Raw genomic sequence first — 115,343 nt, 5'->3', positions numbered from 1 at the left:
GCTAAGGGTGCATTGGTGACGGTAGCAGCAGATCCTTTAAGTCTAACTTTGCTGACCCCTCCTGGGGAATTTGGCGCTGATATTGCTGTTGGCAGCACCCAGCGCTTTGGTATTCCGTTGGGGTTTGGAGGACCTCACGCGGCATACTTTGCTACGAAGGAAGAGTATAAACGGCTGGTTCCAGGGCGAATTGTGGGAGTATCAAAAGATGCCCAAGGTAAGCCTGCATTACGTCTGGCCTTGCAAACCCGCGAACAGCACATCCGTCGCGAAAAAGCTACTAGTAATATTTGTACAGCACAGGTGCTACTGGCGGTAATGGCGAGTATGTACGCGGTCTATCATGGCCCTACTGGATTAAAGCAAATTGCCGAAAATATCCATTCATTGACGGTATTGCTGGCACAAGGACTGAAGCGTTTGGGTTACAAGGTCGTTTCAGAATCTTTCTTTGATACGCTGCGAGTAGAGCTGGGAACACACAATTTAAAAGATATTCTGGCAGCTGCCGAACAACTTCAAATTAACCTGCGGATTTTTGATGCAACTGCTGTCGGTATCTCCTTGGACGAGACAACTACACCAGAAGACTTAATCGACCTCTGGCAGATTTTTGCTGGTACAAATGATTTACCTTTTACCCTAGAAGAATTAACTTCTCCTCTTCCCCATTTATCCTTCTCCCGTACAAGTACATATCTCACCCACCCAGTTTTTAACCGCTATCACTCAGAAACTGAGTTGTTGCGCTATCTGCACAGGTTAGAAAGCAAGGACTTGTCGCTAACAACATCGATGATTCCTTTAGGGTCATGCACAATGAAGTTGAATGCGACAGCTGAGATGATTCCGGTAACTTGGGAGGAATTTGGCAAGATTCATCCATTTGCCCCTCCGTCGCAAACTCAGGGTTATCAAATTCTGTTTAAGCAACTTGAGACATGGTTAGCTGAAATTACCGGGTTTGCCGGAATTTCTCTGCAACCAAATGCTGGTTCTCAAGGTGAATACGCCGGACTTTTAGTAATTCGTCAATATCACGAAAATCGTGGAGAAGGACACCGCAATGTCTGTTTGATTCCCACCTCGGCACATGGGACAAACCCTGCAAGTGCTGTAATGTGCGGGATGAAGGTGGTGGCAGTTACCTGTGACTCACAAGGTAATATTGACGTTGATGACCTGAAGGCTAAGGCAAAAAAACACAGCAATGAATTAGCCGCTTTAATGGTGACATATCCTTCAACTCACGGTGTCTTTGAAGAGCCAATTCAAGAAATCTGCGCTGTTATCCATAGTCACGGTGGACAAGTTTACATGGATGGGGCAAATATGAACGCCCAAGTGGGAATTTGCCGTCCTGGAGATATTGGTGCGGATGTTTGTCACTTGAATCTGCACAAAACCTTCTGTATTCCTCATGGTGGCGGTGGCCCTGGTATGGGGCCCATTGGCGTCGCTTCTCATCTTGTGCCTTTTCTCCCCGGACATCCTGTAGTAGGGACTGGGGACTGGGGACTAGGGAATAGGAAAGAAGAAATTTCCAATCCCCAATCCCTAATCCCCAGTACCCAACAAATTGGTGCGGTTGCTGCTGCCCCTTGGGGTAGTGCTAGTATCCTGGTGATTTCTTGGATGTACATCGCCATGATGGGTGCAGATGGTTTAACCCAAGCAACTAAGGTGGCGATTCTCAATGCTAACTACATTGCGAAAAAACTGGAATTATACTATCCGGTTTTGTATCAAGGGAAAAATGGTCTAGTTGCCCATGAGTGTATTTTAGATTTGCGATCGCTCAAAAAATCAGCTGCGATCGAAATTGATGATGTTGCCAAGCGTCTGATGGATTATGGTTTCCATGCGCCGACTGTCTCTTGGCCCGTAGCAGGTACAATCATGGTAGAACCTACAGAAAGTGAATCTAAACAAGAGTTAGACCGTTTCTGCGATGCGTTGATTTCTATTCGCCAAGAAATTGCTGAGATTGAATTAGGCAAGGTGGATGCCCAAGATAATGTTTTGAAGAACGCACCCCACACTGCCGAAAGTCTCATCACCGGAGAATGGCATCATCTTTATTCTCGCGAACAAGCTGCCTATCCTGCACCTTGGACTCGTGAGTATAAATTATGGCCGGCTGTTGGTCGCATTGATGCAACCTTTGGCGACAGGAATTTTGTTTGCTCTTGTCTGCCAATGGATGCTTATTAAACTGAAGTGAAGAGTTAGGAGTTAGGAATTAAAACTCCTAATTCCAATTCTTTTCGTAAAGATAAAGGCTGATACCCTAATACAAAAGCTTTGGAACTATCTAAAGAGACATCTGCTGGTCTGGGTGCTGCCATTTTCACATCTTGTTGTCGGCAGGCTTTTAGTCCAGTGGCGGGAAGTTGAAATACTTCAACTAATAGCTGCCCAAAATCATAACGCGAAATCCGCTCTTTGCCACCTAAGTGAATGATGCCGTTAACTTTTTCCAATGCTAATAAAAGTCCTTTGGCAGCAGTTGTTCCACTTACTGGTGTGCGAAATTCATCGATAAATAAACTTAGTTCTTTTTCTGCTTGTAAAGTTTGAATAAATGGCTGAATAAAGCTTTTAGCTGTGGGTGTTACTGCACCAAACATCAACGGCATTCGACACACCGCTGTCATGGGATATCTTTCTAGCATACCTGCTTCAGCTATGGCTTTTTGCTCACCATAAAGATTGACAGGACACACAGAATCTGTTTCTCGATAGGGGGCATTTAAGCCATCAAAAACTAAGTCGGTTGAGGTAAAAGCACAAGGAATAGAATTATCTGCACAAAGTCCGGCAATATTGCCGGATGCTGTGACATTAATTGCGTGCGATTCTTCCGGGTGGGTTTGACAAAAATTTGGTTGCGAATGTGCAGCAGTATGAATAACTGCTGTTGGTTTGACATCACTAAATATGCCCTGCAATTCCTGAAAATCTGTTAAGTTCACTTTTAACATTTTGATGCCAGGAATCTCTAAAGGATGGGAAAAATAAGTGCCATAAACTTCCCATTCTTGTTTTGCAAGCTGACAAAGATGCCAACCCAAAAAACCACTTCCTCCGGTGATTAACAATTTTTTCATGTCTAATCGTAAACCGCGATTTTTACGACTCATTTAGGATTGCTACACAGCAAGTTTATATTTTACACTGAGTGGTGGTGACAAAATCCTATTGAAGTAATTCCTGAAACTGCTTTTCATTACGCACTTTGCTAAAGTCTGGGTCAGTTTTTGCTAATTTCTTGTATTTATCAGGAACAAGCTCGATTGCTTTGTCTAAGTTCTCAATTGCTAATTCTATATTGCTCTGTAAAGCATAACAGCAAGCTTTATTGTAATATGCTTGGTGCAAATCTGGCTTGATGGTGATCGCTCTATCATAAGATGTAATAGCATCTTGGTAATGGTGCAGCTTTGTCAGAGCAATGCCTCGGTTAATTAAGGCTTCATATTTATCGGGTTTGATGGCGATCGCTTTGTCGTAAGATGCAATAGCCTCTTTGTAGCGTTGCAAAGATGTTAAGGCTATGCCACGATTATACCAAGCTTCATATTTGTCGGGCTTAATAGCGATCGCTCTATCGTAAGATGCAAGAGCATCTTTGTAGCGTTGCAACGATGTTAAGCCTATGCCACGGTTAATCCAAGCTTCAGGATTCTCAACTTTGATGGCGATCGCTTTATTGTATGCTTTTATTGCATCTTCGTAACGTTGTCCATCTAATAAATGATTGCCTTGATCAAAGAAATCTTTTGCTTTTTGCGTAGCCTTCGCTTCTATCAAAAGTTGGGTTATATTACTTTCTTGCACAACTTGTGTAGTATTTTCTGTTGATGAGTTTGTCCCACCCCTACAGCCAAATGCATAGAAAGCTATCAAGCCAGATGCAACTAAGCAGCGCCGAAAAACCATGCTGTACCTACAAAACTTATCAGATGATGTTAGAATTTGTGCGTTTTTTGAGTATTATCAAAATACACTAGTTTTTACACATTAATTTACTTATATTTTGAGAAAGAACTTTGTTGACGATGCATAAAAGCTTCTTCAAATCAAGCGGATGTTACATTATTATATTAAATAGACATAAAGCAATTGCTTAGAGTCTATTTCAGTCAAAAAACGATTATTTGTCTTGGTATATAGGTTACGTAGGCGTAGTCGGCACTTCTCTACGAGACGCTCTTGCTAACTTGCTTCCACGTTTGCGCTAGCGTCTTTGTTGGCGCAGCCTCTCCGTCAGGAGAAGGTAGAAGTGGTACGACAAGCTACTTCTGTGCGAGAGGCTGCGCCTTAAGCGTAGCTATGCCCTTTTAATTAACGAGGGTGCGATCGTTAACTATCTGAAGCTTACACGCTGATGGCAACTTCCTGCCTTATTCACATTACTCTGCTATCAATGGGTAATGAAAAGTCGCGAGACCATTCATTCCAAGACCCAAAATAATTTCTGGCGTCAATTCCTGCCATTTGCAGAGCAATCAGAGTATTCGCCGCTCTAGAACCTTTAAAACAGTAAACGTATACAATAGAGTCGGAAGTAATACATACAGATTGACAAATTTCTAAGATTTCCGCTTTTGAGCGGAACATGGAGATTTCCGGTTCAGATGTCATCATCCGATGCCATTCTAACCATACAGCGTTAGGGATTCTACCTTTGCGAGGACAAAAATCAGCAGCATAGGGAGAAGAACTCAGCCCAAGCCATTCGTTGCGATCGCGCACATCTAATTTTATAATTGCTGGATTATCTATTGCTTGCAACATCTCGGCGGTAGTCACCATCATATCAGCGTTGGGATGCAATCTAAATGTGCTGCTTTCACGTAATGGTACTTCATCGGTAGTAGATAATCCCGCTGTCTGCCATGCTCTATATCCTTCGTGTAAGATAGATACCTGAGCGCAACCCAAATACTTGAGTAAGAAAGCTGCTCGACAAGATTGACCATAACCTTTATTTAAAGTATCTTCATAAACAATCAACCATTCTGCACCAGATATTCCTACCCTGCTGATAATTTGTGCAAAATACTCTTGCAATTTCTTTAATCCTGCTGGGTAAGAATTCTTTAAAAGATAGGTGAAAAAATCTCTAATATTTATGGATTGAGGAATATGAGGAATACCATAATCTTCTTGACTTCGCGTATCGATAATAACAATCTGGGAAGAATTTTCTGCTAACAGAGACGTGAGTTCTTGAGGAGAAATGAGGAGTTTTGTATTTACGCTTTCATGCTTCTGTTATCGTCGCATTAAGCATTATCGTACTTGGTAGATTTGCCTTTTGGAATACAAGTCACAAAATAATGAATATTGAATGTTACGAAAGAGCTTTTGTATGTTGTTTTAAGACTGATCAAATAAATTCAATAAAATTAAAAATGTCCAATTTAAATAATCAATGCCTGCCTCTCAAACCCTATTTGAGCAAGGATTTGAGTTAATGACACTAGCTCTTTAAATTGGACAATAAATCTTTAATGTACAGTCTTACAAGGTGGAGCTTTGATATTGTGGCAGAGGGTAGGAAGGTTTCTTTCACTCTGAGTGACCACTACAACGCCAGCAAAGACCGTCAAAAGCAAAGGTATTAGAACAAGTTATACCTTGTTTTATTTTTGACTTAACGTTAATAAATCAAGATAGTGTTTTGTCATGAATCATTTAGGATTGTTATAGCGCTCTTCTATCACTCTCACCTCACATCTTGCACCTAGAAATATGGATGTCAAAACCACAACTACATCTAAGAGGAATGAATAGCATTATGTTAGAAAATAAAGGCTTCAACCCTCTGAATATATGAGGTTTAAAAGTTAGCTTCGTTCTGGCTCTCGTTCTGAAAGTATATCCTTATAAAGGATATACTGCCTCAGTGCCTTTTCTAAATCATCGATATCAGAACGACCAACGAAACTTTTAATTTCGACTGCTATCTTTCGTTCTGCGTTTTCAGCAGCGATGAGTTGCTCCGCTCCCAGGTCAACATATAAATCTTTTTTGCCCATCTCAAGTTTCAGAGGGTCGTGGGTAATTGTCCATCTGTCCTTGAGGAGGGCATTTTTAACATGATTGTGGTAAATATCGCGTGAAGGCATACATACATCTGTTTTTGACTTTTGCAAGAAGTCTATTGTATGCCTTGCTGATAATATACTCTGTCTATGCAATGCCTAACTAATCCCAAACACTGACTCAACAGTTGACTTAATTGAATCGCGTGCATCCTTTAAAGTTTGGCTAAGGGGATGTTTTGCCTGTAAAAATGCGCGGGCACAATTACGTCCCGGCATTCCTGAAATCGAACCGCCTGGATGAGTCCCTGCACCAGTCAAAAATAGATTATCAATTGGTGTTTTGTAGTTCGCTATTTCTGGCAAGGGACGGAAAAATATCATCTGATCTAAAGTCATGTCAACATGGTAATAATTCCCTTTGTACGCACCTAATCTTTCTCCTAATTCTGCTGGACTTTCTACACGACGGGCGATAGTTGCATTTTTGACATTCGGTGCATAGTCTGCCAATTTATCAATCACCCTATCTGCAACTTTGTTTTTCAATTCATCTGTCCAACCAGTACCTTTCAAACCAGTGCCTTCTGCACCGGCAATTTGATAAGGGGCAAAAAATTCAATCCATACGGTGTGCTTACCTGGTGGTGCTAATGTGGGGTCTAAATAGCTAGGCACCACTAGATACATTGATGGGTCAGCATCAGGAATCTCTCCCAAGGTACATTTGCTATGAGCCTGTTCTACATGAGCCACAGAATCGGCAATCAAGATGGAACCCACGAGATATTCGTCTTTGTGAGCGTGGTGTGGAAAGTGCAGTGGTTCGTCTAAAGCCAAATCTATCTTCAGGATGGTTTCATTGTTGTTAACGATGCGGCGTTCTAATCTTTCCCATAAATTTGGGTCGGCTGCATTAACATCGCTTTTATCAGTCATTTGTAAGAACAACCGCTTGGCATCAATATTAGAAATAACCCCATGTTTCGCGCGATATTCTTTACCACCAGTAACCCGCACACCCACAGCTTTTCCATCATCAATTAAAACTTTTTCAACATGTTGGTCTGTGAGAATAACGCCACCTTTACTTTTGACTAAATTCACCAAAGCTTGCACAAGTGCGCCTGTTCCGCCGCGAGGTCTTGCCATTCCAGGGTTGTGACGCATTGCCATCATAATTGCACCAACAGCAAGGGTTTTTTGTGATGGTGGCGCACCAAGTTCTGCTGCTAGTCTGGCTAGTGGCGCTTTCAGAAATTCCTCATCAAACCACTCGTTAAGTAAATCCTCAGCGCTGGTCAACATTGTGCGAATAAAGTCCAGCGTTTTGTTAGGGGAACCAATCACAGAAAATAAATCTTTCAGTTTGGTGATGTCGTAGTTACCAAGGATGTCTATAACTGATTTTGGCGGTGCATTAAACATGGGAATCATTGCACCGAGCGATCGCTGCCAAAAGTCTACAAATTCGGCGTATTTTTTGGCATCACGTTCACTGTAACGAGCAATTTCTGCACAAGTTTTTTCCACTGACTTATGTGCTAAGAAATACTTGCCATCAGGATGAGGACAGAAAACAACCGGATCGCAATCCAAATAATGCAAGCCGTATTTTTCTAGTTCTAATTCCTCAACAACTGGCCCTAAGTGAATAAATTCATGGTCAATAGCACACAAATTAAATTTAAACCCCGGAGCTTCTTGGGGTAAACATTCTTCAGTTGTTGCTGCACCACCGATAACAGAACGCTTTTCTAGTAACAGGACGCTGTAACCAGCTTTCAGCAAATAAGCTGCACAAACTAGACCATTGTGCCCAGCACCGATTAGCACAACATCATACTCTTGCATAGTTGTCACTTTTAAATTAAGTAGCTTTTAAAAGCTTACAAAACTTTTCAAAAATTTACATCATTCGCTAGTTACAAAAATTATCCTTAACTAGTGTCAATACGACTAAAGAGATAGTTCAGTTATTGATGATGGTATTTGCTTCACTTGAGTTTCTATCAAAAGTGTCAAACTACCCTTTTCTACTTTTATATCTTTAATCTTGAACGCCATATCTTCCCATTTCAAAGATGGTAGATTCATCAGTTCTTTGGCTTTCTGCATTAATGCTGTAACTACTTCTACTGAAATCCCGCCTCCCTCAGTGCAGTTAAAACTTTCTAGCATCGCGGGTTGTGAATGAGTCCGTGGGCGAAGCACCGCAGTGTAAGCTAAAGGGCGAGTATTTCCCTTTTCCTTTAACAGCAATCTTCCTCTACATTCAATTTTGCCTTCACCAGGTAAAAATACTTGAATTTTTTGCGGTTCAAAACTCACAATCTCGCCATCTACATCAAAATCAAAGTTTTGCATCTGGCTGCTAACATAGTCTGATGCCAAAGTGCGGTTCATATCCGCTTCTGTGAGTACAATCCGAGCTATGGCATTTACAGCCTCATTGAATTCTATTTTACCAAAAAGAGCGCTGAAGGGATTGATGTCAATACTATCTGTTTGCAGTTTTATTTCCTGTATGCGAACGTCTTCTTTAATTACTAATCCTTTACCTGCAACCGAAACTCCATCCGCCTGTCCCTGAACTATTTTGAATAAATCAGTTTCTACATTTATGTCTATTTTTTCTACTTCATCTAACGCTTGGGATACCATCATTTCAGCGCTTTGAGATAGAACTTTTTCTTCCAACCGATTATCGTCAGGCATGAACTATTAATCTCATAAATGTCCTCTTCCTATTTACTGTAAAGGCTACTTCTGAAGAGGGAATCTATATTGGGGCATATGTTAATTTGGAGGATTACAGTAATTCGTAATTGGTAATTGGTAAACAGGACTACCATCGTTAAGCACTGATTAGAAACGCTTTTAATTAATTAGGTATTAATTTAAAAATATATCTAAATATATATAGCGTTTCTCGTTTGTATGCAATAAACTTTGACCTCACTTCCATTTCTCTCTCCTAAAAAAGAGAGGCTTTGAATCTTACTCCCCTTCCCTATCAGGGAAGGGGTTGGGTGTTAGGTATTTATTGGACTCAACTGAAAAACGCTATAGATGGGAGTTGAAAATTTGCTGAACGCAACCATCAAACCCCGCAGTATCAAACAGTGGTTGTCTGTAAAATAGGAGACTTCACCTGACGTCGATTTGTGACAATCATCTGAATGGGACGATTTGGGCCTGTCACCAAACCACGGCGTTTAGGTCGCACTTCACCATCGTCAACTAGTTCTAATTCTAGGCTAGAAAGGATTTTAGCGAGTGCTAGCTTCATTTCCAACTGGGCAAATGCTAGACCAATACAGCGCCTTGCACCACCTCCAAAGGGCAAATATTCATAGGGAGAAAATTGCCGTTCTAAAAAGCGTTCTGGTTTAAACTTCTTAGGTTCCGGGTATAAATCTTCTCGTCGGTGGGTCAAGTAAATTGAACCAATAACGCCTGTATCTGGTTCAAGTTCGTAACTACCTAGAGATAGAGGTGTTCTGACTACTCTGGGAAAGGTCAGCATCGCTACTGGGTAAATTCGCAAGGTTTCAGAACAAACAGCGTTGAGGTAGGGTAATTTAAAAATGGTGCTGGGGTCAGGGTTATCACTCAGGCTATCTAGTTCTTGCAGTAACTTTTGGCGTACTGATGGTATTTTGTGAATCCAGTAAAATGCCCATGCTAACGCTGTTGCTGTGGTTTCGTGGCCTGCGATCAACAGAGTCATTAATTCATCACGTAACTCTTCATCGGTCATGGGTTGGCCTGCTTCATCCCTAGCTGCCATGAGTAAGCTGAGGATATCTGTGCGTGATGGGTCTGGTTGTTCTCGACGTTCCCGAATTTCTTCATATATAAGTTTGTCAGCTTCCTGCTGTCGGCGCATCTGCCTTCCCCAGAAATTAATCGGGCCAAAATCCCTTTGCAAAGCTGGAAAATAAAGCAAAGCGACACTCAACACAGAACTTCCCTTTTCCAGCATTTCAGCCAAAAAATGTTGTAATTTTTTGGCGCGTGGCCCTTCATCTAGCCCAAACACAGCTTGCATAATCACGCGCAGGGTTATAGCTTGGGCAGCAGATCGGATATTGAAGGGTTGTCCTATCTGGTATTGGCTAATGACTTTCTCGGTAATATCACTAATTATTTGACTATAGCTTCGCATTCTTTCTCCGTGAAAAGGTGGCAATAACAATTGCCGTTGGCGCTGGTGTGCTGCACCACTGATGGTAATCACAGAACGTTTACCAAGCAAAGATTCAAACACCAGATTTGTATCACCAGGTGCTTCTAACCCCTTGGTATCGTTTGTCAAAATTTGCTCTAGCACTTCCGGGTTACTGACAAATATCAGTGGCGGAGATTTGCTTTCTAACCTGACGGTGAACATGTCCCCATATCTTTCGGCACAAGTTTCCATAAATGACATGGGGCTGATAATCCAGCGTAGCATCTGTAAAACTGCTGGACCTTGTGGACCATTTGGTAACTTCATAAAATTCTTTTGTTACTTTACGTCTTGTTCCTACTTTAACTAACTGAAACTGATAAATTTTTGTTGATTGAAGTTACTTATACTGAGGTTGCGAAAAAGCAATAATCTGTTAGAAGCTGAAGGATGTAAAATTTTTGTTAAATTCAACCAGCATCTTTTATAGTTTCTCCTTCTTTATCAGGTACTCAGCATGACCGCAATCACCCCAAAGGCATCTTCAGCGCTTCCCGATTTTTTTGAAGGTATTCAATATTTTGGTGAAGCGTTACCAGATTTTGAAACTTATGGTGCAACACCTGCTATAGAGTCAGGCAAAGTAGCGATCGCAGATCCCACAGAACCGAATGCTGTATATCAAACTTTACTGGCTGCTGATGCTCTACGCTACCTGACTTTGCAAGTTACCGCTACTAAAGCCTCTGGGCATCCCGGTGGATTCGCCAGCCAAGCAGAAGCTTACGCATCTCTTGTCATGCTGGGATACAAAAACATTATCACTGAAGTCGGACACCACGCCCCTGGATTTTATAGTGCTATGTTCTTGGATCGTTCGCTAGAAGACATGGGAATTTTTACAGTTCAACAATTGCGCGATCGCTTCCGAGAAAAGCACGGACTCTTAGGACACCTTTCTGGTTTCATTCCCGGTATTCTCGCGCCTGCGGGGCCTTTGGGGCAAGGGCAACACTTTGCAATGGCGGCTGCACTGTTGCACAAAGATAAGTTATTCCCCTTCACAGTTGGGGATGGTGGATTGGGTGAGCCTTATATTGTAAGTGCGATCGCTCACTTCCATACTGCTTATCCTGCTGTCACTAACTTCTTGCCAGTGTTGGTGTGGAACGGTTACAGCCAAGAACATCACAGTATGGTTTCCCTGAAAACCAATGAACAGATGCAGGCATACTGGCAAGGTAACGGTTTTGATGAAGTCATATTAGTTGATGCCAAGGATTTTGACGATCAAAACCAGCCAGGGAATTACGTTGATAGTACTGCTTTTTCTTTTGAAAAGCGCTTAGAATTCACTCAAGCAGTACTTTCGGGTATGGATAAAGCAGCGCGATCAGCACTGGGCGGTAAACTTACCGTATTTATAATTAAACAACTCAAAGGTGCAGGAGTCCACGCGCGGGGGTCAAAATCTCACAACCTGTATCCCAAAGATACACTAAATGCTCCCCATATTATTAGTGCATTGCAAAGCCGTGCTTTATCTGCCGAAGCTTGGCAATTAGTGCGGACAAATGCAGAACGCGCAGGCGGTGGCCCAGCAGCGAAAACTGTGGTGACAGAATTTGAATTTCCATTACCAGAATTAGGTGAATTACCTTTAGAAGAATATGCAGTTGGAGGTGAACCCAAAGTTTCCACAACAGCGATGGGACGATTGGTAGGAATAGTTGGAAATCAAGATCAAAATTTCCTCGTTACCAACGCCGACGGTAACGAAGCATCTGGAATTGCCAACATCAACCAAGCATTAAAGATTATCCACCCTACAACCGACGATTTATATTACCAAGCACCAAATGGACAAGTTTATGAACCATTGAGTGAAGATGCTTGTGCCGGTTTAGCTGCGGGTTTGGCGTTAATGGGTGCGAGAACTTTGTGGTGTTCTTACGAATCTTTTGCCATCAACGGATTACCAATTTGGCAAACTGTAACCCAAGCAATGGCAGAATTGCGTCGTCAAACTCCCTCGACTATTACATTATTCACAGCTGGCGCATTAGAACAAGGGCGCAACGGTTGGACTCACCAACGTCCAGAAATTGAAGCTTACTTTGCTTCCTTGATGCGAAATGGCAATGTTTTCCCTTTATTTCCGCCTGATGCTAATAGTATTCAAGTCTGTTATGAGTGGGCATTGAAAAGTAAAAATAAGGGAATTGTAATTACTGCAAGTAAATCGCCATTGCAAATTCGCACCACTTTTGAACAAACTCGTCAAGGGTTGCGCGATGGTGCGGTGCTGTTACATGAAGTCGCTGGTGATAAGCAAGTTGTATTTGCTGTGATTGGCGATATGACATTAATGCCAGTATTTGAAGCTGCGGCTTTCTTGGAAACTGAAGGTATTGGTGCCAAGATTGTTTCTGTGATCAATCCTCGGCAATTATACCGTAGCCATGATACCGCTTGGGATACATGTTCTGAACCTGAAGGCGGTTTCTTAGATGATGCCAAATTTGCCGAATTATTTGATGGTGATGCGCTAATTGCTGTCACTGGTGGCGCTGCGGCGATGCTAGAACCAATTCTGTTGCGGAGTACGGCCAAGCGCGACACCTTCGCTTGGAAACGTGGGGAAACTACAGCCAGTGCTGGAGAGTTGATGGCGTTTAATGGATTGACTGCTGAAGCGTTGACGAAACGTGCGATCGCGTTAGTGCATTAAAGCTGGAATTGTTTCTCCTCTTATCGCAAATATACGTATATAAACGCTGAGAAATTGCGTTGCAATGCGTATATTTGCGTTTTTTTATTTCAGACAACTTTTGGAGTGTTGGCATTAGGGAACAAGAGAAATACAGTGATATTGCCTGTAATTTATTGATAATAAGAGTTTTATGAGTTTAAAGCTAAATTTTTGACTTGAAAACCTGATTTATGAGTTATGAAGTTAGTTTATAATTTCAAAACTCGATTTAGAAGTTCAAAACTCGATTTAGAAGTTCAAAACTCGATTTAGAAGTTCAAAACTTGATTTAGAAGTCCAAAACTTGATTTAGAAGTTCAAAACTCGATTTAGAAGTTTAAAACTTGATTTATAAGCAAGTGTGATAGATTCGCTTGCAAGCGTGGGGAAACTACAGCCAGTGCTAGTGAGTTGATGGCGTTTAATGGATTGACTATGGAGGGTTGACGAAAGGTGCGATCGGGTTAGTAAGATTTTCAAACCGCAGATGTACGTAGTGAAACGCGGACAATTTGGCGTTTGGTTGCGTAAATTTGCGGTTTTTATTAGATAGGTTTTGATGTTTCTATAAAGTAGAATTCAAAATATATATCTTTTATCTATAGGTATCTAATTTTGCTAGAAAACATCAAAATATCTGAATTACCATCAGTTTCTTTATTTGACAAAGACCGTCTTCCTAATTGTGCAGCTATCTACTTTGTATTTGACAGTAAAGGTCAGATTATTTATATAGGTAGAACTATTAATTTAGTTGAAAGATGGAAAGGACATCATAGATTTAATCAGCTAAAAAGATTTAATCGAAAAAATACTCTTAGTATTAGTTGGTTGACTTGTACTAGTGATATAAAATATCTATCAAATCTCGAAAATGAGTTTATCAAGTTATATAAGCCACCTCTTAATTGGTCTAAAGTAGTAGTACCAATTAGAAAAATAACTCCAGCCGAAACTGCTTTACAGCAAAGTCTCCAGCAGCTAGCCAAGCTCAATGTTATGATAGTTGGCTTTGATCCAATATCAGATGGAGAACCACCAACAATATATTTAGTATATCCTGTTTATGGAATAAAAGGATTATCTGGAAGTATTAGAACTGCATTAAAAAACATTAACAAAAAGGCTAGTTCCCTAAAGTGGAAAGAATACAAAATTTATCCTAAATCTTCAGGTAAATTCGGTTTCTGGGAGACTGAATACAACGGTTTAAGAATAGATTTATCTCCATTTGATAGTTTAGTTTACTTCATGGAACATTCAAACCGTCAGACTCTAGCTGGAATAGAACTTATGGCATTTAGTAGGGAACAGCTAGAATTAATTTTAGATAAAAAAGAAGAAAATGATGAGAATACATCAGCTTTAGAAGCATTAGAAGATGATCCTATTCCAGTAGAAAGTATTTATAAAAATCAACCTTCAAATAGTAATTATAAAAATACAGTTGAAGTTGAACCTTGGGAGGAATTAGAACCAATGGCTGAAGGGGAAGTTAGAGTAATGACTCGTCAGTTTGTTTATGTGGATGATATAGAAATAGAAGTATGTACTAACGACAATGGAAAGCATTTTGTTAGACACAATGTTTACTGGTGGATAATGCACAATCAGAAAAATCCTAGTCGTCAGTATGATTATATAATAGAAAATACCAAAAATTCAGTTGATAGACTACCTACTATCAGATGGTCTGGTTATAAATTTAGATTTGAGATGATTAGGTTTAATGAAGATGATGTAGAAGTTGAGAGTATACTATTTCCACTAGCTATGTTTGAAGACCTCATGAAAAACAAGTCAAGGTTTAATAGTCAAGTTCTAGAACAAATTTTAAAGGGTGAGTATAAATCAACTGGCTATGATAGAGGAAGTATAAAACTATTTGTATGGCTACAATCTAATTCTATATCTTCGCTGCTTCAAACCAATAACAATAAGTAGCTTGAGTTGAGAAAACCCAACAATATAATGATTCATATCCCCACAGAATAGGGTTTTCAAGGATTTTGAACTCGATTTTCCATAAAGGTAGAAAGGTAGCGGTAGAAACAGAATTACCACCCGAACTAAATCAAACGTCTTACCCTACCATCACCACGTAGTTTATAATAGGATAATACTGAAAATACTCAATTTAGAAGTTAATTATGCTTATAAAATTTGAAGAAATATCTAGAGATATTGATACTTTACCAGAAGAAGCTCAAATCTTACTACTTGATTTTATTCAGTTACTCAAAAAGCGTTATCCACAACCATAATCAGAAAATCATAGTCAGGAAAAAAGCCTCTATGAAAAGTTTGATGAAATTGGACTAATTGGTTGTTGTTCTGTAGAAGAAAATTTTTACACAAGGATGGAACCATGACTAACACTCAAAAGATGGTTCGCTTAAACTTAGATTTGTCACCTGAACTAAATCAGATACTAGACGAACTAGCTAATAAAATAGGTGCAAGTAAAAGTGATGTTCTGCGTCAAGCTATAACCTTGATGCAAATTATGGTTATAGCTAAAGAAGAAACCAAAAAATTAGGAGTTCCAGAAGCAAATCAATTGATAGTGAATGAAATCATTCTCTCATCTGAGCAGCAGGCAAAACCGCATCCACTAGACACCTTTATGGAAAGGCTTGGCCCTTGGGAAGATGAACGTACTGCTGAGGAAATAGTCAAAGATATTTATGATAGCCGTACTATTTCTAACAATGACATTAGTCTATGACTTATTTACTTGATACCGATACTTGCATTTATTGGATTAAAGATATTAATTTAGTCAGAACTAAAGTTAGAGAAATAGGATGGGAGCAAATTTGTATTTGCAGTATCACAGTTGCTGAGTTGTATTTTGGTGCTTATAACTCTCAACGAGTAGTGGAAAATTTAAATCGTGCAGAAGAATTTATTCAAAACTTACCCGTTGTACCTTTAACTGATCCTGCTCTCAGAAAGTATGGTGAATTAAAAGCAGAACTCCGTAGACTTGGACAAACAATTGCTGAATTTGATTTACTAATTGCTAGTGTTGCAGTTGCAGAAAATTACACGTTAGTAACAAACAATACTCGTCACTACAGCCGTATTTCTAATTTACAGTTGGAAAACTGGATTTCACCTTAAAAATATTAAATAAAATAGAAATGACTGCACAAGGAAAAAATCAACGAATTAAAATAAATTTAGATTTATCGCCAGAAGTTTATGAGACACTAAACAATCTGGCACAACAGATTAATGGAGATAATGCTGAGGTACTTCTAAAAGCGATCGCTCTCCTAGAAATAGCCGTTGAAGCCAAGCAAAAAGGTAAGCATATTTGGATTGCAGATGATGACCAAAATCTGGAAACTGAAATTACTGGTATTTAAACAGCATGACAGACAGAACAGATTTATCAAAATTAATTGCCAGCAAAGGCGATAATCCACTAATTATCTCAACTGTAAACTTGCAATCACAAGAAGACGTAGAACTTGAGCGAAAACTACGAGAACTCAAGTTTAAACAGGAACTGAGAAAAGATTGGATTTTATTTATTGTCAGGGATGTAGTAATTATTCCCGCCGCCATCCTTTTTATTTTTGCTGTCAGTGGTTACTCCCTATTTACTCAGATTCATAGGTAACTTATCTGGCTACAGTTTTTAATCAACCGCAGAGGCGCAGAGTACACAGCTGTCGATCGCACTCATGATTATTGCGATTTATATTGTCACTTTATTTCTGTTTCGTATGGCTTTCCGTATTTGGTGGCATCCAGGGTTATTTCTCTACGTGGCTGGGTTTACAATAATTGCGTAGGCGTAGCCAGCCTTAAGCATCGCTTTTGCGCTGGCGTTAGATACTGAAAATCTTCAGATCCAAACTAGCTCTTGTTGATGCCTGCGCCCACACGGTACTATTGGATAACAAAGTTACACATTCAGAAGCAAATTTACTAAGAGGTTGTTGGAAAAGCGTTTACCTGTAGACTTTAGGCACTTTTAGATCCCCTCTAACCCCGCTTTTTAAGGGGGAACCGGAATCAAAGTCTCCCTTTTCAAGAGGAGCCACTGCGCCCTTGCGCCCTGCCGACTTGTTCGCTTTTAGCGTTCCGCTCTTTAGCACGTGGCCGGGATTTAGAGGGATCTAAAACTTTTGATACCGAAAAGAGAACTTTTCAAACATCCTCTAAGAGCGATCGCTATGCCGCTAGACTGTCCCATACCCCCATTTTTAAATTCTTAACGTGGCGTTTCAAAACAGAAACAATCTTTTCCAAAGCAAACTTAATATAAAGAGTGAGACGCGATTATTTATAACTAAACAAAAAACTCCGCAAAAACGAACTTTTCCATTATTGTTTCTTGTAGTTGCAAATGGCTGTTTACCAGGATAATAACCTGTTGCATTTTCATTGCATTTCCAGGCAATTGATTTATTTTTGTTCTCGTTCCACTTATAGTATAAATAGTTATCTTGGCAAAGTATCATATTGTACAAAAATTCTTGACATTGCTTATAAGTGTTAACTTGCCTAAAAAAGTTTAAACAAAATGCCAGCATTCTAGAAATTTGATTGCTATATTAGATTAAATAACTATTCTGGCAAGGGTTGAAAAGCTGTGCGGGATGATTTACAGGGCTTGGAAGTTAGTCAGGATGAACTGCAAAAGCTGACTAATTTGCCTGTCAACCAGGAACTTTTAATCATTACAAATCCTTTGAAAATATTAGCAAAAATATATATCCAAAAACTTCAAAGTTCTGAAGGGGCAACTGTAGTTTTTATGGGATTTTCTACATTTGTTTTTGTCTATATTTTCTTTGATATAATTATTAAGTTTTTTGTCACATGGATAACAATTCCATCTTGGATGTTGTTAATTATCTTAGGTATTTGGATTGTTGGTTTGACGCAAACTATCTTATATTTAATATGGAAAACTAGAACTAAACGTGTAAAAATTAATATGACAAAATCTTTGCAAGTTTTGTTAAATGAGGTTAATAGATATAATACTGTTATTCGAGTAATAGATATCAATGACCAAATAGAAGAAGCTGGTAATCCCGAAGTAGTTATAAAGGAAAGAGAGGGTGTTATCGAAGCGCTTAAACTCACCAAAGCTGATTTAGTTCGCGCTTTGAAGACAGAAAGGATTTTAAGGGAGAATAAAAGCTTTATCCTTAGTAATACAGAACTATTCGTCAACAATCTAGCAACTTTAACAGCCATGCAAGTAACTGAACAGGCTACTGAGCATGGAAGGTTGCTTAATGAAGCACTACAAATTGCATTAGATGTGCAACACGAAATGAAAAGATTACAGACTCAGCGTTAAAATAATTCCTAATTTGTAATTAAGTTTTGTAATGAGGATTTAGAAAGCACTCCTGAATTTATTCAGTACGGGCTAAACCATAGCTATCCGCTAACAGCACTCAGTTAGTGAGTTGGAAAAAGCGTAGATGCTCCCGATAAGTCCATAGACGCTTCTAGGTGGGTTGGCTTCCAATCTACTCGCCAGACATCCTCAATGGCTTTTTCCATAATCCTTCCCACGGTTGCGATCCCCGGTCTAACATAAAGAATATTCGTAAAGCGATCGCTCATCCACATGGACTGGAAAGAAATTAGAGGTAACTGGGTAATCATTCCCCGAAATCCCATAGGTATCGTTCATTTTTTAGGAGGTGCATTTGTCGCCACTGCACCGCACATCACTTATCGCTGGTTACTCGAACAACTGGCAAGTAAAGGTTATGTTGTAATTGCTACGCCTTTTGTCAGTACATTGGATCATATTGCGATCGCAAAATCTGTGCTGCTAAACTTTGACCGCACCCTCGAACGCTTGCATGACTCTGGGGCATTAAGCAAGCTTTACTTTCCCATCTACGGCGTTGGACACAGTATGGGCTGTAAACTTCACTTGCTGATTGGTAGCCTTTTTGAAGTAGAACGTGCAGGCAATATTTTAATATCCTTCAACAACTACGCTGCTAAAGAAGCTATCCCCTTAGTAGAACAGTTTAATTCTACTTTGAAAATCGAGTTTACTCCCTCACCGTTGGAAACTAATAAGCTTGTTCAAGAGCGTTACAATATTCGGCGCAATTTACTAATAAAATTTAGTAATGACACCATTGATCAATCGGCAGCTTTAACCAAAATCTTACAAGAACGTTTTGATGAGATGGTGACAGCACAAACGTTACCAGGAACTCATACAACACCTCTAGGTCAAGACATAAAATGGCAAACTGGAACATCTTTCACCCCCTTTGATGCCTTAGGGCAATGGTTCAAGCAAGAAGCATACCGCGATTTGAACCAGCTAAAAAAGACCATCCTCTTGTGGGTGAATCCTCTTACACCCCCATAATATTTTATGACGTTAAAAATTCATGAATTTGACGGATAAATATAAATTAGTTAGTAGTATATCTATATAATACTACTAACTATTTAGTCCCTATTATATTTTTATTTTCTATTTTGACAGCAAGTTATTAATGAATGTTTTCTCCAAATTTCTATGTTTCAAATACTAATAATTGATGACGATTATTCAATACAAATACTCCTAAAAAGGATGTTGGAAAAACAGGGTTATGAAGTAGTTACTGCCAGTAGCGGCGAGGAAGGAATAGAAAAGGCGCTGGCTTGCCGTCCAGCACTAATTATTTGTGATTGGATTATGCCGGGGTTGACTGGACTGGAAGTTTGCCACCGCATTAAGACAGATCCCAAATTTTACACCACATTCTTTATTTTATTAACATCCTTAGATTCCGTTGACGATTGCGTCAAAGGTTTAGATGCTGGTGCTGATGATTTTATCTCCAAACCTATTGAGCACAATGAATTACAAGCACGGGTAAGAGCAGGATTACGCCTGCATCAGTTGAGTAGAGATTTGCAGGCTCAAAAGTTGCTTTTAGAATCAGAAATGTCAGAAGCAGCAGAATATGTGCGATCGCTGCTGCCTCTTTCCATGACTGAACCCTTCAATATAAATTTCCGATTCATTCCCTCGCGGCAACTAGGCGGTGACTGTTTCGATTATTACTGGCTTGATGCTGATTATCTGGCAGTTTACTTACTAGATACTGCCGGACATGGCCTCAAAGCAACTCTTCCCTCTGTTTCCGTCTTGAATTTGCTGCGTTCCCGTGCGCTCAAAGGTCTGGATTATTATCAACCTAGTGATGTATTGAAGGCTTTGAATGATACCTTTCAGATGAATTATCAAAATGATAAATATTTTACAATTTGGTACGGAGTTTACAATCGCATCAATCGGCAGTTAATTTATGCTAGTGGAGGTCATCCACCAGCAGTTTTAGTAACCGGCACATCTCCAAGAAAGTCTGAAGTTAAACTCTTGAAAAGCCCCGGTATGCCAGTTGGGATGTTTCCAGAGGCAAAATATGTTGATGGGTTTTGTAATATTGAAGAGTTCAGTACCCTTTACATTTTTAGTGACGGCGCTTATGAAATCACTAAATCAGATGGCACACTTTGGAGTTTGGATGCTTTTATTCAGCTACTAATTAGCTTACAAGATCCTGTTGATTGCCAACTTGATCACGTCCTGAGTTATTTAATCGCTCTGAACTCCAAAGATGCTTTTGATGATGATTTATCTATTTTGCAAATTAACTTTGATTAATTAAGTCTTTGAAATGAAAACCTGATTAAATGCGTCTTGGCTAGGGAATATTTCAAAGACTTTATCCATATTAGTCAGTTCAAATAATATCCTGACTTGCTCATTAATTGAGCAGAGAGCAAGCTGAGTATCCGATGCTCGCAAGGTTTTAAAAGCTAATACTAAAGCTCCCAAACCTGAACTATCCATAAATGCTACATCTTGAAAATCTATTAACACAATTTTTGCACCACTTACTAAAATATCAGTAATATTTTGCCGAAATTCTTGTGAAGTTGCAGCGTTTAAATTACCATTGAGCTTAATAACTTTTACTTGTTCTCTCATAAGACCTGACTCGATTGGTGTAAATAATGCTCTGTTTTCGTTAGTATATCCCAATCATAGATCATTGAAAAATGCTTACCAGATAAAAAATAAGCGATTATTAACCTTCAATGCTTTCTAAGTCATTTTGAATAAGGTAGTGGAAATTATCAATCATTTGTCAAGAAAATAATTATTAATTTATAATTATAGTCTGACTGCTAAAAAATCACTGAGTGCAAATAAATATCATGATGATTATCATCAGTGAAAGATGAAAAACAGTTGTATTAAGTAGATTAAGAGTAGCACTCACTCCTTAAACCTATAAAAAACACAATTACCAAAATTCCTTAACCATAAGGGTTTTACTTACATACTTGAAATAAGTTATAGGCGAATTAAGAAACTTTAGCTAAAAGGTTTAGTTTTAGCACTGCTAGCCTCAAACCTGAGGTTATCTGAGACTATTGCCTGTAATATTTTAGTATTCCCAATATTTGTTGTTGCTCAACAGGATCACCGATTTCAGCAGAGAAATGATTGTGCCAGGTAAACGACTCACGCGATCGCTTAACTGGCACAAAAAAATCAGGTGAAGCGCCCATTTCTTTCTATTAAGAGACTCTGGGCTGATTTGAATTTTCACAGAAGTTAGATATAAACAGGCGATGTCTGCCTTGAAAAGTGACGCTCCTGTCTTGAAAAGTTCTGATGCCTACGGCGGGCTACGCCAACCGATAGCGCAGCCTCTTCTCTACCTTGGGCTACGCCAACGAGTCCGCGAGCGTCAAAAGCCTCTCTACGAGACGCTCCGCGTAGCTTGCTTAAGAGCAGGGGTACGCTCAGACTTTGCGCTGCGTCGCTCTAAGCGAACGCAAGAGCGTCTCGTAGAGAACCTATGCCGTAGGCTTTACGCTGCGCTAACAGTTCGCCTTTAGCGTCTGCCTGCGGCAACGCCAAAGGACTCGCTCTAAGCGAACGCAAGGGCGTCTTTTGGAGTTGCCATGCCGTTGGCGAACGCGAACAGCGTGTCGCAGACAAGCCCAACAGACGCGAACAGCGTCTCCCTGGGAGAAGAAAAGGCTTTACACTGCGCTATCGGCGGGAAACGACGTAAAAACGCCAGTCACCACAAGTCGGGAAACCCGCCCAAGGCGCTGGCTCGACTTTTCGCGACGACGGGCTACGCCTACGCCTGAATTCATACTTCAATTATGCAATGCCATAAAAAAGAAAGGTAGAAAACTTTAGGAGCGTTATAAGAAGGGGAAAATTTGCGTCCTAACTCTCTCTAACAGGACTTACTTTAGCTCGATAAAGCAGTTTGTCGCCTTGAAGATAACCAATGTAGCGCACCTTGACTATTTCACCTGATTGTGCGTCTCCCTGCATCAATTGGTGCAACTGGGGGTCATAAGGTATTTCGGCTCCCACGGGTGCGATCGCTTCCACTCCCCACGCCTGTAAAAGCTTTTCTAGGGGTTTCTGCACCAACGGTACTATTTTGACTGCTGCTAGCTGTGGATTCTCCTGCGCTTTCTGTGCTGCTGTTGGCCATTGCAATAATAAAGACTCCAGCAGTTGCAAACTCGACTGCTGGAGTTCTTGTAGTAATAACTCTCGCTGCTGTTCTAGTTGCAGCTGCGATCGCTGGTATTCTTTTCTTAAATCTGCAATTTCTTCTAATAATTCCAGAGTAGGTGCTACTTTCTCTTGTAACAACTCTACGGTTGAAAAAATTGCGATTAATTCATTCAATGGCATCTGTAGCACTGACGACAGCTTGAGCAGCACATCTATCCGCATCTGCTCTAGCTTTCCTTGTCGTAAACGCAAAAGTTGACGTTCTGAGACGCCAGCAGCGCGACTCAGCGCTTTAAAACTAGAAATACCCACCTGTTGCATTAAATCTTGCAACTTTTGGGCATTGGGCATAGGGCATTGAGCATTGGGCATAGGGCATTAGGCATTGGGCATAGGGCATTAGGCATTGGGTATTGGGCATTGGCGATTAAGTTTTTTCTCTATCCTCTATGCCCTATGCCCCATTCCCCATTTCTATTCTTCCAGTAAACTTCTCAGCATCCAAGCTGTCTTTTCGTGTACTTGCATCCGCTGAGTCAATAAATCGGCGGTAGGTTCATCGTTAACTTCCTCTACCACAGGGAAAATAGACCGTGCAGTTCTAACTACGGCTTCTTGTCCTTCCACTAGTAAACGGATCATCTCCACAGCCTTAGGAACTCCGGGAGTTTCTGGAATCGAACTTTGTTTGGCATATTCGCTGTAGGTTCCTGGTGCGGGATAGCCAAGCGCTCTAATTCTCTCCGCAATTAAATCAACTGCTAAGGCTAATTCTGTATACTGAGTCTCAAACATCAAATGCAATGTTTGGAACATCGACCCTGTTACATTCCAATGGAAGTTATGAGTTTTCAGATACAGTGTATAAGTGTCAGCTAACAGACGAGATAAACCCTCGGCAATTTTAGCCCTACTCGTCTCGTCAATGCCGATATTTACATTTTTAACTGTTACTTTTGATGACATAATTTTCTCCTAATTAGGTTATATGTAATTGGGGATTGGGCATTGAGCATTGGGGAGCCAGTGCGTTGCGGAGGTTCCCTCCGTTGTACCCCTACGGGGAAGCAAGCTAGCAAGAGCGTCTCTGACAGGAGAAGCAACTGGCGTCATTGGGCATTGGGAATACTCTAATTCCCCACTCACTATTCTCTATTCCCCATGCCCCATGCCCTATGCTAAGTGCATCTTCAAAACGCTGCGGGGTGCTTTACGGACTCTGGCCAAAACGGTTTCTTTGCCTAAACGCTGGCAAGCTTCATACCGATGGCAACCAGAAAAGCCATAATATTGTCCATCTACTTCTAGGACATCTATAGGTTCTTGCTGCCCAATCTCCGCAATCGATTCCATTAAGGTTTGGACTTTATTTGGATCGTTTACACGGGGTAGTGGCCGTTTTATCTGATTTAATGGAATTTCTTGGACTCTAACCATAAGGAGTTTATCCAACTAGTTCTGTTTTGTGTCTCTAAATAAATCATAGTCGTTATGACTTTGTTTTGCAACTATTTTGGGCAAAACTGGTAATGGTATCATTGGAGCACTCATGCGACAAAAAAACCGCGCTACAAAGCAATTGGAAAATCAGCTCCAACGCTGCATTCAGGGGCAGAAGACGCTCGATTATTCGCTACCGCTTCTCTACCAGACGCTGCGCGAAAGCTATCAGGTAGCCATAAAATTTTCGTTTTGGCGTTTTTCCCACACTGTGCTGACAACATTTTGTCTATTGGGACTAACTGCTGCATCAGGGCCTGAGAGCAATATCCAGGGTATGGAACTGAAAATTGGGATTGTGCAGCGATTTGGCGAACAACCCACAGCCAAGCTGCAACTGGAACCCATAAAAGGCGATCGCTTAAAGCTAAAATTTCAAGTGGGCAACAAGCAGCAAATCCTATTTACCAAGAACCCTGTAAAGCTGGAAACAGTCATGCAAGCTTTACCCCAGTCAACAGTCGAAGAAGTGGTAGTTTTAGGCACATATCGCACCTTTGAAACTGCGGAAGACAGTGCTAATAAATGGCGTTCTCAGGGAATGGAAGTAGAAATAGCCCAGCCAGAACACTGGCAGGTTTGGGCTAAACGAGATGTTTACAGCACTCCTTTACTGCGACGATTGCTATTGCAGAACATCCAAGCTTCTACCAAAGAAAAAGTATATCTTGATACTAAGATTTTGAAACAAGTGCCGCGAGTGAGTTGGGTGGTGGATGGTAACCGCTATAGCCCGAATGATTTAGAAATTAGCACTGATAAAAACTTGATTCGGGTGAATAAAAGCGAAAAACAAGAGTTTGCTCGTCTTTATGCTGGGCAACTAAATTTGCAGCCAAATGCCTACGGCACATACACTCTAGTTAACCAAGTACCTTTAGAAACTTATTTGCGTGGGGTTCTGCCTTACGAAATAGGCACAGATGCACCAGCAGCAGCACTGGAAGCCCAGGCAATTCTCGCCCGGACTTATGCTTTGAGAAATTTACGCAGGTTTGCCGCAGATAACTATCAGTTGTGTGCTGATACTCACTGCCAAGTTTATTATGGGCTGAATGGAGCGGCTGCCAAAACAGACCGAGCGATCGCCTCAACCAGGGGTAAGGTACTAACTTATAAAAATGAACTAGTAGACGCCCTGTATTCTTCTACCACTGGTGGCGTCACAGCCTACTTCAGCGATGTCTGGAATGGCGATGATCGTCCCTATCTACGCCCTGTACTGGATGCTGCAACTAATTTTTGGAACTTGTCTAAGCAGAGTTTAACAGATGAAAAAAACTTCCAAAAATTTATTAATACGCAACAAGGATTTAATGAAAGCAAGTGGGATATGTTTCGTTGGCACAAGGAAACCCCTTTAAAGGATATTATCAAGGACTTGCAGAAATTTTTGCAGGTGAAAAACAGTCCCCATGCCAAATTTAAGACAATTCAGGCTATGGCAATAGTGAAGCGAAGCCAGAGTGGACGCATCCTTGAACTCGCAGTTAAAACTGATCACAGCACCTTTGTTCTCCACAAAGACGAAGTTCGTAGTGCCTTTGCTGCTCCTAAAAGTACACTTTTTTACATAGAACCCCTGAACAAAGGCAAACCCGAACTCTGGGGATACGCTTTTATTGGGGGTGGATTAGGGCATGGAGTCGGCTTGAGTCAAACTGGCGCTCAAAATTTAGCTAAATTAGGTTGGTCAAGTCCAAAAATTCTTCAATTCTACTATCCTAGTACTCAGATTCAAATTCTCAGTAAACAGACCAAACTTTAAGCTAATCGGGAAACTCCATACTTAAAAAATCAAGCAGGAACACAAAGTAGACTTTGTGTTCTTGCTCAACACGAAATTCGGCTTTTTGTCAAAGTCGCTTTCAAAGGTACACATGGCATTGGAAGGGTGTTGACCTTAGATGCCCTGCTTCTATTTTTTCAACATCATTAACTCTTGCAAGAGGTTTATTGTTGAGGTGCCTAACTCTTAGTAGAGTTCTTCTTCTTTGTGAGTTTCGATTGTCACGTCAGAGGTTGGGTAAGCGACACAGGTCAGTACGTATCCAGCTTGTATTTGATCGTCATCTAAGAATGACTGGTCACCCTGATCAACGGTACCCTTTACGAGTTTACCTGCACAGGTCGAGCAAGCACCAGCGCGGCAAGAGTAAGGCAGGTCAAGACCAGCTTCTTCGGCAGCGTCTAGAATATAGGTATCGTCATCAACATCAAGTGTTTCGTTCAGCCCTTCGGCCTCGTTGACTAGTGTGACTTTAAAACTTGCCATTAAGTAATCCTCTCTTTTGCAAACGGCAGTATAAGTTATCTTTAGGCAAAGGTTACGGCTATTCTGTGGGATTAGCCGCTGGTTAAAATTTGCTTCAATTCTGATACTACGAGAAAAATTAAACGATGTAACTGGAAATTGAACCCGATTAGTAATGAAATTTTGTTGCTTAATCCTGATAAGTTTTATTTATATTATTTCCGGTGATAGTCAGGCTGTGATTAGAAAAAACTATCTTAGGGATGAAAAAACATGAATAGGATTAATACACCTATATTTTGTAAGACTTACGCAGAAGAGATCCCTAACTTCTCTTAAAAAGCAGGGCTGTTTGATTCGTTCAGGTAGAAATATTGTCAATATCAACAGCGAAAAATCAGCTTGGAGTCGGTAATCCCAAAATTACCGCGACAACTCCGTAAATTTAAGTGCGTCCGCTACGCGAATGCAGCAGCGGTTCTCTACCAGACGCACTCACGTTCGCGATCGCCATGATCATTGTTGAATCAGATTTTTTAATCACCTGATTTTTTGGGGTTAGAGGCTGTAAATTAGCGCCTTTTAGGGAAAGAAACAGTCTTACCCTTAAAAAGGGAGCTTTTAAGGCTTGCTCAAAGGGATCTAGGTTTCAGGTTTTCATTGCGTAAGTCCTGATTTCAATCCCCTTCCAATTGGTTTTTTTTGCCTATTCTACTTCTGCTGTGGTTGATGTTGCGCGTCCTCGGCTTTAAGAGTAGAGGTACGAAAACGACTACATCAAACTGCATACGTATTTTTGCCTAGCTTCAAATAAAGTCTCATACGTCCTTAAGGGGGTAGGACAAATGTTGTAGAGTCTAAACTGGTGAAATCATTGGATTCTCCATCAACAGAGAATCTGACCACTAGAAGCGTGGCAGGATCAAAAACAGAACTAGTGAGGATCATGTATAATCCAGAAGCAGCTTTGGAAAAAGCAAGAGTGCGTGTAGGTTTGGTGGGTACTGGGTATGCGGCAAAGTTTCGGGCTGAGGCATTTCTTGATGATCAGCGAATGCGATCGCATTTAGTCGCAGTTGTTGGTCATACCCCAGAAAAAACAGAAACTTTTGCCAGAGAGTACCAGATTAAAGCGTTGAGTTCTTGGCACGAGCTAGTAGAGCGTGAAGATATAGACCTAGTGGTGATTTCCACTATTAATCGAGATCATGGTGCGATCGCTCGTGGAGCACTTACCAACGGCAAACACGTAATTATAGAGTATCCCCTTTCGTTGGATGTAGTCGAAGCAGAGGAACTGATTGCTTTAGCCAAAGCACAAAAAAAACTCTTGCACGTGGAACACTTGGAACTTTTGGGTGGTTTGCATCAAGCCTTGAAGCAAAACTTAGCCAAAGTTGGTGAAGTATTTTATGTTCGCTATAGCACCATCAATCCCCAAAATCCCGCACCTCGTAAATGGACTTATAGCCACGAGTTGTTCGGCTTTCCTTTAATTGGTGCCCTGTCTCGCCTACATCGCCTCATCGATTTATTTGGTACAGTATTTACTATTAACTGTCACCAGCGATATTGGGAAATAGAACCAGAATACTACCAAACCTGTTTATGCACTAGTCAACTCTGCTTTCACAGTGGACTTTTAGCCCAAGTTGTCTATGGCAAAGGCGAAAGTGTTTGGCAATCAGAACGCAAGTTTGAAGTTCACGGTGAAAAAGGTGGTTTAATTTTTGATGGTGACACAGGAATTTTCATCCAGCCAGGGGAAACAACACCTATAGAGGTTGGCCCTCGCCGGGGTTTGTTCGCCAAAGACACGAGTATGGTGTTAGACCATCTTTTTGATGGCACTCCTTTGTATGTTACCCCAGAGGAGAGCTTGTATACCCTAAAGGTTGCTGATGCTGCCCAAAGAGCTGCACAGACAGGGTTAACTATGTTTATGAAAGATATCTAGATAAAAGTTAATGAAAACCGAACTAATTGTTATTTTATCCCAACGAGAATTAGACAAAATGCGTCAAGCTGGGCGTTTAGCAGCTAAACTCCTTCAGCATCTTGAACCGTTCGTGAAGCCAGGGGTTAGCACTCTTGAACTAAATGATGAAGCCGAACGTTGGACACAAGCGCATGGAGCAAAAAGCGCACCCCTTGGTTATAAAGGCTATCCTAAATCAATTTGCACCAGTGTAAATGAGGTAATTTGTCACGGTATTCCCAATGCCAAGCAAATTCTCAAGGATGGTGACATTATTAATATTGATGTGACGCCGATTGTTGAGGGTTATCATGGCGATACATCCAAGACATTCTTTGTCGGTACTCCTTCTCCAAAAACGAGAAAGCTGGTAGAGGTGACAGAGGAGTGTTTGCGCCTGGGTATTGCTGAAGTTAAACCTGGGGCACGCATTGGCGACATTGGTGCAGCCATTCAAGAGTATGCTGAAGCACAAGGCTTTTCTGTAGTGCGAGATTTTGTTGGACATGGCATCAGTAACATTTTCCACACTGCACCGGATGTTCCCCACTATGGCACACGCGGCAAAGGTAAGCGCCTCAGACCAGGGATGGTTTTTACTATTGAGCCAATGATTAACGAAGGTACTTACGAAGTCGAGGTTCTGGGTGATAAATGGACTGCGGTAACGCGCGATCGCAAGCTTTCTGCTCAATGTGAGCATACCTTAGCTGTAACGGAAGATGGCGTTGAAATCCTCACCCTACCAGAAGGCAAGAATTACTGGGGTGTATGACAACATACTATGAAAAAATTCCTTTCGTTTGGGAGGAACCAAAACCAGCAATCCCAGTTCCTCAAAGATTGATATTTCGTTCGCTCAACGATGTCCGTATGGAAGATTTCACTGCTGCGGTCAGCTGTGCTATGAGTTCCTCATTAAACCGAAGCGATCAAAAGGTAGTTAAAGAATTGGGAGCAGATAAGGCAGCCTCACAATTCATCGTACAAGCAGGCAAAGATTTCGATTATGAACCACAATGGTGGCAACTTGGCTATAACAGTATGGGTGAACTAGTGGGATTTATCCAACCAGTACTATATCGTGGGTGTCGCAAAGATAATCTAGAAGAAGGCACAATTTACTATATTGGTGTTGTACCCAAACAGCGAGGGAAGCGTTACATTTACGACCTCCTGTGCCAAGCTACCTACCTTCTTCAAAAAATTGGTGTTTGGCGTGTATTTTGTGACACAGACATTTGGAACACACCCATGATTAGAGCATTCCAGGATGTTGGTTATCACCAGTTTAGTTCACCTTGGCAACGCCCTTTATAGGGGCTATCTAATAGGCATTTAACTTAGACTTTTGTCGAATAGATTATGCTTAAAAAACCTGGTCTTGCTAAATAGGAAGTAAGACTAATAGCTTGATGAAAATCTGTCCTAAATATGAAGTAGATTTTTTACTACTTGATTAACCTATGACTCAAACTCTTGCTGCGGAAAACGTCACACTTGAGCAACTAATATTGCTCTATGGATTAGAGTTAGTTGATTCGGAAGAATTCTTTCAAGAGTGGCAAGATGACCTACCAGAATTGACAAGTTTAGAAAAGCAGCTATTGGATCAAATAAAGGCAGGTTACATAAATTTACGAAATTATCCGCCTTTATTAGAAAATACAGTTAATACAATTGTTTTATCGCCACTGCTATTCATTGGCAAGTTTTATTTACCTCCTTTTCACCTCAAATTAGAGAAATCTATCGAGATTGAAACACAAGACAACCAAACTATCATCAAAGGACGAATTGACTTCTTACTTCTAAATCAAAAATTTTGGGTAACAGTCATTGAATCAAAACAGGTTGCTTATTCTGTAGAAGCAGGACTTGACCAAATTTTGGCATATATGCTGGCTGCTCCCCAGTCACAAGATGTAGTATTTGGGATGATTACTTCTGGTGGCAGTTTTATGTTCATTAAACTGCTCAAAGATCATCCTCCACGCTATGCCACTTCGGATATTTTTGATGTCCGTAATCGTGGTAATGAGTTATATAATGTACTGCGGATTTTGAAGCGTATTAGTCAATTAAGTTTTGCCTGATCAAAGCTAGTTAAAATAATTAAGAGCAGTATTGCTGCTCTAGTTCTGAACCTAGCTGACTTTTCACGGCATCTGGAAAACCTCTCTCTTGAAAAGCTTTGATCGCCGGAAGCCGACGCTCAAACTTTTCGCTCTCTAAATCTCTCTCCTAAAAGGAGAGAGACTTTGAATTTTCCCCCTTCCCGCGTCGGGAAGGGGGTTAGGGGGTTAGGTTTTTGGTGGACTTTTCCACATAACGTGAAAAGTCAGCTGAACCTAGAAGGACAAATCTCTATGGTCTCAGTCACTATTAATACAGCTAATCTTAGCTCTGAGGCATTCGTTGCTGGCTATCTGGATGATGTACGCTACGAGTTAATCGACGGAGAACTAATCGACTTGGAACCCACTGGACTTCATGAACAGGTAGCTGGGTTAATTAATCGTAAGCTCAATGTAGCAATTGATCTGCTAAACTTGCCTTGGTTTATTCCCATGAAATGCCTGATTAAACCATTAGGTCAAAATTCAGCTTTTAGACCTGATGTTGTGATTCTTGATCAGACAGCTTTGGCGAATGAGCCATTATGGAAAACTGAGCCAGTGATTACATTAGGCAAGTCTATTAAATTGGTCGTGGAGGTTGTCAGTACTAATTGGCAGAATGACTATGCTAGGAAAGTGGAAGACTACGAAGCTTTAGGCATTGAGGAGTATTGGATTGCAGATTATTTAGGGTTAGGAGGTAAACGCTACATTGGCTTATCCAAACAACCTGTAATCACAATTTATCAGTTAGTCGATGGAACTTATCAAGGACAACAGTTTAGGGCAACAGAACGCCTCATCTCCCAAACATTTCCAGACCTGAATTTGACCGCAGAACAGATATTTGTTGCAGCTCGCTAGAGTTAGAGATAGGGGAACACGTGGCGCTTTTTGGGGAGAAGTATTTAAACTGCTTAATAATTATTTAGTGGGGGCTATGTTGGAAAAGTGCAAAAACGATATAACATGACTCCTGGCACTGTTTTGATGTCAACAATTATCGATATAGCGTTTCTCACTTAAGTGCAATACAGACCTAACCCCCAACCCCTTCCCTACAAGGGAAGGGGAGTAAGATTCAAAGCCTCTCTCCTAAAGGAGAGAGGTTTGGAGAGAGGTCAAACTGTGTTGCATCCAAGCAAGAACCGCTATAAATCCAGTGCTTTTCAAATCTTCAGAGTTAATAGCAAAGACCTGTTCAAATCAGGTGTGGTTCTGTTATCTCTTCGCACTCTTTATTTTTCCATCTTATTTTCTCGGCGTTGCTGGATGAAAGTGTGAAACTCCATGTTTGAAACTGTTTCCTTTGCGCCTTTGGAGGAAACCAAATTTATAGGTTTAATTAGCAACGTCGTTTTCTGATGGGGAAGTGATGAGGTAATTTTTTACCCTCTAAGTTAAGGAGAAACTTATCAATGGCATTTTATACTATTAACGGTACGAATGGCCCTGACACTTTAATTGACTACAATCGCTATCCTGGCGATGGTTACTTTAGTCTAGTTACCATCAACGGATTTGGCGGTGACGACATTATCAGTGGGCAAGATATTTTTACTTCCTATGAAGTGTTTGGGGGTGCTGGCAACGATTTCATCGTTGGCGGTGCTTATAAAGATGTTCTCATAGGCGATGATTTCTCTGGCGGCGTTGGTGGTAACGATTATCTCGCTGGGGGGAACGGCGACGATGCCCTCTATGGCTTTGGTGGCAACGATACTCTCGATGGGGGTGCTGGCCCTGATAAACTCGTTGGGGATGTTGGCACTGATCAGCTCATTGGGGGTGCTGGCAACGATGTTTTCCTGTTTTTTTCAGTTTCAGATAGTCAACCTGGTTTGTCACGAGATATTATCAAAGACTTTGTTGGAAACGGTAACTTACCCGGTGACATAATCGATATATCTAACATAGACGCTAATACCAATATAGCGGGCGACCAAGCCTTCACTTACATAGGAAGTGGCGCATTCACCGCACCCGGGCAGATCCGTTATTCTGGAGGTATTCTCCAAGGTAACACTGATAGTAATCTAGCGGCTAATTTCGAGATTAAGCTTGAAGGATCACCACTACTAGTGGCAAGCGATATTATCGTTTAACGAACTTTGGGGGTTTAAGTCCCCTGTCTCTACAGGCAGCGTTAAAAATACTAACTGTAGGTTGGGTTAAGCGGAGCGAAACCCAACGTTTCCGCGCTTGTTGGGTTTCGTTCCTCAACCCAACCTACAAAAAATTAAATTTCGATCCTTTTTTAGGGTCTGACTTTTCCCGTTAAGTCATGAAACAACGAAGTAGCAAGAGTTTCAGACTAGACTTTATTCTCAATAACTTAATATTAGTGACAGTAATTAACGAGAGAATAGGGCTTTGAGCTAGGGGTATAGTAAGCGTAGGCGTAGCCCGTCGTAGACATCGCTCAATCAAGGAGATAACGGGAAAAGTCAGTTTTTAGGGTGACGTGTACTAAGTTACTATATTGAATTCGGGCGGTCGTTTATTGAATTCGGGCAGTCGTTGATTGAATTCGGGCAGTCGTTGATTGAATTCGGGCAGTCATTTATTGAATTCGGGCAGTCGTTGATTGAATTCGGGCAGTCGTTTATTGAATTTGGGCAGTCGTTGATTGAATTCGGGCAGCCGTTTATTGAATTTGGGCAGTCGTTGATTGAATTTGGGTAGTCGTTGATTGAATTTAGGCAACCCCCAAGAATTTACATAAAGCCATTTAATATATTTGTAATCCTAATCAACATTTATTGCATGATAAAGTAAAACATATATGGAGGTAAGATTATGACCCAAGCGTTGCCCAAATTACTAACCTTCAATGAATTTATCGAATGGTATCCCAACGATGGAAAACGCTATGAATTGCACAAAGGAGTAATTATTGAAATGCCGCCTCCGACCGGTTCGCATGAAAAAGTTATAGGATTTATAGCCCGTAAGCTAACTGTCGAGTTTGATCGCCTGAATCTTCCCTACACTATACCCAAAACTGCATTGATCCAAACTCCTTCTGCCGAATCCGCTTATTCGCCCGATGTGTTGCTGCTAAATCTTGATAATCTCGACAATGAACCACTTTTTCAAAAACAGTCAACAGTGAGCCAAGCAGCATCGGTTCCAATAGTTATTGAAGTTGTTTCAACCAACTGGCGAGATGATTACTACAATAAACTTAGGGATTATGAAGAAATGGGCATTCTCGAATATTGGATTGCTGATTATGCTGCATTGGGTGCAAGAAAGTTCATCGGTAATCCCAAACAACCCACTATTTTTGTATGCGAATTAGTTGATGGTGAATATCAAATGACAGCGTTTCAAGGTAACACCGCGATTTCATCACCTACCTTTCCCCAATTAAATTTAACTGCACAGCAGATTTTTAATGTGGCTAACTAATTTTTTATCTAGTCTTATAATTATCTTCCCAACTTATTAAGAATACCTTCACAACCACCGGGAATAGTACCTCTAGTTTTTTCACCACCCCAAGCGCAACAGTAGTTACGTGCAGACTCAGACATCCTCTGCACATTCGTGAAATCGGCATTTTCCACCACAGCGCCAGTTTGTTCGCCGGTTTGATAATTTGGTGGTTCAGTGCGACTGCGGGGTGATGCTTTATCCACTGTACCGTAGAATAGGCGAATCCCGTTGATGTCGGCACCAGTGAGATTAGCACTATATAAAATTGTGCGGGAGAGGTTGGCTTTTACTAAGTCACAACCAGCCAGATTAACGCGGACAAGATTAGCTTCGCTCAGATCAGTCCAACGTAAATCAGTACCAGAAAGGTCTGCTCCTGCTAGGGTTACGCCTAAATCGATGACACGCACACCTTCTAGGCGGTCTTCTGCATATCCGCCACTCCCGTCGAGAATGGCTCGACCTAATAGCCGATCGCGTTGTAAGGGTGAGAGTAACTTGGAACGTGAAAGAAAGCGGAGAATTTTTGCTTTACCACTGCCATCTACACTACTTAAAATTGCCGCAGTGCGTCCTTCGGCGATCGCTCTCTCTTGAGGCCAATCTTCTAATAATCCTTCTTGATCTAATACTAAGTCTGAAACGCCTTGAAAATAGGAATCAATTGTCTGTTGCTGGGTAATAATGTTTTGCTGAACTGTCAGCAAGTTTTGCTGAATTGTCAAGTCTTTGGAAATGACATATTGTCGCCACGCCACGTAAACGGCGATGACGGCGATCAAAATTTGCCCCAAAGCACCAAACCAATCTGCTAGAGTTCCAGCAATGTCCCAGTCAATCTGGTGTCCTAAAACAAGCAAGCGATCGCCCACACCTGTAAACCGAATCAAGCCGACAATAGCTACTAGTAATCCCAAAAATGCCACAAACAGCGTGCGTTCTTGGGGTGAAAACCAGTCGTTTAAAACTTTTTGGAACCAAGGCAATAATATCGCTAGGGATAAGAGCAAAGTTATCAGCGTTCCGATAATGCCGATAATCCAGTTATTAAGGATAACTCCAATGAAGGTGATGGCGATCGCGATTAAAATAATTAGCAATGCTCTCGGCTTAACTAGGAATTGCTTGGTAGTAGGTTGGTTGAGATGATTGGAATGGGCTTGTTGTAGAGCAGTTGTATATTGCGGAGATTTCAAAGATGCGATCGCCGCTAGAGCTTGTTGTGTTGCTAGTACGTCTGAGCTTAAGTTTTTCTCAGTTGCACTCCCGTCAAAGTCATCCGGTTGCAAATCGTTTTCAGGTGCTGGTTCTGGGGTTGGTAGATTAGAGGAATTGGATTCAATCGTCATGTTTTCTATTTTGCCCCCTCAATCCAGGTTATGCAGCGTTCCTACCGCAGTAAATTCTTAAAAAGCAGGCTGAAGATTATTCTGCTTGTCCTTTTGGCAACTACGACTATTGCCCTGACGGTCATCGCCAGACCTATTACTCACCTGACTTTAACAGCCTGGAGCGATCGCGATGACCGTCAACCTCTGCCTCCTGGCACAGTTGATGATGCCAGTCACTTGAACCAGACACAGGTGACAATTAAGCAGGTTAAGAGTCAGCCTGGAGTTACTGAGGTAATACTACAGTCTGTACTTAGAGATGCCTTGCGTCAAGGTAAAAAGGTAGCGATCGCGGGTTCACGCCACACTATGGGTGGTCACACTCTGTATGCTAACGGCATCTCCCTAGATATGCTCCACTTCAACCGGATGCAATTCAACTTGGCAACTAAAATCCTGACGGTGCAATCAGGAACTAAATGGTCTGAGATTATTCCTTACCTAAATGAACGTGGCTATTCTGTCGCCGTGATGCAGTCCAACAACGATTTTTCTGTGGGTGGCACGATGAGTGCCAATGCTCATGGCTGGCAACATAATAGTCCCCCCTTTGCTAGCACAGTCGAACGTTTCTGGTTAATGCTGGCAAGTGGTAAAGTTGTAGAGTGTTCCAGAAAGGAAAATTCAGAGTTATTTTCTCTAGTTTTAGGCGGTTACGGATTATTCGGGATCATTCTTGACGTGGACTTGAGAGTAGTACCCAATGAGACGTATAGAGCTGAACGGTTCGTAATTAAGAGCGATAACTATATTGATACCTATCGGCAACAGGTAGATGATGCAGCCACTATTGGTATGGCATACGGTAGACTTTCTGTCGCACCGGAAAGCTTTTTACAAGAAGCTATTCTTACCACCTACCACCGAGTTCCAGAAACAACTCATCCTATTGTCTCTTTAGAAAAACAAGCAGAGTCTGGATTACCTCGGACGGTTTTTCGTGGTAGCATCGGCAGTGACTATGGCAAAAGTTTGCGCTGGCAACTAGAAAAAATTGTTGGAGGAGAAGCCGGAAACTGGGTTTTGAGAAACCAGATTCTCAACCGTTCCTCCGTCTTATTTGAGAATCGTCACCAGGCAGAGACTGACATTTTGCATGAGTACTTTATTCCCCCTAAATCTCTGAAAGCATTTTTAGCGAAGTGTCGCACCATTATTCTCCAGAACGAAGGGGATTTGCTCAATGTCACGGTGCGAAATGTTCACCAGGATAACGACAGTTTTCTCAGATATGCCAATCGGGAAGTTTTTGGATTGGTGATGCTGTTTCATCAGCAACGCACTCCAGAGGGGGAGGCAAAAATGCAGGTAATGACCCAAAAACTGATTGAGGCAACCCTAGCAGTCGGTGGTAAATACTATCTCCCCTATCGTCTTCATGCCACACCGGAACAATTTCATAGAGCTTATCCACAAGCTACTAAATTTTTCGCCCTCAAGCGCAAGTATGACCCAGACGGGATTTTCCAGAATTATTTTTACCTGAAATACGGTAGTTAAAGCCCAGATTTTGCAGGTAAGTTAAAAGCTCTTGGTATTTTCCATAACCCAGATATAGCAATGCTTTCAGGTATTAAACCGATATTCTGGATTGTGCGATGCCTGCGGCGAGCTTCTCTACGAGACGCTTCTCTTCGAGCTGACTTTTCCCGTTATCTCCTTGATTGAGCGATGTCTACGACGGGCTACGCCTACGCTTACTATACCCCTAGCCCAAAGCCCCATCCTCTCGTGATTTCTTGTCATTAATCTTAAGTTCTTGAGAAGAAAGCCTAGTCTGAAACTCTTGCTACTTCGTTGTTTCATGACTTAACGGGAAAAGTCAGGTTCTGGGTTGGGATGAGCCGCTTATAAAGTTTAATCAGAGCGATCGCTTTGGGGAATTTGGGAAAGGCGATCGCAGTTTTGGCTAAACATAGAGATTGGGTGTACAGTCAGGCGTTTCTTGGAAAAAGTTGGCAAAAACAATGAGTCCTTAAAAGTCCTTTAAGGTTTCCTGTAAGGTTTTTTTAACCTATTGTCAAGCATTCTTTTGTTGACCCCGCCAAATCCCGCAATTGTCTCCAACTTCAGCTATTCGCGATAACAGCAACACGGAGAGCAATCCGCTTATATTTGTTTGCATTGTAGGGCATACCTGTATGCATAACTTGGGAGTTATCCCAAAACACAATATCTCCAGCTTGCCAAATATGGGCATAAACTGGCGTACAGGAAAGAATCTCCCGAAACAATTCCTGCCAATACTGTTTAGCAGCTTCTGGTTTGTTTTCTAGCCCTTTGAGAATCGAAGTGTCTGAACCCAAATATAAACAATAGCGCCCAGTTAGTTTGTGAGTTGAGACAATTGGATGTAATTTCCGAGGAATCTCTACCCCTGGCTGTGGGGAGATAGGTGACAGGTGATACATCGACAATAATCCTAATTGCTGTTGATGTTGGGGAGCGAGATTGTGGTAGGCTTCCACCATGTCGATAAATTCAGTGGTGTGGGGCTGTCCATCCGTTCCTTCGTCCGGGATGGACACCCCATAAAGCATCACGACATAGAGGGCATTCATATCCAGTCCCTGTGTTTTAGGGAGATGGTCTTTATCGTGATGCCATTGCCAAGCAACTTTGCCGACCACCTCACCAGAAAGCCCCTTGGGATTACCTAAAATCGAGACTCCAGGACTTTGTAAGTCTGGAGCAATTTCGGGATCTAGAGGCTTGGGGCGACGACCGAGGGTTGAGTCACCAAACGTCTGGATGGCAAAGTCTTTCAACTGGGATGCCGTCAGTTTTTGCTTTCTGACAACAATAACCCCGTGTTCCCAGAGAGATTGCTTTAATTCCTCAACTTGTTGGTCTGTTATGGATGCAAGATTACAATCTCGTAGAACTTCCTTGCCCAGTCTTGAATGCTGCTGTACGGTCAACAATTTATTCATCTTAAGTAAATACCGTTATACAATCCTTTGTGAGCAAGCTTTTCGAGACTTAACGGGAAAAGTCAGTCTCTTCGAGAGGCTTCGCCAACGCGTAGCTTGCTTCCCCGGAGGGGTACGCTAACGCAACTCGGCTGAGTCTCAAAAATCATCTTATTGACACTATTGTCAATAAATTTAGTCTGTTTGACCTTAAATATTAAGTTTGGTCTACCGTTTGAATTGTCAGCATTTGAGGGGGGGCAGCATCAGGTGGGTAGAGAAAATCCACTTCTACCATTCGCCGCTGGCCAGGAGATATTTTTAATTGAGCAAGCGGTTCTCCCATCTGTCCCTCTTGTTGAACTAAATGCCAGTATTGGGTTCTGGGTAAGCCATTATCGTCATTGTAGCGAATACGAACTGTGCCTCGGAATAAGACGGATGATAGGGGTGGTGAAGAAAAGCGAAGCCCTGGTTTACTTAACTCATCTTCTTTAATAGGTGTTTGGAAAAGCACATTTATAGTTTGCGGCTTATCCGTATTGTTAATTAATGGTAGAGAGATGTTGTATTCAATGCCATAGTTGCCGTGAGCTTCGTAAGCAGTACCAGGATAACGCGCTACTAGTTTAGCAGTTTGGTTTTGTCCAGTACCCATTTTGCCTGCCAAAAGGGTACTTAAACCGTAGGAAAAAGCTTGTCCTGATTCAGGAATTGTCAGGTATGAACTATTAGAGTCAGTAACTAGTGCTTGCCAACGAGAGCCAACAGCTACCCCTGCTACCCGTCCGTAAATTTCTGTTGCCCCTGCAAGGTGATTTGGAGGACTGGGGGCAGGTTCACGGGGTCCTGCAAAATCACCATTTTCTAACAAGTTCTCCCATTCTTCTAAAGTGGGCGCTCGTTCACTACCATCGGGATTAGGTTTAGCAAACATGGCCAGGTTCGCCAGATAAACTGGACTATCACTATACAAACGTAACAAAGTAGAACGTCCATTCAATGGTGGCGTTAAAGTCCGCACTGGAATTGGATGATTCATTAACATCCGGCTTTGTTTTGGTGGAATTACCAACTGGGCTGGCCATCCTGACTGCCGTCTGACTCGTAGGACATCATTCATCACGCGATCGCCTGGCCCAGCATAAATGTTTCCCGAATTATTTGATTGCATGGCGGGAAGTTTGATAAAAGGTGCATCAGGTTGACTAACATAACTAGCTGCTTGCAATATATTGACAGTTGCAGGGCGATCGCTTGGATTGTAAACAATTACCCCCAAATAAAGAGTCCGCAAATCATTTGGAGTCTCAATCGCTCTAGCAATGTGGTGAGAAAATAAATCAAATCGTCCCTGAAATGGAAAGTTCAGGTGGGCGCTGGGCACTCTTTTGCCTTGAGGAGGAAATGTAGACAGCAGAATTCCTTCACTCTTAACTACTTCTGGGTTATTACTGTTAAATACTGGTACTTCGTCAAGATGTCCTGTTAAAGGTCTTGTTTGTTGGGGAACGAAGATTTCCTGCGGTGCAGGAGAAGGCGATGCTTGAGCCAAAAACAAATAGGAAATAAGATTAAGCATTTATTCAACAAGCAATTTATCACTGAAGTTAAGAATACAGCATACCTAAATCTATGCCTCTCCCGAAGCGTGACAAGTTAGAGGAGGCTGTTTGTAAAATAAAGTTGCAAGTAACACCCACCAAAGTGACCAACAGATGTAAGATTAGCGTCCGTGCTAATTTTTACAAGAAAAATGAAAAGGTTTAGGCAACTGGTATTCGCTTGTGGTGCGATCGCTGCTTTGATCAGTACGAGTCTCAAGGTTCAAGCAACGTCCAAGCGGCTGATTAACCTAGACGATCTGTCTGCTCTCCATCAAGTCAGCGAACCGCAAATTTCTCAAGATGGAGCCTGGATAGTCTATACGGTCAAGAGTACCGATATCAAGAATGATTCTGTCAACAACAATATTTATATGACTTCGTGGGATGGCTCCCGCACCCTAAAATTAACTAACAGCAAAGATAGCAAAAGTTCCCCTCGTTTCAGTCCTGATGGAAAGTACCTGATCTTTCTCTCCAGTCGTCAGTCCGAGAGTGAAGGTAATCAAATTTGGCTGCTGAACCTTGCCGGTGGAGAAGCAGAAAAAATTTCACATTTTCCAGGAGGCGTTTCTGATTTCGTTTGGTCACCCGATGGCAAACGACTAGCTGTAATCGCCGAAGATCCACCTCAAGAAACTCAGAACGAACAAAAGACCGCACAGCCAATTGTCATTGATCGGTTTCAATTTCAGGAAGACGGCGTTGGATATCTCGGAAAAAGTCGTGAACACCTCTACGTGTTTGACTTAGCAACCCACAAAGCAGATATTCTGACGCCAAGTGAGTTTAATGAGTATTTGCCCAGCTGGTCTCCAGATGGGAAGGAGATTGCTTTTGTCAGCAAGCGTGGTGCTGATTTTGATCGGCATAACAATTGGGATGTCTACACAATCAAAGCCCAACCAGGGGCAAAAGTACGTCAAATAACCACTAATGAAGGCCCCGATTGCGATCCTTCCTGGGGTAGCCGACCTGTTTGGAGTCCAGATGGGAAGTTAATAGCCTACCTGCAAGGAGGCCCTCAAAAGCTAATTGAGTACGCCGTTTACCATCTTGCCGTTATTCCAATGCAAGGAGGCACTCCACGTCTGTTAACAGCAAATCTTAATCGCAATGTTGTTAAGCCCCACTTTACATCTGATGGCAAATCAATTGTGTTTTTACTGGAAGACGATGGCAATGTTCACCTAGCAAAAGTACCAGTAGCAGGCGGTAAGATAGAGCGATTGCTAGCTGGACGAAGAAATATCAGCGCCTTTGACTTAGGGGGTGACGACAAAATTGCCTTGTTATCCTCTATACCGCAAGAGCCAAGTGAGGTTTTCACCCTCAAAGGCACTGAACTGCATTCAATATCGCACCAAAACCAGGAATTGCTTGTCCAACTTCTATTAGGGACGACGGAAGAAATTAGTTTCAAGAGTAAAGATGGCACCCAAATCCACGGTTTCTTAGTCAAACCACCGAATTTTCAACCAGGAAAGAAATACCCAACACTCCTTCAGCTTCATGGTGGCCCAGTCGGGCAGTACACAAACGAGTTTATGTTTAACTGGCAACTGTTTGCTGCAAAAGGTTATGTTGTCGTTGCAGTTAATCCACGGGGTAGTTCGGGACGGGGTGAAGCATTCTCGAAAGCTATTTACGCTGACTGGGGAAATAAAGATGTTCAAGATGTCCTTGCTGCTGTTGATTACGTTGAAGCACAAGGAATAGCCGATCCATCTCGGTTGGGAATAGGTGGATGGAGCTACGGTGGTATGTTAACAAATTATACTATCGCTCAAGATACCCGTTTCAAAGCTGCGGTAAGTGGAGCTAGCATTTCCAATATTTTGGCAGGATACGGTACTGACGAGTATGTTTATGACTACGAACAGGAACTGGGTGTGCCGTGGAAAAACCTGAATACTTGGCTACGAGTTTCTTTTCCGTTCCTGCACGCCGACCGAATTGTGACACCAACACTATTTCTAGGTGGCGATCGCGATGCTGAGGTTCCGTTGCACAACTCTGAGCAGATGTATGAGGCACTCAAAAGTTTAGGGGTTGATACTCAATTGATTATTTATCCTGAGCAATCCCACGATATTAGCAAGCCGAGTTACCAGCGCGATCGCTTACAACGCTATCTTAATTGGTATAGCAAGCATGGATTGTGAGTAGAAATAAATACTTTTTACGAACTTCACAAATTACCAAGTGGTATGTCTCATTAAATATGATGAGTTTGTAGTAAGCACTTCAGTGCTTAAAAATCTAGGACTAAAGTCCTTACTACAAACTTGTTTACCCATCAATTTCACCTTGACATTCTTTCCAACCGGCAAAATCGGGTAATTTATTTGTTGGAAGTCCCACTCAATTAAGGTGCAAGGGCATTACCCCGAATTAAGCTAGCAATGGTTTTGGCAGTAATTTTCAGTTGGGTGATCGGATTAGCTGGGACAACCGTCTTATACAGATAGCTATCGAATGTTAACCGCTGAACATCGAGGTCATCGCACATTTCCACAAACGCCTCGCGGGTGGCGTCGGAACGATAGAATACGCTTTGCAGAATGTCCAGCACCTTGTAAGTGAGTCCGTACTTTTTATCCCAACGCTTCAGGTAAACCTTCAAGTCATCTTCTGTAGGAATACGGCTACCACTGTTAGATGCTTCTACAATGGTTTCAGCACACATCCGCCCAGATTTAGCGGCAAAATAAATACCTTCACCAGACGACTTGGTAACGTAACCAGCCGCATCACCCACCAAAGCGATGCGACCAACAACACGACGGGGACGGGGATGTTCAGGAATGGGGTGGGCTTCGACTTTGATGATTTTACCGCCTGCCAGCTTCTTGGAAGCCCGGGCGCGGATACCAGCTTGTAACTGTTTGATGCTAGCTTTATTGATCTGCATCGTACCAGTACCGACAGCTACGTGGTCATATTTGGGAAAAACCCAAGCGTAGAAATCGGTAGAAACGTCATCACCGACATACATTTCGGCAAGGTCGTTATAATAGGCCATTTTGTCTTCGGGTAAGCGAATTCGCTCTTGGAAAGCGATCGCATAATTGTAATCCCCAGCGTCCATTTCTTTAGCAACGCGGGAATTAGCCCCATCCGCCCCAATAATTAAATCCACTTTCAGAGTTTTGGCAATACCCTGTGATATACCATCTGTGTGATCAACGTAATGGATGGTATAGGGGTCAGTATTGTTTCCTGGTATATCAAGTTTATGAACAGTGGCATTAATTAAATTTGCGCCGACTTTTGCCGCGCGATCGCGCAAAAAGCCATCTAACACTTCCCGGCGGCACATTCCTATATATTCTTCTTCATTTACCAGATTGATATCAACCTCACGATTGGAAGGCGAAATCATTTTCATCTTCCGTACCCGGCGATCGATAATCTCTGGTGGTAGGTCAAATTCACTCACCATACATAGGGGAATTGCGCCCCCACAAGGCTTTGCATTGTCTAGCTTCCGCTCAAACAGGTAGGTTTCAATCCCAGAGGCTGCCAGTGTTTCTGCGGCAGATGAACCAGCAGGGCCTGACCCAATAACAGCAACCCGTAGTGTCAAAGGTCTTTCTCCCAATCTTCACATTTACCGAGAGCATAGTATCACGGTCTTTTGGCTGATTTGGCGCTTTACCTTCAGGTTTCGACTGAAATGCAATATTCCTTAATGTTTCGATACGAAAAGCGAGATAGGAATGGAGAATTGGGTTAATGAAAAATTGTCTTAATCATTACCAGGGATTCAATTGAAACTAATTATACTTTTGAATTGACCTGGCTCAAAAAGTTCTTGAGGTAGGAAATCTGCGTTAGATCATGTCCGCCTGAACACTTACGATAAAATTGACGCTGAGATATTCAAATATAATAACTCTGAAAATTTTTTATCGTAATTAATTACTCGGACATAATATTACTTATCGATTCAGCGGCGGCAAGTTGATAATGTCCGGATTCATTAGTCTACTTGCGGAGGATGCCTCTATTAGTGCGTCCTGAAAAGTAGAGCCAACCAGCGTAATTATGCATCCCTTCCCATTACTAAATCTATATGACCAATTAGTCTGTCTGCAACCCTAGCACTGGCTTTACGAATGAAGACTATTTCTCTAGAGTGACAATAAAATTATAGACTCCTGACACAGTGCGTTCTTCCCCTTTTTCTCTAACCTCTCACCATTTTCCTTCCTTGAGAACAAGCCGCGATCTTTGGATGATTCTTGGCGATTTGGGAAACAGGTTAAGGAATTTCTTCAACCCCAAGACTCCTTACACTTTGCTCCTGATTGTAGCTTCCTCGACTGCGGTAGCTGCGGTAGCTAAATCTTGTTCATCTATAAATAATTATGTATGGTATATGTAAGACACAGTAATCCTACCAAGGATCTGTAGATTTAATTGCAGAGGTATAGCAGCAGTGGGCATAGTAGTTGAAAATGTCTCTAAACAATTCGGGAGTTTCAAGGCAGTTGATCAGGTCAGCCTGGAAATTAAGAGTGGTTCGCTAGTTGCGTTGCTTGGGCCATCGGGATCAGGTAAATCTACGCTACTACGGTTAATTTCAGGTTTAGAAATGCCAGATAGCGGCAAAATCCTGCTTACTGGTAAGGACGCTACATACCAAAGCGTGCAACAGCGGAATATTGGGTTTGTATTTCAGCACTATGCTTTATTTAAACATCTGACTGTCAGGCAGAATATTGCCTTTGGCTTAGAAATTCGCAAGGCACAGCCAAAGAGGATTAAGGGGCGAGTAGAACAGTTACTGGAATTGGTGCAATTGAGCGGACTAGGCGATCGCTATCCATCACAACTTTCTGGTGGTCAAAGACAACGGGTAGCATTAGCAAGGGCATTGGCAGTAGAACCTGAAGTATTACTGCTAGATGAACCCTTCGGCGCACTCGATGCTAAAGTCCGCAAAGACTTACGGGCATGGTTACGCCACCTCCATGATGAGGTTCATGTTACCACGGTTTTCGTTACCCACGACCAAGAGGAAGCAATGGAAGTCTCCGATGAAGTTGTGGTCATGAATAAAGGGCGTGTGGAACAGGTAGGGACACCAGCAGAAATTTACGATAATCCTGCCACGGCATTTGTCATGAGCTTCATTGGCCCGGTGAATGTGTTACCCAGCACCTCGAAGATTTTTCAAAGTAGCGGGTTTGATACGCCATACCCACAAGTATTTTTGCGCCCCCAAGATGTGATTTTGGAGAAGGTTGCCAACGGTGCCACTACACCTGCGACAGTCAGCCGATTAGTACATTTGGGTTGGGAAATCCAGGTAGAATTAACTTTTGATGACGGGCAAGTAGTGACGGCGCATTTAACACGCGATCGCTTTAATGACTTAGAGTTAGAAGCCAAACAGCGAGTGTATGTGAAGCCAAAGGATGCGAAGTCCTTCCCACTATCTTATTCAATTTAGTTGGCAGTATGGAAGTATTTATGCTTACTGCTTTAGCTCGCAGCAGAAAAGCCTTGCCAGAATGTTTGTCTAATCCACCAGTAGGCTGTGTAATCCTAGATGCTGATGAGATAGTTGCACAACGATATACGCGACCTTCAGGACAGTATCATGCTGAGGCTGATGTGCTGGCTTTTCAATCATTTCAATACTTCGCCAAAATGCCCTCACTCTAGGAGAGTGGGGCTATACAAATAATCGTCTGCCTCCGCAGCTTATAAGGATTTCAGCCCACGTTCGCCCTTGGCGTTCTTGCAGGGTAGGTGGGCTTGGTTTGTGTAGCACTAGACTTCTAGTCTGTGGGGCTTTCCAGAAATTGGCGAAGAGATTGTCATTTGTTGTGAGGATTTATTTAATCTTCTAACATTCGACTTTTTACATCACACCGCTATATCTGTCATCAGACGAGCAATTAATATCCTAGCATCTTTAACTTGACATACCACAAATAGTATGATATTAATACTTACGCAAAGGTAATGTATTTCCGTCATTGCGAGCAAAGCGTCCCTTGGGCCCTAGCGCGAACACTACACTGCGTTTCCTACCCTACAGGAAGGCTGACGCCAACGCAATGACCAATCATCGCTGCGTAAGTCCTGAATAAGTGCAAAATATTTTGCTCTAGCAGGGTAGCACAGCTATGCTACCCTGCGAATTGCTGTACTTCACGCAATTGAAAACTACTATAAATTAATCCTCTAAAATTTGGATTTCATCAAGTTGATTAATCACCACATCCGCACCTCGGACATTATCTGACTTACTTACCCAAGTGATACCAATACAACCTGCGGCTTTAGCATCATGCGCCATTTGCATATCACCAACTGAATCACCCACCATCAATGTAGCGCCTGGTTCGACTCCCAAAGCTTGGCAAGCTTGCAAAAATAGCACTGGATCTGGTTTATTCGGCCCCTCATCTACTCCCATTTCCAACTGGATATAATCACTTAATTGGTGATTAGCTACAAACTTACGTACTTCTTCAGTTGTCGCAGCTGAGAGGATACCGAGTTTTAGTCCATCTTCGCACAGAGATTTCAAAACTTCTAAGCTACCCACAAACAGTGGTGAAGGAGTTTGTCCAATGTATTTCTCCGCTTCATCCAAAGCTTGGCGGGCTATTTTTAACGACTCAAACCATCCTCTTCCTGTCTCGGCAATATATGCCGCAGCCGCAACTTCTGTTTCGCGGCGGCTTGCTACTGATATTAAACCTGCGGGATCTAGAAGATTGCCATTGACACCAAATGCCATTAATAGGGGTTCCCCAGTTCCAGGGATTTGAGCATCTATTAATCTTGCTGCCTTTTGTGCCAGCGATCGCAGATACATTTCTGAATCTTCTAGAGTACCGTTTTTGTCAAATAAAATTGCCTGGATATTATCAAAACTTATGTTTCTACACTTAATGGTTGCCACAATATTTCACCCCACTTATTTAGTTAGGAGTTAAGAGTTATTATTCCTAACTCCTAACTTTTAACTCTTCACTACTCCCAACTCTGCACTTTTAGCAATTCCCAGCATAAAAAAAGAGGGTTTTTACCTCTTTTTAGAATGATTTGATACTCTTACTTAAAGACAAGTAAAACTATAAATGTATTACTCTTCAATAGCTGCTGGAATTTCTTCTTCAATTTCCGTTGCTGCTGGAATTTCTTCTTCAAGTTCTGCTGCTGGTGGAATTTCTTCCTCTGCTACAACTTCCACAGATGCCGCAGGCGTAGCACTAGCACCTTGTTGCTTGGCTAACAGCTGTTCACGATACTTAGCAGCCATTTCTTCGGCCTTATCGTAAACCAAATCCCGGTTTTTAATCATGTCGCCAGGTTCGGGTTCTAGCTGCTTGGTAGATAGGGAAATCCGACCCCTTTCTGCATCCAAGTCAATGATCATAACTTTTACTTCATCATTGACATTGAACACGCTATGAGGTGTATCAATATGTTCATGGGAAATCTCAGAAATGTGTAGTAGACCACTGACACCACCGATGTCGATGAAAGCACCGTATGGCTTGATCCCACGAACTGTACCAATTACTACTTCGCCCACTTCTAGGCGGTTCATCTTGCGCTCAACTAGCGCCCGACGGTGAGATAGAACTAAGCGATTACGTTCTTCGTCCACCTCTAGGAATTTCAATGGCAGTTCTTCGCCTACCAATTCTTCTTTAGGTTTGCGGGTACTGATGTGGGAACCTGGGATAAAGCCACGTAATCCCTCAATCCGTACTAATGCTCCGCCGCGATTGGTTGCAAACACGCCAGAACGGACAGTAGCATCTTCTGCTTGCAACTGTCGCACGCGCTCCCAAGCCCGCATATATTCAATACGGCGAATGGAAAGGGTTAATTGACCATCTTCGTTTTCATCGGTAAGGATGAAAAATTCCCGCGTTTCGTTTGACTGTAAGACTTCTTCCGGGCTATCTACCCGGTTAATAGACATTTCTTGTATAGGTATATATGCTGCGGTTTTAGCACCAATGTCAATCAGAGCGCCGCGCGGCTCTATACTGAAAACTGTTCCTGGTACAACATCACCAGGGCTAAAATGATAGTCGTATTTGTCAAGTAGAGCAGCGAAATCTTCGTGAGTGAATCCAATTTCTGTAGCGGTTAAATTCTGATTGACCATGCTGATTTGTTCCCGGTTCTAGTCTCCGTAAAAATTGTTCGACAAGCACGATGTTTTATGCAAGCGCTTTTATGGCAGCCTACACTTAACATCCTTTCTCATCCTAGCGCAGAAAAGCTAGTATTAACACATATCTACTCCCAAGATTGGAAATTATATCACAATTTAAAAAATGATTGGTAATTTACTTAGTAGTTAGAACCAACAAAGGACAAATACAATAATATCCGTTGCTACTAAGCATGGTAGCAACGGATATTAACATTAAATCCACTTAAAGGTCTGGTAATAGGCTCTACTTATCTTTTGGTTTCTCAAAGCGCGGAGGTTCGCGAAATGCGATCGCAAAGAAGAGAGTACCTATACACAGAGTAAAAATCAAGATGTACGCAACGCTTTCCATATTATGATTTCCTGCCTATCCAGCTAGTAATGAGGGATTAGGGATTGGGTATTAGGGATTGGAGATGGTGGGGCCCCCTCTGGGGATAAGGGTAATGGGGATTAGGGATTGGGTATTGGGAAGAATGAAGAATATTGCCTACCTAGTCCCCAGTCACCAGTCCCTAGTCCCCCATCCCTTAAAGGGCTTCCTTCCGGCGGGTTGACTTGTCACCCACTTTTTGGAACAGACCCCACTCAACTTGCTCTTCTAGATCCGCATCAACACCAGCAAATACGTCTCGGTAGATTGTCCGAGCGCCATGCCAGAGGTGACCAAAGAAGAACAGCAGAGCAAATACGGCATGTCCAAAGGTAAACCAACCTCTAGGACTGGTGCGGAATACACCATCAGAGTTCAAGGTTTCCCGGTCAAATTCAAAGATTTCACCGCCTTGAGCTTTACGGGCATACTTCTTCACATCAGCTGGCTCTGTAAAGGTCTGACCATTGAGATTGCCACCGTAGAAACTAACGGTGACACCAGATTGCTCGAAGCTATACTTAGATTCTGCCCGACGGAAGGGAATGTCAGCACGGACAATTCCATCTGCGTCGGTCAAGACCACTGGGAAGGTTTCAAAGAAGTTGGGGAGACGACGCACGGTCAATTCCCGTCCTTCAGAATCTTTGAATACGGCGTGACCTTGCCAAGACTGGGCAATGCCATCACCCTTAACCATCGGCCCTGTACGGAATAGACCGCCTTTAGCGGGACTATTGCCAACGTAATCATAGAAAGCCAGTTTTTCGGGAATCTGCGACCAAGCCTGCTCAAGGGTTGCACCTTGGGCAACGTTTGTTTGGACGCGGCGCTGAATTTCTTGACGGAAGTAGTTCTGATCCCATTGATAGCGGGTAGGGCCAAACAATTCGATGGGAGTGGCGGCGTTACCATACCACATAGTACCAGCAACAACAAAAGCAGCAAAGAAGACTGCTGCAATACTGCTAGAAAGTACTGTTTCAATGTTACCCATCCGTAGGGCTTTGTAGAGCCGTTCGGGGGGTCTTACTGTGAGGTGGAATAAGCCTGCAATAATACCAACAACACCAGCGGCAATGTGGTGAGCCGCAATGCCACCAGGGTTATATGGGTTAAAACCATCTGGGCCCCATTCCGGTGCTACTCCCTGGGCAGCCCCTGTTATTCCGTAGGGGTCAGAAACCCAAATCCCTGGGCCAAATAGCCCGGTGACGTGAAAAGCACCAAACCCAAAACAAAGTAGACCAGATAAGAACAGGTGAATACCAAACATCTTTGGCAAGTCTAGGGCAGGTTCACCAGTGCGGGGATCTCTAAAGAGTTCCAAATCCCAGTAAACCCAGTGCCAAACGGCGGCTAGGAACAAAAGACCGGAAAGAACAATGTGAGCGGCAGCAACGCCTTCAAATGACCAGAAGCCAGGATCAGTTGCTGGGCCACCAGTAACATTCCAACCACCCCAAGATTGGGTGACACCTAAACGTGACATGAAGGGTAGGACGAACATCCCTTGACGCCACATTGGGTTAAGAACTGGATCGCTAGGGTCAAAAATAGCCAGTTCGTAGAGTGCCATCGAACCAGCCCAGCCTGCTACTAAGGCTGTGTGCATCAGGTGTACAGAAATTAGTCGCCCTGGATCATTCAGAACGACTGTATGTACTCGGTACCAGGGTAGTCCCATCGACTACGCTCCTCCTCGATGAGTTAGTTTACAAAGCAATTTTCTTACTGAGATTCTGAGAGACGAAAATTGCCACTCAGAAAACTCTCTGTTGTTTTTTGTTATTGCCAGAGCCAGGTCTTACCACAACTTAGTCTTATAAGTCAGACAGCGTGGGAGATGAGGCAATGCTTACTCGCTTCGGGAGGTTTACCTTGTAGGGTAGCCATCGCCAAGCAAAAATGAGAATGTTTTAAAAAGTGTAACTATTGATGGAATTGTTTGCAAGCGTGTAAATTGATGCGATCGCGTAGCATATCCAAGTTTTTTCGCTACCAATCACCGTCACAGATTAAATTTGCTTATCTTTTCTTTACGAGAAGAGTGGGGAGATAAGAAGGAGAAGGGGACAAGGGGACAAGGGAGACTATTAAACCCAATGCCCTGTTTGCCCCACTTCCTACTGAACTACCAACTGAATATTTTGCAGTTGACACTTCGTCTGGGCTGTACCCAGGCGTTCAATTACCTGTTCAGCACTCATCAAACGCTTGAGTACTACTTGACCTATGGTCTTACTGGCAATTACTGGTGTTGTTGGCTTCACTTCCACGGTTAAAACGGCTTCTTCAACTCGATAAAGCCATAGCAATTCGTTTTGTTCCACTAAACAAATATTCATTCGCTGAATATCTGGTTGGCGTCGCCATGCGGTTATTTGCCAGAGTCCATCAGACGCCCAGACTCTAGCAACTGTCCATCCCTCAGATAGAAAGAAATACTTCACGGTGTTAGTCTCACTTTTGGTCTTTCTATTTGCTATCTACCATATCGTACATATCTCATTTGTTAATAATGTATAACTAATGAAATTTTAAATTAAGGCTATTTAATTTCTTGCCCACGTTTTAATAGCAAAAATCATTATTTACATCACTTGACTCAGTACAAAAAATTCATTTTATAAAGATGATCATTATCCGGCTATGCCGAATATTAAACAGACATAAGCAGAGAATAAAATTTATTATAACTTACGATAATAGCAACGCAATTAGATAACTATATGACTGGGCATTAGAAATACACGACAAGGAATTGGAGCAAAAGCCTGTATCAAAAGTGGGAAAATTAATCATTAATTGTAAAAAATGCTATTAAGACTAGCAAAGATATAGTATAATTACTGACCACTCATTACATAAAATTTAACTGTATGACCTGGTTTTTCTTGTTTGTGAGACGGTGGGGTCAGATTACACAATTTCTATCTATATTCTGTCTATGTTTATTATTAGTTGTTAGTTGTGCTTTTCGTCCACAGCCTTCTACCCCACCATTCGGTTCTGTAAATAGCCCTACAGGTGATAGTCGTATTACTATAGGTACAACAGCAAAGCCAAGAACCCTCGATCCGGCTGATGCTTATGAGTTAGCATCCTTGGGTTTGGTGTTTAATATGAGCGATCGCCTTTACACCTATGAACCAGGAAGTACACAAATTAAGCCCCAGCTAGCTACAGTATTACCCAAAGTCAGTCAAGATGGCTTGACTTATACCATCCCCCTACGTCAGGGAGTAGTTTATCACGATGGGACTCCCTTTAATGCCCAAGCAATGGCGTTTAGCATCCAACGCTTTATTCAAAATAAAGGAAAACCCTCTTTTTTACTAGCTGATATAGTGCAATCGGTAAAAGCTACAGGTGAAAATGAGTTAACAATCAATTTGAAAAAGCCCTTTGCAGCATTCCCTTCACTGTTAGCATTTTCTGGGGTGTGTGCAGTTTCACCTAAAGCATACGAAATTGGTGAAGGGAAATTTAAGCCGAATATTTTTGTAGGAACTGGGCCTTATAAATTAGCAAATTTAGGCCCGGCTTCGGTGCAATTTGATGTTTTTGATAATTATTGGGGAGAAAAGCCAACAAATGGCGGTATTAACGTACAAATTCTCAGCAGTGGAGTGAATTTGTATAATGCCTTTCGTAAAAAAGCTGTGGATGTAGCTTATTTATCTATGGATCCCGATCAAATTCGCAGCTTGGAAGAAAAAGCAAGAAAAGGTAATTGGCAGGCAATTCCGAATCAGGGTAGTGTGATGAGTTATATGGCTATCAACAGGAATCAACAGCCTTTAGATAACCCAGCTGTTAGACAAGCGATCGCAGCAATGATTGACCGTTTACAAATCAAAGAGCGAGTTTGGTATGGTCAAGCAGATCCAGCTTACAGTATGATCCCGACAACTTTAGATGTTTACAAGCCTGTATTTCAAAAAGAATATGGCAATGGCAACACAGAAAAAGCAAAACAATTGCTCACCTCAGCCGGTTTCTCAAAAACTAATCCAGCAAAAGTAGAAATTTGGTATCCCTCTAGTTCTCCTACTCGGAGTTTGGCAGCGATAGTTATCAAAGCACTTGCCAATAAAACAATGGATGGAATCCTGCAATTTGAAGTTATTGCTGTAGATTCTACAACATTCTTTCAACAAATTCCCAAAGGATTATATCCAGCAATTTTGCTTGATTGGTATCCTGATTTTTTAGACGCAGACAATTACATTCAACCATTTGTTTCTTGCGATAAAGGGTCAATAGAGAAGGGATGTAAAGACGGTGGAAGTCAGTCTCAGGGGTCGTTTTACTATAGTGATCGCATGAATAAATTGATTGACCAGGAGCGGCAAGAGCAAAATCATGAAGTTCGTAATAAAATCTTTGCAGAAATTCAAGACCTGTTAGTAAATGACGTACCTTATGTTCCCTTATGGCAAAGCAAAGACTTTGTTTTTGCCCAAAGAGGTATGAGCGGTGTCCAACTAGATCCCACTCAGAATTTAGTATATAAAACAATTAAAATGTAGTCATTTGTCATTTATCAGTAGTTATTCCCCTTGTCTTTCTTGTCCTCCTGTCTCCTAACTAATTATGTCTCGTTCCAAAGCCATAACATATTACATTACTACCCGATTGCTATTAGCTCCACTTCAATTGTTGACTATCATCACAATTGTGTTTCTCCTATTACGCGCAACACCAGGAGATCCGGCTGATGCAATTCTTGGTGGACGTGCGCCAGAAAGTGCCAAGGTAGAATTACGAAAACAATTAGGTTTAAATCTTCCTATTGGGCTACAATACCTCAACTATGTAGGAAACTTGCTGCGCTTTGATATGGGAAATTCCCTAAGCAGTCGGGGACAAAAGGTTTGGGAGATCATTTGGCAACACTTCCCAGCAACAGCAGAGTTAGCAATATATAGTATTGCGATCGCTCTCATCGTAGGCATTGCCGTAGGTACAATTTCTGCTTCTCGTCCTGGCACACCTCTGGATGCGGGAGGACGTTTGTTTGGTATTATCACATACTCACTTCCCATGTTTTGGGCGGGAATGATTTTGCAATTAATTTTTGCCGTTCAGCTTGATTGGTTACCCTTAGGAACGCGCTTTCCTGCAACAATTCCAGCACCACAAAATTTAACTGGAATATATACCATAGATAGTCTATTACATGGCAATTTCACACAATTTTTTACTGCTTTATACTATCTGATTCTTCCTACTTGCACATTAGGACTTTTACTAAGTGGTATTTTTGAGCGGATTGTGCGAGTAAATTTAAAGCAAATCATGCGAGCAGATTATGTAGAAGCAGCCAGAGCCAGAGGTATTCCTGAAAATAAGATTTTAGTCTCCCATGCTTTAAAAAATGCTTTAATACCTGTAATTACAGTCTTAGGATTGACGTTTGCTTCTTTGTTAGGCGGCGCAATTTTGACTGAGGTAACATTTTCTTGGCCTGGTTTAGCAAATAGACTGTATCAAGCAATTACCGAGCGCGATTATCCAACTGTACAGGGAATCATGGTATTTTTTGGTGCGATCGTTGTCAGCGCCAGCATTTTGATTGATATTTTAAATGCTTATGTAGATCCGCGAATTCGGTATTAAGCTGTTTGGCATTTTGTTAATTTTCTTGAGAAATACCACTGGCTAAAATACCAAGAATTTTATTCACATCTTTGAGATAATATTCGCTTAAATCAATGCTCAATATTTGTTCTTCTAGTTTCAGGAATTGCCAAATACTGCCCGTTGTGACTGCGCCGTAAATTGTTTTAATTTCAGTTGCAGCTTGCTGATTAAAAATTTGGGCTGCTACCATTTGGGCTGCACACTGACCCAAACCCGCATTAATATTTTCTTTTTTAGCTTCTACAACTGTAATTACTGGTGCTGTCAAAATCAGAATTTCTGGAGATTTGGTAATAATAAAATCGCAAGTGCCATTTAAGCCTTTGGCATTATCGACAGTGAAATCTACCCCAGAAAATAAACTAACTTGCTCGCGCAATTGTCGGCGTAAATCAACTAAAATTGGCGCAATAATTAACTCAGAACGCGCTTTTTCACTATTACTACCTAAAGCGATCGCCAGATTATAATTGAGTGTTTCTGCAAGTAAATTACTCGCTGCTAATTCAGGAACAGCAGCAAAAATATCGCGCTTTTCTAATATGGTTAAACTAAATTCTTGTTTTGCTTTAGCTAAACTAAACTCGCTGTAGGCCATAGAACTACTACTCCATTTAGTTTCTGGTTGGAGAATACACACTCAATGCACAAAAGCTTGATTCAAAGCATTAGTAACAAATTAAGGTGATTTTAGCACTGCTACTTTGGCTTGTTTGAGAATCTCTGAGCCTCTCAAACACTGAATCAATCTTTTAGTGGGAGATTTTATACTCTGAGATTGCGGAGAATTTGTTTCAGCTGATTTTAGTTGTTTAACTTGCTCAGGCTTTTTAGTCGCTTCTAGCACTTAAGTCAAATCGACTATATCAAGCCATTAGCGATCGCGATTATCCCACAGTCCAGGAAGTGCTAGTATTTTTTGGTGCGATCATTGTGAGTGTCAGCATTTTGATTGATATTTTAAATGCTTATGTAGATCCGTGAATTCGTTATTAAAACATCTGATGATGAGTGGATTCGCCCAATTTGATTTCCCCTACTTGTCCCAATTTCGCCTAGTTCAGTTTTCTGTTTGACTACTACGTCTACGCCTACCTTCTTGTAATTGAAGGTCATGACACGAACCCGCTATAGCATATTTAGTATCAACTAATACTCCTTGTCTGCCATCAGATGCGGGTTTTAATTTCAAGTTACGCGCTTGTCTCAAAGTGTCTTCATCCAAGTCACGGTTACCACTGGAGCGAATAAGGCGGACATTGGTGACATTGCCTTGAGCATCAAAATCTACAGCTATTTCCGGGACTGTACTACCACTAACACCGCTGCTCTGACGTGCTCTAGAATCTCTTAGCCTTCTCAAACACTGTGTTAATTTTTGACTATCAGGTTCTATAGTCTGAAACTGTGGAGAATTAGTTTCATCTAGTTTCAGTTGTTTAATTTGCTCAAGCTTTTTTGTTGGTTCTATCAGTTGAGATTTTTCAGAAGGCACTTGAAAAAAATTACCTAGCCCTGGTAATAGTACAGTATTGTGCAACGCTAGCGAACCAATCGGACTGTAAGCCAAAAAAACGCTGACAGCAATATTATAAAAGCTCATAATCTATGCTACCTAACTATTTAGCAAGTTGCTAGTTAAGTGATATTGTACCTAGTTTTACAAACCTATCTTCGCAAACTCCGAGCAATTCAAGTAGAGTGAGCACTGCCTATCGTTCGCTCAAACCAATATGCTTGGTATTAAGGCTAAAAACTAAAACTGGCGTCATCGGTGAGAGGTTAAGATAATATTATTTTTGTCAATTAGAAATTATGCTGAAAATTTGGAAAAAGCAGAGGTATTAAGTTAACTCTTGTACTGAACTTATAGGTAAAAAATGAATGAAACGCCCTAGATTATGCGTAGGCGTAGGCATCGCCTGCTCAAAAATAGTGTTTCCAACCCCACTTTTCAGCCATATTTTGAGTACTCTTGCCTATTGACAAATGGTATCCAACCTTAACCTCTCACGAATGAACTGGCGTAGGTTGGGGAGCCACTGCGCTCTTGCGTGCCGACAACCAAGCAAGTGGCGTTTGAGGAACGTAGACAGCCATGTAGGCGGCTTTCCGAAGGGTAACCCAACATTATCAAGGCAATGTCTGGTAACGCTTATGCTCAACCCAACAAAGCTATTCTTCTTAACCCAAGCGTATTGTACTAAGACTGCCATTGTTATTTGAGCGATACTTACAGCTGACTACGCCTACGCATTTGCTATTTCGGCATACGCATTTGCTATTTCGGCATACGCATTTGTTATTTTGACGTACGCATTTGCTATTTCGGCATACGCATTTGCTATTTCGGCATACGCATTTGTTATTTCGGCGTACGCATTTGCTATTTCGGCATACGCATTTGTTATTTCGGCATACGCATTTGTTATTTCGGCGACAGCATTTGCTATATCGGCGATCGCATTTGCTATTTTGAGAGCTTATCTTCTTAAACTACGAGGGTCGAGTGCATCTCTTAAGCCATCACCAAGTAAGTTGAATGCCAATACTGTGAGAATAATCAGCACAGCTGGCGGCCAGATTAACCAAGGTTGTAGTACCAAAATTGAAGCATTGCTAGCCAGAGAAAGCATATTGCCCCAAGAGGGGTCTGGTTGTTGAATTCCCAAGCCGATGAGACTCAGTATCGCTTCTGCGCCAATAAAGCTGGGAATTGCAAGAGTCGCAGAAATAACTATATAACTAGCCGTTTGCGGCAAAACGTGGCGGAGGATGATATAAAGTGAGTTACCGCCCATTGCGCGTGCCGCTTGCACAAATTCTCGCTCTTTAATTGATAGTACCTGTCCTCGAATAACCCGTGCTAAACCAGCCCAGCTAATAACCGAAGTAATCACCACAATCAGCAAAAAGCGCTGGGTACTGCTTAAACCTGGTGGTAAGACTGCGCCCAATGTTACCAAAAGATAAATACTAGGGAAAGTCATTAGCACTTCTGCCAAGCGCATAATCACGCTATCAGTCACACCGCCGAAATAGCCAGAAATTCCACCGATGAGCAAACCAAGGGGATAGGTAATGATAATGCCAAAAATCCCGATAAACATACTGATGCGGCCTCCATGCAGCAGGCGACTAAATTGGTCGCGGCCTTGATCATCAGTGCCTAAGATGTTGAATTTTGCCCCAGTTGTTGTGCCAAATAAATGCCAATTTAGGGGAATACCAGCAAAGATTGTGACTTCATCCCACTTCGGGGGTAGTGGCAAACTCATCTGCAACAATTGGTATTCTGGCCCAGAGACAAACAGACGCAAGGGTGAGGGCTTTTTGAAGTCTATAATAAGTTGGCGATCGCCTGTATCTAAATTCGTATCTCCCTGAGTCGTTGGATAAACATGGGGACCAATAAACTGCCCTGATTGAGAAACCCAGTGTATTTTAGTTGGTGGCAGGAGTGAACCATTGGCCTGTGAAGCATAGGGGTCATAAGGAGCGACGAAATCAGCTGCAATTACTGCTATGTAAAAAATGAACAGCAAAATTGCCCCAAATCGTGCCAAAGGGTTTTTCTTCAGTCGTCGCCACCAATCCATAGTAGTTAGGAGTTATAAGTTATGAGTTATTAAACTTTTATCTTAATTCATAACTGATAATTAATAATTCTAGTAGGGCACGGCGGAAATAGAGCAACCATTTAAAATCCCTAAAGAGCTTATTCCATAATACTTTTGACTTTTGACTTTTGAACGCCAGTTGCTTCTCCTGTCAAAGACGCTGCGCGAACAAGTCGGCAGAGCCGCCCAACGCACTGGCTCCTTTTGACTTCCGCCCTGCGGTACTAGGACTTACGTAATAACTCTTTGAAACTCTTATTCCTTTGTGACGGCAGTCGCTACAACTCTTGGAACCCTCCGAAGTTTGGATGCCGAGGGCAGGCTACGTCAACGGAAGAAGCCTTTGCTCTAACTTCTCACCGCAACGCGCTGTCTCTTTTTTGCGTCCTTTGCAGTAGCCTGTCTTGAAAAGTTCAAAGACGCTCGCGGACTCGCTACCGCTGCGCTAACGGCGGGAAACGACGCGATACACTTTTCACTGCGGCAAGCCCTCCGGGTTCAGCAGTCGCTCATGGGGGAAACCCCCAAGATCGCGCTGCTTCACCGCTTTGCGTCTACGTTTTTTCATAAATTTGCATAAGTCCTGAATTCTTAACTCTCAACTCCCCACTCCTAACCGGAGGCGGAGCGTCTCCGGCTTTGCTCCTAACTCCCAACTCTTAACTTCTCTAAATATCGGTGCTGTTCTTCCTGTTGTTTTTCGTGTTCTACAACAAACACATTTGAGTAGAGATTAGCAAGAATTTGTTTTCCCTGTTGTGTCAGTGATAGGTAATGCAGTCCCTCTTGGATATAGGGATAGACGCCATTCCAGTAAAACTTAGCGTAGTTATTACGTAAATCGGCAGGGGTTTTATAGCCCAAAACTTTATTTACACCAGTTTCTTCAAACTCGTAAAATAAAGAAGTAATTTTCTTCAGGTAACGCGGGTCGCTTAGTTGACCAATCAAATCAGCAGCACGTACTAATCCTGCAAAGCACTTTGTATCTTGATGATCTTCTGCCGCAGGCACAGGAAATCGAGTTAATTCAATATTACTCTTAATTGCCTCAGCATCTATTAACTTGTGACCTCCAAAACGCTCATCAATAAAAAGCTTGGCTCTATCAACATGATACGGCGTCAGACTGGCATCGGAAGCGCCAGGAGCTACAGAAATCATTTTGCCATTTTTACCTGTGGCATATAAGCTTGCTGCTTCTTGGTCTTGTCGGCAAACTCCCTTAACGTAGCCAATATCATGACTCAATAAGGAAATGATACAATGCAACCAGTCTTCACTGGAAACACCACCTTCTCTGATGTGTTTGCCACGTAAGATTTCTTGCCCCACCAAGGTGACAAGGACAGTGTGTTCAACATTGTGGTAAAGGGCGTCGCTATTGGCAATGTTTTCCAAAGCCATGTTACCAGCCCAGGCAATAATGTCCTGATAATCATTTTTAAAGCAGCCATAGGTGCGACGGTAACCTTCTCGAATTTCATTTACAAAGGCATCAATTAAAATTTCAGTGGCATTGAACATATCTGCTTACTCTGGTAAATACCAATTATTTATTGATTTGATTGATTTCAAAATTCCATAATCAGGGCCACCCTTGCTGGAATTTAGGGCAATAGAGTTTGCTCATTTGTAACTCACATGTAGCTGTAAACGCTAGCTTGACCGAGACTGCGTCTCGAAGTCACTCATTCAAAAGTCTATTTAGCAGAAAATCGAGACGCAATTGGTTACAAGTCCACGTAGGCTCCCAACTCTTGGAGAGGCTGCGCCTTAAGCGAACGCAAGAGCGTCTCGTTGGCGCAGCCTCTCGTAGAGAAGAGAAACTCTATGCCGCAGGCTTTACGGCGCCGAAGTGGGCAAGCCGCTCAGTGCATCGCCTAACTTTAGTTATGGAGTTATGGGGTTCTAATTTTTAACTTTTGACTTTTGAATGAGTGACTTTTTGTGACCTGTGCCTGGATTACATGGTATAGCATGGCTTCCTGAGAACACAAAAGCTTGAGAAGAATTATCTATTACGTATAAAAAACCTTTTATAAGTATAATAAAATTCATTAATAGTTTGGATTTGAATTTGGATAAATCTACATTAGCTTCACTAGTTTTTCATATCTAAGCACTGGTTGACGGTGATCTAAATACATATAGTGTGTGACCTAGAGTGGCTAGATGATACAAGATACTATAGTGTTATAAAATACATAAGATTCTAGATATTCTTTAGTAGTAATTACTTTTAGTAAAAATGTTTTATTATATACTGTTTTTTGGTGAAATATATTTACTATAGTGCGGTAGCGGATAAAACATATTTTCCAAAAACAGTTTATTTTCAGGTGTTTGTTGAGACTCAACATGATTTTAATGTTCTCAGACTCAGCTTTTGTGACAGCAATACAATTTAATGGCGGCAGAATACCTGAAAGAATGGAATCAAGAATTTCCCTTAAAAAAATTCTCAGCCGCTGTCTACCAAATGTGACTCGAAGACAAACAAGCCTTACCCGCCGATGAATTTCACCAAGTTGCCATGTCTTTGTCAGACGAGAAATACAAAATGGTAGTCAGCCGTCAGTGGCAAGATGAAAAAGGCGAAGCCAAGAAAGAATGGTACTTCCGCCACGATAAAATCATGGACTTTCTTCTTGGTGCAAAACTTTCTCGGCGAAACTGATGCCGCCGAAGGACTATTAGTTGATAGAATGGGTGACCCCCGATTTCGTGGCGTTTATTTCTTGTTAACAACCTTACTTGAGATAGATGCAGCTAAAGAACTGCGGGGAGAATTGATTCAATACGCCGCCGACACCAAAGACAATACGGTGAGTAATACTTTTGTGCAGTTGTTGCGGACAAGATAATTTGTAATTCGTAGTTCGTATAGATGGATAGACACGTGAACCGAAAAGTTTTACAATCTGACTGATTGCGGTAAATTTACCTATTGCCCAATCCAGGTAAGCATAGTAAAGATTTTCCAGTGATTGCGTTTGATTGCGGAAGCACTAAATTAATATAGGAAAGTCTTTTAGTAAAGGGCAGCAAACAAATGGATGTAAAGCTGATTCTAGCTGGATTAACAGTTATATTTACGCTTTCGTGCTTATTTTTTGGCACGAAAAATGGATTCTATGATTCAGATAATTATCACGGCAATGGCTCTGCACATTGAGATAAATCTGGAGACACTTGGGCAACTTCCCGTAGAGTGAGTTGGCTAAGAACGCTCAGAACTTGTAAAGGGAAAAAAAACAAGAGGCATCCTTTAGCTCTTAGTTTGATGGCTTCTTGTTAGCTTACCTTTCCGAATCGGTGCAGGTTCGGTGGAGGCGTCCTCCCCAATCAAAAATCCGTATTCTCAGGGTGTAGGGGCGCACGATAAAACTTACCCCTAAGTCACAAAACCAAAATTTGTGTAACTTTTGGCTTTTGGGATATGTCCATGATGATCAGGTTTGAGGGGAGGAGAGCATGAGGGATAATCTGTCGGCATCCTCTCGCGTAGATGCTGGAGAAGGGGGTAGTGAATTAGAATGTTTACCCTATAGTGTCCAGCATGACGATGAGGGCGTGTGTTTATTGGTGAAAATGGGCCCACACCGCATCCTGTTAGACTGTGGTTTGGAGGATATTTCATCGCTGGGGAAGGGGCTTAGTAAGTCGGTACGTGGAGCAAGCTCGCCCCTACCAGCAGATTTAGTTTTGATTAGTCACGCCCACCCAGACCACGCTAGAGGCTTACTGGCACTGCATGAAGCTTTTCCAAAGTTACCTATTTATGGCAGTGAGGTGACTAGCAAGTTACTGCCGCTCAATTGGCTAGATCAAGAAAGAGAGGAAATTTCCCAATTTTGTCATGCCTTGCCATTGCGATCGCCTGTGGAATTCCGAGAGGGTCTGGTGGCAGAATTATTTCCTGCGGGGCATCTACCAGGGGCAGTGGCAATTCTGCTTACCTACACCACCCAGCAGCGTATTTACAAGCTACTGTATACAGGGGACTTTTTCCTGTCAAACTCCCGATTGGTAGAAGGTTTGCGTTTAGAGGAATTGCGAGGATTAGACTTGGATGTGCTGATCATTGAAGGCAGTTATGGCACATCCCGTCATCCCCATCGCCGCAACCAAGAAAATCAACTAGCAGAGCGAATTAATCGGGCGATCGCTGACCATTGTTCTGTAATCCTTCCCACCCCGGCTTTAGGATTGGGTCAAGAACTATTAATGCTCTTACGGTCTCATCACCACTTCACCGGACGAGATTTAGATATCTGGGTAGATGGTGCTGTCGCCACTGGGTGTGATGCGTACCTAGAACTGCTACCCCATCTTCCCCCATCCGTGCAGAACTTCGCCCGCCATCAACCCTTGTTTTGGGATGAACGGGTGCGTCCTCGCGTGCGTCGTTTACAACCAGAACATCGTCCCACTGTGGGCAAGTCACCTTGTATTGTCCTTACCGACTCTACAGATGATTTAGGTAAGCACTGCCAACTAGATACAGGTCCTTGGCTAATCCTTGTACCAGAAAAAATTGATATAAAAGTTAACAAAGAATATTTAGCACCTACCACTGTCGAAACCTATCTCCTAGCTCAACATAGTGATGGCCCTGGTACTACGCAGCTAATTCATAATTTGCGACCCCAGCATGTCATTTTTGTCCACGGTTCTCCTGCCTACTTGGCAGACCTGACTAGCTTAGAGGAGTTGCAAAACCGCTACCATGTACATTCTCCGGCGGCTGGCACTTTAGTAGAACTGCTTATCGGCGATACATTTTTACAACCGGCAGCACCAGAAACTAACTACGAAGGTGAACTGACAGAGTTGGGAACAGTAATCACAATCACCCTACCCGATGTGATTACTGCTGATCCGCGTTGGCGGCAATTTGCCGATACTGGTTTAATCGAAGCTCGTTGGCAAGGAGAAGAACTAGTATTAAGGGGATTGTCTCAACGAGAACTGCTCAATCAAAATAGCGATCGCTATACATGGACAGATGTAGACTGTTGCGGTACTTGCCGACATCAAAGGGGGCAGCGGTGTTGGAATCCAGCTTCCCCGTTGTTTAACTTCAAGGTAACTTTAGAAGGTTACTGTCCTGCCTTTGAACGTTTGAATGATAGTCAATAGTCATTAGCTGTTTGTCCTCTATTACAAAGTTCTGTTCGCCCTACAGCCCTTTGGGCATCCTACAGCAGGCGTTGGCGGAGCAATCGCCGGAAATCGGCGCTCAGACTTGGCGCTTTGTCATTTTTGACTAATGACTAATGACTAATGACTAATTATTCTGGATTCGAGTCAGTAGATCGGTTGCGGATGCGCTCAACTTCGGGACAATCTTCAGTCATCAAAGGTTCAACATTGCCGCGTGGTACTGAAGCCAATTTTTGCGTTACAGCACCAATGCTCTCAAGGCGAACCATTTCTTCCCAAGAACAAACTTCGTCCTCTTCTTCTGTTTCATAACGTAGGGTCACTAAATCTCCCTCTATGTCGATGATGCGGGCGCGTTCAATCCAGCGTTGCTGGTCCCGCAAGAAAACACATACCTCGCGCCCATCGCAACACAGTTGATAAATCTTGCGGTGTAGCATGTACTGTTTCTGCCTTTTTAAACAACGTAGTTAAACCTGTCAAAATCTGGGTTCTACCCCATTACATTACACCTTTAAGAGGTGAATTTCACGGTTGAGAACAAGTACGCTTCATGACCCAATCCCAAAATTTGCTTATATTTGTCATAATATCAGGAAATGTTGGATCATCAATCGATGGTTGCTCTACCTAATGAACTCAATCTCCCTCCGGGTCATTCTAGGGAATGTCTGCTTCATAAAAGTCGAACAATTCGGGATCTGTCCTAACCAGGTTCATATTTGCTGGTGAGTCCTTCCTCCCATTATGTAATAAAGAATACTCCAAAACAAACGTTGATTGCGGTTGTTTAACTTGCCTACTTTTACTCATTGGCATTACTGGGAAGTCCGGGGACTTGGCTTTACTTTTACCCATGTGTATCTGATCTTAACTCATTCTCTTGCCGACCTTGATGATTTTCAACAACAAGACCCAAAGAGTTTTGAGTTTTTAAGGTTTTTGCCTACTCGTGACTAAGACAAGACTTACGCAGCGATGATTGATCATCGCGTTGGCGTTAGCCTTACCGTAGGGTACGAAACGCAGTGTAGTGTTCGCGCTAGCGCCCAAGAGACGTTCGCAATGACGGAAATACGAAACCTAGTGTAAAGTCCTGTAAAAAAAAGGCAACAAAATAGGGACAAGAGACTCCAGAGGCAAAAAAGATGGGGGCAGAGGGGAAAGACCTTGAGAAAATTCTCCTGTGCTACTCTGCTTTTTTTGTGGGAGTATCAGCAAGATTTATAGGGTAAGGGAAATTCCATAAGCAGGTTCGACGAGGACGCTTCTCGTTTAATTTGACCTGCGCGAACTGCATCATATAGGGTTGCCAGGGCTGACAAATCCTCTTCCTTCCAGCACTTAGTGGTCAGCACTTGATGGAGTAAACCCTCAGATTCAACACTAAGATATCCAGTTTGGAAGGCAGATGCAATGAGTGTGCGAATCATCTTGATTAGGGCAGAGTAAACAATTTGTTACCTCAAGTGTGGAACATTTTCCTCTGCTACTAATTGATATGGAACATTAATATTAGGTGATTATCATTACACCAAATTAGTGATTTGCATCACAATAATGAGTCACAATATGACCTTTAGGTGCGTCTAACTATTCATCTACGGTAAGAATTAATTGTATTTTTTTACACGTGTTACTGATAGTGCATATGATTTAACAATATTAAAACATAAAGAAACTTTTATGCAAGTATCCAAAAAATATAGTGAAACATAAGCAATTAAGTAAAAAACTGGCGAAAATCTTCATCCTTTTGACTTAATTGCACCCAGTCTAAGTTTAAATACTGGAATTTTTGCACCAAGCGATCGCAAGCCGGACGTTCAGTAGCATAATGTCCGGCATCGATTAAAATTAGACTGCAATCGCGGCTTTCTTGAAACTGATGAAATTTACAATCAGAAGTCAGATAAGCTGTCGCACCAGTTTTGGCGACGGCTGAAATGAAACTGGCCCCTGAACCACCCAAAACAGCAACTCGTGAAATTGTTTGCTGTAAATCAGCAGTTGGGGAAAAAATCAAATTAGGGGAAGCAAGTCGGGTTTGAATTGCTGCGAGTAATTCCTGTAATGTCAGAAATGGCTCTAGCAAACCAACACGACCATATCCTAATCCTGCTTGTGTAGGTATTATGGGAGTAACTTCTTTGAGTTCTAAAATCTGAGCTAAAACGTCAGCAGTACCATCCTGCACTTGGTCAAAATTGGTGTGAGCAGTATAAATACCAATATTGTGGGTAAAGGCTAACCGTACCATTTCTGCGATCGCTTCACCAGTGCGTAAAGATTTGGGAGGAGTAAAAATTAAAGGATGATGGGCAAAAATCAGATTAGCATTTAGAGCGATCGCTTCTTGCATTACTGCCAAAGTCGGTGTCAAACACACCAGAACCCGTGCTTTTTCCTGCAATACTCCTGGTTCAATCTGCCAGCCACAATTATCCCAGCTTTCACACCAAGCAGGATTTGCCCATGCTTCAAACCAAGTAATTAAATCAGCAATTTTCATAATTATTTTCTTCAGCAATTTTTAATTGTTAATCAGCGTCTCTGTGGTTGAATATTTAATTTTAATGCTAATTGCTGACGCATTTCCTGAAAAGGTTTGTTCCAGACAGGGCTAGCATTCCAGTTCCATACTGCTACTGGAATCAGTTGTTCTTCAGCAAGATAAGTTAGCAGACGGTATTCATCTTCTGGTTCACGAGAAAAGGTGAAGGGGTTGCGGTAGCCCGTATCACACAGTTTATAAGATACGACCTGACCATGATTAATACGTTGTAAAAGTTCCTTACCTTTGACGAGCAAATAATCCAAAAACAACGGACTAAAAGGCTCTATATGTGCGCGTTTTTGTGGTTCTTTTTGTACCCATCTTGCCCAATCAAATCCATACATAAAATCATGAACATAACGGAAGCGTATTTCCGTTTTATTTCCGAACATCTCTGTCAGACAAACCATTTTTTCACCGAAAACCTTTAAGAAAGGAATAGCGCCCTCATCAGCATTTAAAGCCTGCCGAAGCATACTACTTACCAGAAAATCAAAATCCCAGAAGATGTTTTCTGGGAAATTTTGCAACTGAGTACGGACTATGTTTTCGATAGTTGCTTGAATGGTTGTGATAATTTGAATGTCGGTGTTTTGTTCTGCAATCAAATTTTCTAATTCTGCAAAGCTGGTAATTAATGTTTTTTGGGGATTAAGTGACAATAAATTAACAGACTGCTGGGCAAGGATTTTATCAATAAGTTGAAAAGTATGAGTTGGCGTTAGTTTTTGCTTCATAGTAATAGAAGTAGCCCAAGCAGGTTACATTAAGTGTTATTTTATATTAAAATAAATAAACTATTAAACTTATATAAATAAACTTAACTTTTAAGTTTACAAACTGACATGAGATGCTCAGTGTATGTCTAGTTAATTATCAATAAAGGAGTTTTCCCATCCCAAAAGTGTAAAAATACTTAGTATAGTCTCCCAAAAGTTAAGGTTTTGGGACTATTGATTATTGACTTGGGACAAGCTGCACAAAAAAATAGGACACTTGCGTAAGTCCTAATAAAATTTAACTACAGTTTCTAAATTTAGGAAATTTGCTATGCAGAAATGTGGACAACTAGTTCTCTAGAATGACTGCGTTGACGATGTTCCCAAATATAAATTCCCTGCCAAATTCCTAATGCCAAATGACCACGATTAATAGGTATATGTTCCGAAGTATGGGTAAGTGCAGTACGAATGTGTGCCGGCATATCATCGGAACCTTCGGCATCATGAATGTATTTGCCTGATTCTGGCACAAGTTTTGCCATAAAGTTAGCTAAATCTACAAGTACATCAGGATCAGCATTTTCTTGGATGACTAAACTAGCTGAAGTGTGGCGCAAAAATAAAGTACAAAGGCCAGTTTCTACTCCCGATTCTGCAACTATAGCTTCAATTTTTGCAGTGATGTTTTGAAAAGATTTGCCAGTAGTAGAAATTCTGAGTAACTTTTGGTAGTGAGTCATGTGGAATCCTGAAATTAAGGTATTATAAGCATATTAAACAAATTGTTCTTGCGATCGCCACACTACTCAACCATTATCAAAATTAGGATCTGATCCAAATATCGTGTCCCTCAAGAATATTTACTAAAAGTGTTACAAAACTATATTTATTAAATTTGTAAAAAACTAATTGTTCTGATCAAAATTAATGATTTTCAGCAAACTAAATTGTAATTATTAGAGTTACTAGTTACTGAAAATTTAACTGGTTATTATATCCTCAATCAATTATAAAAAATTATTGCATTAAATTGACATAATGTCAATTAAACTCATCTGGAATTAAGTCTTAAATAACTAGTTGAAGCGATGGCGTACCCGCCCGCTGGAAGCGATAAGCGAAGCTTAAGCCTTCGGCGATAGCCTCCGGTAGTCGAGTAGATCATTGCATTCTGGCACTACGAAACAGCGTCAATTGCCTACTATCCTTTAATGACAGCACTGTACTAAATGTGATTGACTTTAGTCTCAAGTCCAGTATAATTAATATCTACCTATAAAATTTCTTCGCTTCAAGTGCCGACTTTGACGAGCTTTCTATGAATATATACGCTGACAATGAACCAAACTATTATGATTTATTATTTCAATATATTTACACTGAGTACCACGATGAGGTTGTTAAATCTCTGTTTCCTATAATTAAAGACTCTAATAATATACTAGAGATAGGAGTAGGTACAGGTCTAGTAGCAGAAAGAATCTTAAAACTAAAACCGAATTGTAACTTTACAGGAATTGACATTTCTCAAACAATGTTAAATACAGCAAAAAAGCGACTAGGAAATAAAATTAAATTAGTCGAATGTGATGTTCTTAATATGCAACTGGAAGAGAGTTTTGATCTAGCTTATTCAAATAGCGGCGTTTGGTTTTTTCTAGATACAAATACTGACAATGAATACTTACTATGTAGTTCTATTAATAGTATTGAGAATAATATAATAGGATTAAGACGTGTTGCTGAACATCTCAAAATGAATGGTCTATTAGTTCTGAGTGCTCAAGGTATGCATATAGATAGGGTAGACAAATTACCAGGAGACATAATCCATCAGGTTAAAGTTTCAAAAACAGATACAGGCGTTAAGAAGCAGTATAGATGGATCAGAGAAAACAATGGTGAAATAATCAGCGATACAACTGCTGATTTGTTAATTCTTGATAACAATAAAACAAAACAATTGATGGAGCAGTCTGGATTTGAACAGATTGGCATAGAAGGGAATAAAAAACTTATGAAAAACTTTTTATTGTCAAAGTTTCATATTTACCAGAAACGTTAACAAATAATTGTTTTGTCCAAAACCTGCAAACACAGCAATTTGTGAAATTTGTTCAACGCTCAGGGCAAAGGCATCTAAATAATGACGAATGGCTACGCATTAGTCATATCTTTTTTAACAAAAGAGTGAAAGTGTGGAAAGTAGATATAATAGCAGTAGTTTTGGTAATTGAAGTCAAGAATCGAGAAGTAGGCGATTCACTTTAGTCCAAAGTCCAGTATAGTTAATATCTATAAGGTTTATTCGCTTTAAGTGCCGAATTTTACGAGGTTTTTATGGATATATACGACGCCGACAGAGCAAACTATTATGATTTATTATTTCAATATATTTGCACTGAATACCACGAGGAGGTCGTCAAATCTCTGTTTCCTATAATTAGAGACTCTAATAATATACTAGAGATAGGAGTAGGTACAGGTTTAGTAGCAGAAAGAGTCTTAAAACTAAAACCGAATTGTAACTTTACAGGAATTGACATTTCTAAACAAATGTTAGATTTAGCAAAAAAGCGACTAGGAAATAAAATTAAATTAGTCGAATGTGATGTTCTTAATATGCAACTAGAAGAGAGTTTTGATCTAGCTTATTCAAATAGCGGCGTTTGGTATTTTCTAGATACAAATACTGACAATGATACTGACAATGAATACTTACTATGTAGTCATATTAATAGTATTGAGAATAATATAATAGCATTAAGGCGTGTTGCTGAACATCTCAAAATGAATGGTCTATTAGTTCTGAGTGCTCAAGGTATGCATACAGATAATGTAGACAAATTGCCAGGAGACATAATCTATCAGGTCAAAGTTTCAAAAACAGATACAGGCATTAAGAGGCAGTATACAGTAATTAGGGAAAACAATGGTGAAATAATTAGCGATACAACTGGTGATTTTTTAATTCTTGATAGCAATAAAACAAAACAATTGATGGAAGAGTCTGGATTTGAACAGATTGGCATAGAAGGGAATAAAAAACTTGGCAAAAACTTTTTCCTGTCAAAGTTTCATGTTTACCAGAAACGTTAACAAATAATTGTTTTGTCCAAAACCTGCAAACACAGCAATTTGTAAAATTTGTTCAACGCTCAGGGCAAAGGCATCTAAATAATGACGAATGGCTACGCATTAGAGCTAATTTGTAAACTAGAGTAAAGTCTCTGATTCGTAAGGGCTTCACGAATTTGAGCCATAAGAGCGTTTATTCTTTGAAAGTCCTGCCCAGCAATGAATTGGATATGCTTAAGATTTTCTTTACGAATCAGCTCTTAGTCATATCTTTCTTAACAAAAGAGTGAAAGTGTAGAAAATAGATATAGCAGTAGTTTTGGTAATTGAAGTCAAGAATCGAGAAGTAGGCAATTCGGGTAAAAGCCAAGGCGAACGCATCTAAATATAGATTATAGCAACTTTTAGGATTATCTATATTATTTTGAAATCTTTTTTAGTTTTTATTAGTAAATAAGATGCGTTTGCTCTGGGGGTAAGTCCTGTTAGTAATTCGCCAATCTCATCTATTCTGAGGAATATTATCTACTATCTTTAGTCTGGCAATAATTGATAACAGCTTGAGCTATAGTTTCATTACCATCCTTAGCAATTAGTTGAGATTGCTTTGGTAGTTGGGGTAACTCATAGAGAAAATTCCAAGTACCTTGAAAAAATTCAGATGGGGTAATAATTTGATGCTGATTATAATCAGTTATACCTTTTACGATAATAGTTGCTTCGGCAAAGTCTTCACGCGGTATGGTGACAATTGGTACTCCTAATAGTGTGGCTTCAGAAAAAGTACTATAACCAGGTTTAGAGATGACTCGCCCACAAATAGGCATAAAATCTACAGGGCGGTAGTTGCGGTCATTAATTTTCAATAAATTAGATAAATCGGGGGCAGATTGATCGAATACAATAAATTGCCAATCTGGAAATCGCCGTAGGTTATCATAAGGAATTTGCTGCAAACCCAAGCCGCCAAAGGTCAACAAAATAGTTTTTTCCACTGGTGCAGTTATTCCCCAAACAGAACGTAAATCATCAGCAGAGTAACGGGGGGAGCCGCCTGTTAAGCCGACATCTGTGATATTGTTAAAAGCTGGCATTGCTTCGTGGAAAGGCAGACGAAATAGGCGATCGCACTTTGAATACCAATCACTAATCCAATCTGCAACAGCAGTAAATTCACCCCCCCAATCTCGGTAGATAAAGTCCCAGCCAAAGTTACTCATCATCCAGCAGGGAATATTTGCAGCTTTGGCGAACCCAGGAGCCAGGAAGGGAATATCTGCCAAGATGAGATTAACGCGATTTTGGCGTATAAAATTCACTTCTGAGGCAATCAGCGAATTTTGATGCTTCTTAATATCGAGCAACTTTTCTAAAGTCGCTACTTTATCCATTGTCAAACTATCCGTTTGCACCACACCCAAATCAAATGCACGGGGACGATAGATAAAATCGCCTTCTATATAGCACTCTAGCAACCAGCGTGGGGCAGTACTCACCAGAATTAGCAGAACTTCTGGACATAATTTTTGAATTGTCGCAGCTACAGAAGCCGTGCGGGTAGCATGACCAAAACCGTGGTTAGTTATGGCTAAGTATAAGATTGGGCGTTCCATTTTATAGTTAGGAGTTAGGAGTTATGAGTTAAGAGGTAGGAGTTAAAATCATAATTCCCATATTGATAACTTATAACTCCTAACTTTTAATTAATTTTGCAAAAACTTTGAATCGCCTCAATCAATTGGTCGATTTCCGATTCTAAAGTAAAGTAATGGACGCTAGCGCGTATACAGCTAGGATCGGCAATTGTCCGAGTTAATATCCTTTGTAAGTCTAAAAATTGCACCAACTTCAAATGAGCTTGGGGCTGATTATTTGCAAGTTGAAAAGAGACTATACCGCTTTCAGGTGGGGAAGTTCGCAAACATTTAACATCGGGAAACGCCACTAACCGCCGCCAGAGGTACTCACTGTTGTGGCAAATTTGCTCGTAACGTTCCTGTGAGGTTCCCCATTGCTGATGGATTGCGATCGCCTCCCGTAACCCAACATACAACGGATAAGCTAATGTAGACACTTCGTATCGTCGCCCATCTGGAAGCCAATCTACAGGCTGAGATTGACTATCCACAACAATGCCATTCAAGCCAATAAATGTAGGTTTCAGGCTTTCTCGTGCTTCTGGTCGGACATACAAACCACCTGCACCCGCAGGGCCACATAACCATTTGTGACCAGTGAATGCATAAAAATCTACTCCCAATTCAGTCAGGTTTAAAGGCAACAAACCAGCAGATTGGGCAGCATCTATCAATAATAAAGAATGATTATTTCTGCATACCTTGGCAATTTTATCAAGAGGTAAAACTTGACCAGTATTCCAGAAAACATGACTCAATATCACAAGACGGGTATTAGGGCGCAAGTGCTGGGCAATAACTTTTACGGGGTCGCCCTGATTTAAAGTCGCCTTGAGAGGACAGGTAGTAACTTCCACAGCGAATCTCCGCGCGATTTCCTGGGCTGTGGCAATTACACCTGGATGTTCGCAGTCCGAGAGTAGCATATGGTCGCCAGCCTGCCACTCAATGCCCCACATGGCGATATTACAGCCAACAGTGACATTCTGGGTGAGGGTAATTGTTTGACTTGGTGCATGTAACTCCGAAGCGATCGCTTCTCTTGCAGCTTGAGTCTGTGGCGCTATCCAGCCATACGCCTCATTGCCAAAGGGGCCTATGTGCTGAACATAAGCTTGAGTTTCGGTCATAGCATCCATTGCCCTTTGGGGCATCGGCCCTTGTCCCCCATAATTGAAATAAGTCTTATTCCCTAAAGCGGGAAATTGCTCTCGATGGCTATGCAACCTGGTTTGTCCGACAAAAGTACTGGTCATACCAATTTTAGATTTTAGGTTTTGGACTTTCCTGCGGAACGCTACGCGTAGCTTGCTTCCACGTTCGCGAAGCGTTCCGTAGGAAAGTGGTACGGCTACGCTCAGTCGAACGATTTTGGATTAGTTAAAAGTCATTAATCATTGATCATTAGTTTTTCATCTCCCTCATCTCTCTCGTCTCCCCCACTCCATTATTAATTGTCTGAGTTACTCCCAGAGTGTGCTAATTCTTGTTAACTTAAAAGGATGCTAATTAATGCTGAACTCCTACTGCAATACCAACGTTGTAAGCGCCGGCCTTTTCTAGATATCCACGGTGACAAAAGTCAGCGCGATGATGCCAATGAGTTGCTGCAAAAACTTCAACAGGACAAAATCGCCCATCAGCTGAGTTTTCTAGCACATCTGACTTATCACCAACCAGATTATCCATACGGAAACTGGGAAAGGGGAGAGGCGGCAACTTTGGAATTGATGCAGCGTGGGGTGGACTATATTTATAAAGGAGTACTGTTAGCAACTTATTCTGAAGGATACACCTTACTGAGTCGTCCAAATTTACTTGTCAAACAGCCAGGACAGTCCCGTTTTGGAGACTGGATGTACGTCCCGGCTAGTATTGAACTGAGTAAGCGCCCTAAGCAAGAATATCAAGTTGTCGCTGCGTTTCATGCCCAAGTGTTGGCAAAAGTGCAGGGAGTTATACCAGAAATAGCTTGGCTTTTATTGCGGCGAACCAATAATAGAAGTTATGCGGTGGATCTTTTCAAATGGATACCACGGATGCAGCAGATTCTGGAGGAGTTTATTCAAGTTTTAGAGTTACCGAATCCGCCAGAGGTGTTTATTTCTCGGCAAAAGTGCAATCTTTGCCATTGGTATAGTCAATGTTATGCTGTTGCTCAATCTGAAAAACATCTCTCATTGTTACCAGGCGTAACACCGATTCGCTACACTCAACTCCAAGCTTTAGCCATCACAACACTGGAATCTCTAGCCAACACTAGTCCCACTAACCTAGAAAACCTGCTTGGTTTTGATAGCGAAGTAGCGCCCAAGTTGGTAGTGCAAGCTCAATCTGCACTGGAAAGACGACCCTTAATCTTACCCTATCCGCTACCAATAAAAGATATTACATTTACAGCACCCATAGAGATTTATTTTGATATTGAGGCCCAGCCAGACTTAGATTTAAATTATCTTTTGGGGGTTTTGGTTGTTGATAGACTTGCAAACACAGAACAGTTTTATTCGTTTTTAGCAGATAAACCAGAAGACGAAGAATTAATTTGGCAGCAATTTTTGGATTTGGTTTGGCAATATCCTGAAGCGCCAATTTATCATTTTTGTGTCTACGAGTTTGATACAGTCAAACGGTTGGCAAAGCTTTACAACACTCCCTACGCCTCAGTGCGTCCTGTACTGAATCGATTTGTCGATATATATGAACAATTAACCCAAAGTGTAGCATTGCCTGTAGAAAGTTATGCCCTGAAAGCGATCGCTCGTTGGTTAGGATTTGAGTGGCGGGAAAAAGAAGCTAGTGGTGCTAAATGTATTTACTGGTATGATCAGTGGTTAGAAACAGGCGATCGCACCTTACTAGAAATTATCCAACGCTACAACGAAGATGATTGCCGCGCTACCCGTAAAGTCAAAGATTGGCTTGTCAACTTTTTCCAGGATGAATATGGTTTACGACTAGCTTAAGTAATTTCGGATTTTATAAAGGTTTTCAATTGATTGGAATACATGTTATTTGTAGCGGCGCACAGATGTGCAGCCCTAACGCATGTTGCATCCTTCAGCTTGAGATATTATTTGTAATTTTCACACTTTCACAAAATTTTTATATGCAGCTAATTAAAAAACTCTTCACAATCCCACGAATTATTTACTTATTTATCACGATTACAATTATCATTTTTTTATTCACAAATTTATTTACAAATGCTGTTGAAGTTAGTAGTATAGAGTTTATTGGGGAAGCCACTTTACCGAAAGGTTTAATCTTTAAAAAAACTGAAGTTGGAGGTTTATCTGGAATTACCTATAACGCGAAAAACAACCTTTATTATGCTATTTCTGATGACCGTGGACAAAAAGCTAATGCCCGTTTATATACCTTGAAAATCGACTTAAGCAAAGGTTCCCTACAAAAGGGTGAAGTTATTCCTGTTAGTGTTATCACATTATTAAATGAAAATGGTCAAACATTTCCCCCTGGTGAAAGTGATACAGAAGGTATTGCATTAACGAATAAAGCATCTGTATTTATTTCTTCTGAAGGCAATGCTGGAAAATTAATTAATCCTTTTATCAAAGAGTTCTCACTATCTTCTGGTAGAGAAATTGCAACACTTCCCATACCAAACAAATTTTTGCCAGATAAAAGTAGTAAAAAAGGTATCCGCAACAATTTGGCTTTTGAAAGCCTCACCATCACACCCGATAAAAAGTATCTATTCACAGCCACCGAAAATGCTCTAATTCAAGATGGTGTCGCAGCTAAACCTAACATTGGTAGTCCTTGCCGCATTTTGCAATACAACTTGCTCAACAACCAGCCAGAAAAGGAATTTATTTACCAAACTGAACCAGTTTCACCATTTTTGAATCTGATTGGCAAGTTCACTAGTGGATTACCTGATTTACTTGCTCTCGATAATCAAGGACACTTCCTAAGTTTAGAAAGGTCTTTTACTGGTTTAGGATTTGCTATTTTCCTGTTTCAGGTTTCTTTAGAAGGATCTGATGATATTCATAAGATAGATAGCCTTTTAGCAGTTGACTCTAAAAATATTAAACCAGTTCAGAAAAAACTACTGTTAGATTTGAGAAAGCTAGATGTATTGTTAGACAACATCGAAGGCTTAACTCTTGGCCCAAAACTACCCGATGGTCAGCAATCATTAATTCTCGTCAGTGACAACAATTTCAACTCCCTGCAACGCACCCAGATACTAGCGTTTAAAATAAAAATTGAAACACCATTAATCAGATTATTACGCCGTTTAGTCCCAAATCTTAATCATTAGCTGTATAGAGATGAAGGTGCGATCGCGCTTTTGCTGCTATTTACTTGTTTGAAGCTTATTCCTGTGTATTCACGGTATTTACTAGGCAACTTTATTTAACTGATTTGTAGTTTACGTGTAATTTCTCAACCGGATTCATTAATAAATATGTTATACAATATTTAGGAAATTTTGCAGATAGATTAACCATGATTACAGTATATAATTAATTCTCCCAAATTTTGGTAATTTTGAGATTTAAATTTAATAATTAGCTAGACTTATTTAATTATTTTGCCAACAATATTTTTCATAAATGATTTTTATGTCAGAAAATAAAATAGAGAATATGGTAGGGCAAAAAGCAGAGTTAGATGATTACATTGGACAATTTTTAAATAATCGCTATTTAATCAGAGATTTAATTGGCAAAGGGGGAATGGGTAGAGTTTATTTGGCAGAAGATACTGCTAAAGGTGGTATACCGATCGCAGTCAAAATTTTATCGCTCAGTTTGGTAAACCAGCAAATGTCCCAACGCTTTGCCAGAGAGATTTTTATTGGCGCTCAATTGGGTCGCAAAAGTAAACACATTGTTCGGATCTTAAGTTATGGGGTTACTGAAGATAAAATTCCCTTTTATGTAATGGAATACCTCCAAGGGAAAAATCTTAAACAAATTCTCAAAATTCAGCCTTTAACAATATCGAAGTTTTTGGAAATTTGTAATCAAATTTGTTTAGGTTTACAATGTGCCCACCAAGGTATCAGCCTCAAAGGAGAGATTTTTCCTATTGTTCACAGGGATATAAAACCAGAAAATATATTCATTAGTGAAGATAGTAAAGAAGGAGAAATTGTTAAAATACTAGATTTTGGTATTGCCAAGTTTTTAACAGAGCGAAGTGGGATGACCCTGACAGATTCTTTTATTGGCAGTTTGCCTTACTGTTCTCCAGAACATATGGAAGGGCGTAAATTGTTAGATGTCCGCTCTGATATTTACAGTTTGGGAGTACTAATGTTTGAAATGCTGACAGGAAAGCATCCATTTCAGACAAAAAGTAACTCCTTTGGTACTTGGTATCAAGCACATCGTTTTCAAATTCCACCTACAGTTGAGGAAGTGAATCCGCAAGTTAAAATCCCGCAGGTGTTAGAAAAAATATTGATGAGTTGTTTAGCTAAAGAAGTAAGCGATCGCCCTCAAAATATCAACCAAATATTAGAAAGTTTAGAAAAGGTTAATCTTCAGCTTAATGATGTTATTCCTAGCAATAGCAATGACAATATTAAACTATCGTCACCAGTACAAGTAGTACCTGCAACATTGTTATCAGAAAAAGAGTGTTTGCAGAAAAATTGGCCTAAAAATAAACCAATTGCGCCAATTGGATTTCCCCATTTACTACATACTACTCAAAGACTTATCCCAACTTTTTGGGCAATGTTACCTAAACAAGAGATGACAAACTTTTTGGATAAAATACATGGCACTGAATTTATTAGTCAAATGAATGTATATCCGATGCTATTATGGGTTACAGTCCTATATAATGCCGAACCTTCTCTAACTAAGTGGCTACCTTGTTTCTTAGATTTGAAAGAAAATACAGGGCAGAAGATAGCGCGTAGTTTAGCAGAAGTAGGTTACTATCATTTATTATTTTTTGCCCTAGAAGATCCAAACCTTTGCTCTCATGTAACGACTTTAAGCCTCACGGCTAACCAGCGCCAGCAACTTGTAGATTGCTTAGATATGAATCAACAGTCAAATGAAATAATTTTGCCTAATCAAGCCAAAAATATTTTAAAAACCGAGTATGAAAAACTGAAATTAGATATTTTACGAAAGTTAGCCGTAGATCAAAAATCTGAAAAAAAAGGTTCAAAAAAATGGATGGCTAAATTTTTGGAGATTTTTTTAAAACTTTTATCACGTCCTTGAAAGTCTGCTAACAAAATCAAAATGCTTACCGCCATTACTTAATGATATTCTTATGTGTGTATTGCTAACTTTAAATAAACTCAACAGAGGTGATTAAAGTGAATCAAAGCCCATTTACATCTCCAAGTAGTACGGGCTTGCTTGCCAATCGTTATCAACTCAAGCAATTAATTGGCAGCGGTGGCATGGGTGAAGTTTTTTTAGCAAATGATATTTTGTTAGGAGGTATACCAGTTGCTATCAAGTTTTTGACTCAAACTGTTGTCGATACAAACATGCAACAAGACTTTGCTCGTGAAGCTTTAATGAGTGCAGCTTTGAGTCAAAAGAGCATACATATAGTGCGGGCATATGATTATGGTGTGAATGATAAAAAAAAACCATACTACGTTATGGAATATCTATGTGGCAAGAGTTTAAAGGATTTAATTCCGCTGCCTCTGCCCATGTTTTTGACTCTCTGCTGCCAAATTTGTTTAGGCTTGCAGTGCGCCCATCAAGGCATTAACATTGATGGCAAAATTTGTCCATTGGTTCATAGAGATATCAAGCCTGCCAATATATTAGTTATTCCCGATCCAATATTGGGTCAGCTAGTTAAAATTCTCGATTTTGGTATTGCTAAATTTTTAAATTCTACATCAAAAACTAGTACAATTAGGGGATTTAATGGCACTTTACCTTATTGTTCTCCAGAACAGCTAGATGGGGAAAAATTAGATAGTCGTTCTGATATTTATAGCCTGGGTGTGATGATGTTTGAAATGCTCACAGGCAAAAAACCTTGGCAACCAGAAACTGATTACTTTGGTGCTTGGTATAAAGCCCATCACTTTGAACAACCCAAAGCGATCGCAGATGTTAAACCTACTCTTAAATTACCTCATAATCTAAATAGTTTAATTATGGCTTGTCTTGCTAAAAAAGCAAGCGATCGCCCACAAAATATCGCTGAAATTTTGCAATTTTTAACCAGTTTAGAACAGTCAAATTGTTACAGTGTTCCTATAACTATAACCTCTAGTTCTATCCTTAGCCGTTCCTTAAATTCTAAATTATCAATCACAGTTGAACAAAACTGTAAGCAACTTTTATGGCCTGAAAATAAACCAATTCAAGAAATTGTTTTTCCCCGAATTATAGACACTGTACAAGGATCTATGACAACACTATGGTTGATGTTGTCTAAACAAGAAACCAAAAACTATGCCCTTTCTACTCGTTACAACCAGTTTATCTTCATCACATCCCCTCACCCAATGCTATTGTGGGTGACTGTACTCTACAATCGGCAATTAGTTCCTAAGTGGCTACCGTGCTATTTAGATATGCAAAATCCCCAAAATTGTAGACTAGTAAGTTTCCTAGCTGAAAATGAATGCTACCCTTTGATTTTCTTTACCTTAGAAGCACCACATTCCTGCACCAGCGTTCTCAGCAGTCGCATCGAGCCAACTGGGCGGCAAATGTTGAAAACTTGGGTGGAACAAAGTCAGAGTCTACCACCCGCTTCTCAACCCCAGTTGAGTAAACAGATATTAAAGCAGCAGTATAAACAAGTGCAATCCCGGATATTGCAGCATCTAGAATCAGAACCAAAGGTTGTATTATAGGGTCTATGTTAACGAAAAATTTCCCCTAAAGAGCCATCGCCGCTGAGGAGACAGGCAAAAATAATTCCCAACTTCCCCAAACACTTGACAATTACAAAAAAAATAGCGATAATAGCAAAGTTGCCAAACAAGGGACTGTAGTTCAATTGGTTAGAGCACCGCCCTGTCACGGCGGAAGTTGCGGGTTCGAGCCCCGTCAGTCCCGTTTAAAGTTATTAGTAGTGAGTTACGGTTCGCCCTTAGGGCGAGTTCAGCTGCGCGGAAAGTGATACTCCCACTTTTCACTGAGTCATGAGTAAGATAGGAATTTGGGCATTGCTTATTTGGCTACTTCTGAGTCTGCATTTGCTTGACCCAGGATTCAGGGTTTAAATATAAGCTACATTTATCAAGCTTTGCGAAAGAGAGAATCAACTGTGACTGTTAGAGTCCGTATTGCGCCAAGTCCAACCGGAAATTTACATATTGGTACAGCTAGAACGGCTGTATTTAACTGGTTATTTGCCCGCCACCAAGGCGGGAAATTCATCTTGCGAATAGAAGACACAGATTTAGAGCGATCGCGTCCCGAATACACCGAGAATATTCTTGAAGGGCTGCGCTGGCTGGGACTGAACTGGGATGAAGGGCCATTTTTTCAATCTCAACGTCTGGATCTTTATAAAGAAGCAGTACAAAAACTGCTAGATCAAGGATTAGCCTATCGCTGCTACACCACCGCTGAAGAACTAGAGGCGCTAAGAGAAGCCCAAAAAGCTAGAGGTGAAGCTCCTCGTTATGACAACCGTCACCGCAATCTCACGCCAGAACAACGCGCCGCATTTGAAGCAGAAGGTCGCTCCTCTGTGATTCGCTTCAAAATCGAAGATGGGCAGGAAATTGGCTGGAATGACCTAGTAAGGGGAAAGATGTCTTGGCGAGGTAGCGATTTAGGTGGTGATATGGTCATCGCCCGCGCCTCAGAAGAGGGTAGCGGTCAACCTTTATACAACTTTGCAGTTGTAGTGGATGATATCGATATCCAAATCACCCATGTTATCCGGGGAGAAGACCACATCGCCAACACCGCCAAGCAAATTTTACTGTATGAAGCAATGGGTGCAAAAATCCCAGAGTTTGCTCACACGCCGCTGATTTTGAACATGGAAGGGCGCAAGCTTTCTAAGCGAGATGGTGTCACTTCCATTTCTGACTTTCAGCAAATGGGCTTTACTGCTGAAGGCTTGGTGAATTACATGACATTGCTGGGTTGGTCGCCACCAGACTCGACACAAGAAATATTTACTTTAGATGCAGCAGCCAAGGAGTTTGGCTTTGAGCGTGTAAATAAAGCAGGTGCAAAGTTTGACTGGGACAAGCTAGATTGGTTGAACAGTCAGTATATCCACAAGACACCAGTAGATAAACTCACAGATTTACTCATACCTTATTGGCAAGCCGCTGGGTATAAATTTGATGGTGGAAGAGAACGCCCTTGGTTAGAACAGCTTGTAACTTTAATTAGCCAAAGTTTGACTCGTTTAGTAGATGCAGTAGCTCAGAGCCAACTATTTTTTAGCGACACAGTTGAATTTAGCGACGAAGCCAGTACACAACTGAAGCAAGAAGGTTCTACTGCTGTGCTTGAGGCAATTGTCATAGCTTTGGAAAATCAGCCGCAACTATCGGAAGCCGCCGCCCAGGACATTATTAAACAAGTGGTGAAAGAGCAAAAACTCAAAAAAGGTTTGGTAATGCGATCGCTCCGAGCAGCCTTAACTGGAGATGTTCATGGCCCCGATCTGATCCAATCTTGGTTACTACTAAATCAGATTGGTTTAGATAAGTCGCGCTTGAGTCGGGCAATCATAGAAGCTGATTAGCGATTACTCCAGATTTTAGAAATATTTTAGATTTTAGGGGCGCACAAACGTGCGCCCCTATCCATAAGGTAGAGCAACTATAGGAACAAGAAATCATTGACTAATTACTAATGAATTATTCCCAATTTCAAATCTAAAATAGGTAGTCAATTCTCCTCAGGTTGGGAACTTGGTGTGTAAAATTCATGTCTTCAAAAACACTTAGAAGCGAACGTAATTACAATGCCGACTAAAGCGCTCAATAGAGGGATGAGATTATCGTTCATGATAGTTATGCTATTCATCATATCGACAGTTAATGCTGTGACTGATGCTCAGGAAGCGCCAACGATATTTGGAGATGTCACCATTGGTCCCCAGTTTTCGCCAGACCCCCTGACAGTTCGCGGGATGAGTGGTGGTTCAATTTCTGGGAGTCAAGTAGCTGGCAGAAGTGAAACAGCTACTGGCCCTTGTACCGGATTTGTTGATGAAACACCAGACCACACATTAGTGCTAACAAGTAAATTTGACTACCTGAAGCTGCAAGTGCAAAGTCCTGAAGACACCACCATGATTATCAAGGGACCCGGTGGTACTTGGTGCAATGACGATTTTGATGGCAAAAATGCCGGCATTGTTGGTGAATGGTTGGTTGGAAGTTATCAAATTTGGATTGGTTCCTACCAAAATGACAAGTATCTCCCTTACACTCTACAAATTACAGAAGTTAAGTAAGTAAGGGGTTTGATTGAAGAGACACAAAGACGCGAGAAAATTTTTTGGCGTCTCTCCCTTGTTTGCGCTCCCTTTTCTCGTGCGATATTGTATTAAAATTAAGTTAACTTTGATTAAGATTCTTGTTGGCATCGCCATAATGCCCTAATTGCCTTATGGCAGTGCATGTAAGAGATCAAATTAAACAAAATGGATTTATAAACATCCGTTTAACAGCTTAAAGTGGCAGAGTGATGAACATTTGGTTGCTAAGGCTGATGAATTGTATAGGTATCTAGAGGCAAATTAACATGAAATTCTCTTGGAAAGTCCTAGCACTCTGGACATTACCGGCTCTGGTAATTGGCTTTTTCTTCTGGCAAGGGACTTTTGCAGGTGCTCCTGCCGACATGAGTAAGAATACAGCCAACACCCGTATGACTTATGGTCGCTTTCTAGAATACTTGGACGGCGATCGCGTCAGCAGTGTGGATCTGTACGAAGGCGGTAGAACAGCAATTATAGAAGCCCGCGATCCAGACATCGAAAATCGTGTCCAAAGGTGGCGGGTAGATTTGCCTGTTAACGCTCCTGAGTTAATCAGCAAGCTCAAAGAAAAAGCCATTAGTTTTGATGCTCACCCCATGCGGAATGATGGTGCAATTTGGGGATTGTTGGGCAATCTCCTGTTTCCAGTTTTATTGATTACTGGGCTGTTCTTTTTGTTCCGGCGTTCTAGCAACCTCCCTGGTGGGCCAGGTCAAGCGATGAACTTCGGCAAATCCAAAGCGCGTTTCCAAATGGAGGCAAAAACTGGGGTCAAATTTGACGACGTAGCCGGGATCGAAGAAGCTAAGGAAGAACTGCAAGAAGTCGTCACCTTCCTCAAACAGCCAGAAAGATTTACTGCTGTAGGCGCACGGATTCCCAAGGGAGTATTGTTAGTTGGGCCTCCTGGAACTGGTAAAACTTTACTAGCAAAAGCGATCGCTGGTGAAGCAGGCGTACCTTTCTTCAGCATTTCCGGTTCGGAATTCGTGGAAATGTTCGTTGGCGTAGGTGCATCCCGCGTCCGCGATTTGTTCAAGAAAGCCAAAGATAATGCCCCTTGTATTATCTTTATCGATGAAATCGACGCCGTTGGACGCCAACGGGGTGCTGGTATCGGTGGCGGTAACGACGAGAGAGAGCAAACCCTCAACCAATTGCTCACCGAAATGGATGGGTTTGAAGGTAATACAGGCATCATTATTATTGCTGCCACCAACCGTCCCGACGTACTAGACTCAGCCTTGTTGCGTCCCGGTCGGTTTGACCGACAAGTAACAGTCGATGCACCTGATATCAAAGGGCGTTTGGAAATCTTGCAAGTCCATGCGCGAAACAAGAAACTAGACACTAGCGTATCTTTGGATGCGATCGCTCGTCGTACTCCTGGATTCACTGGTGCTGACTTAGCCAACTTACTCAATGAAGCGGCAATTCTCACCGCTAGAAGACGCAAAGAAGCGATCACCCTCCGCGAAATTGATGATGCTGTGGATCGGGTAGTCGCTGGGATGGAAGGTACTCCCTTGGTGGACAGCAAGAGCAAACGTTTAATTGCCTACCACGAAATTGGACACGCCTTAGTCGGGACTTTGTTAAAAGACCATGACCCAGTACAGAAAGTCACCCTGATTCCACGGGGACAAGCACAGGGTTTAACTTGGTTTACTCCCGACGAAGAACAGGGATTAATTTCTCGTTCTCAGTTGAGAGCCAGGATTACTGGTGCTTTGGGTGGTCGCGCCGCTGAAGAGGTGATTTTCGGCCCTGCTGAAATCACAACTGGTGCAGGTGGAGACTTACAACAGTTGTCGGGAATGGCACGGCAGATGGTAACCCGTTTCGGGATGTCCGACTTAGGGCCGTTATCCTTGGAAAGCCAGCAAGGAGAAGTGTTCTTGGGTCGTGACTGGACAACCCGATCTGAGTATTCCGAATCTATCGCCTCTCGCATTGATGGACAAGTCCGGGCGATCGTGGAAGAATGCTATGAAAATGCGAAGAAGATTGTGCGTGACAATCGCACTGTCACCGATCGCTTAGTCGATTTGCTCATCGAAAAAGAAACCATTGACGGCGAAGAATTCCGCCAGATTGTGGCTGAGTACGCTGAAGTTCCTGAGAAGCAGCAGTACGTGCCACAACTCTAATAGTTGACTGTTTTCTGGGCTAATACCTGGAAATCAGCAAAGAAGCACAAAATCGAATGAGGATGCTATGTGGCATCCTCATTTTTTAGCTCTACCGTAAATTTTAGGCAAAAAATCATTATGTAGCAATTTGTGGTAAAACAATTAGAGCCTTCAAAAGCAATAAGCTTAAACAAATGACAATACTGCCGCAATGTAACTATTCACATCTGAAGCAGGAACTAGATAGATTTTTGCGTCAACCATTTCAAAAAACTTTCTGGGGAATTGTTTGTTTAATAGTTTTGTTTAGTGCTGGTTTTGTATCTGTGAACGCAGTACAACCATTACGTAAGCCTTCACTGTGGCAAGTTTATCAGCACTCACTCAAGTCAGCAAAATATGTTGACTTGACTCATGCGATCGCTCCGACAATTCCTGTATGGTCAGGTTTTGGTCCATCCAAGTTTGCGCCTACCATCAACCCAAAAACGAGTGAGCCATACACTTACCAAAAGGATGGATTTGAAGCAACTCATTACGATTTATCCACCGATCAGCTAGGAACCCAACTAGATCCACCTGCTCACTGGAATCCTAACTATCCAGCTATCGATGAGTTGCCAGCCACCTTTGCTGTTCGACCTCTAGTAGTAATTTCGATCCAGGGTAAAGTCGCCAAAGACCCCAATTACCACCTAAGTGTCAAAGATATTCAGGATTGGGAACGTCAGCATGGTAGGATTCCACAAGGCTCAATTGTGTTTGTTCGCTCTGACTGGTCTAAAGAATGGCCAAACCCCGAACTAGCTACAAGAACTAAGTTTCCTGGGGTAAAGCTAGAAGCTTTGCAGTTTCTGCACCTTGAGCGCAAAATTCTTTTCCACGGACACGAACCCCTCGATACAGACAGCACCCCAACATTTGAAGGAGAAGCTTGGCTGTTAAAAAATGGATATACCCAAGCAGAGGGTGTTGCAAATCTAGATCAGGTGCCAGAAACAGGCGCATTGATCACTATTGGGTATCCCAAATTCAAAGGTGGTTTGGGAGGTTATGCACGTTACATTGCTATCTGTCCGCCAGATTGGAAATACGGCGTATCAGTAGGTCAAATTCCGGAATCTCCCCTGCAAAAAGCAGATAAACCCCTGCACTGGGATACAAAATTGGGTGTACGGGTACGGTAAGATGAAGCAATTCAGTTATTGCTTCCTCTTTACGAGACGCTGAACGCGAACATTTGAATGATTAGCGATCGCTTGAAAGCTGACTGCTTTTGATGTACGATGTCTGCAACGCTCGAATGCGAACAGCGTGTTGCAGACAAGACTCGAAGAGAGCTTCTCTACAAGACCAAGGCGAACGCTATCGGTGACGCAACTACCAATTAAACTACTTTATTTAATGCTGTCTTTTAAACCCTTTGATTTCCGATAAAAATCTGAAACTGGCAACATGGCTATTGTATATAAACATGTACCCATTTTTATTTGCAGTAAATGAATAGCAAAGCTAAACTATTAATTCTTACTACCGTAACTCTTGCTCTTTCATCTGTGACTGTTGGAACAGTCATAGCACAGACAAAACTGACAAATCAATCGAAATTATTCATCAATGGTGTCGGTCAAGTTCGAGTTGGCATGAGTGTCTCCCAAGCGGCAAAAGCTGCTGGTACTAAGCTAATTGGCGATTCACCGAATAACAGTTGCTACTACGTTAAGCCACAAAACGAACCCAAAAATCTTTTGTTCATGGTTACAAAAGGTCGCATATCTAGAGTAGATGTGCGGCAAAATACCCAGATTACTACCCTCAAAGGTGCAAAAATTGGCGACACCGAAGCGCAAATTAAGTCTCTCTACCCAGGACAAATTAAAGTCACACCTCATAAATACGTCCAAGGCGGACACTACTTGACATTTATCCCGAAAGACAGTGCTAACCAGAACTATCGTGTGGTATTCGAGACTGACGGTAAGCGTGTCACTCAGTTTCGGTCAGGTAAATTGCCGGAAGTCGAATATGTTGAGGGTTGTTCTTGAGCTGAGATATTATCAAACTCACTTCCTGAGCTTCCACAATTTGCGTAGCTTGCCGCCGTAGGCATTGCTGCACTTTACTCCTTAGATAATACTATGCAGTTAAGCGTGATTGAGGGGTAATACAATGCCGTACAGCGCCTTTAATCTTAGCAAAGTAAAAACCGACTTTAAATTAATCTTTGTTGAAAATCAAGATTTATTTGGGGATGTACAGGCAGTTTCTCCTAGTGAATATCTAAATTTGATTTTCTCTGAGCATCTACCATTGGTAACAGCAATAAATACAGAAAAAGCTCGGTCTGAACTGGTTATTATGCCTGTTTTAATTGAAGTTAAACGTTTTTTTAAATCCCAAATTAGCGTGTTTTCTGGTTCAGAGTTTAATGTAGATGCTTCTAAAGGATTAGAAGGACGCTGTGATTTTATTCTCAGTTGTTCACCAGAACAATACGATATTACCAGCCCTGTTGTAACTATTGTAGAAGCTAAAAATGAGAGTATTAAATCTGGTTTAGGACAATGTATTGCCACAATGATTGCATCTCAATTGTTTAATCAGCAACAAGGAAATATTATTAATGAAATTTATGGTGTAGTCACAACAGGAACAGATTGGAAATTTCTCAAACTTTGTAACAATACCATCTTTATCGATAAGAACGATTACTTTATTAAAGAAATAGACAAAATCTTAGGAATTCTGACAACGACTCTGATGGCTTGTCCGCAATTTTAGTTTGGGAATGGTTCGTACCATCCCCATTTTTTATCTTTCCACTTCATCTACTGCCTTGGGAACTCCCGCAGTTAACACCTCATGTCCCCCAGGTGTAACTAACACATCATCCTCAATCCGAATACCAATGCCAACCCATCGAGGATCAGTCTCTGGTTGGTCTTCTGCTAGTTTGGTATCTGGCACAATATATAGTCCCGGTTCTACTGTCAAAATTTGACCTGGTTGCAAAATCTGCGGTTTATCTTCACCGTGCTGGTAAACACCCACATCATGGACATCCAGACCTAACCAATGACTGGTGCGATGCATATAATATGGCTTATATTTCTCTTCTTCAATTAACTTATCAATTTCACCTTTGAGGATGCCAAGTTCGACTAAACCTTCCGTAAGGACCCGTACAGCTGTATCGTGAACTAATTTGAAAGGATTACCTGGTTGCACTTGGGCGATCGCTTGTTTTTGCGCCTCCAAGACAATCTCATACAATGTCTTTTGTTCTGCTGTAAATTTACCCCCCACAGGAAATGTCCGGGTAATATCAGAGTTGTAATAGCCATAGGCACAACCGGCATCAATTAGCAGTAATTCTCCATCCTGCATTTGACGATTATTCTCAATGTAGTGTAGTACGCAAGCATTCACGCCAGAAGCCACAATCGAAGGATAAGCCGGACCTAACCCACCCCGCACTCGAAAGATTCGTTCCATCTCCCCCTGAATTTCATACTCATAACGTCCCGGTGCAGCGATTTCTTGGGCGTAATTGTGTGCAACAGTTGCGATCGCAGCTGCTTGACGCATTAATTCCAACTCAGCTTCGCTTTTGATCAATCTCATGCTGTTGAGAACAGGGCCAGTATCTTCAATGGCAATCGGTCCTGTACCACGTTTAGAATAAGTTCGCAGTAAACTTTGGTAATGTCCCAGGATTTTGTCATTAAAATTGCGATCGCGTCCTAAGTGATAGTAAATGCGATCGGCTTTTTCCAAATACTGCGGTAACTTTTCATCTAACTCGCTAATCGGGTACGCTTCATCAGCACCATAAATTTCCTTGGCTGCATCTACCCCACAAAGATAACCAGTCCATACTTCCTTTTCACGATCCTTCGGTTGGACAAACAGCACAAACCGATGTTCTGAATGATGCGGCGCTAACACTGCAACTGCCTGTGGTTCGTTAAAACCAGTCAGGTAGAAGAAATCACTGTCTTGGCGATAAACATACTCGACATCGTTGTGCATCACTGCCATTGGCGCACTCCGAAAAATAGCAGTGCCATTACCAATTTTTGCCATTAACTGTTCGCGACGCTGCCGATATTCTGCTTGCATAGCTGATGTATGTATTAACTTATTGTGTTATTTTACACTTTTGGCAACTAGCGGATGCACAGTTGATGCTTCTCGGTAGTTGCTAATCTAAGTTATTCTAGCCAATATTTGTTTCAACTCAAGTCATAAATTATTGGTGAATAATCAATTATATCAATAGCAGTAAATACTTCTGAAACAAAATAACTATTTAGATGCGCTCCTGACTCTGCAAATTTTAGGTGTAATAATTCCTCATTGTAAGATTTTTATATATTAGTATGTAACCACTATTTGATGTAACTGTTAGTCATTTACATATCAGTGTATGTTTTAGCCAAATATTTAAAATGTCAAAACAAGTAGATAAAATAATCAGTTTTATCTGTAAATCATCATATACATAAAATACAAAAAATATTTTACAATTGCTTGTATGGAACTTGAAATTTTCATAATAATCGTTTAACATCAAGAGATATTTGTCTTTAAAGAATGACATGAGTCAATAAAAAATAGTTATAAAGAAATATTGAAAAGCTAATAAATGTTATTTGATTACAGAAAGAGATTGCCAAAAAAAGTTAAAAGAATATGACAACCAGTCATAAAAACACACCATGTTTGGAAGTAAAAACTCCTTAAGCTTGCCTATAAACCAATGGACATCAGATTCCTTCCGAAAATCACAAATCTTGGTATCCTCTTTTGATAAGATAAATACTCTAAATTCTGATTCAGTTTTTGGGATCAGGAGTTCTTCACAAGCACAAAAATCTGGGCTGTTGTCAGCAAATCCCAATCCTAACCCTTACTTAACCAGTGCGGCGATTGTTCCTGACTTTAACGGTGATGGCAAAACGGACAAACTTTGGGTCAATACTCAAACTGGTGAGATCACCGTTCGCCTGATGGATGGGACAAAAGTTCTCGAACAGGGTTCTTTAGGTAAATTCGACCTATCCGCTTATGATTACAAAATTGCTGACTTTAATGGTGATGGCAAAACCGACTTCTTATTACGCAATAAGACAACTGGTGAAAATGCCATTGTGCTGATGGATGGAACCAAAGTTGCTAATTCCGCTTCTCTAACTAGCGTTGACCCAGCGTGGACTCCTCAAATTGGCGATTTTAATGGCGATCGCAAAACTGATATCTTCTGGCATAACAATACAACCGGTGAGAACGCTATTTGGGAGATGGATGGTACAACAGTTCTGAATGCAACTGTTTTAGATAAAACAGACCCAGCACTAACTCCTACCATTGTTGATTTCGACGGTAATGGCAAGAGTGATATCTTCTGGCGCAATCCGACAACCGGCGCTAACACCGCTTGGTTTATGGATGGTACGCAAAAGAGTGAATTTGCGCTGCAATCACAAGACCCAGCCTGGACTCCAACCGTTGGCGATTTCAACGGTGATTTAAGCACTGACATTCTGTGGAGAAACGTTCAAACAGGTGAAAACAAGGTTTGGACGATGAATGGTATTTTAGTCACAGAGGGTGCTCTAAAGACACTTGACCCAGCCTGGACTTCTAAAATTGGCGATTTCAACGGTGATGGCAAGACCGACATCTTCTGGCACAATGGCACAACTGGTGAGAACACTGCTTGGTTGATGGATGGCACATCAGTTGCTACTGAAGCTTTCTTACCGACTAATAACGCGGCTTTGACACCATCCCTTGGCGACTTCAACGGCGATGGTAAGACCGACATCTACTGGCGTGATCAGACAGCAGGTGCAGACAAGATTTGGACTATAAATGAGACGACAGCGGTTGAGACTCCCATCAGTGATGCAGATAAGCTTACCCCAGAGTGGTATACGGTCTAAAAGCTAGAAACAGGAGTCATTCAATTTTGGATTTCGGATTTTAGATTTTTCGGCATTGCTGATTAGATATATGAATCTTGCTGTAGAGACGTTGCATTGCAACGTCTCTACAAAGGTTTAGAAATCACGCAAAATCAATTATTTTCTTACCTGAATTCAGCAATGCCGATTTTTCCTTCAATCCAAAATCCAAGTTGGGCTTCCAGTGCATCAGAGGTGCAACCCAAAATTTAAAATCGGCAGAGTTAGGGACTCCAGTATCATAGGTGGAGTTGAACAGAAAGTCTCTATCGGTGGCGGATTGACCATTTCTCTCGGCACTGAAGATGACTACTTCAAAGGGTTCGGGGGAGCAAGTGTTAATGGCAAGAAAGGTTTTGATACTCTGGATCTGAGCGCTTTCAATCGCTCCCAACTGCTGGTATCTGGTGTTATTTCTGGCAATACCGTTAATTCTGCTTCTTTCAGTTTCAACAGCAATGGAAACACCATTAGCTTGTCTACGACAGGCTTTGAGAAATTTATCTTTGCAGATAGCTCTTTGGACTACAGCACTCTGGCAAATGGGACATGAGTTTGTTCACAGTCATTGATTATTCTCCCTCATCCCTTGCTCCTCAAAACTTGTAACTCAAAACCTGAATCACGCTATTTTCCGGCAAATCTTTAGGATTAATGGAAATAGTATCTGTGTTGCTACGCCGTACTGTTATACCTTGCATCAAGGTGAGAAAATTATCAAGTGGCGAAATATCACACGAAGCAGCATCAGCCGCCTGTGTCCGGTAATGAGTGGGAATAATCAGCTTGGGATTTAACACTTGAACCGCCTGCTTTGCTTCCTCAGCATTGTAGGCTTTTGCACTGCCTCCCACAGGAATGAATGCCACATCGGGACGCCCCAGGAGGATTTTTTGCTCAATGGAAATGGGTGCAGCAGCTCCCCCTAAGTGTAGGATATTAATTCCGCCCTGCTTCCAACTCCAAGCAGTATTTGAGCCAAACTGCCTACCACCTTTACGATCATGGTCTATGGCAATTCCTTGGAACTTAATGCCTTTGAACTCGTAAACTCCTGGTTCGTAGATGAGTTTTGCATTTCCCGGTAGTACGTCCACAGCACCTTCATCCAGTAGTTGGCTGCTAATCAGTACCAAATCTGCTGCAACTTTTGGTGGACGATATCCAGCAGTACAGCCGATCGCCCGAAATGGATTGACAAGAATTTTTGCACCGCTACCAGTAAAAAGAAAGCAAGTATGACCTAACCACTGAACTGATAAACCGCTAGATTGTGCGTCAGCTTGAGATTCAGAACCCAAGGTAGTAACTAAAGCTGTGACCAACCCCGCCCCAGCATAGCCCATCAACTGTCGTCGTTTCATTAATTATGTTCTCGAATGCAACTGTTGGAGAAAATTTTGTAATAACTGTTTTCCTGAAGATGTCAGGACACTTTCTGGGTGAAACTGGACGCCCTGAATGTGAGGATAGTTCCGGTGTCGCACTCCCATAATGGTGTTATCTTCAACCCAAGCGGTGATTTCTAACACATCTGGGCAAGTCTCACGTTCGATTACCAAACTATGATACCTGGTGGCGGTTAGAGGATTTTCTAATCCCCGGAAAACCCCCACCCCAGTGTGAGACACCTGAGAGGTTTTGCCATGCATCAACTCTGGAGCAGAAATTATTTTACCACCGAATACTTGACCAATGCTTTGATGTCCCAAACAGACACCCAAAATTGGCAATTCTTGACCTAGCTGTTTAATCAATTCTAAAGAAATGCCAGCATCTTCCGGGCGACCAGGCCCAGGAGAAATAACCACAGCTTCCGGCTTTAATGCCTGAATCTCATCTATGGATATTTTGTCGTTACGAAAAACTTTAATATCATCTGCAACTGGGAATTGTGCTGCCAATTCTCCTAGATACTGCACCAAATTATATGTAAAACTGTCGTAATTGTCGATAACTATAATCAAAGCTCATCACTCCTGGTTTTTACCACTCATCAGTTCCAAAAAGCATAGACAAATATCTCATGCTATTTGTTCGGTAGGTGTAAAAATAACGTTGACGTGGACGCGTAGATTATGAAGCGGCTACTCTACGACAAGCCACTTCCTAAAGATTATCAAGTAACTCTTTAGCTAGGATGCTTGGCACAATCGCATTACTTAAATTTAAAATTGCTGATAATGTGTTCTCCAAAGGGGATTAGACAGAGCGTGATAGTGTTACCGACTCACTTGGCGATGCCTGCGGTAAATGCTCGCCTACGCAAATCACATCTACAAAGCCGATATAATTAACTTTACTAGAGGCGGGAGCAAGAGCGTACCAGCTACCAGCACCGCTACCAAAGCAGAGACAAGGACTGCACCAGCCGCACAATCTTTAGCAATTTTTGCCAAATCATGGTATGTCTGCTTAACGGTTAAGTCCACAAGAGACTCGATCGCTGTATTCAGTAACTCTAATGCCAAAACTAAACCACTAGTTATACCAATTACCGCTATTTCTACCGCTTGCAGATGCAAAAAAACGCTTAAAGCGATCGCCATTGCACAAACACTTACGTGGATGCGAAAATTCCGTTGAGTTTGAAAACTATAGCTGATTCCAGCCCAGGCATATTTAAAACTAACAAATAAATTAGAGGCTACTTTCCAGGAGAATTCCCGTTCATTAGATACCAGTGTTTGTAACGAGGTGGGCGTTGGTGATGGAGAAATTTTTTGGGACATAGACTTAAAAACAGAAGAACAGAGTTACTACAGTGGGAATATTTGCTAATCTTAATGGCGCAATTAACTTTGAAGCAATCTTTAGGCAATTTTCCACAGAGGTATTATAAGAGTATTACCCAAAATTAATATTAAAGAATACATAAATTGCTGCTATTCAATGTTAACAGCAATACCTATTGCGTTCAGCAATCTCACTTGCTGTTCTAACATTCGCCCCAAACTTTCTTCATCAGGATGATCCCAACCCAACAGGTGCAATAACCCGTGAGCAGCTAACCAGGCTAGCTCAGTTGGTAAGCTATGTTCTTGCTGTTGAGCTTGGAATTGTGCTGTATCTACAGACACAATAATATCACCTAAGTATAATGGTACAGAGGCAAGCATTTCTTCACTTTGAGGAAAATCTACCTCCAAAGCAGCAAAGGCTAAAACGTCTGTGGGCTTATTTTGTTGTCGATACTGGGCATTCAGTTCTTGAATTTGCGAGTCATCTGTCAAACGCAGCCCGATTTCATAACTTGGCGCTGGCGGAATATGAGGGTGAAGTATTTCTAACCAGCGATTAAACCAATTTTCCCAAGTTTCAGAAGGAATTCGGGGATCAGTGTCCTCAATTTTTACAGATGTTGTCGGGGACAAATCGTAAAAATACTCCTCCACATATAGTTCAACGCTCAGGGGCACACACTCTCCTAGTCTGAGGTTACGGTTTGTCATTAATGAGTTAGGTAAGCAAGACCAATAAGCACAGCTAAAAGCCCTACGGCAGTCAACGCAAAATGCTTCAGGGAAGTTCCCCCCTTCCGCACCATGTTTCGCATGGCGAGTTTTACGTAGCTAGGTTGAGGTTCTGTTGAAGGAGAGTTGCTCATAGTTATTTGTCCACAGACTCTTTTATAACTGTAACAGTTGGTCTGGCATAGAATTGCGATCGCCTGTATATTGCTAAGGGATTTCTGTGAAAAAGCACCAATGATATGGGGTGCTATGCGACCCATTGGTGTCAATTTCAAGTAAAACCCTTTTTAAACCTTCTTTCTAGCCTCTGGCTAGAAATGCCCCTCTTGCGGTGCCGCTAGTCTTGAGGCGGCAGCCCCCTATTAAATATTAAGAAGTCAGAGACTTCTTTAAAAGCTGGTTCTAGACTGGCTTTCACGTTAAATTGACACCAATGTATGCGATGTCTACGACGGGCTACGCCTACGCGCTCATCTCAAATACGAGAAAATAAATTATAGGTACTAAATAATAGTAAAAAACTTATCTAGTACCTATTGCTAATCCCCAATTATGCGGGAGTGTTTTCTACTAGTTTATTTTCTTGGCGCAGATAAGCTTGGATGAATGTATCAAGTTCACCATTCATCACATCGCCAATCCCGGTTGTTTCTGTATTTGTACGCAAATCTTTCACCATCTGGTAAGGGTGAAACACATAGTTTCGGATTTGGTTTCCCCAGGAGGCTTCCACCATATCACCACGAATTTCAGCAATTTCTTGGGCACGTTGCTCCTTGGCTATGACCAACAGCTTTGCTTTGAGGCGATTTAGGGCTTTCTCTTTATTTTGCAGTTGCGATCGTTCTTCTGTACAACGAACCGCAAGACCAGTGGGAAGGTGAACAATCCGCACTGCAGTTTCTACTTTGTTGACGTTCTGCCCACCTTTCCCACCAGAGCGAGTTGTGGTGATTTCCAAATCCTTGTCTGGAATATCTAACTGCACAGAGTTATCTATCTGCGGCATCACTTCCACCCCTGCAAAACTGGTTTGTCGCTTGCCATTGGCATTAAAAGGTGAAATCCGCACTAAGCGATGTGTACCCATCTCCGATCGCAAGTAACCATAGGCATAGCGACCAGTAATTTCTAGGGTTGCCGATTTAATTCCTGCTTCATCACCCTCCGACTCTTCAGCTAAAGTTACCTTATAGCCGTGAGCTTCGGCCCAACGGGTGTACATTCGCATCAGCATAAATGCCCAGTCTTGAGCATCTGTGCCACCAGCACCAGCATTAATCGTCAGTACAGCACCTTCAGCATCATAGGGGCCAGAAAGTAACTGTTGTAACTCCCACTGATCCAGGTCACGATTGAGTTTAGTGATGGTAGATTCCGCTTCTTCGAGTAGTGCCTCATCGGTTTCCAACTCTAATAACTCAACAACTGCCTTAGTATCTTCTAGACTGGCTTGCCACTGATCGTATTGCTGGAGGTGGGCTTTTAAGTCGTTGAGTTCTTGCAGCGTTTGTTGGGCTTGGGTTTGGTCATTCCAAAATTCTGGTTGAGCAGATATTTTTTCGAGGTCTTGAATTTTGGCTGTCAGTGCAGGTACGTCAAAGATAGTGCTGGGTTTTACCCAGGCGGCCAGACAACGTTTCGATTTCGCGTTTGAGTTCTAAGACTTCCATAGTGCTTGCTGTAATGATAGATAGAGCGCTTTAGACTGGGAAATTGCTCTTTATTATCTTTATCTTTCTTAATTTTAGCTGTAGTTGGGCAAATTCTCTTTGCACTACTTGGATAAGTTACAAAAATTACTTGAAATTATCAAGCGCTTCTTTTGTCACTGAAGTGGTTTGATTTGGCTGTTGCAGATAGGCTTTGATAAACAAATCAATTTTACCGTTTAAGACCTCATGTCGTAGCAGGTGTTTCTACATTGGTACGTAAATCTTTCACCTCGGTGTAAGGATGGAAGATATATTTACGGATGAGTTTGCTGGATAGTAATTTTATCAACCGAGGTTGAATTTCGTCAAGCTGGACACCTTGGGCTAGTGCCGCAGCTACGCCCGTCGTAGACATCGTCAACAGTTTACTCTTGAGAATAGCTAAAGCTTTCTCTTTGTTTTGCATTCGACTGGCTCTTGGTCGCAAAATACACTAATCCCAGTCGGAATGTGAACCACCTGTACCCATGTTTCTGGGCGGTTAACATTCCCCCGATGGCGACGCCAAGTAATTTCTAAATCCTTCTGTGCAATTCCCACTTAACGCAATACGCTTGGGTTAAGAATTTCTTCCTTCTCTTTGCGTCCTTCTCTGCGAGACGCTGCGCGTTGGCGCAAGCCTCTCGTAGAGAAGGCGGTTCGTTAAAAAAATTGACTTGAAGAAAGAGTTTTAGCCTTAACCCAAGCGTATTGCCACTTAACGGACTCACTCAATATTGGGATAACTTCCACACTAGCTAAACTCGTCCGCAAGCTGTTAGTAACATCGAAGGGCGATATCTGCTGTAGTTGATGTGTGCCTGTTTCTGATTTGAGGTAGCCGTATGCACAACATGCTCTAATTTCTAAGGTTGCATACTTAATTCCGACCTCATTCCCCTCAGAAATCTCTACTAGATGCAATTGGTAATTGTGACTTTTTGCCCAACGACAGTACATTTGTAGCAACATATATGCCCAGTATTGAGCATCTACACCATCAACCTCAGCCGTAATTGCTAAGAATGCTCCCTTTGTGTCGCAGGGGTCGGACAATAACTGTCGTATTTTTGCTGTTTCAAGTTCTTGTTGGAGTTGGGTAAGGTTGGTTTGCGCCTCTAGTAGTAATTACTCATCAGCTGATAATTCCAACAATTCCAGTGCAGCTTTGATATCTTCTAGAATCGAACACCAGCGCTGATATTGCTGATGCTTGTAAAATATGAAGTATTCAATTTCTTGAAGTGTCTGATAAGCAGGGGTTGGATTATTCCAAAAATTTGCTTGAACAATTACTTGATCTAAATATTTAATTCTTGCAGTCAAATATTGGAGGTCAAATACAATTTTCAGCCTTCCCCAGGATATTCGACAACTTTTCTACTTCACTTTTGATGTTTAACAGTTCGAGCATAGTTTTGCTCACTTGAGGCTGAAATTATCTATATATTCTACTATTAAAACGATAAAAAACCGTGGTTGCTAAAAACTTAACCACGGTTTTTGCTTTATAAAACTTTACTTTTGTTAGTGCCTACAGGTAATTAATCACGACCATTGATGGCAATTAGCAACCGCAAGATAAAGACGAACAAGTTGATGTAGGTAAGGTACATCGACAAAGCAGCAGGCAGATACTGGTCATCGCTGTAAGTGCGGGGCAAGATGTAAAAATCGACGACAGAAACGCCAACAAACAGAAACACTCCCAAACCGGAGATGGCGATTTCTAACCAATTTGGCGCGTAAACACCAAACATGGCAAACCCGAATTGGGCCAGACACACAACCACCAAAGCAATAACGCCGAGATTGATGGTTTTCGTCAAAGCCATGCCGTCTTGTTCAGAGAGATTTGAACCTATTTGACGGGCAGCAATAAAGGTGACACCACAACCAAGGGCAGCTAACCCAATGCCTTGAATGCCAACACCTTGGGATCTCAAAGCAACAAATACCAAACCACTGAGAGTATATCCAGACAAGAGGCTGTAGGTTGCCAACAGAGGTAGTGCAAGTCCCTTGTTACCTTTTTGGGCAACATTTTGGGCAACAAAGAACAAAATTAACTCCAGAATCACTGCACCAATGAAGGTGGGAAAGAATATTCCGGGGTTAGTACGGATTACTCCCAAACCGCCGTAGGTTCCTAATGCCGTTAGCACCAATCCACCACCGACGTAGGGGAGGGCGTTGGCAATCACGTTTGGGCCAACCAGGGCGTGAGATTTAGCCTCACGGATAGCTTCACGAAAATTACTGGTATTGCTCATATTGAAAAACTGTTTTTTAGGAAAACGTTCTGCTTATTTCTATTCTTACCAAGATTTAGGGCGATAAACCAGGAAAGAGTTACGCAAGGAGGAGACAACTAAACAAAAAAGATTATGTAAAGTTGAAATTTTTATCTGAAAAACAAAATAACCTGCAACAGAGAGGTAAGGAAAATCATGCGTACAAATACTGAATTGTGGAGTGTGACCCCTGATAAGTTCAGTGAAACGACGATGGCTTATTCAGCATTGACTAAGGAAAATAATGACAGCTTAGAAGAAAATATACGCAGCTCCATTTTCTCAGGAATAGGAGTTACAACAAAGGAATGTATATGGCAACAAGTGAGTCCTCTTTACGAACTGATGGTATAGAATTATTACACTTGTACCACCAGAATCCTTCTATTAAACTTCGTAATAAACTTGTACAGTTACATACTGGCTTAGTGCGGAAGATGGCTCATAAGTTCAGCCATCAATGTAATGAACCTTATGAAGATTTAGAACAAATCGGTTATTTTGGTTTAATTAGGGCAATTGAGCGGTTCGACCCTAGCCAAGGATATGCTTTTAGTTCCTTTGCTGTGCCATATATTCGAGGTGAGATGCTGCACTTTTTACGCGATCGCAGTACTCTATTAAAAATTCCTCGTCGTTGGCAAGAACTGTACAATGAAGGACAAAAGATTCGCAAGGACTTAGCAATGTCTTTAGGTCGCCAGCCCAAGGATGCTGAAATTGCTAAACAACTTCGGGTATCTGTGCAAGAATGGCAAGAAACCAAGTTAGCTGCTCAAAACCGTATGCCTTTGAGTTTAGATGCAACCGCAGTTAACTATGTTGATTGTCAAATAACCTTGGGTGAAGCACTTCCTTGTCCTCGTTCTCATGTTCTTCTGCAACAAGAAGAAGAACGGCAACAACTCCAAGGCGCAATAAATATGTTGGAAGAAAAGCCCCGCATGGCAGTTGAAATGGTATTTTTGAAGGAACTTTCTCGCAAAGATGCTGCTAAAAATATTGGCACTAGTCCAATGACGGTAACGCGGTATCTGCAAAAGGGAATTCAAGATTTGATTTGCTATTTGCAACCGCAGGTAATGCCAACAGGGTCTTAGTCGTGCTGAGTCAAAAATCCAATGACCAATGACCAATAACTAATGACTAATGACTAATTATCGAGATTTTAAATCAGCGATCACACCTTTGGTCATAGCAGCAATAGCTTGATCTGTCGCTTTCGGCAAATGATAATATTTACCGCCTGCTGTTTGCGATAATTCTTTGGCAAAGCCCGTGGACACAAATTTACTTTCCGTATCAATTACTAATAGTTGCATCCCCAAAGCCCGGATTCTCGCAGCAATTTCTAATAATTCTCCTTTGATATCTGGCTTTTCTCCTGGTTCTAGCTGTTCACCTAAAGAACGCGCTAAGGGAATATTACCGCGTCCATCGGTGATTGCTACAAGCACAACTTGCCCAATATCTCCGCTCATCTGGGCATTTAAGCCGACACGCACAGCTTGGGTTAAACCATGCGCTAAGGGCGAACCCCCACCACAGGGCAACCTTTCCAAACGGTTACGCGCCAAAGCAATAGAACGTGTTGGAGGCAATAATACCTCTGCCTGTTCTCCTCGGAAGGGAATCAATGCTATTTGGTCGCGGTTTTGATAAGCTTCTGTCAACAGTTGCATCACCGCACCTTTAGCCGATTGCATTCGATTCAGGGCCATTGAGCCAGAAGCATCTACCACAAATACTACCAACGCCCCCGCTTTACGTACCAGGCGTTTCGAGCGAATATCAGCCTGTTCAACAATAACTTTTCTATCTGGGTGTCTTTCTCTTCGGGCTTTTTGATAAGGAGCCGCAGCTCTCAGGGTAGCATCTACTGCAATGCGTCGCGCTTTCCCCTTGGGTAACATGGGCTTAATGTAGCGTCCTCTGTCATCGGAAAAGATGACACTGCGACTACCAGATTTACCTTGCCGCTTCGCCATTTGAGTAAAATACAGCACGCTGTCATCAAGAATTACCCCTTCCGGATCAAAAATGAATTCTTCCGGGATGCTGGGGGGTTCTTGCTCCTGATTTTCTTCCTGTTCTTCTTGTTCTTCCTCTTCTGACTCGTCTGGGGGTTCTTCTTGATTCTGTGGTGGGGGTGGAGGGGGTGGCGGTGGTTGTTCAGGTGGCGGTGTCTGCACGATTGTGGCTCGTGGTACAATCACCAGTTCTACAGCACGGCGCAAATCTTCGGCATTGACTGTTGTTCGTCCTTCCAAAGCCGCCGCCGCCTTAGCAACCCGCACAGCAAATAACTCGGCGCGATGTCCCTGAACTTTGCCGCGAATCGCCTCATCTACTAAGTAGGCAATTTGTTCATGGGTGATGGTTACTTCTTTTAACCATTCCCGTGCCAAGATGATTTGGGTTTTCAGGGCGTCTAAGTCTTCGTTGTACTGCTGAAGAAAGTCTTGGGGAGATTTAGAATAGGCGATCGCAATCTCAACTGCTGCTACTCTTTGATCTAAGCCGAGTACACCGTCAGCAGAGAGTGCGATCGCAATTCTATCTAGCAAATGCTCCCGTAATCCGCCTTCTTCTGGGTTATAGGTGGCAATAAATAAAGATTTACACGGATGCTGAAAACTTATCCCTTCCCGTTCAATTTGGTTGCGTCCCTCAGATAATACTGTTAGAAGCTGATTTGATATTTGGTCATCTAATAAATTAATTTCATCTACGTACAGTACGCCTCGGTTTGCTGTAGCGAGTAACCCAGGCTGAAAAATAGTATCACCTTGTTTTACCGACTTTTCCACATCCACTGAACCGAGAAGTCGGTCTTCGGTGATACCCAGAGGAATTTGCAAAAAAGGCGCGGGAATAATTTCGACAGGAACATCTTGAATGTCTTTGTCTGCGTACTCCGCCAAAAGTTGATCATCCCATTCTTCTGGGTGGTTGGGGTCACAATTACTGATTGAGCCTTTGACAACTTCAATGGGCGGTAGTAGAGCGTGGATAGCACGAGCCATCACAGATTTTGCCGTACCGCGACGACCTGCGATCGCTACTCCCCCCAAACTAGGATCAACTGCGGCTAACAGCAAAGCTAATTTAATGGCTTCTTGACCGACTACGGCTGTTAAAGGAAAGGCAGTGATAGTAGAGTTGATAGGGGTCGCAGGCATGGTTGGCTTTCATAGCGAGTCTCGGCCTTTAGCATACCAATTTCTGACACATTTAGAATATAAAGGCGATGGCGTAAGCGATCGCATTTCCTTTGAGAGGAGAATTTATGAGTATTGCTCAGGCTAAACGCTTCACACTAGCTGAATACCACAGGCTTGGAGAATTGGGCTTTTTTCATGAAGATGACCACATTGAATTAATCAACGGGGAAATTATTGAAATGGCATCCAAAGGTACAGCCCATGAAACTTGTTTGCGAAATTTGTTGCGGGAACTTCCAAAACTTGTAGGTGAGCGAGCAACTTTGCAATCTCAAGCTCCGATTGCTTTGCCACCTAATAGCGAACCTGAACCAGATTTTGCTATTCTTCAAAACCGAGATGATAATTATCTTTCTGGTCATCCTCAATCTGCTGATGTGTTATTGGTGATGGAGGTTTCAGATTCTTCATTGGTTTATGACCAAGATGTAAAAATACCTCTCTATGCTAAAGCAGGTATTACTGATTATTGGATATTCAATTTATTCGATAATTATTTGGAAGTTTATAGTGAACCATATCAAGACAATCAAGGTAAATATGGCTATTTAAATAAGCGAATTGTCTTATCAAATCATGTAATAATATTTCCTTGCTTCTCTGATTTATCTCTTGATTTAGTTAGGGTGTTTCCGCCCAAGCTGAATTTTTAAACTTTGCTATAGTAATGAGATAGGATTCAGTCATAAGACTGAGGAGTAAGTTTTATGGCTTATAGTGATTTTAAACTTATTGAAGTTCTTGATTCTTTTGGGTTAGTTATCTACGAGTCATCAGGACTATTTGCAAATGTACAGGAGCAAGAATGTAGTGATTTATTATCTACTATTCTTAGAGAAAATGTTGATTTGGCAGTAGCGATAAGTTCAGAAAAAGCTCGGAGTGAAATGATAATAAGTCCAATTTTATTAGAAATAAGACGTAAATTCAATTATGAAATAAGCTTTTTTTCTGGAGTTGATTTTACTGTTGATAGCCAACGAGGACTAAATGGCTTTTGTGATTTTATTTTGAGTCTTTCTTCGGAGCAGCTGCTTGTACGTAGTCCGGTGATTGTCCTAGTAGAAAGTAAAAATGAGAATTTAAGGTCTGGTTTAGCACAATGTATTGCCGAAATGGTAGCTGCCCAGTTATTTAACGAGAGAGATGGAAATCAAATTAAAGCTATATATGGTGCTGTTACTATCGGTACTATATGGCAATTTCTCAAGCTTGAAGGCAATGTAGTTTCGATTGATTTGAGTGAATATTATATTAAGGATATTAAGAAAATTTTAGGTATTTTATATAGTGCGATCGCGCAAAGTAAACCGTAAATTATTTATGATCTAGAAGATTTTTTAAATAAATGCTGGTTTTGAGAGAATATCACAGATGATTCTTAAACTTGATAGATGTCAGGCGATGTCTGACGACAAGCCGCTACGCATCTAGGCTTTGACGAATCTTCATAAATAACTATATTGACAATCCAGCATTATTTATACTAAGGTTGTATCCAAGACAGCAAAATAACCGCCCTCTAAAGCGCAGATTTTTGGTGTTGTCTCAGCAGCAGAATTCCTAGTTTCCTGCCGAGCTTCGTGTCATCCCTTCGACTGAGTATTCAGCCCAATGTCTAGTCAACTGATTGACTAGACTTTCAACGGGAAGATAAGATGTTTGGGTGGATTTTCAGGGGAAAGGATGACGCGAAACTTGGTAGGAAGCCAGGAATTCTACGGCTGAGACTTGAACCAAACAAAAGCGACGGTAGATAGCTTTATTGCAGGAAGTACTTTTTGAGTACAAATTCTTCGTATAAAGCCTTACTATTGCTAGATGTGTGATTTGTTGAAGCTGTCCAGTAAATAAAGATACAATCTGGACGAACTAAAATGACAGACATTTGTATAGCTTCAAATAAACAAACCAGTCAGAAGCAGCTCAAGGTTTTCATCTATTGCGATTATCAGAATGCTAAGTTAAACCTGGAACAAGCCAAACTATTACTGGTCTTTGCCAAATCCAAAGGACGTTTAATTGGCAAAAACATCTATTACAATTCACAGTGCAAAAACCAAGCTGCTGGAAAGAATAATCTAGATAGTGTTGGTTATACCTGCTTTGATGTTCCTTGCCCTCTCAAGAATAGTGCAGACAATCAATTGATAGCTGACTGCCTAGAAGATATTCACAGTAATATATCTCCAGATATAGTAATCCTTATATCAGGAGATGGAGACTTTGTAAAATTGGTTCATAATTTGCAAAAATTGGGTAAACAGGTCATCATCTTTGCTCAAGTCGGTAATGTAAAACAGAAGCTTAAAGAACTTGCCGATAAATTTTACTTTATAGACAAGTTATCTGAGTTAGTTGAAAATAATACTCAGTTTAAAACCACTTCACTGGATGCAAAAATTAATTACAATGAGGCTATAGAATGTTTGACTAAAGCTATCACAACTACTTTAAGTCAAGGCAAACGTACAGAATTTTGCTACATTGACAAATTGATGCGTCAGCATTGTGTTAATTATCAAGGGTTTTCCTCAATACATACACCTGATGGCAAGAAGTTTAAAAGCTTTGGTCAGTTTGTTGATGCTGCTGTCAGGGATGCTAAAGTCCAAAGGCAAGGTCAGGAATTGTTTTTAATTGAGTTAGACAAACTAGCTGCATAAAATAACTTTTAAAAACCCAGTTTTCTACTAAACTAGGTTTTATAAAAACCGCTATTTGCGGTTTTTTCATGTTTAAAGACAATAGCACTTGTAAAGTTTCCCAGCAGTCAATTTCCACAATAATACACAAGATAAAATGCACAAAGTTCTAATATTCCATGATGAAAAACTTCTCCGACAAGCGCTTACTCACCGTTCTTATGTCAATGAAAACCCAGGAGAAGGCGAACATAATGAACGCCTAGAGTTTCTCGGTGATGCTTTGCTGAACTTCTTAAGTGGCGAGTATCTATATAGTTGTCATCGAGAAATGGGAGAAGATGAATTAACACGGCGGCGTTCGGCGCTGGTAGATGAGAAGCAATTGGCAAAGTTCGCTGAGGAGGTAGGTTTAGACTTTAGAATGCGGTTAGGAAAAGGCGCAATTCGAGATGGAGGCTACCAAAATCCTAATCTGCTCAGTAGCACTTTTGAAGCAGTCCTTGGTGCTTACTATTTGGATAATGATTCTAATATTGAAGCAGTTCGCGCAATTATAGAACCGCTATTTGATTCTGTAGATCCTAAGCATATAATTGTGTCTCGTTCTAATGTAGACTCAAAAAATCGCTTTCAAGAATGGGTGCAACGCAACGTTACTTCAACTCCCCCCAAATATTTCACAGAACAAATAGGTGGCCCTTCTCACGCGCCAGAATTCATTGCAAAAGTATTGGTAGATGGAAAAATTTACGGCGAAGGTAAGGGACGCAATAAAAAGGATGCTGAGAAAGCTGCTGCTGAAGATGCGTTAGCTGATTTGAAAAGAAAAGATTTGTTGTAAAAATGTTTTTTGATTTCACGCAGAGGCGTAGAGAAGAATTTTACGTCTTGGCGCGAAATCAACTCTCTATTTGCAAGGGCAAAATTACAGTGAAAGTAGAACCAACTCCCACTTCGGATACTAAGTTAATTGTACCTTGTAGTAATTTCACCAAGCGAGAGACGATCGCTAACCCCAATCCAGTACTATCAGGAAGATAGGGACGATCGCTAGCACTGACGCGAAAGTAGGGTTCAAATATCTGGGCTTGGTTTTCGGGTGCAATACCAATTCCTGTGTCAGAAACTGTGATCGCCCATCCCTGGTTCTCCAACACCTGACACATTATAATAATAGTCCCCGACTCTGTATAGCGAATCGCATTACTAATAAGATTTGTGACAATCTGTTGGAATTGAAAACAATCTGTGACTAATTCTTTGGGAGCGCGATCGCAATCTACTACAATTTTTAAATTTTTTCCAGTAGCTAAAGGTTCCAACATTTCATACACATTATTAATTAATTCACGCACATTGGTGGGTGCTAGTTGGAGTTTTATCTGCCCTGCTTCATACCGCGAAAGTTCTAATACATCATTAATCAGGTGGAGTAATTGTCTACCATTGCGTAGGACGCGCTCAATATGTTCTAAGTTGACAGAAGTGTCTTTTAGCCGAGTCTTTCGTCGTTGTTGGCGTAAAAACAAATCTGAATAACCAATAATAGAAGTTAGAGGATGTTTCAGTTCATGGGCTAGTTGGGAAAGATATTCTTGATTAGCGCTAATTAAACGTGTGAGTTCCTGATTATGGAGTGTTAATGATGACTGCAACTGCTGTAATTCTCGCAACCGCTCCTCAACATAACTCTTGAAACACCGAGCGATCGCTTCATCTATGATAGCATCAATCAAACGCATAGAACGAACTATCTCTACAGGTATTCCATTCAATAAATCTGCTTGTAGAGCATCAAATATTACTGTTCGCAGCAGATGATATTCTCTAGCAATTTCTGCTGGATCAAAGCCTTGTTCGGCTCGAATAGTTCCATGCTGAAAACTGGCAGTAACTATTGACTGAATATCATTATCCTGAGATTTTGAAAGCACCGTTACCATTGCTTTTAAAACATCGGGGATGTGATCCTTTACCGCTGTGTAAGATAAGTCAGCAGCACTTTCAATCCGTCTATCTTCACGAACTGCTGCAATCCATTTATCTATGATAGTGTCCGTTTTTTCAGCCAGTACTTGACTAAAATCCATTTTCTTAAATTCAGCTAGGAGATAGATGAATAAACTTCCATATCCAATTAGTTTAGCGAGTGCAATCAGCATTTACCACATTTAGCAATATAGTTCACCTACCAAAAGAAATAGATTTTATCTGTTCTTTGATTTACTTGATCAACTATGCGTATGTCAAATTTGTAAAGAATAATCTCATGTTTATTAACAAATGTTAATCAAGTAGGTAACAAACTTGATGCTTGACTCGAGTATTGTTGTTTAGCTATCTGTGCAATAGACTTGTCCATAAATTTATAACTCAGTCTGTACAAGGGTTTTAAAGGTTGACTAGATATCTTCATTCAACGTAACAATAAGAGTTTGGCATAGTTGATGCAGGAGACTGAAGAGACGACATTATTCAATGTTCCGATCTTATCGGTGTCCAAGGCTGGTACTGCTCGGACTTTTTGTACTTGTACTTAAATCTGTTGAGGTCGTAAATGATATTTCAACTAAATTTGGCTGCGATCACTGCGATCGCAGGACAAGCCACTTGGAAAAAGGCAAAACCTGTCATCCTTAGAAATGTCTTCTTTATCTTAAATCCCTTTTACCAAAGAAGCCTATTTCTGTAATTGGTCACTCAGGTTGTGGGAAATCAACTCTACTAAAGATAGTAGCTGGTTTAGAAAAAGCCACTTCCGGCTCAGTCCGGCTAGATGGACAAGAAATTCGTCAGTCAGGAGCCAAACGGATGATGGTATTTCAGAACTATTCACTGTTACCTTGATTAACAGTGCGAGGGTTAACAGTGCGAGAAAATATCCGTTTAGCCGTGGATGAAGTGTTAAAAAATGCTAAGAGATCTGAAAAAATTAGCATTGTAAATCAGCACTTGGCAATGGTAAACTTGACGGCGGCGGCTGACAAATATCCTGATAAAATTTCTGGAGGTATGAAACAACGAGTAGGTATTGCCAGAGCTTTAGCAATTTATCCCAAAATGTTGCTGATGGATGAACCTTTTGGGGCACAATATGCACTAACTCGTCGCAAATTGGAGCAGCAAGTATTGGATATTTGGGAAAATCATCGGCAAGCAGTGATGATGATTACCCACGATGTAGATGAAGCAATTTCATATGTCTGATCGCATCGTCTTGATGACCAATGGTCAGGCTACTAGTATCGGGGAGATATTGGAAGTTCCTTTTGAGGCTCCATGCTTTAGCGTACTCCTACGGGGAAGCAAGCTACGCAAAGCGTCTTGGTCAGGAGAAGCTCCTCTGAAAGAGGCTCGCGCCGCCATGCGAAACTCAAAAGAATATTTTGAACTCCGCAACCACGCCCTAAATTTCCTTGATCGATATTTTGCCCAAGACGAGTAAATTAGATTATCATTTTTTTTAGTGGGTAGCCTAATTCAAATTCATGAAAGCTGGATTTGGAACGGAGGAACCAATGTTTGGGGCTAATCTTACGAGAGACACCTTCCAGTCTTAGCCCGTCAGCTAACTCCGTAGGCAATGGAAGGAACCCCCAAGACTTTGGCTGTAATACAGTTATTATTGGGGTTTCCTTGACTGATTTCAGATTTTAAATTTTGGTTGTGTTCACTCAATCTAAAATCCAAAATCGTTCGACTGAGCGTAGCCGAAGTCCAAAATCCAAAATTTGTCGCCCTGCTTCTCATTGTTAATTCATTTCATTGGGAGAAGTAAAGCTGTGCAAATCAAGCCAATGTTAGCACGTCTGCAAAGTGCCACAGGTCGAAATGACTTAATTGAACAAATGGTACTGTTGCCAGAACCAAAAAAACCTTTTTCTAAAAAACCTCAAATAGAAAAAGCAGTTAACTTAATTGTTGCCTATGACGCATCTCCTAATAGTCATACGGCACTAGACATTGCCTTTTGGATTGCCCATCAAACGCGTTTAGCCACTAATGTACAAGTCACAGTTCAAGCCGTTTATGTGGTAGAACACAATCAAAGCAGCCAGCATTCAAACATCTTGAGCCTTCCAATACAACAGCCTCCATTGGAATGTCAAGTCAGTGAAGTATCAAAGTCTGTCACACAGGTATTAACTCAACCCAAATTGCAGACAGTGGTAACTCCCCTGCAACAAGCAGATATAATTCTCTGGCAAGCCCGAAGTCTGGCTGAAGAATGGCAGGGTTCCTTCAAATCTCATTTGCGGTTTGGCTGCATTTCCACAGAACTTAACAAAGTTGTTAAATCAGAAGCTGCTGATATTCTGTTTGTAGGTTGCAACTGTGTCAATCATCCGATGATTGAGGCACTAGGTTCTAATTTCCCCTGTGCTGTTTTGGGCATTCCTAGTTGTATTGATGAATAATTGCTGTTCAGAATTTTAGTAATTTTTATCAAAATCTAATCAAAATAAGTCACCTAATTTTAGGTGACTTTTCCAAAATCTAGTAGCTTTTTAGGTGTTTAATTTCTAGTAGCCAATCAAATGTAAAACGTCGCGCAGGACGCTATAACCTGCTAAATCCCAAAGTAAATAGGCAAGAAAGCCAATAGCTGCCAAGCGACCATTCCAAATTTCAGCTTGAGGAGTCAAGCCAAACAGAAAAGCATTGCGATCTACACCGTTGTATTCTGTTGCAACAGGTGGTAAATCAGTAGAAGACCGAGTTTCTTGAGTTGCCATTTTTTTCTCCAAAATTTAGTAGCTTTTCAGGTGTTTAATTGCTATCTAGTAGCCAATCAAATGTAAAACGTCACGCAGAACGCTATAACCAGCTAAATCCCAAAGTAAATAGGCAACAAAGCCAATAGCTGCCAAGCGACCATTCCAGATTTCAGCTTGAGGAGTAAAGCCAAAAAGAAAAGCATTGCGATCTATGCCGTTGTATTCTGTTGCAACAGGTGGTAAATCAGTAGAAGGACGAGTTTCTTTAGTTGCCATTTTTTTCTCCAAAATTTAGTAGCTTTTCAGGTGTTTACTTATCTAGTAGCCAATCAGATATAAAACGTCGCGTAGGACGCTATAAGCGGCTAAATCTCAAAGCAAATAGGCAAGAAAGCCAATGATTGCTAAACGACAGTTTCAGATTTCGGCTTGATTTGTCTAGCCAAACAGAAAATCATTGCGATCGCAACCATTACCTTCTGCTGCAATTATTGACAAATCTCTGTCTGGAAGAACAAGTTGCCATCTTTGTTATCTTTAACAATTCGTTTGTTAACTTTAATGTAGCTATTAATAACTAAACTGCTTTCTGCCTGTAGGCACAAACTACAGGTACATAATCAACAACATATTGTGCAGACAAATCCACCCTGAGAGGGTGATAAAAATCAAAATATAAAGAAATGTAACTTTTGAGTAATTAAACTATAATTGAATTGCAGAAAAATCAATCGTTGTGATTAAGCAATTAAAATTAAAAAGTGGCAGCCAAGAATTAGCTAGCTTTTTAAGTTCATACTGAACATTTTTACAGTTAGATAATAAAAGTTATATCTTTTGCTGGATATAGTTTTCAGTCTTTGGAGAGATGCTTTAAACAGCTAAATTCCACGATTGTGAGCTAAACAGAGTTAGGTATTGCCATAGGTACAGACATAATCGATACTAAGAGTTGCTTCTCAAGAAAATCTTATTTCCCCAAATTTAAACTTAGTAGAAGGAAATACAATGTTCCAAAGTACGGAAATTATGGTGGGACTCTACAAACCACTATTGTGGTTAGCACAGGTTCCAGTAGAATCCTCAAACGTCACGCCAGCACAGGCATCGGTTCTCACTTCCGGGCCACGCTTTTTTGTGGCTTTAATCTCCGGCGTGATTTTAGCCTTTGCTTTCCAATTAGTTCTAACTAATCTCTCCCTTGCAGCCGGTATTTCCTACCTGGGGCACTCATCTGACTCGGATTCCGATTCTGGGGAAGTCGGAAGTTTGGGCGGCAGCATTCGCAAAATCGGCACGTTGGTGGGGATTTGGACGTTAGTCACTGTGACGATCGCCTTATTAATCGCTTCTTTTCTGGCGGTGAAATTGAGCCTTGTAATCTTAGACCCAGTATTGGGAGCGATTCTCGGCTTGGTAATTTGGGGTGCTTACTTTTTGCTCCTCGTTTGGGTAAGTTCCACCACCGTAGGTTCCCTAATTGGCTCAGTCGTCAATACGGCAACTTCTGGGTTTCAGGCGATTATGGGGACAGCTACCGCCGCACTGGGCGCAAAAGCTGTGAATAACCAAGTTGTAGCGACAGCTGAAGCTGCGGCTAGCGCGATCCGTCGGGAACTAGGGAGCGCCATTGACCCTACAAGTATCCGGGAGAACATAGAGGATTACTTAGAAAAGCTCCGTCCCCCAGAGCTAGATTTGTCGAAAATTCGCAGTGACTTTGAAAATTTACTCAACGACCCGCAATTAAAAGCGATCGCTGGGACTTCAGACATCCGCAACATCGACCGCCAAAAGTTTATCGAGTTAGTTAGCAGTCGCACCGACCTTTCCAAAAAAGACGTTAGCCGCATTGCTGATACGTTGTATAAAGTTTGGCAGCAAGTGGTGAGTCAGCAATCACCCACCCCAGACGGTCTGGCTGAGTTAATGGATTATCTGAAATCAGTTCCAGCAGGACAAAGCAAGACTGATGAACTCAACGCCAAGCTGGATCGGTTAGTAGCAGAAACGCGTGATTCTAAACAAGCTGACCAAAAGGCGGCTCCAGGGCTAATTCAAAGTACACTTCAGCAAGGACTATCTGCCTTAACTGCCACCGTGTTGGGACGGACAGATTTGCCTGATTTGGATGTGGAAAAAATCTTGGGTAGCCTCACCACTGCCAAAGATAAAGTCACTCAACAAGCCGATAAGCTAGGGTTGCCAACACCTTCACAGCCCTATAGCCCAATTCGGGCTGATGTCGAAAACTACCTGCATAATACTTATGCTTGGCAACTGAGTCCGGAAAAAATTGCTCAGGAATTTCGTGATGTCATCTACGACCCAGCAGCTGACTCAGGAATAGTCAAGAGAGAAGTAGAACGACTATCCCGCAACGATTTCGTTAACATCCTGCAACAGCGGGGACTACTTACCCAAGCCCAAATTCAGCGGACTGCAAATCAGCTAGAAGCTGTCCGCAGAGAGGTGCTGGTGACAGTGACAGCTGTTGAAGAAAGAGAGATAGTCCAAGACTTGCAACGTGCAGTGGAAAGTTATCTACTCGTTACCCCGAAAGCAGATTTGACAGCTGAAGGCATTGAGCAGAATTTTAAACCACTGTTGCAAGACCCAGAGGCAGATTATGAAACTTTAGTATTGCGACTGGCGCAGGTTGAACGCCAGGAAATGCGGGAGATATTGCTGCAACGTAATGATGTCCAGCTATATGAAGTAGACAGCATTCTGGACGAGTTGGAAAAACAACGCGATCGCGTCTTGGTAGAATCCAAAGGATTAGCAGAACAGGCACAATATCAAGCAGAAACCCTGTGGCTAAATGTAGAATCATATCTGCGTAATACAGGCAAAGCAGAACTGAATCCTGATGCCATCCGCGCGGAGTTCAAAAAGCTACTGGAAGATCCCCAAGCTGGAATTAGCTCAATTCGGGCACGCTTGTCTCGCTTTGACCGCGATACCTTGGTGCAATTGTTGAGTCAGCGGGAAGATTTGAGTGAAGATCAAGTCAATCAAATCATCAATTCTGTTGAGGAGTCGTGGCATAATATCCGCCACACACCCCAAGCTGTAGTGGATAAAGCCAAAGAGCAATACGACTCTGTTACCACCACGATCGCAGATTATCTGCGGAATACTGGTAAACAAGAACTGAATCCAGAAGGTATCCAGCGAGATTTGACCAGATTGTTTGAAAATCCTAAGGAGGGAGCTGTGGCACTGCGCCGTCGGTTGTCTCAGGTAGACCGAGATACACTGGTGAAGTTGCTTAGTCAACGCCAAGACTTAAGTGAAGAACAAGTCAATGAAATCATTGATTCTACACAAAATTCAATTCGCAACTTTGTACGTGCGCCTCGTCGCCTAGCTAGCCGAACACAGCAAAGAATAGAAACATTTAAAGGTAATCTGGAAGAGTATTTGCGGCAAACTGGCAAAGAAGAACTCAACCCAGAAGGTATCAAGCGCGACTTGCAATTATTATTGCACGATCCGCGAGTTGGGGTGGAAACTTTTAGCGAGCGCCTTTCCCATTTTGACCGTTCTACCATCATCGCCCTGCTGAAAATTCGGGAAGATATTTCCGATGAGGAAGCGGCACGGATTGCCGATAACATTGTGTCCGTAAGGGAGCAATTTGTAGAACAAGTGCGGAACATCCAACGAGGCATTCAAGATGCAATTGAGGGAGTTTTCAGCCGCATCCGTAACTATCTTAACTCTCTGGATCGCCCGGAACTTAACTATGATAGTATAAAACGCGATATTCGCACAGTTTTCGACGATCCTCAGGCGGGGTTTGATGCGCTACGTGATCGCCTATCTTCTTTTGATCGTGAGACCCTAGTGGCAATTATGAGTTCTCGTGAGGACATCTCCGAGGCAGATGCCAACGGCATCATCGACCAAATTGAACGGGCCCGCAACACAGTATTGCAACGTGCAGAACGCATACAGCAAGAAGCACAACGCCGGCTAGAACAGGTGAAACATCAAGCACAGCGGCAAGCAGAAGAAACCCGCAAAGCCGCAGCTACAGCCGCTTGGTGGCTATTTGCCACAGCATCCGTTTCCGCGATTTTTTCTGCATTAGGAGGAGCGATCGCTGCAAAGCCGTAGTTTAACAAGTTTTCTCCGCTAACTTTTAAGCCTCCCGGGATGGGAGGCTTTTCTATGTTCCGCAGACTTACACGCCATGCTGCTTAAACCATGCCAGGAGACGTTTCCAACCTTCCTTAGCTTCTTTCTCGCGGTAGGAGGGGCGATAATCTGCAAAAAAAGCGTGGGGTGCATCAGGGTAGACAATAATTTCAGATTTGCTGCTGCTAGACTTTAAGCGATCGCGCATCTGCTCTACTGTATCGAGGGGAATACTCGGATCTTTCCCACCATAGAGTCCGAGAACTGGGACTGTCAGTTTTGAGGCGATATCGATGGGATACTTGGGCTGAAGTTCGGTAGCATCGCCCACGAGTCGTCCATACCAAGCCACACCCGCCTTCACCTTAGGATTGTGGGCTGCATATAACCAGATAATCCGCCCACCCCAGCAGAAGCCTGTAATTGCCAATTTATCGGCATTACCTTTGGCTGATTTCACTGCCCAGTTTATCGTTGCATCAAGATCGGATAACACTTGGGCATCTGGCACTTTGGCTACAATTGGGCGAATTTGATCTACGCTGCTTAACTTCGAGACATCGCCTTGACGGATGAATAATTCCGGTGCGATCGCCAAGTACCCCAACTTGGCAAAGCGACGAGTGATATCTTGAATATGCTCGTGTACACCAAAGATTTCTTGGATCACCAGAACAATAGGGAAATTTTCACCCCTTGCAGGTGCTGCTCTATAGGCAGGAATTTCCCCATCTTTAACAGGAATTTTCACCGCACCAGCTACCAATCCCTTGGCATCGGTGGTGATGACTTCGGCTGAAATGGGTTGTACTGCGAGGGCAAAACCCGTCGCCACGGTGGCTGTTGCAATAAATTTGCGGCGTGTTATTTCTTTGATCATCTCTACCTTGAATTGGCGAAAACTTTTATTCTTTGTTATACGTACAGTACTACAATGCAAATACTACAATTTATGAATCAGTTTACCGTAATGTTAGCTTCGTTTACTGTCCAAGTGTTCTTTCTCTGTAGCTGTTGTCAGGGAAAAGTTGGACGTATTGGCAAATAAAAGCCACGCGACTAAACAATTTTCTGTGCTGAGTTCCCTTATAATTAGGTTCCTGTATGGTCAAATGCGCGGTAGGGTAGGTGTACAAATTTTACAGTCGAAAAAAGTGCTTCTATCTCAACCCCAACAAGCATTTCACCCCACTAATGCCCAATTTTTATCCGCGCAATCTTTGAAATGTTTACAATAAGTAGGTTTCAGCCTTCAGCCTTTCCCGACACTCTTTCCAAACGAATTCTCTAATGCTATGATTGCTCTTGAATCGCGCAACCGCACCTTGAAAACTGAATATAGCTTGACTTTCAGGCTCCCGCCATTGCAATCCATTAAAATCCCTATTAGGGATTGAAACTGTATTTGCTCCCAATCCATACTTTTTCCCCTTTGATTGCAATCCATTAAAATCCCTATTAGGGATTGAAACAAGATTGGGGCTACTGATGAACCAAGGGGAATTAAGATTGCAATCCATTAAAATCCCTATTAGGGATTGAAACCCTTCTGCCCATATGCTTCACTAAGCGCATATTTAAATTGCAATCCATTAAAATCCCTATTAGGGATTGAAACCCACCTTGCCTTGGTGGGGATTGGTACTCTTTTATTGCAATCCATTAAAATCCCTATTAGGGATTGAAACTATTACAAAAATGTTACTCAAAAAGATAGGGTATTGAATTGCAATCCATTAAAATCCCTATTAGGGATTGAAACATATTTTCAGTATAAGCCCCATTAGGGATATTCCCATTGCAATCCATTAAAATCCCTATTAGGGATTGAAACGCGGGCTATTGAAGAGGAACGGCAAAGGATTGAGCGATTGCAATCCATTAAAATCCCTATTAGGGATTGAAACTCTCATTAGTGCAAACTTCGCTGTAATCACTAATATATTGCAATCCATTAAAATCCCTATTAGGGATTGAAACAGCTCTCTTTCAAAATTACAACCTTACGAAGGAGGATTGCAATCCATTAAAATCCCTATTAGGGATTGAAACACGACGCGCCACGGACGGTCACTAGGAGGAATGCGGATGAGATTGCAATCCATTAAAATCCCTATTAAGGATTGAAACCTCTAATTGATCCAGGGATAGCGAATAGCGCGATCGCAATTGCAATCCATTAAAATCCCTATTAGGGATTGAAACCTTGCATACTAGGGTTGTAGTCCCGCTTATGCGGCATTGCAATCCATTAAAATCCCTATTAGGGATTGAAACTAGATAAATCTATTAAAAGCGAAGGATATAACTTAATATTGCAATCCATTAAAATCCCTATTAGGGATTGAAATCAAATACACTGAAGAAAAATAGTTTTTACCAGTAAATGAAAATAAAACTTCCAGAAAAGCTTCCATAATTCTGAGAAGTGACACCATTTCGATTAGTACCTGTGTAAGAAAATTGTCCTGGTTTGATTCTGATGGTGACTTTTCCACCTTGCTTGGTAGAAATTAATCCAGCATGTACAGCAGCACTGCAAATAGATGAATCATCGGTATAAATATCGGTTCCCCAGATACTACCTACGCGACCATCAGGAAAACAACGATATGTAAAATCGGGACTTCCAAATAAAAAAATATTCCATCGCTCTGAGGCTTATAGCTCAAGTCTTCTAAAGAAAACTGAGTAAAGGTTGTAGTCCACTTGAGTGGACTTATGCTATTAGCCAAGAAATTTATTTCTTAGCGGAATATTGGACAGGTGCAAGATAAAACTAAAGCGTATCTTTCACTTCTTCGCCTGTATCACTTGCAAACTACCACCTGCATACAAAGTTGGCTCACTCGCTTCAAACCCAGTCTCAGTTAACAATGCAGCCAAATCAGTTTTCAACAATTGCCAAGCTGTTTCCGTCTCAAACAACAACAAAAACACTGAGACCCCAGGCCAAAATATCGGATTCGTCGGAGCATGAAAATCCACTAGCGTAAATATCCCTCCTGGTTTCAGTACCCGATAAACTTCATTAATAATTTTTCGCAATTGCTGAGGCTGCATCTCGTGTAATGCGACGCTAGTATGCACCACATCAAACAGATTATCTGCAAATGGCATCTTCTCAGCAAAAGCTTCTACATAAGAAGCTGATGGTACATTTTGCCGCGCCCGTTGCAAAGACTTAGGTGAAGCGTCCAATCCTGTTACATTTTGTGAAAACTTTACCAAAAATTGCGTCGTTTGACCACTGCCGCAACATAAATCTAAGACCTGAGTATCTGAGTGAATTGTTAAGCCTTGCAAAGCAAGTTGCCGAAAACGGGCTTCACCACCTACACTTAAGGCTGCTAAACGTGAAATACCATCATACAGCCACTGATAGCGGTAACTCCAATCCCTTAAAATTGTCGCCATTGCATATTTCCTTGCTATTTAGCTTTATATTTAATAAAGATATATTGTTAACATTAGTAAAAAACCTGAAAAGATTGGGGGAAAGTAACTGCTATGGGTCGTGTAGGCGTTTTATTACTCAATCTCGGTGGCCCCGATAAGCTAGAGGATGTCGGGCCGTTTTTGTATAACCTATTTTCCGATCCGGAAATTATTCGCCTACCGTTTCGCTGGTTGCAAAAGCCCCTAGCCTGGTTTATTGCCACGCGACGAACCAGAACATCTGAAGGAAACTATAAGCAAATTGGTGGTGGTTCCCCACTGCGGCAGATCACAGAAGCACAAGGAGAAGCCCTAAAGGAACAGTTGGGTTATTTGGGACAAGAAGCCAATATTTACGTGGGAATGCGTTATTGGCATCCCTATACAGAAGAAGCGATCGCACGGATCACTCAAGATAATATAGAAG

99 protein-coding genes, 1 tRNA gene, 5 pseudogenes, 1 CRISPR repeat array and 1 riboswitch (2 of these 107 cut by a window edge) are annotated in these 115,343 nt (G+C 41.5%); of the genes and pseudogenes, 53 read left to right on the top strand and 52 right to left on the bottom strand.

Features of this window, described 5'->3' with window-relative positions; all coding sequences use genetic code 11:
- A protein-coding gene (gcvP, locus tag V7L29_RS02965; RefSeq protein ID WP_334734464.1) for an aminomethyl-transferring glycine dehydrogenase crosses the window boundary here: on the top strand, nucleotides 1-2,214 show its 3' portion. 744 nt of this gene lie to the left of the window's left edge; 2,214 of the gene's 2,958 nt are visible here — the last part of the coding sequence; the start codon falls outside the window, past its left edge; it ends in the stop codon at nucleotides 2,212-2,214.
- 14 nt (nucleotides 2,215-2,228) lie between these two features.
- Here gcvP and V7L29_RS02960 read toward each other — a convergent pair whose 3' ends face one another.
- From V7L29_RS02960 to V7L29_RS02930, 7 genes are all read right to left on the bottom strand, one after another.
- Nucleotides 2,229-3,110 (bottom strand): SDR family oxidoreductase, encoded by an 882-nt coding sequence (locus V7L29_RS02960; protein WP_334734488.1) that lies wholly within the window; start codon nucleotides 3,108-3,110, stop codon nucleotides 2,229-2,231.
- A gap of 88 nt (nucleotides 3,111-3,198) precedes the next feature.
- Complete coding sequence (locus V7L29_RS02955; RefSeq protein ID WP_334734463.1) at nucleotides 3,199-3,942, bottom strand: tetratricopeptide repeat protein; 744 nt, start codon at nucleotides 3,940-3,942, stop codon at nucleotides 3,199-3,201.
- A 468-nt stretch (nucleotides 3,943-4,410) separates the two neighbouring features.
- Nucleotides 4,411-5,247 carry a sulfurtransferase gene (locus tag V7L29_RS02950; RefSeq protein WP_334734487.1) on the bottom strand — a complete coding sequence of 279 codons (837 nt, stop codon included), beginning with the start codon at nucleotides 5,245-5,247 and terminating at the stop codon, nucleotides 4,411-4,413.
- A gap of 608 nt (nucleotides 5,248-5,855) precedes the next feature.
- Nucleotides 5,856-6,137 carry an element excision factor XisH family protein gene (locus V7L29_RS02945; protein WP_334734462.1) on the bottom strand — a complete coding sequence of 94 codons (282 nt, stop codon included), beginning with the start codon at nucleotides 6,135-6,137 and terminating at the stop codon, nucleotides 5,856-5,858.
- Nucleotides 6,138-6,212: 75 nt separating this feature from the next.
- Entirely contained in the window at nucleotides 6,213-7,907 is a 1,695-nt protein-coding gene (gene crtO, locus V7L29_RS02940) for a beta-carotene ketolase CrtO (RefSeq protein WP_334734486.1), read from the bottom strand.
- 105 nt (nucleotides 7,908-8,012) lie between these two features.
- The gene (locus V7L29_RS02935; RefSeq protein ID WP_334694030.1) at nucleotides 8,013-8,771 is read right to left on the bottom strand and encodes an LmeA family phospholipid-binding protein; all 759 of its coding nucleotides are present in this window, start codon (nucleotides 8,769-8,771) and stop codon (nucleotides 8,013-8,015) included.
- Between the two features lie 400 nt (nucleotides 8,772-9,171).
- Nucleotides 9,172-10,554, bottom strand: coding sequence for a cytochrome P450 (locus V7L29_RS02930; RefSeq protein ID WP_334734461.1), 1,383 nt, complete (start codon nucleotides 10,552-10,554; stop codon nucleotides 9,172-9,174).
- Nucleotides 10,555-10,744: 190 nt separating this feature from the next.
- Here V7L29_RS02930 and V7L29_RS02925 point away from each other — a divergent pair, with 190 nt between their 5' ends.
- From V7L29_RS02925 to V7L29_RS02895, 7 genes are all read left to right on the top strand, one after another.
- Nucleotides 10,745-12,958, top strand: a complete 2,214-nt coding sequence (locus tag V7L29_RS02925; RefSeq protein ID WP_334734460.1) for a phosphoketolase — start codon at nucleotides 10,745-10,747, stop codon at nucleotides 12,956-12,958.
- A 636-nt stretch (nucleotides 12,959-13,594) separates the two neighbouring features.
- Complete coding sequence (locus tag V7L29_RS02920) at nucleotides 13,595-14,923, top strand: GIY-YIG nuclease family protein (protein ID WP_334734459.1); 1,329 nt, start codon at nucleotides 13,595-13,597, stop codon at nucleotides 14,921-14,923.
- A gap of 424 nt (nucleotides 14,924-15,347) precedes the next feature.
- Nucleotides 15,348-15,707, top strand: a complete 360-nt coding sequence (locus V7L29_RS02915; protein WP_334694036.1) for a CopG family transcriptional regulator — start codon at nucleotides 15,348-15,350, stop codon at nucleotides 15,705-15,707.
- Complete coding sequence (locus tag V7L29_RS02910) at nucleotides 15,704-16,105, top strand: type II toxin-antitoxin system VapC family toxin (RefSeq protein WP_334734458.1); 402 nt, start codon at nucleotides 15,704-15,706, stop codon at nucleotides 16,103-16,105. Before V7L29_RS02915 ends, V7L29_RS02910 begins: the two co-directional genes overlap by 4 nt.
- Nucleotides 16,106-16,125: 20 nt before the next feature.
- Complete coding sequence (locus V7L29_RS02905; protein ID WP_334734457.1) at nucleotides 16,126-16,353, top strand: DNA-binding protein; 228 nt, start codon at nucleotides 16,126-16,128, stop codon at nucleotides 16,351-16,353.
- A gap of 5 nt (nucleotides 16,354-16,358) precedes the next feature.
- Nucleotides 16,359-16,610 (top strand): hypothetical protein, encoded by a 252-nt coding sequence (locus V7L29_RS02900; protein WP_334694039.1) that lies wholly within the window; start codon nucleotides 16,359-16,361, stop codon nucleotides 16,608-16,610.
- A gap of 978 nt (nucleotides 16,611-17,588) precedes the next feature.
- Nucleotides 17,589-18,308, top strand: coding sequence for a hypothetical protein (locus tag V7L29_RS02895; protein WP_334734456.1), 720 nt, complete (start codon nucleotides 17,589-17,591; stop codon nucleotides 18,306-18,308).
- A 104-nt stretch (nucleotides 18,309-18,412) separates the two neighbouring features.
- Here the strand turns inward: V7L29_RS02895 and V7L29_RS02890 are convergent, their stop codons facing one another.
- On the bottom strand, nucleotides 18,413-18,580 hold the full coding sequence (locus tag V7L29_RS02890; RefSeq protein ID WP_334694041.1) for a hypothetical protein: 168 nt from the start codon (nucleotides 18,578-18,580) through the stop codon (nucleotides 18,413-18,415).
- Nucleotides 18,581-18,584: 4 nt separating this feature from the next.
- Here V7L29_RS02890 and V7L29_RS02885 point away from each other — a divergent pair, with 4 nt between their 5' ends.
- Both V7L29_RS02885 and V7L29_RS02880 read left to right on the top strand, forming a co-directional pair.
- Nucleotides 18,585-19,352, top strand: a complete 768-nt coding sequence (locus tag V7L29_RS02885) for a DUF1350 family protein (RefSeq protein WP_334734455.1) — start codon at nucleotides 18,585-18,587, stop codon at nucleotides 19,350-19,352.
- A gap of 153 nt (nucleotides 19,353-19,505) precedes the next feature.
- Nucleotides 19,506-20,642, top strand: coding sequence for a PP2C family protein-serine/threonine phosphatase (locus V7L29_RS02880; protein ID WP_334694043.1), 1,137 nt, complete (start codon nucleotides 19,506-19,508; stop codon nucleotides 20,640-20,642).
- Here the strand turns inward: V7L29_RS02880 and V7L29_RS02875 are convergent, their stop codons facing one another.
- Both V7L29_RS02875 and V7L29_RS02870 read right to left on the bottom strand, forming a co-directional pair.
- Nucleotides 20,643-20,969 (bottom strand): STAS domain-containing protein, encoded by a 327-nt coding sequence (locus V7L29_RS02875; RefSeq protein ID WP_334694044.1) that lies wholly within the window; start codon nucleotides 20,967-20,969, stop codon nucleotides 20,643-20,645. It lies immediately after the preceding gene.
- 446 nt (nucleotides 20,970-21,415) lie between these two features.
- A complete protein-coding gene (locus V7L29_RS02870; protein WP_334694045.1) occupies nucleotides 21,416-21,556 on the bottom strand; it encodes a hypothetical protein in 141 nt (46 codons plus the stop codon).
- A gap of 63 nt (nucleotides 21,557-21,619) precedes the next feature.
- Between V7L29_RS02870 and V7L29_RS02865 the strand changes: the two genes are divergently transcribed.
- Complete coding sequence (locus tag V7L29_RS02865) at nucleotides 21,620-21,889, top strand: hypothetical protein (RefSeq protein ID WP_334734454.1); 270 nt, start codon at nucleotides 21,620-21,622, stop codon at nucleotides 21,887-21,889.
- Nucleotides 21,890-22,232: 343 nt separating this feature from the next.
- On the opposite strand, the gene grpE is transcribed toward V7L29_RS02865, so the two are convergent.
- The 3 genes from grpE to V7L29_RS02850 form a co-directional block, all read right to left on the bottom strand.
- Entirely contained in the window at nucleotides 22,233-22,907 is a 675-nt protein-coding gene (gene grpE, locus V7L29_RS02860; protein ID WP_334734453.1) for a nucleotide exchange factor GrpE, read from the bottom strand.
- Between the two features lie 102 nt (nucleotides 22,908-23,009).
- Nucleotides 23,010-23,501, bottom strand: coding sequence for a Dps family protein (locus V7L29_RS02855; RefSeq protein WP_334694048.1), 492 nt, complete (start codon nucleotides 23,499-23,501; stop codon nucleotides 23,010-23,012).
- Between the two features lie 207 nt (nucleotides 23,502-23,708).
- Nucleotides 23,709-23,972, bottom strand: coding sequence for a sulfiredoxin (locus V7L29_RS02850; protein WP_334694049.1), 264 nt, complete (start codon nucleotides 23,970-23,972; stop codon nucleotides 23,709-23,711).
- Between the two features lie 112 nt (nucleotides 23,973-24,084).
- Between V7L29_RS02850 and V7L29_RS02845 the strand changes: the two genes are divergently transcribed.
- Nucleotides 24,085-25,803: a SpoIID/LytB domain-containing protein gene (locus tag V7L29_RS02845; protein WP_334734452.1), complete on the top strand. Its 1,719-nt coding sequence runs from the start codon at nucleotides 24,085-24,087 to the stop codon at nucleotides 25,801-25,803.
- 207 nt (nucleotides 25,804-26,010) lie between these two features.
- Here V7L29_RS02845 and V7L29_RS02840 read toward each other — a convergent pair whose 3' ends face one another.
- A complete protein-coding gene (locus tag V7L29_RS02840; protein WP_334694051.1) occupies nucleotides 26,011-26,310 on the bottom strand; it encodes a ferredoxin in 300 nt (99 codons plus the stop codon).
- 925 nt (nucleotides 26,311-27,235) lie between these two features.
- On the opposite strand from V7L29_RS02840, the gene V7L29_RS02835 reads away from it, so the two are divergent.
- From V7L29_RS02835 to V7L29_RS02805, 7 genes are all read left to right on the top strand, one after another.
- Entirely contained in the window at nucleotides 27,236-28,246 is a 1,011-nt protein-coding gene (locus V7L29_RS02835; RefSeq protein ID WP_334734451.1) for a Gfo/Idh/MocA family protein, read from the top strand.
- Nucleotides 28,247-28,256: 10 nt separating this feature from the next.
- Nucleotides 28,257-29,042, top strand: a complete 786-nt coding sequence (map, locus tag V7L29_RS02830) for a type I methionyl aminopeptidase (RefSeq protein ID WP_334694053.1) — start codon at nucleotides 28,257-28,259, stop codon at nucleotides 29,040-29,042.
- Complete coding sequence (locus tag V7L29_RS02825) at nucleotides 29,039-29,587, top strand: GNAT family N-acetyltransferase (protein ID WP_334734450.1); 549 nt, start codon at nucleotides 29,039-29,041, stop codon at nucleotides 29,585-29,587. Before map ends, V7L29_RS02825 begins: the two co-directional genes overlap by 4 nt.
- A 146-nt stretch (nucleotides 29,588-29,733) precedes the next feature.
- Nucleotides 29,734-30,363 carry a restriction endonuclease subunit R gene (locus tag V7L29_RS02820; protein ID WP_334694055.1) on the top strand — a complete coding sequence of 210 codons (630 nt, stop codon included), beginning with the start codon at nucleotides 29,734-29,736 and terminating at the stop codon, nucleotides 30,361-30,363.
- 273 nt (nucleotides 30,364-30,636) lie between these two features.
- Nucleotides 30,637-31,251: a Uma2 family endonuclease gene (locus V7L29_RS02815; protein ID WP_334734449.1), complete on the top strand. Its 615-nt coding sequence runs from the start codon at nucleotides 30,637-30,639 to the stop codon at nucleotides 31,249-31,251.
- Between the two features lie 554 nt (nucleotides 31,252-31,805).
- Nucleotides 31,806-32,492 carry a calcium-binding protein gene (locus V7L29_RS02810; RefSeq protein WP_334694057.1) on the top strand — a complete coding sequence of 229 codons (687 nt, stop codon included), beginning with the start codon at nucleotides 31,806-31,808 and terminating at the stop codon, nucleotides 32,490-32,492.
- 694 nt (nucleotides 32,493-33,186) lie between these two features.
- The gene (locus V7L29_RS02805; protein ID WP_334734448.1) at nucleotides 33,187-33,801 is read left to right on the top strand and encodes a Uma2 family endonuclease; all 615 of its coding nucleotides are present in this window, start codon (nucleotides 33,187-33,189) and stop codon (nucleotides 33,799-33,801) included.
- Nucleotides 33,802-33,821: 20 nt separating this feature from the next.
- Here V7L29_RS02805 and V7L29_RS02800 read toward each other — a convergent pair whose 3' ends face one another.
- Nucleotides 33,822-35,177, bottom strand: coding sequence for a pentapeptide repeat-containing protein (locus tag V7L29_RS02800; protein ID WP_334734447.1), 1,356 nt, complete (start codon nucleotides 35,175-35,177; stop codon nucleotides 33,822-33,824).
- A gap of 93 nt (nucleotides 35,178-35,270) precedes the next feature.
- Between V7L29_RS02800 and V7L29_RS02795 the strand changes: the two genes are divergently transcribed.
- Complete coding sequence (locus V7L29_RS02795) at nucleotides 35,271-36,719, top strand: FAD-binding oxidoreductase (protein ID WP_334734446.1); 1,449 nt, start codon at nucleotides 35,271-35,273, stop codon at nucleotides 36,717-36,719.
- Nucleotides 36,720-37,288: 569 nt separating this feature from the next.
- Here V7L29_RS02795 and V7L29_RS02790 read toward each other — a convergent pair.
- Nucleotides 37,289-38,152 (bottom strand): TauD/TfdA dioxygenase family protein, encoded by an 864-nt coding sequence (locus V7L29_RS02790; RefSeq protein WP_334691292.1) that lies wholly within the window; start codon nucleotides 38,150-38,152, stop codon nucleotides 37,289-37,291.
- 196 nt (nucleotides 38,153-38,348) lie between these two features.
- The gene (locus V7L29_RS02785; protein WP_334691293.1) at nucleotides 38,349-39,713 is read right to left on the bottom strand and encodes a DUF3370 domain-containing protein; all 1,365 of its coding nucleotides are present in this window, start codon (nucleotides 39,711-39,713) and stop codon (nucleotides 38,349-38,351) included.
- A 174-nt stretch (nucleotides 39,714-39,887) separates the two neighbouring features.
- On the opposite strand from V7L29_RS02785, the gene V7L29_RS02780 reads away from it, so the two are divergent.
- Nucleotides 39,888-41,900: a S9 family peptidase gene (locus V7L29_RS02780; protein ID WP_334734445.1), complete on the top strand. Its 2,013-nt coding sequence runs from the start codon at nucleotides 39,888-39,890 to the stop codon at nucleotides 41,898-41,900.
- Between the two features lie 203 nt (nucleotides 41,901-42,103).
- On the opposite strand, the gene chlP is transcribed toward V7L29_RS02780, so the two are convergent.
- Nucleotides 42,104-43,324 carry a geranylgeranyl reductase gene (gene chlP / locus V7L29_RS02775; protein WP_334691295.1) on the bottom strand — a complete coding sequence of 407 codons (1,221 nt, stop codon included), beginning with the start codon at nucleotides 43,322-43,324 and terminating at the stop codon, nucleotides 42,104-42,106.
- Between the two features lie 855 nt (nucleotides 43,325-44,179).
- On the opposite strand from chlP, the gene V7L29_RS02770 reads away from it, so the two are divergent.
- Together V7L29_RS02770 and V7L29_RS02765 are read left to right on the top strand one after the other, a co-directional pair.
- Entirely contained in the window at nucleotides 44,180-45,196 is a 1,017-nt protein-coding gene (locus V7L29_RS02770; protein ID WP_334691296.1) for a sulfate/molybdate ABC transporter ATP-binding protein, read from the top strand.
- 20 nt (nucleotides 45,197-45,216) lie between these two features.
- Nucleotides 45,217-45,411, top strand: coding sequence for a hypothetical protein (locus V7L29_RS02765; protein WP_334734444.1), 195 nt, complete (start codon nucleotides 45,217-45,219; stop codon nucleotides 45,409-45,411).
- A gap of 517 nt (nucleotides 45,412-45,928) precedes the next feature.
- On the opposite strand, the gene V7L29_RS02760 is transcribed toward V7L29_RS02765, so the two are convergent.
- From V7L29_RS02760 to V7L29_RS02740, 5 genes are all read right to left on the bottom strand, one after another.
- Nucleotides 45,929-46,663 carry an HAD family hydrolase gene (locus V7L29_RS02760; protein WP_334691298.1) on the bottom strand — a complete coding sequence of 245 codons (735 nt, stop codon included), beginning with the start codon at nucleotides 46,661-46,663 and terminating at the stop codon, nucleotides 45,929-45,931.
- 183 nt (nucleotides 46,664-46,846) lie between these two features.
- Entirely contained in the window at nucleotides 46,847-47,884 is a 1,038-nt protein-coding gene (locus V7L29_RS02755; protein ID WP_334691299.1) for a 30S ribosomal protein S1, read from the bottom strand.
- Between the two features lie 295 nt (nucleotides 47,885-48,179).
- Nucleotides 48,180-48,287 carry a photosystem II reaction center protein T gene (locus V7L29_RS02750; RefSeq protein WP_084227385.1) on the bottom strand — a complete coding sequence of 36 codons (108 nt, stop codon included), beginning with the start codon at nucleotides 48,285-48,287 and terminating at the stop codon, nucleotides 48,180-48,182.
- Between the two features lie 178 nt (nucleotides 48,288-48,465).
- On the bottom strand, nucleotides 48,466-49,995 hold the full coding sequence (psbB, locus tag V7L29_RS02745) for a photosystem II chlorophyll-binding protein CP47 (RefSeq protein ID WP_334691300.1): 1,530 nt from the start codon (nucleotides 49,993-49,995) through the stop codon (nucleotides 48,466-48,468).
- A gap of 439 nt (nucleotides 49,996-50,434) precedes the next feature.
- On the bottom strand, nucleotides 50,435-50,761 hold the full coding sequence (locus V7L29_RS02740; RefSeq protein WP_334691301.1) for a hypothetical protein: 327 nt from the start codon (nucleotides 50,759-50,761) through the stop codon (nucleotides 50,435-50,437).
- Nucleotides 50,762-51,190: 429 nt separating this feature from the next.
- Here V7L29_RS02740 and V7L29_RS02735 point away from each other — a divergent pair, with 429 nt between their 5' ends.
- Together V7L29_RS02735 and V7L29_RS02730 are read left to right on the top strand one after the other, a co-directional pair.
- A complete protein-coding gene (locus V7L29_RS02735; protein WP_334691302.1) occupies nucleotides 51,191-52,843 on the top strand; it encodes an ABC transporter substrate-binding protein in 1,653 nt (550 codons plus the stop codon).
- Nucleotides 52,844-52,907: 64 nt separating this feature from the next.
- Complete coding sequence (locus tag V7L29_RS02730; RefSeq protein WP_334691303.1) at nucleotides 52,908-53,933, top strand: ABC transporter permease; 1,026 nt, start codon at nucleotides 52,908-52,910, stop codon at nucleotides 53,931-53,933.
- A 16-nt stretch (nucleotides 53,934-53,949) separates the two neighbouring features.
- Here V7L29_RS02730 and V7L29_RS02725 read toward each other — a convergent pair whose 3' ends face one another.
- A complete protein-coding gene (locus tag V7L29_RS02725) occupies nucleotides 53,950-54,555 on the bottom strand; it encodes a hypothetical protein (protein ID WP_334734443.1) in 606 nt (201 codons plus the stop codon).
- Nucleotides 54,556-54,809: 254 nt separating this feature from the next.
- Here V7L29_RS02725 and V7L29_RS02720 point away from each other — a divergent pair.
- Nucleotides 54,810-54,941: pseudogene (locus tag V7L29_RS02720) on the top strand (ABC transporter permease); the annotation flags it as partial.
- A gap of 76 nt (nucleotides 54,942-55,017) precedes the next feature.
- On the opposite strand, the gene V7L29_RS02715 reads toward V7L29_RS02720, so the two are convergent.
- From V7L29_RS02715 to V7L29_RS02705, 3 genes are all read right to left on the bottom strand, one after another.
- Entirely contained in the window at nucleotides 55,018-55,560 is a 543-nt protein-coding gene (locus V7L29_RS02715; RefSeq protein WP_334691304.1) for an energy transducer TonB, read from the bottom strand.
- An 880-nt stretch (nucleotides 55,561-56,440) separates the two neighbouring features.
- The gene (locus V7L29_RS02710) at nucleotides 56,441-57,556 is read right to left on the bottom strand and encodes an ABC transporter permease (RefSeq protein WP_334734442.1); all 1,116 of its coding nucleotides are present in this window, start codon (nucleotides 57,554-57,556) and stop codon (nucleotides 56,441-56,443) included.
- Between the two features lie 666 nt (nucleotides 57,557-58,222).
- Nucleotides 58,223-59,104, bottom strand: coding sequence for an Npun_R2479 family HD domain-containing metalloprotein (locus tag V7L29_RS02705; RefSeq protein WP_334691307.1), 882 nt, complete (start codon nucleotides 59,102-59,104; stop codon nucleotides 58,223-58,225).
- Between the two features lie 868 nt (nucleotides 59,105-59,972).
- Here V7L29_RS02705 and V7L29_RS02700 point away from each other — a divergent pair.
- Nucleotides 59,973-60,444, top strand: a pseudogene (locus V7L29_RS02700) (HEAT repeat domain-containing protein); the annotation flags it as partial.
- A 610-nt stretch (nucleotides 60,445-61,054) separates the two neighbouring features.
- A complete protein-coding gene (locus tag V7L29_RS02695) occupies nucleotides 61,055-62,722 on the top strand; it encodes an MBL fold metallo-hydrolase (protein ID WP_334691308.1) in 1,668 nt (555 codons plus the stop codon).
- Nucleotides 62,723-62,874: 152 nt separating this feature from the next.
- On the opposite strand, the gene V7L29_RS02690 is transcribed toward V7L29_RS02695, so the two are convergent.
- The 5 genes from V7L29_RS02690 to V7L29_RS02670 form a co-directional block, all read right to left on the bottom strand.
- Nucleotides 62,875-63,186, bottom strand: coding sequence for a DUF6679 family protein (locus V7L29_RS02690; protein WP_334691309.1), 312 nt, complete (start codon nucleotides 63,184-63,186; stop codon nucleotides 62,875-62,877).
- Between the two features lie 774 nt (nucleotides 63,187-63,960).
- Nucleotides 63,961-64,179: a hypothetical protein gene (locus tag V7L29_RS02685; RefSeq protein ID WP_334691310.1), complete on the bottom strand. Its 219-nt coding sequence runs from the start codon at nucleotides 64,177-64,179 to the stop codon at nucleotides 63,961-63,963.
- A gap of 290 nt (nucleotides 64,180-64,469) precedes the next feature.
- Nucleotides 64,470-65,258, bottom strand: a complete 789-nt coding sequence (locus V7L29_RS02680) for a Nif3-like dinuclear metal center hexameric protein (RefSeq protein ID WP_334691311.1) — start codon at nucleotides 65,256-65,258, stop codon at nucleotides 64,470-64,472.
- 32 nt (nucleotides 65,259-65,290) lie between these two features.
- Complete coding sequence (locus tag V7L29_RS02675; protein WP_334734441.1) at nucleotides 65,291-66,040, bottom strand: hypothetical protein; 750 nt, start codon at nucleotides 66,038-66,040, stop codon at nucleotides 65,291-65,293.
- A 311-nt stretch (nucleotides 66,041-66,351) separates the two neighbouring features.
- A complete protein-coding gene (locus V7L29_RS02670; RefSeq protein WP_334691313.1) occupies nucleotides 66,352-66,765 on the bottom strand; it encodes a secondary thiamine-phosphate synthase enzyme YjbQ in 414 nt (137 codons plus the stop codon).
- A gap of 578 nt (nucleotides 66,766-67,343) precedes the next feature.
- Here V7L29_RS02670 and V7L29_RS02665 point away from each other — a divergent pair.
- Nucleotides 67,344-68,090 carry a class I SAM-dependent methyltransferase gene (locus V7L29_RS02665; protein WP_334734440.1) on the top strand — a complete coding sequence of 249 codons (747 nt, stop codon included), beginning with the start codon at nucleotides 67,344-67,346 and terminating at the stop codon, nucleotides 68,088-68,090.
- A 275-nt stretch (nucleotides 68,091-68,365) separates the two neighbouring features.
- Nucleotides 68,366-69,124, top strand: a complete 759-nt coding sequence (locus V7L29_RS02660) for a class I SAM-dependent methyltransferase (RefSeq protein ID WP_334734439.1) — start codon at nucleotides 68,366-68,368, stop codon at nucleotides 69,122-69,124.
- Between the two features lie 500 nt (nucleotides 69,125-69,624).
- On the opposite strand, the gene V7L29_RS02655 is transcribed toward V7L29_RS02660, so the two are convergent.
- Together V7L29_RS02655 and V7L29_RS02650 are read right to left on the bottom strand one after the other, a co-directional pair.
- Entirely contained in the window at nucleotides 69,625-70,716 is a 1,092-nt protein-coding gene (locus tag V7L29_RS02655) for a glycosyl transferase (RefSeq protein ID WP_334734438.1), read from the bottom strand.
- An 86-nt stretch (nucleotides 70,717-70,802) separates the two neighbouring features.
- Nucleotides 70,803-71,996 (bottom strand): aminotransferase class V-fold PLP-dependent enzyme, encoded by a 1,194-nt coding sequence (locus V7L29_RS02650; protein ID WP_334734437.1) that lies wholly within the window; start codon nucleotides 71,994-71,996, stop codon nucleotides 70,803-70,805.
- Nucleotides 71,997-72,242: 246 nt separating this feature from the next.
- On the opposite strand from V7L29_RS02650, the gene V7L29_RS02645 reads away from it, so the two are divergent.
- From V7L29_RS02645 to V7L29_RS02595, 11 genes are all read left to right on the top strand, one after another.
- Nucleotides 72,243-73,706 carry a TM0106 family RecB-like putative nuclease gene (locus tag V7L29_RS02645; protein WP_334734436.1) on the top strand — a complete coding sequence of 488 codons (1,464 nt, stop codon included), beginning with the start codon at nucleotides 72,243-72,245 and terminating at the stop codon, nucleotides 73,704-73,706.
- 143 nt (nucleotides 73,707-73,849) lie between these two features.
- Nucleotides 73,850-75,034: an esterase-like activity of phytase family protein gene (locus tag V7L29_RS02640; protein WP_334734435.1), complete on the top strand. Its 1,185-nt coding sequence runs from the start codon at nucleotides 73,850-73,852 to the stop codon at nucleotides 75,032-75,034.
- Between the two features lie 304 nt (nucleotides 75,035-75,338).
- The gene (locus tag V7L29_RS02635) at nucleotides 75,339-76,961 is read left to right on the top strand and encodes a serine/threonine protein kinase (protein WP_334691319.1); all 1,623 of its coding nucleotides are present in this window, start codon (nucleotides 75,339-75,341) and stop codon (nucleotides 76,959-76,961) included.
- Between the two features lie 98 nt (nucleotides 76,962-77,059).
- On the top strand, nucleotides 77,060-78,574 hold the full coding sequence (locus tag V7L29_RS02630; RefSeq protein ID WP_334734434.1) for a serine/threonine protein kinase: 1,515 nt from the start codon (nucleotides 77,060-77,062) through the stop codon (nucleotides 78,572-78,574).
- Nucleotides 78,575-78,705: 131 nt separating this feature from the next.
- Nucleotides 78,706-78,779 (top strand) — tRNA-Asp (locus tag V7L29_RS02625).
- 211 nt (nucleotides 78,780-78,990) lie between these two features.
- The gene (gene gltX / locus V7L29_RS02620) at nucleotides 78,991-80,436 is read left to right on the top strand and encodes a glutamate--tRNA ligase (protein WP_334734433.1); all 1,446 of its coding nucleotides are present in this window, start codon (nucleotides 78,991-78,993) and stop codon (nucleotides 80,434-80,436) included.
- 222 nt (nucleotides 80,437-80,658) lie between these two features.
- Nucleotides 80,659-81,153, top strand: a complete 495-nt coding sequence (locus V7L29_RS02615; protein ID WP_334691322.1) for a hypothetical protein — start codon at nucleotides 80,659-80,661, stop codon at nucleotides 81,151-81,153.
- Between the two features lie 290 nt (nucleotides 81,154-81,443).
- Nucleotides 81,444-83,330 (top strand): ATP-dependent zinc metalloprotease FtsH2, encoded by a 1,887-nt coding sequence (ftsH2, locus tag V7L29_RS02610; RefSeq protein ID WP_334734432.1) that lies wholly within the window; start codon nucleotides 81,444-81,446, stop codon nucleotides 83,328-83,330.
- A 176-nt stretch (nucleotides 83,331-83,506) separates the two neighbouring features.
- Nucleotides 83,507-84,499 (top strand): cyclase family protein, encoded by a 993-nt coding sequence (locus V7L29_RS02605; RefSeq protein WP_334734431.1) that lies wholly within the window; start codon nucleotides 83,507-83,509, stop codon nucleotides 84,497-84,499.
- A 312-nt stretch (nucleotides 84,500-84,811) separates the two neighbouring features.
- Nucleotides 84,812-85,357: a hypothetical protein gene (locus V7L29_RS02600; protein ID WP_334691330.1), complete on the top strand. Its 546-nt coding sequence runs from the start codon at nucleotides 84,812-84,814 to the stop codon at nucleotides 85,355-85,357.
- Nucleotides 85,358-85,481: 124 nt separating this feature from the next.
- On the top strand, nucleotides 85,482-86,093 hold the full coding sequence (locus V7L29_RS02595) for a hypothetical protein (protein ID WP_334734430.1): 612 nt from the start codon (nucleotides 85,482-85,484) through the stop codon (nucleotides 86,091-86,093).
- A 30-nt stretch (nucleotides 86,094-86,123) separates the two neighbouring features.
- Here V7L29_RS02595 and V7L29_RS02590 read toward each other — a convergent pair whose 3' ends face one another.
- On the bottom strand, nucleotides 86,124-87,434 hold the full coding sequence (locus tag V7L29_RS02590) for an aminopeptidase P N-terminal domain-containing protein (protein ID WP_334734429.1): 1,311 nt from the start codon (nucleotides 87,432-87,434) through the stop codon (nucleotides 86,124-86,126).
- Between the two features lie 599 nt (nucleotides 87,435-88,033).
- Between V7L29_RS02590 and V7L29_RS02585 the strand changes: the two genes are divergently transcribed.
- A complete protein-coding gene (locus V7L29_RS02585) occupies nucleotides 88,034-89,260 on the top strand; it encodes an FG-GAP repeat domain-containing protein (RefSeq protein WP_334691334.1) in 1,227 nt (408 codons plus the stop codon).
- Between the two features lie 301 nt (nucleotides 89,261-89,561).
- On the top strand, nucleotides 89,562-89,834 hold the full coding sequence (locus V7L29_RS02580; protein WP_334734428.1) for a hypothetical protein: 273 nt from the start codon (nucleotides 89,562-89,564) through the stop codon (nucleotides 89,832-89,834).
- 43 nt (nucleotides 89,835-89,877) lie between these two features.
- Here the strand turns inward: V7L29_RS02580 and V7L29_RS02575 are convergent, their stop codons facing one another.
- The 10 genes and pseudogenes from V7L29_RS02575 to V7L29_RS02530 form a co-directional block, all read right to left on the bottom strand.
- Nucleotides 89,878-90,645, bottom strand: coding sequence for an MBL fold metallo-hydrolase (locus V7L29_RS02575; RefSeq protein WP_334691336.1), 768 nt, complete (start codon nucleotides 90,643-90,645; stop codon nucleotides 89,878-89,880).
- Between the two features lie 3 nt (nucleotides 90,646-90,648).
- Entirely contained in the window at nucleotides 90,649-91,248 is a 600-nt protein-coding gene (locus tag V7L29_RS02570) for an anthranilate synthase component II (protein WP_334734427.1), read from the bottom strand.
- Between the two features lie 309 nt (nucleotides 91,249-91,557).
- The gene (locus V7L29_RS02565; protein ID WP_334691338.1) at nucleotides 91,558-92,013 is read right to left on the bottom strand and encodes a diacylglycerol kinase family protein; all 456 of its coding nucleotides are present in this window, start codon (nucleotides 92,011-92,013) and stop codon (nucleotides 91,558-91,560) included.
- A gap of 153 nt (nucleotides 92,014-92,166) precedes the next feature.
- Nucleotides 92,167-92,694 (bottom strand): rRNA maturation RNase YbeY, encoded by a 528-nt coding sequence (ybeY, locus tag V7L29_RS02560; RefSeq protein ID WP_334691357.1) that lies wholly within the window; start codon nucleotides 92,692-92,694, stop codon nucleotides 92,167-92,169.
- A gap of 38 nt (nucleotides 92,695-92,732) precedes the next feature.
- Complete coding sequence (locus V7L29_RS02555; RefSeq protein WP_334691358.1) at nucleotides 92,733-92,888, bottom strand: DUF3285 domain-containing protein; 156 nt, start codon at nucleotides 92,886-92,888, stop codon at nucleotides 92,733-92,735.
- Nucleotides 92,889-93,304: 416 nt separating this feature from the next.
- A protein-coding gene (gene prfB, locus V7L29_RS02550) for a peptide chain release factor 2 (RefSeq protein ID WP_334734426.1) occupies nucleotides 93,305-94,427 on the bottom strand; the annotation gives its coding sequence in 2 pieces (ribosomal slippage) (nucleotides 93,305-94,354 and nucleotides 94,356-94,427; 1,122 coding nt in all).
- A gap of 226 nt (nucleotides 94,428-94,653) precedes the next feature.
- Nucleotides 94,654-94,875 carry a peptide chain release factor family protein gene (locus tag V7L29_RS02545; protein WP_334734425.1) on the bottom strand — a complete coding sequence of 74 codons (222 nt, stop codon included), beginning with the start codon at nucleotides 94,873-94,875 and terminating at the stop codon, nucleotides 94,654-94,656.
- 236 nt (nucleotides 94,876-95,111) lie between these two features.
- Nucleotides 95,112-95,552, bottom strand: a pseudogene (locus tag V7L29_RS02540) (PCRF domain-containing protein); the annotation flags it as partial.
- Between the two features lie 24 nt (nucleotides 95,553-95,576).
- Entirely contained in the window at nucleotides 95,577-95,774 is a 198-nt protein-coding gene (locus V7L29_RS02535) for a hypothetical protein (protein ID WP_334734424.1), read from the bottom strand.
- Nucleotides 95,775-95,992: 218 nt separating this feature from the next.
- Entirely contained in the window at nucleotides 95,993-96,721 is a 729-nt protein-coding gene (locus tag V7L29_RS02530; protein WP_334734423.1) for a Bax inhibitor-1/YccA family protein, read from the bottom strand.
- Nucleotides 96,722-97,056: 335 nt separating this feature from the next.
- Here V7L29_RS02530 and V7L29_RS02525 point away from each other — a divergent pair, with 335 nt between their 5' ends.
- The gene (locus V7L29_RS02525; RefSeq protein WP_334691345.1) at nucleotides 97,057-97,842 is read left to right on the top strand and encodes an RNA polymerase sigma factor SigF; all 786 of its coding nucleotides are present in this window, start codon (nucleotides 97,057-97,059) and stop codon (nucleotides 97,840-97,842) included.
- A 57-nt stretch (nucleotides 97,843-97,899) separates the two neighbouring features.
- Here the strand turns inward: V7L29_RS02525 and bchD are convergent, their stop codons facing one another.
- The gene (gene bchD / locus V7L29_RS02520) at nucleotides 97,900-99,924 is read right to left on the bottom strand and encodes a magnesium chelatase ATPase subunit D (RefSeq protein WP_334734422.1); all 2,025 of its coding nucleotides are present in this window, start codon (nucleotides 99,922-99,924) and stop codon (nucleotides 97,900-97,902) included.
- Nucleotides 99,925-100,031: 107 nt separating this feature from the next.
- Between bchD and V7L29_RS02515 the strand changes: the two genes are divergently transcribed.
- The 4 genes from V7L29_RS02515 to rnc all read left to right on the top strand — a co-directional run bounded on the left by V7L29_RS02515 (nucleotide 100,032) and on the right by rnc (nucleotide 103,455).
- Nucleotides 100,032-100,619 carry a Uma2 family endonuclease gene (locus tag V7L29_RS02515; RefSeq protein ID WP_334734421.1) on the top strand — a complete coding sequence of 196 codons (588 nt, stop codon included), beginning with the start codon at nucleotides 100,032-100,034 and terminating at the stop codon, nucleotides 100,617-100,619.
- A 54-nt stretch (nucleotides 100,620-100,673) separates the two neighbouring features.
- A complete protein-coding gene (locus V7L29_RS02510) occupies nucleotides 100,674-101,282 on the top strand; it encodes a hypothetical protein (RefSeq protein WP_334734420.1) in 609 nt (202 codons plus the stop codon).
- A 561-nt stretch (nucleotides 101,283-101,843) separates the two neighbouring features.
- On the top strand, nucleotides 101,844-102,632 hold the full coding sequence (locus V7L29_RS02505; RefSeq protein WP_334734419.1) for an NYN domain-containing protein: 789 nt from the start codon (nucleotides 101,844-101,846) through the stop codon (nucleotides 102,630-102,632).
- A gap of 136 nt (nucleotides 102,633-102,768) precedes the next feature.
- A complete protein-coding gene (gene rnc, locus V7L29_RS02500) occupies nucleotides 102,769-103,455 on the top strand; it encodes a ribonuclease III (protein WP_334691350.1) in 687 nt (228 codons plus the stop codon).
- A gap of 58 nt (nucleotides 103,456-103,513) precedes the next feature.
- Here the strand turns inward: rnc and V7L29_RS02495 are convergent, their stop codons facing one another.
- The gene (locus tag V7L29_RS02495; RefSeq protein WP_334734418.1) at nucleotides 103,514-104,704 is read right to left on the bottom strand and encodes a sensor histidine kinase; all 1,191 of its coding nucleotides are present in this window, start codon (nucleotides 104,702-104,704) and stop codon (nucleotides 103,514-103,516) included.
- A 467-nt stretch (nucleotides 104,705-105,171) separates the two neighbouring features.
- Here V7L29_RS02495 and V7L29_RS02490 point away from each other — a divergent pair.
- The 3 genes and pseudogenes from V7L29_RS02490 to V7L29_RS02480 all read left to right on the top strand — a co-directional run.
- A pseudogene (locus V7L29_RS02490) lies at nucleotides 105,172-105,261 on the top strand (nitrate ABC transporter permease); the annotation flags it as partial.
- A gap of 35 nt (nucleotides 105,262-105,296) precedes the next feature.
- A pseudogene (locus V7L29_RS02485) lies at nucleotides 105,297-106,059 on the top strand (ATP-binding cassette domain-containing protein).
- Nucleotides 106,060-106,076: 17 nt separating this feature from the next.
- Nucleotides 106,077-106,212, top strand: a riboswitch (cyclic di-AMP (ydaO/yuaA leader).
- Between the two features lie 199 nt (nucleotides 106,213-106,411).
- A complete protein-coding gene (locus tag V7L29_RS02480; RefSeq protein WP_334734484.1) occupies nucleotides 106,412-107,032 on the top strand; it encodes a universal stress protein in 621 nt (206 codons plus the stop codon).
- 105 nt (nucleotides 107,033-107,137) lie between these two features.
- Here the strand turns inward: V7L29_RS02480 and V7L29_RS02475 are convergent, their stop codons facing one another.
- Both V7L29_RS02475 and V7L29_RS02470 read right to left on the bottom strand, forming a co-directional pair.
- Nucleotides 107,138-107,350, bottom strand: a complete 213-nt coding sequence (locus tag V7L29_RS02475; protein ID WP_334734417.1) for a high light inducible protein — start codon at nucleotides 107,348-107,350, stop codon at nucleotides 107,138-107,140.
- Between the two features lie 45 nt (nucleotides 107,351-107,395).
- A complete protein-coding gene (locus V7L29_RS02470; RefSeq protein ID WP_334691352.1) occupies nucleotides 107,396-107,608 on the bottom strand; it encodes a high light inducible protein in 213 nt (70 codons plus the stop codon).
- 732 nt (nucleotides 107,609-108,340) lie between these two features.
- Between V7L29_RS02470 and V7L29_RS02460 the strand changes: the two genes are divergently transcribed.
- Complete coding sequence (locus tag V7L29_RS02460; protein ID WP_334734416.1) at nucleotides 108,341-111,457, top strand: MFS transporter; 3,117 nt, start codon at nucleotides 108,341-108,343, stop codon at nucleotides 111,455-111,457.
- A 67-nt stretch (nucleotides 111,458-111,524) separates the two neighbouring features.
- On the opposite strand, the gene V7L29_RS02455 is transcribed toward V7L29_RS02460, so the two are convergent.
- From V7L29_RS02455 to V7L29_RS02450, 3 genes are all read right to left on the bottom strand, one after another.
- Nucleotides 111,525-112,355, bottom strand: coding sequence for a dienelactone hydrolase family protein (locus V7L29_RS02455; protein WP_334691361.1), 831 nt, complete (start codon nucleotides 112,353-112,355; stop codon nucleotides 111,525-111,527).
- 486 nt (nucleotides 112,356-112,841) lie between these two features.
- A CRISPR array of direct repeats spans nucleotides 112,842-113,829; the repeat unit is 37 nt; unit sequence ATTGCAATCCATTAAAATCCCTATTAGGGATTGAAAC.
- A 25-nt stretch (nucleotides 113,830-113,854) separates the two neighbouring features.
- Nucleotides 113,855-114,121 (bottom strand): LCCL domain-containing protein, encoded by a 267-nt coding sequence (locus tag V7L29_RS35360; protein ID WP_442944117.1) that lies wholly within the window; start codon nucleotides 114,119-114,121, stop codon nucleotides 113,855-113,857.
- A gap of 150 nt (nucleotides 114,122-114,271) precedes the next feature.
- Nucleotides 114,272-114,895: a class I SAM-dependent methyltransferase gene (locus V7L29_RS02450; RefSeq protein WP_334734415.1), complete on the bottom strand. Its 624-nt coding sequence runs from the start codon at nucleotides 114,893-114,895 to the stop codon at nucleotides 114,272-114,274.
- A gap of 93 nt (nucleotides 114,896-114,988) precedes the next feature.
- Here V7L29_RS02450 and hemH point away from each other — a divergent pair, with 93 nt between their 5' ends.
- Nucleotides 114,989-115,343, top strand: partial view of a ferrochelatase gene (gene hemH / locus V7L29_RS02445; protein ID WP_334691355.1) — the 5' end (the start) only. 812 nt of this gene lie beyond the right edge of the window; the window shows 355 of its 1,167 coding nt (coding positions 1-355); the start codon lies at nucleotides 114,989-114,991; its stop codon lies beyond the right edge, outside the window.

It is taken from the genome of Nostoc sp. (genome assembly GCF_036916575.1).
Taxonomy (GTDB): domain Bacteria; phylum Cyanobacteriota; class Cyanobacteriia; order Cyanobacteriales; family Nostocaceae; genus Nostoc.
Note: the sequence above shows the minus strand (reverse complement) of the source record. Positions and strands in the feature narration are given on the sequence as shown.

What these genes read in the sequence shown, in the direction of transcription:
- V7L29_RS02960 (WP_334734488.1), bottom strand. Translation starts at nt 3,110, where the DNA reads ATGAAAAAATTGTTAATCACCGGAGGAAGTGGTTTTTTGGGTTGGCAT.
- V7L29_RS02955 (WP_334734463.1), bottom strand. Translation starts at nt 3,942, where the DNA reads ATGGTTTTTCGGCGCTGCTTAGTTGCATCTGGCTTGATAGCTTTCTAT.
- V7L29_RS02945 (WP_334734462.1), bottom strand. Translation starts at nt 6,137, where the DNA reads ATGCCTTCACGCGATATTTACCACAATCATGTTAAAAATGCCCTCCTC.
- crtO (WP_334734486.1), bottom strand. Translation starts at nt 7,907, where the DNA reads ATGCAAGAGTATGATGTTGTGCTAATCGGTGCTGGGCACAATGGTCTA.
- V7L29_RS02935 (WP_334694030.1), bottom strand. Translation starts at nt 8,771, where the DNA reads ATGCCTGACGATAATCGGTTGGAAGAAAAAGTTCTATCTCAAAGCGCT.
- V7L29_RS02930 (WP_334734461.1), bottom strand. Translation starts at nt 10,554, where the DNA reads ATGAAGTTACCAAATGGTCCACAAGGTCCAGCAGTTTTACAGATGCTA.
- V7L29_RS02925 (WP_334734460.1), top strand. Translation starts at nt 10,745, where the DNA reads ATGACCGCAATCACCCCAAAGGCATCTTCAGCGCTTCCCGATTTTTTT.
- V7L29_RS02915 (WP_334694036.1), top strand. Translation starts at nt 15,348, where the DNA reads ATGACTAACACTCAAAAGATGGTTCGCTTAAACTTAGATTTGTCACCT.
- V7L29_RS02910 (WP_334734458.1), top strand. Translation starts at nt 15,704, where the DNA reads ATGACTTATTTACTTGATACCGATACTTGCATTTATTGGATTAAAGAT.
- V7L29_RS02905 (WP_334734457.1), top strand. Translation starts at nt 16,126, where the DNA reads ATGACTGCACAAGGAAAAAATCAACGAATTAAAATAAATTTAGATTTA.
- V7L29_RS02900 (WP_334694039.1), top strand. Translation starts at nt 16,359, where the DNA reads ATGACAGACAGAACAGATTTATCAAAATTAATTGCCAGCAAAGGCGAT.
- V7L29_RS02890 (WP_334694041.1), bottom strand. Translation starts at nt 18,580, where the DNA reads ATGAGCGATCGCTTTACGAATATTCTTTATGTTAGACCGGGGATCGCA.
- V7L29_RS02885 (WP_334734455.1), top strand. Translation starts at nt 18,585, where the DNA reads ATGGACTGGAAAGAAATTAGAGGTAACTGGGTAATCATTCCCCGAAAT.
- V7L29_RS02880 (WP_334694043.1), top strand. Translation starts at nt 19,506, where the DNA reads ATGTTTCAAATACTAATAATTGATGACGATTATTCAATACAAATACTC.
- V7L29_RS02875 (WP_334694044.1), bottom strand. Translation starts at nt 20,969, where the DNA reads ATGAGAGAACAAGTAAAAGTTATTAAGCTCAATGGTAATTTAAACGCT.
- V7L29_RS02870 (WP_334694045.1), bottom strand. Translation starts at nt 21,556, where the DNA reads ATGGGCGCTTCACCTGATTTTTTTGTGCCAGTTAAGCGATCGCGTGAG.
- V7L29_RS02865 (WP_334734454.1), top strand. Translation starts at nt 21,620, where the DNA reads ATGTCTGCCTTGAAAAGTGACGCTCCTGTCTTGAAAAGTTCTGATGCC.
- grpE (WP_334734453.1), bottom strand. Translation starts at nt 22,907, where the DNA reads ATGCCCAATGCTCAATGCCCTATGCCCAATGCCCAAAAGTTGCAAGAT.
- V7L29_RS02855 (WP_334694048.1), bottom strand. Translation starts at nt 23,501, where the DNA reads ATGTCATCAAAAGTAACAGTTAAAAATGTAAATATCGGCATTGACGAG.
- V7L29_RS02850 (WP_334694049.1), bottom strand. Translation starts at nt 23,972, where the DNA reads ATGGTTAGAGTCCAAGAAATTCCATTAAATCAGATAAAACGGCCACTA.
- V7L29_RS02845 (WP_334734452.1), top strand. Translation starts at nt 24,085, where the DNA reads ATGCGACAAAAAAACCGCGCTACAAAGCAATTGGAAAATCAGCTCCAA.
- V7L29_RS02840 (WP_334694051.1), bottom strand. Translation starts at nt 26,310, where the DNA reads ATGGCAAGTTTTAAAGTCACACTAGTCAACGAGGCCGAAGGGCTGAAC.
- V7L29_RS02835 (WP_334734451.1), top strand. Translation starts at nt 27,236, where the DNA reads ATGTATAATCCAGAAGCAGCTTTGGAAAAAGCAAGAGTGCGTGTAGGT.
- map (WP_334694053.1), top strand. Translation starts at nt 28,257, where the DNA reads ATGAAAACCGAACTAATTGTTATTTTATCCCAACGAGAATTAGACAAA.
- V7L29_RS02825 (WP_334734450.1), top strand. Translation starts at nt 29,039, where the DNA reads ATGACAACATACTATGAAAAAATTCCTTTCGTTTGGGAGGAACCAAAA.
- V7L29_RS02820 (WP_334694055.1), top strand. Translation starts at nt 29,734, where the DNA reads ATGACTCAAACTCTTGCTGCGGAAAACGTCACACTTGAGCAACTAATA.
- V7L29_RS02815 (WP_334734449.1), top strand. Translation starts at nt 30,637, where the DNA reads ATGGTCTCAGTCACTATTAATACAGCTAATCTTAGCTCTGAGGCATTC.
- V7L29_RS02810 (WP_334694057.1), top strand. Translation starts at nt 31,806, where the DNA reads ATGGCATTTTATACTATTAACGGTACGAATGGCCCTGACACTTTAATT.
- V7L29_RS02805 (WP_334734448.1), top strand. Translation starts at nt 33,187, where the DNA reads ATGACCCAAGCGTTGCCCAAATTACTAACCTTCAATGAATTTATCGAA.
- V7L29_RS02800 (WP_334734447.1), bottom strand. Translation starts at nt 35,177, where the DNA reads ATGACGATTGAATCCAATTCCTCTAATCTACCAACCCCAGAACCAGCA.
- V7L29_RS02790 (WP_334691292.1), bottom strand. Translation starts at nt 38,152, where the DNA reads ATGAATAAATTGTTGACCGTACAGCAGCATTCAAGACTGGGCAAGGAA.
- V7L29_RS02785 (WP_334691293.1), bottom strand. Translation starts at nt 39,713, where the DNA reads ATGCTTAATCTTATTTCCTATTTGTTTTTGGCTCAAGCATCGCCTTCT.
- V7L29_RS02780 (WP_334734445.1), top strand. Translation starts at nt 39,888, where the DNA reads ATGAAAAGGTTTAGGCAACTGGTATTCGCTTGTGGTGCGATCGCTGCT.
- V7L29_RS02765 (WP_334734444.1), top strand. Translation starts at nt 45,217, where the DNA reads ATGCTTACTGCTTTAGCTCGCAGCAGAAAAGCCTTGCCAGAATGTTTG.
- V7L29_RS02755 (WP_334691299.1), bottom strand. Translation starts at nt 47,884, where the DNA reads ATGGTCAATCAGAATTTAACCGCTACAGAAATTGGATTCACTCACGAA.
- V7L29_RS02750 (WP_084227385.1), bottom strand. Translation starts at nt 48,287, where the DNA reads ATGGAAAGCGTTGCGTACATCTTGATTTTTACTCTGTGTATAGGTACT.
- psbB (WP_334691300.1), bottom strand. Translation starts at nt 49,995, where the DNA reads ATGGGACTACCCTGGTACCGAGTACATACAGTCGTTCTGAATGATCCA.
- V7L29_RS02735 (WP_334691302.1), top strand. Translation starts at nt 51,191, where the DNA reads ATGACCTGGTTTTTCTTGTTTGTGAGACGGTGGGGTCAGATTACACAA.
- V7L29_RS02730 (WP_334691303.1), top strand. Translation starts at nt 52,908, where the DNA reads ATGTCTCGTTCCAAAGCCATAACATATTACATTACTACCCGATTGCTA.
- V7L29_RS02725 (WP_334734443.1), bottom strand. Translation starts at nt 54,555, where the DNA reads ATGGCCTACAGCGAGTTTAGTTTAGCTAAAGCAAAACAAGAATTTAGT.
- V7L29_RS02715 (WP_334691304.1), bottom strand. Translation starts at nt 55,560, where the DNA reads ATGAGCTTTTATAATATTGCTGTCAGCGTTTTTTTGGCTTACAGTCCG.
- V7L29_RS02710 (WP_334734442.1), bottom strand. Translation starts at nt 57,556, where the DNA reads ATGGATTGGTGGCGACGACTGAAGAAAAACCCTTTGGCACGATTTGGG.
- V7L29_RS02705 (WP_334691307.1), bottom strand. Translation starts at nt 59,104, where the DNA reads ATGTTCAATGCCACTGAAATTTTAATTGATGCCTTTGTAAATGAAATT.
- V7L29_RS02695 (WP_334691308.1), top strand. Translation starts at nt 61,055, where the DNA reads ATGAGGGATAATCTGTCGGCATCCTCTCGCGTAGATGCTGGAGAAGGG.
- V7L29_RS02690 (WP_334691309.1), bottom strand. Translation starts at nt 63,186, where the DNA reads ATGCTACACCGCAAGATTTATCAACTGTGTTGCGATGGGCGCGAGGTA.
- V7L29_RS02685 (WP_334691310.1), bottom strand. Translation starts at nt 64,179, where the DNA reads ATGATTCGCACACTCATTGCATCTGCCTTCCAAACTGGATATCTTAGT.
- V7L29_RS02680 (WP_334691311.1), bottom strand. Translation starts at nt 65,258, where the DNA reads ATGAAAATTGCTGATTTAATTACTTGGTTTGAAGCATGGGCAAATCCT.
- V7L29_RS02675 (WP_334734441.1), bottom strand. Translation starts at nt 66,040, where the DNA reads ATGAAGCAAAAACTAACGCCAACTCATACTTTTCAACTTATTGATAAA.
- V7L29_RS02670 (WP_334691313.1), bottom strand. Translation starts at nt 66,765, where the DNA reads ATGACTCACTACCAAAAGTTACTCAGAATTTCTACTACTGGCAAATCT.
- V7L29_RS02665 (WP_334734440.1), top strand. Translation starts at nt 67,344, where the DNA reads ATGAATATATACGCTGACAATGAACCAAACTATTATGATTTATTATTT.
- V7L29_RS02660 (WP_334734439.1), top strand. Translation starts at nt 68,366, where the DNA reads ATGGATATATACGACGCCGACAGAGCAAACTATTATGATTTATTATTT.
- V7L29_RS02655 (WP_334734438.1), bottom strand. Translation starts at nt 70,716, where the DNA reads ATGGAACGCCCAATCTTATACTTAGCCATAACTAACCACGGTTTTGGT.
- V7L29_RS02650 (WP_334734437.1), bottom strand. Translation starts at nt 71,996, where the DNA reads ATGACCAGTACTTTTGTCGGACAAACCAGGTTGCATAGCCATCGAGAG.
- V7L29_RS02645 (WP_334734436.1), top strand. Translation starts at nt 72,243, where the DNA reads ATGCTAATTAATGCTGAACTCCTACTGCAATACCAACGTTGTAAGCGC.
- V7L29_RS02640 (WP_334734435.1), top strand. Translation starts at nt 73,850, where the DNA reads ATGCAGCTAATTAAAAAACTCTTCACAATCCCACGAATTATTTACTTA.
- V7L29_RS02635 (WP_334691319.1), top strand. Translation starts at nt 75,339, where the DNA reads ATGTCAGAAAATAAAATAGAGAATATGGTAGGGCAAAAAGCAGAGTTA.
- V7L29_RS02615 (WP_334691322.1), top strand. Translation starts at nt 80,659, where the DNA reads ATGCCGACTAAAGCGCTCAATAGAGGGATGAGATTATCGTTCATGATA.
- ftsH2 (WP_334734432.1), top strand. Translation starts at nt 81,444, where the DNA reads ATGAAATTCTCTTGGAAAGTCCTAGCACTCTGGACATTACCGGCTCTG.
- V7L29_RS02605 (WP_334734431.1), top strand. Translation starts at nt 83,507, where the DNA reads ATGACAATACTGCCGCAATGTAACTATTCACATCTGAAGCAGGAACTA.
- V7L29_RS02600 (WP_334691330.1), top strand. Translation starts at nt 84,812, where the DNA reads ATGAATAGCAAAGCTAAACTATTAATTCTTACTACCGTAACTCTTGCT.
- V7L29_RS02595 (WP_334734430.1), top strand. Translation starts at nt 85,482, where the DNA reads ATGCCGTACAGCGCCTTTAATCTTAGCAAAGTAAAAACCGACTTTAAA.
- V7L29_RS02590 (WP_334734429.1), bottom strand. Translation starts at nt 87,434, where the DNA reads ATGCAAGCAGAATATCGGCAGCGTCGCGAACAGTTAATGGCAAAAATT.
- V7L29_RS02585 (WP_334691334.1), top strand. Translation starts at nt 88,034, where the DNA reads ATGTTTGGAAGTAAAAACTCCTTAAGCTTGCCTATAAACCAATGGACA.
- V7L29_RS02575 (WP_334691336.1), bottom strand. Translation starts at nt 90,645, where the DNA reads ATGAAACGACGACAGTTGATGGGCTATGCTGGGGCGGGGTTGGTCACA.
- V7L29_RS02565 (WP_334691338.1), bottom strand. Translation starts at nt 92,013, where the DNA reads ATGTCCCAAAAAATTTCTCCATCACCAACGCCCACCTCGTTACAAACA.
- V7L29_RS02555 (WP_334691358.1), bottom strand. Translation starts at nt 92,888, where the DNA reads ATGAGCAACTCTCCTTCAACAGAACCTCAACCTAGCTACGTAAAACTC.
- V7L29_RS02545 (WP_334734425.1), bottom strand. Translation starts at nt 94,875, where the DNA reads ATGCAAAACAAAGAGAAAGCTTTAGCTATTCTCAAGAGTAAACTGTTG.
- V7L29_RS02530 (WP_334734423.1), bottom strand. Translation starts at nt 96,721, where the DNA reads ATGAGCAATACCAGTAATTTTCGTGAAGCTATCCGTGAGGCTAAATCT.
- V7L29_RS02525 (WP_334691345.1), top strand. Translation starts at nt 97,057, where the DNA reads ATGGCAACAAGTGAGTCCTCTTTACGAACTGATGGTATAGAATTATTA.
- bchD (WP_334734422.1), bottom strand. Translation starts at nt 99,924, where the DNA reads ATGCCTGCGACCCCTATCAACTCTACTATCACTGCCTTTCCTTTAACA.
- V7L29_RS02515 (WP_334734421.1), top strand. Translation starts at nt 100,032, where the DNA reads ATGAGTATTGCTCAGGCTAAACGCTTCACACTAGCTGAATACCACAGG.
- V7L29_RS02510 (WP_334734420.1), top strand. Translation starts at nt 100,674, where the DNA reads ATGGCTTATAGTGATTTTAAACTTATTGAAGTTCTTGATTCTTTTGGG.
- V7L29_RS02505 (WP_334734419.1), top strand. Translation starts at nt 101,844, where the DNA reads ATGACAGACATTTGTATAGCTTCAAATAAACAAACCAGTCAGAAGCAG.
- rnc (WP_334691350.1), top strand. Translation starts at nt 102,769, where the DNA reads ATGCACAAAGTTCTAATATTCCATGATGAAAAACTTCTCCGACAAGCG.
- V7L29_RS02495 (WP_334734418.1), bottom strand. Translation starts at nt 104,704, where the DNA reads ATGGATTTTAGTCAAGTACTGGCTGAAAAAACGGACACTATCATAGAT.
- V7L29_RS02480 (WP_334734484.1), top strand. Translation starts at nt 106,412, where the DNA reads ATGTTAGCACGTCTGCAAAGTGCCACAGGTCGAAATGACTTAATTGAA.
- V7L29_RS02475 (WP_334734417.1), bottom strand. Translation starts at nt 107,350, where the DNA reads ATGGCAACTCAAGAAACTCGGTCTTCTACTGATTTACCACCTGTTGCA.
- V7L29_RS02470 (WP_334691352.1), bottom strand. Translation starts at nt 107,608, where the DNA reads ATGGCAACTAAAGAAACTCGTCCTTCTACTGATTTACCACCTGTTGCA.
- V7L29_RS02460 (WP_334734416.1), top strand. Translation starts at nt 108,341, where the DNA reads ATGTTCCAAAGTACGGAAATTATGGTGGGACTCTACAAACCACTATTG.
- V7L29_RS02450 (WP_334734415.1), bottom strand. Translation starts at nt 114,895, where the DNA reads ATGGCGACAATTTTAAGGGATTGGAGTTACCGCTATCAGTGGCTGTAT.